The organism is Hungatella sp. SL.1.14, from assembly GCF_024460495.1.
Taxonomy (GTDB): domain Bacteria; phylum Bacillota; class Clostridia; order Lachnospirales; family Lachnospiraceae; genus Hungatella; species Hungatella hathewayi.
In genome coordinates, this window is the sequence record NZ_JANFYJ010000028.1 from 1 (window position 1) to 101,288 (window position 101,288).

The 101,288-nt window shown below is 48.0% G+C and carries 80 protein-coding genes; 66 read left to right on the plus strand and 14 right to left on the minus strand.

Annotated features, from left to right (window positions below):
* Positions 1-182: 182 nt before the first annotated feature.
* Positions 183-617 (minus strand): C-GCAxxG-C-C family protein, encoded by a 435-nt coding sequence (locus tag NE473_RS24395; protein WP_055649560.1) that lies wholly within the window; start codon positions 615-617, stop codon positions 183-185.
* Positions 618-669: 52 nt separating this feature from the next.
* Entirely contained in the window at positions 670-1,434 is a 765-nt protein-coding gene (locus tag NE473_RS24400; RefSeq protein WP_055649559.1) for a TMEM164 family acyltransferase, read from the minus strand.
* A gap of 221 nt (positions 1,435-1,655) precedes the next feature.
* Between NE473_RS24400 and NE473_RS24405 the strand changes: the two genes are divergently transcribed.
* The 12 genes from NE473_RS24405 (at position 1,656) to NE473_RS24460 (ending at position 16,721) form a co-directional block, all read left to right on the plus strand.
* Positions 1,656-2,066 (plus strand): VOC family protein, encoded by a 411-nt coding sequence (locus NE473_RS24405; protein ID WP_242866087.1) that lies wholly within the window; start codon positions 1,656-1,658, stop codon positions 2,064-2,066.
* 13 nt (positions 2,067-2,079) lie between these two features.
* Positions 2,080-3,648, plus strand: a complete 1,569-nt coding sequence (locus NE473_RS24410) for a response regulator transcription factor (protein WP_055649557.1) — start codon at positions 2,080-2,082, stop codon at positions 3,646-3,648.
* 6 nt (positions 3,649-3,654) lie between these two features.
* A complete protein-coding gene (locus tag NE473_RS24415) occupies positions 3,655-5,505 on the plus strand; it encodes a cache domain-containing sensor histidine kinase (RefSeq protein WP_055649556.1) in 1,851 nt (616 codons plus the stop codon).
* 296 nt (positions 5,506-5,801) lie between these two features.
* On the plus strand, positions 5,802-7,130 hold the full coding sequence (locus tag NE473_RS24420) for an ABC transporter substrate-binding protein (RefSeq protein WP_256265402.1): 1,329 nt from the start codon (positions 5,802-5,804) through the stop codon (positions 7,128-7,130).
* Positions 7,131-7,367: 237 nt separating this feature from the next.
* Positions 7,368-8,273, plus strand: coding sequence for a carbohydrate ABC transporter permease (locus NE473_RS24425; RefSeq protein ID WP_039893111.1), 906 nt, complete (start codon positions 7,368-7,370; stop codon positions 8,271-8,273).
* A 14-nt stretch (positions 8,274-8,287) separates the two neighbouring features.
* Entirely contained in the window at positions 8,288-9,115 is an 828-nt protein-coding gene (locus NE473_RS24430; protein ID WP_039893116.1) for a carbohydrate ABC transporter permease, read from the plus strand.
* Positions 9,116-9,152: 37 nt separating this feature from the next.
* Positions 9,153-11,432: a hypothetical protein gene (locus NE473_RS24435; RefSeq protein ID WP_055649554.1), complete on the plus strand. Its 2,280-nt coding sequence runs from the start codon at positions 9,153-9,155 to the stop codon at positions 11,430-11,432.
* Between the two features lie 246 nt (positions 11,433-11,678).
* Positions 11,679-12,887, plus strand: coding sequence for a GGDEF domain-containing protein (locus tag NE473_RS24440; RefSeq protein ID WP_055649553.1), 1,209 nt, complete (start codon positions 11,679-11,681; stop codon positions 12,885-12,887).
* Entirely contained in the window at positions 12,888-14,153 is a 1,266-nt protein-coding gene (locus NE473_RS24445; protein WP_055649552.1) for a GGDEF domain-containing protein, read from the plus strand.
* A 219-nt stretch (positions 14,154-14,372) separates the two neighbouring features.
* Positions 14,373-15,233 (plus strand): basic amino acid ABC transporter substrate-binding protein, encoded by an 861-nt coding sequence (locus NE473_RS24450; protein ID WP_055649551.1) that lies wholly within the window; start codon positions 14,373-14,375, stop codon positions 15,231-15,233.
* 17 nt (positions 15,234-15,250) lie between these two features.
* Entirely contained in the window at positions 15,251-15,943 is a 693-nt protein-coding gene (locus NE473_RS24455; protein WP_006776637.1) for an amino acid ABC transporter permease, read from the plus strand.
* Positions 15,944-15,986: 43 nt separating this feature from the next.
* On the plus strand, positions 15,987-16,721 hold the full coding sequence (locus NE473_RS24460) for an amino acid ABC transporter ATP-binding protein (RefSeq protein ID WP_055649569.1): 735 nt from the start codon (positions 15,987-15,989) through the stop codon (positions 16,719-16,721).
* A gap of 78 nt (positions 16,722-16,799) precedes the next feature.
* On the opposite strand, the gene NE473_RS24465 is transcribed toward NE473_RS24460, so the two are convergent.
* On the minus strand, positions 16,800-17,468 hold the full coding sequence (locus tag NE473_RS24465; RefSeq protein WP_022030723.1) for a Crp/Fnr family transcriptional regulator: 669 nt from the start codon (positions 17,466-17,468) through the stop codon (positions 16,800-16,802).
* A 235-nt stretch (positions 17,469-17,703) separates the two neighbouring features.
* Here NE473_RS24465 and NE473_RS24470 point away from each other — a divergent pair, with 235 nt between their 5' ends.
* The 13 genes from NE473_RS24470 (at position 17,704) to ftsH (ending at position 33,459) form a co-directional block, all read left to right on the plus strand.
* Positions 17,704-19,179: an SLC13 family permease gene (locus NE473_RS24470; protein ID WP_022030722.1), complete on the plus strand. Its 1,476-nt coding sequence runs from the start codon at positions 17,704-17,706 to the stop codon at positions 19,177-19,179.
* Between the two features lie 19 nt (positions 19,180-19,198).
* On the plus strand, positions 19,199-20,128 hold the full coding sequence (locus tag NE473_RS24475; protein ID WP_256155271.1) for an NAD(P)/FAD-dependent oxidoreductase: 930 nt from the start codon (positions 19,199-19,201) through the stop codon (positions 20,126-20,128).
* 196 nt (positions 20,129-20,324) lie between these two features.
* Positions 20,325-20,636: a thioredoxin family protein gene (locus tag NE473_RS24480; protein WP_006775199.1), complete on the plus strand. Its 312-nt coding sequence runs from the start codon at positions 20,325-20,327 to the stop codon at positions 20,634-20,636.
* A 51-nt stretch (positions 20,637-20,687) separates the two neighbouring features.
* The gene (locus NE473_RS24485) at positions 20,688-22,550 is read left to right on the plus strand and encodes an aryl-sulfate sulfotransferase (RefSeq protein ID WP_055649550.1); all 1,863 of its coding nucleotides are present in this window, start codon (positions 20,688-20,690) and stop codon (positions 22,548-22,550) included.
* 102 nt (positions 22,551-22,652) lie between these two features.
* A complete protein-coding gene (locus NE473_RS24490; RefSeq protein WP_055649549.1) occupies positions 22,653-24,530 on the plus strand; it encodes an aryl-sulfate sulfotransferase in 1,878 nt (625 codons plus the stop codon).
* A gap of 59 nt (positions 24,531-24,589) precedes the next feature.
* Positions 24,590-25,624 (plus strand): anaerobic sulfite reductase subunit AsrA, encoded by a 1,035-nt coding sequence (asrA, locus tag NE473_RS24495; RefSeq protein ID WP_006775194.1) that lies wholly within the window; start codon positions 24,590-24,592, stop codon positions 25,622-25,624.
* An 18-nt stretch (positions 25,625-25,642) separates the two neighbouring features.
* Positions 25,643-26,434, plus strand: a complete 792-nt coding sequence (gene asrB, locus NE473_RS24500) for an anaerobic sulfite reductase subunit AsrB (RefSeq protein WP_022030719.1) — start codon at positions 25,643-25,645, stop codon at positions 26,432-26,434.
* A gap of 19 nt (positions 26,435-26,453) precedes the next feature.
* Positions 26,454-27,515, plus strand: a complete 1,062-nt coding sequence (asrC, locus tag NE473_RS24505; RefSeq protein ID WP_006773792.1) for a sulfite reductase subunit C — start codon at positions 26,454-26,456, stop codon at positions 27,513-27,515.
* A 339-nt stretch (positions 27,516-27,854) separates the two neighbouring features.
* Entirely contained in the window at positions 27,855-28,505 is a 651-nt protein-coding gene (locus tag NE473_RS24510) for a precorrin-2 dehydrogenase/sirohydrochlorin ferrochelatase family protein (RefSeq protein WP_006773794.1), read from the plus strand.
* Complete coding sequence (hemC, locus tag NE473_RS24515) at positions 28,498-29,433, plus strand: hydroxymethylbilane synthase (protein WP_055649548.1); 936 nt, start codon at positions 28,498-28,500, stop codon at positions 29,431-29,433. Before NE473_RS24510 ends, hemC begins: the two co-directional genes overlap by 8 nt.
* A gap of 2 nt (positions 29,434-29,435) precedes the next feature.
* Positions 29,436-30,950 (plus strand): uroporphyrinogen-III C-methyltransferase, encoded by a 1,515-nt coding sequence (gene cobA / locus NE473_RS24520; RefSeq protein ID WP_006773797.1) that lies wholly within the window; start codon positions 29,436-29,438, stop codon positions 30,948-30,950.
* A 112-nt stretch (positions 30,951-31,062) separates the two neighbouring features.
* On the plus strand, positions 31,063-31,578 hold the full coding sequence (gene bilS, locus NE473_RS24525; RefSeq protein WP_022030714.1) for a flavodoxin family protein BilS: 516 nt from the start codon (positions 31,063-31,065) through the stop codon (positions 31,576-31,578).
* Between the two features lie 12 nt (positions 31,579-31,590).
* A complete protein-coding gene (gene ftsH / locus NE473_RS24530) occupies positions 31,591-33,459 on the plus strand; it encodes an ATP-dependent zinc metalloprotease FtsH (RefSeq protein ID WP_055649547.1) in 1,869 nt (622 codons plus the stop codon).
* On the opposite strand, the gene NE473_RS24535 is transcribed toward ftsH, so the two are convergent.
* On the minus strand, positions 33,434-34,432 hold the full coding sequence (locus NE473_RS24535; RefSeq protein WP_055649546.1) for an AraC family transcriptional regulator: 999 nt from the start codon (positions 34,430-34,432) through the stop codon (positions 33,434-33,436). The two genes, ftsH and NE473_RS24535, sit on opposite strands and share 26 nt — an antisense overlap.
* Before the next feature lie 138 nt (positions 34,433-34,570).
* Between NE473_RS24535 and gnpA the strand changes: the two genes are divergently transcribed.
* Positions 34,571-36,721 (plus strand): 1,3-beta-galactosyl-N-acetylhexosamine phosphorylase, encoded by a 2,151-nt coding sequence (gene gnpA, locus NE473_RS24540; RefSeq protein WP_055649545.1) that lies wholly within the window; start codon positions 34,571-34,573, stop codon positions 36,719-36,721.
* A gap of 84 nt (positions 36,722-36,805) precedes the next feature.
* Positions 36,806-38,140 (plus strand): MATE family efflux transporter, encoded by a 1,335-nt coding sequence (locus NE473_RS24545; RefSeq protein WP_055649544.1) that lies wholly within the window; start codon positions 36,806-36,808, stop codon positions 38,138-38,140.
* 61 nt (positions 38,141-38,201) lie between these two features.
* On the opposite strand, the gene NE473_RS24550 is transcribed toward NE473_RS24545, so the two are convergent.
* Positions 38,202-38,612 (minus strand): ester cyclase, encoded by a 411-nt coding sequence (locus NE473_RS24550; RefSeq protein ID WP_039891711.1) that lies wholly within the window; start codon positions 38,610-38,612, stop codon positions 38,202-38,204.
* A 1,051-nt stretch (positions 38,613-39,663) separates the two neighbouring features.
* Positions 39,664-40,764 (minus strand): GntR family transcriptional regulator, encoded by a 1,101-nt coding sequence (locus NE473_RS24555; RefSeq protein WP_055649543.1) that lies wholly within the window; start codon positions 40,762-40,764, stop codon positions 39,664-39,666.
* A gap of 231 nt (positions 40,765-40,995) precedes the next feature.
* On the opposite strand from NE473_RS24555, the gene NE473_RS24560 reads away from it, so the two are divergent.
* From NE473_RS24560 to NE473_RS24580, 5 genes are read left to right on the plus strand one after another with little or no spacing between them, the layout of a single operon-like run.
* On the plus strand, positions 40,996-41,895 hold the full coding sequence (locus NE473_RS24560; RefSeq protein WP_055649542.1) for a carbohydrate ABC transporter permease: 900 nt from the start codon (positions 40,996-40,998) through the stop codon (positions 41,893-41,895).
* Positions 41,896-41,908: 13 nt separating this feature from the next.
* A complete protein-coding gene (locus NE473_RS24565) occupies positions 41,909-42,742 on the plus strand; it encodes a carbohydrate ABC transporter permease (RefSeq protein WP_055649541.1) in 834 nt (277 codons plus the stop codon).
* Between the two features lie 40 nt (positions 42,743-42,782).
* Positions 42,783-44,234, plus strand: coding sequence for an ABC transporter substrate-binding protein (locus NE473_RS24570; RefSeq protein ID WP_055649540.1), 1,452 nt, complete (start codon positions 42,783-42,785; stop codon positions 44,232-44,234).
* A 49-nt stretch (positions 44,235-44,283) separates the two neighbouring features.
* Positions 44,284-48,273, plus strand: a complete 3,990-nt coding sequence (locus NE473_RS24575) for a glycoside hydrolase family 2 TIM barrel-domain containing protein (RefSeq protein WP_055649539.1) — start codon at positions 44,284-44,286, stop codon at positions 48,271-48,273.
* On the plus strand, positions 48,266-50,035 hold the full coding sequence (locus tag NE473_RS24580) for a glycoside hydrolase family 2 protein (protein WP_055649538.1): 1,770 nt from the start codon (positions 48,266-48,268) through the stop codon (positions 50,033-50,035). The genes NE473_RS24575 and NE473_RS24580 overlap by 8 nt, the downstream gene beginning before the upstream one ends.
* A gap of 113 nt (positions 50,036-50,148) precedes the next feature.
* Here NE473_RS24580 and NE473_RS24585 read toward each other — a convergent pair whose 3' ends face one another.
* Positions 50,149-54,690 (minus strand): polysaccharide lyase family 8 super-sandwich domain-containing protein, encoded by a 4,542-nt coding sequence (locus tag NE473_RS24585; protein WP_055649537.1) that lies wholly within the window; start codon positions 54,688-54,690, stop codon positions 50,149-50,151.
* Positions 54,691-54,976: 286 nt separating this feature from the next.
* Positions 54,977-56,755: a sigma-54-dependent transcriptional regulator gene (locus tag NE473_RS24590; protein WP_055649536.1), complete on the minus strand. Its 1,779-nt coding sequence runs from the start codon at positions 56,753-56,755 to the stop codon at positions 54,977-54,979.
* A 242-nt stretch (positions 56,756-56,997) separates the two neighbouring features.
* Between NE473_RS24590 and NE473_RS24595 the strand changes: the two genes are divergently transcribed.
* The 8 genes from NE473_RS24595 to NE473_RS24630 all read left to right on the plus strand — a co-directional run bounded on the left by NE473_RS24595 (position 56,998) and on the right by NE473_RS24630 (position 66,204).
* Entirely contained in the window at positions 56,998-58,332 is a 1,335-nt protein-coding gene (locus tag NE473_RS24595) for a four-carbon acid sugar kinase family protein (protein WP_055649535.1), read from the plus strand.
* Positions 58,268-59,434 (plus strand): iron-containing alcohol dehydrogenase, encoded by a 1,167-nt coding sequence (locus tag NE473_RS24600; RefSeq protein WP_055649534.1) that lies wholly within the window; start codon positions 58,268-58,270, stop codon positions 59,432-59,434. Before NE473_RS24595 ends, NE473_RS24600 begins: the two co-directional genes overlap by 65 nt.
* Before the next feature lie 44 nt (positions 59,435-59,478).
* A complete protein-coding gene (gene dapA / locus NE473_RS24605) occupies positions 59,479-60,372 on the plus strand; it encodes a 4-hydroxy-tetrahydrodipicolinate synthase (protein WP_055649568.1) in 894 nt (297 codons plus the stop codon).
* A gap of 15 nt (positions 60,373-60,387) precedes the next feature.
* Positions 60,388-61,434 (plus strand): 4-hydroxythreonine-4-phosphate dehydrogenase PdxA, encoded by a 1,047-nt coding sequence (gene pdxA / locus NE473_RS24610; RefSeq protein WP_055649533.1) that lies wholly within the window; start codon positions 60,388-60,390, stop codon positions 61,432-61,434.
* A 17-nt stretch (positions 61,435-61,451) separates the two neighbouring features.
* Complete coding sequence (locus NE473_RS24615; protein ID WP_055649532.1) at positions 61,452-63,083, plus strand: type 2 periplasmic-binding domain-containing protein; 1,632 nt, start codon at positions 61,452-61,454, stop codon at positions 63,081-63,083.
* Between the two features lie 19 nt (positions 63,084-63,102).
* A complete protein-coding gene (locus NE473_RS24620; RefSeq protein WP_055649531.1) occupies positions 63,103-64,077 on the plus strand; it encodes an ABC transporter permease in 975 nt (324 codons plus the stop codon).
* Positions 64,078-64,094: 17 nt separating this feature from the next.
* The gene (locus NE473_RS24625) at positions 64,095-64,973 is read left to right on the plus strand and encodes a carbohydrate ABC transporter permease (protein ID WP_055649530.1); all 879 of its coding nucleotides are present in this window, start codon (positions 64,095-64,097) and stop codon (positions 64,971-64,973) included.
* A 64-nt stretch (positions 64,974-65,037) separates the two neighbouring features.
* Positions 65,038-66,204 (plus strand): sialidase family protein, encoded by a 1,167-nt coding sequence (locus NE473_RS24630; RefSeq protein WP_055649529.1) that lies wholly within the window; start codon positions 65,038-65,040, stop codon positions 66,202-66,204.
* Between the two features lie 55 nt (positions 66,205-66,259).
* On the opposite strand, the gene NE473_RS24635 is transcribed toward NE473_RS24630, so the two are convergent.
* Positions 66,260-67,219 carry a helix-turn-helix domain-containing protein gene (locus NE473_RS24635; protein ID WP_055649528.1) on the minus strand — a complete coding sequence of 320 codons (960 nt, stop codon included), beginning with the start codon at positions 67,217-67,219 and terminating at the stop codon, positions 66,260-66,262.
* Between the two features lie 162 nt (positions 67,220-67,381).
* On the opposite strand from NE473_RS24635, the gene NE473_RS24640 reads away from it, so the two are divergent.
* The 7 genes from NE473_RS24640 (at position 67,382) to NE473_RS24670 (ending at position 77,151) form a co-directional block, all read left to right on the plus strand.
* Positions 67,382-68,608 (plus strand): MFS transporter, encoded by a 1,227-nt coding sequence (locus tag NE473_RS24640; protein WP_055649527.1) that lies wholly within the window; start codon positions 67,382-67,384, stop codon positions 68,606-68,608.
* Positions 68,605-70,251 carry a hypothetical protein gene (locus NE473_RS24645; RefSeq protein ID WP_055649526.1) on the plus strand — a complete coding sequence of 549 codons (1,647 nt, stop codon included), beginning with the start codon at positions 68,605-68,607 and terminating at the stop codon, positions 70,249-70,251. The genes NE473_RS24640 and NE473_RS24645 overlap by 4 nt, the downstream gene beginning before the upstream one ends.
* Positions 70,252-70,361: 110 nt before the next feature.
* Positions 70,362-71,507, plus strand: coding sequence for a beta-galactosidase BglB (bglB, locus tag NE473_RS24650; RefSeq protein WP_006773820.1), 1,146 nt, complete (start codon positions 70,362-70,364; stop codon positions 71,505-71,507).
* Positions 71,507-72,418, plus strand: a complete 912-nt coding sequence (locus tag NE473_RS24655) for a carbohydrate ABC transporter permease (RefSeq protein WP_055652307.1) — start codon at positions 71,507-71,509, stop codon at positions 72,416-72,418. The genes bglB and NE473_RS24655 overlap by 1 nt, the downstream gene beginning before the upstream one ends.
* A gap of 14 nt (positions 72,419-72,432) precedes the next feature.
* A complete protein-coding gene (locus NE473_RS24660; protein ID WP_006773822.1) occupies positions 72,433-73,251 on the plus strand; it encodes a carbohydrate ABC transporter permease in 819 nt (272 codons plus the stop codon).
* Between the two features lie 89 nt (positions 73,252-73,340).
* The gene (locus NE473_RS24665; RefSeq protein ID WP_006773823.1) at positions 73,341-74,603 is read left to right on the plus strand and encodes an ABC transporter substrate-binding protein; all 1,263 of its coding nucleotides are present in this window, start codon (positions 73,341-73,343) and stop codon (positions 74,601-74,603) included.
* Positions 74,604-74,697: 94 nt separating this feature from the next.
* Complete coding sequence (locus NE473_RS24670; RefSeq protein WP_055652306.1) at positions 74,698-77,151, plus strand: hypothetical protein; 2,454 nt, start codon at positions 74,698-74,700, stop codon at positions 77,149-77,151.
* 94 nt (positions 77,152-77,245) lie between these two features.
* On the opposite strand, the gene NE473_RS24675 is transcribed toward NE473_RS24670, so the two are convergent.
* Positions 77,246-78,190, minus strand: coding sequence for a radical SAM protein (locus NE473_RS24675; protein ID WP_055652305.1), 945 nt, complete (start codon positions 78,188-78,190; stop codon positions 77,246-77,248).
* 137 nt (positions 78,191-78,327) lie between these two features.
* Here NE473_RS24675 and NE473_RS24680 point away from each other — a divergent pair, with 137 nt between their 5' ends.
* The 3 genes from NE473_RS24680 to NE473_RS24690 are packed head-to-tail and all read left to right on the plus strand — an operon-like array spanning position 78,328 to position 79,786.
* A complete protein-coding gene (locus NE473_RS24680; protein WP_006774288.1) occupies positions 78,328-79,032 on the plus strand; it encodes an AzlC family ABC transporter permease in 705 nt (234 codons plus the stop codon).
* Positions 79,029-79,364: a branched-chain amino acid transporter permease gene (locus NE473_RS24685; RefSeq protein ID WP_055652304.1), complete on the plus strand. Its 336-nt coding sequence runs from the start codon at positions 79,029-79,031 to the stop codon at positions 79,362-79,364. The genes NE473_RS24680 and NE473_RS24685 overlap by 4 nt, the downstream gene beginning before the upstream one ends.
* Complete coding sequence (locus NE473_RS24690; RefSeq protein ID WP_055652303.1) at positions 79,361-79,786, plus strand: hypothetical protein; 426 nt, start codon at positions 79,361-79,363, stop codon at positions 79,784-79,786. Before NE473_RS24685 ends, NE473_RS24690 begins: the two co-directional genes overlap by 4 nt.
* Here the strand turns inward: NE473_RS24690 and NE473_RS24695 are convergent.
* The gene (locus NE473_RS24695) at positions 79,780-80,658 is read right to left on the minus strand and encodes a helix-turn-helix domain-containing protein (protein WP_006774284.1); all 879 of its coding nucleotides are present in this window, start codon (positions 80,656-80,658) and stop codon (positions 79,780-79,782) included. The genes NE473_RS24690 and NE473_RS24695 overlap by 7 nt on opposite strands.
* 182 nt (positions 80,659-80,840) lie before the next feature.
* On the opposite strand from NE473_RS24695, the gene uxuA reads away from it, so the two are divergent.
* On the plus strand, positions 80,841-81,896 hold the full coding sequence (gene uxuA, locus NE473_RS24700; protein ID WP_006774282.1) for a mannonate dehydratase: 1,056 nt from the start codon (positions 80,841-80,843) through the stop codon (positions 81,894-81,896).
* Positions 81,897-81,929: 33 nt separating this feature from the next.
* Positions 81,930-82,778: an SDR family oxidoreductase gene (locus NE473_RS24705; protein WP_055652302.1), complete on the plus strand. Its 849-nt coding sequence runs from the start codon at positions 81,930-81,932 to the stop codon at positions 82,776-82,778.
* Positions 82,779-82,861: 83 nt separating this feature from the next.
* Here the strand turns inward: NE473_RS24705 and NE473_RS24710 are convergent, their stop codons facing one another.
* The gene (locus tag NE473_RS24710; protein ID WP_006774279.1) at positions 82,862-83,044 is read right to left on the minus strand and encodes a hypothetical protein; all 183 of its coding nucleotides are present in this window, start codon (positions 83,042-83,044) and stop codon (positions 82,862-82,864) included.
* Positions 83,045-83,213: 169 nt separating this feature from the next.
* On the opposite strand from NE473_RS24710, the gene NE473_RS24715 reads away from it, so the two are divergent.
* A complete protein-coding gene (locus NE473_RS24715; RefSeq protein WP_022030682.1) occupies positions 83,214-83,834 on the plus strand; it encodes a LytR/AlgR family response regulator transcription factor in 621 nt (206 codons plus the stop codon).
* Between the two features lie 113 nt (positions 83,835-83,947).
* Here the strand turns inward: NE473_RS24715 and NE473_RS24720 are convergent, their stop codons facing one another.
* Positions 83,948-84,829: an aldose 1-epimerase family protein gene (locus tag NE473_RS24720; protein ID WP_055652301.1), complete on the minus strand. Its 882-nt coding sequence runs from the start codon at positions 84,827-84,829 to the stop codon at positions 83,948-83,950.
* A gap of 33 nt (positions 84,830-84,862) precedes the next feature.
* Entirely contained in the window at positions 84,863-85,927 is a 1,065-nt protein-coding gene (locus tag NE473_RS24725; protein ID WP_055652300.1) for a LacI family DNA-binding transcriptional regulator, read from the minus strand.
* Between the two features lie 242 nt (positions 85,928-86,169).
* Here NE473_RS24725 and NE473_RS24730 point away from each other — a divergent pair, with 242 nt between their 5' ends.
* The 13 genes from NE473_RS24730 to NE473_RS24790 all read left to right on the plus strand — a co-directional run bounded on the left by NE473_RS24730 (position 86,170) and on the right by NE473_RS24790 (position 101,162).
* Positions 86,170-86,973, plus strand: a complete 804-nt coding sequence (locus NE473_RS24730) for an ABC transporter permease (RefSeq protein WP_055652299.1) — start codon at positions 86,170-86,172, stop codon at positions 86,971-86,973.
* Entirely contained in the window at positions 86,949-87,740 is a 792-nt protein-coding gene (locus NE473_RS24735) for an ABC transporter ATP-binding protein (protein WP_006774272.1), read from the plus strand. Before NE473_RS24730 ends, NE473_RS24735 begins: the two co-directional genes overlap by 25 nt.
* Before the next feature lie 72 nt (positions 87,741-87,812).
* The gene (locus NE473_RS24740) at positions 87,813-88,901 is read left to right on the plus strand and encodes an ABC transporter substrate-binding protein (RefSeq protein ID WP_022030679.1); all 1,089 of its coding nucleotides are present in this window, start codon (positions 87,813-87,815) and stop codon (positions 88,899-88,901) included.
* Between the two features lie 101 nt (positions 88,902-89,002).
* The gene (locus tag NE473_RS24745) at positions 89,003-89,824 is read left to right on the plus strand and encodes a sugar phosphate isomerase family (protein WP_055652298.1); all 822 of its coding nucleotides are present in this window, start codon (positions 89,003-89,005) and stop codon (positions 89,822-89,824) included.
* A gap of 99 nt (positions 89,825-89,923) precedes the next feature.
* The gene (locus tag NE473_RS24750; RefSeq protein ID WP_039891865.1) at positions 89,924-91,075 is read left to right on the plus strand and encodes a class II fructose-bisphosphate aldolase; all 1,152 of its coding nucleotides are present in this window, start codon (positions 89,924-89,926) and stop codon (positions 91,073-91,075) included.
* A gap of 233 nt (positions 91,076-91,308) precedes the next feature.
* Positions 91,309-93,030 carry a glycoside hydrolase family 3 protein gene (locus NE473_RS24755; RefSeq protein ID WP_055652297.1) on the plus strand — a complete coding sequence of 574 codons (1,722 nt, stop codon included), beginning with the start codon at positions 91,309-91,311 and terminating at the stop codon, positions 93,028-93,030.
* A gap of 30 nt (positions 93,031-93,060) precedes the next feature.
* Positions 93,061-95,013 (plus strand): DUF4838 domain-containing protein, encoded by a 1,953-nt coding sequence (locus NE473_RS24760; protein WP_055652296.1) that lies wholly within the window; start codon positions 93,061-93,063, stop codon positions 95,011-95,013.
* Between the two features lie 184 nt (positions 95,014-95,197).
* A complete protein-coding gene (locus NE473_RS24765) occupies positions 95,198-96,151 on the plus strand; it encodes a carbohydrate ABC transporter permease (RefSeq protein WP_022030674.1) in 954 nt (317 codons plus the stop codon).
* A 24-nt stretch (positions 96,152-96,175) separates the two neighbouring features.
* The gene (locus tag NE473_RS24770; protein WP_022030673.1) at positions 96,176-97,018 is read left to right on the plus strand and encodes a carbohydrate ABC transporter permease; all 843 of its coding nucleotides are present in this window, start codon (positions 96,176-96,178) and stop codon (positions 97,016-97,018) included.
* Between the two features lie 24 nt (positions 97,019-97,042).
* On the plus strand, positions 97,043-97,912 hold the full coding sequence (locus tag NE473_RS24775; protein WP_022030672.1) for a sugar phosphate isomerase/epimerase family protein: 870 nt from the start codon (positions 97,043-97,045) through the stop codon (positions 97,910-97,912).
* Positions 97,913-97,934: 22 nt separating this feature from the next.
* Complete coding sequence (locus tag NE473_RS24780) at positions 97,935-99,035, plus strand: Gfo/Idh/MocA family protein (RefSeq protein WP_055652295.1); 1,101 nt, start codon at positions 97,935-97,937, stop codon at positions 99,033-99,035.
* Between the two features lie 18 nt (positions 99,036-99,053).
* Positions 99,054-99,890, plus strand: a complete 837-nt coding sequence (locus tag NE473_RS24785) for a sugar phosphate isomerase/epimerase family protein (protein WP_055652294.1) — start codon at positions 99,054-99,056, stop codon at positions 99,888-99,890.
* A gap of 9 nt (positions 99,891-99,899) precedes the next feature.
* Positions 99,900-101,162: a glucose-6-phosphate isomerase gene (locus tag NE473_RS24790; protein ID WP_022030669.1), complete on the plus strand. Its 1,263-nt coding sequence runs from the start codon at positions 99,900-99,902 to the stop codon at positions 101,160-101,162.
* Positions 101,163-101,288: the final 126 nt, after the last annotated feature.

Sequence of the window (101,288 nt, forward strand, 5' to 3'; positions counted from 1 at the left end):
ACAGAGGCTATTATGATTTAGCCACAGCCTATCAGTCCGTGCACGTCAACCGTTGAAACCGCCGTGTACCGAACGGTATGCACGGTGGTGTGAGAGGACGGGAGTTAATCACTCCCTCCTACTCGATCTCTTTTCTGTTATATCATAATACAGCGGAGCCGGATATGAAGGGGACTGCCGGTTTATTCCTCACCTTCCCCGTAAAGCTCCTTCTCAATAATCCGCACCGCGTCGGCGATACAGTCATTGCAGGCGCGCAGAACGTTTCCCGTATCGACGCCCTTCAGATCACGGCAGATTACACTGCCGTTCTGCTCTTTGAACTCATTTAAGCACTGTCTGGCCGCCTTATAGGAGACCGCTTTGGAATCCGGATGATCCAGATGCACCGTGCTGTTTTTCATACCTGACAAAACGGCGGCGGCACCGATGGCTCCGCAGGTTCCATCCATACTTCCCATGCCGAGTCCCATACCCTCTGTCATCCGGAACATGGTTGCCTCGTCGATTCCGAGTTCTTCACAAAATGTGCAGGCAACGGACTGGGAACAGTTGTATCCGCGGTTGTGCCTGTTAAGTGCTTCCTGTACTTTTTCTTCTATTTTATCTGACATCATGATCCCTCCTGTAATAAGCAACTATGATAACACTTACAGGCGAAAATGTCAATTATTCTGTATGCCTGAAAAGCCGTGCAAAAATCATATGAAATAAAAGGCCGCCGATACAGATCGAGAGCAGATAAATGATATTTCCGGGCAGCACGCCAATCTTTTGTGAAATGGTGTAAAATACAGCCTGATTGTTGGGATAGTAGGGGGAGATGTAGAACATATCCGCCTGTCCCAGCGGCCTGGCCGTTATATTAATCAGCGTGGCGATCCCGCAGCAGAGCAGAAACAGCGGCAGTGTCCTGATGTAACCGGTAAAACTGGAATCAGATTCATGGGAAAATCCGATATAAAGCCCGATAAAGATCAGCAGGATATGCCACAGTAGTCCATGCATCGTCAAAAACCAGTAGGGATGAAGGAGGCCGGAGGGCTCCGCCAGAGCCATAATACCTCCCAGAAGATTAAAATCCTGCATAAAGGTCAGAATGATCAGCTGCAGCTTCCTGTTTTTTACGAGAGGCAGGAGCAGGCAGAAATACATGGGAAGACTGCACAGCTGAAACGGGAAATACCACCAGTCGTATTTTTCCTGATTTACCACGTAATACAGGAACAGCTGTTTATAAATCTCGCTTGCGGTCAGAATAACGCCGCAGAAAAACAGCAGCCGTATAAAAAACTTCCTCTCCATTTTCCTGGAAAGAACATAAGCTGACAGCACGGCAATGAGAAAGCCTGCAGCTGTAATACAGATATGAAAAGCAGAATATGGCTGTGGCGGAACCATCATCCATGCTGTTTTTATAATGAATTCTTTCATGTTGATTACCTCAGATTAATATTTATACAGTCGGGTTTGTGTCTTTCTAAAGTTTAATTCCAGTGGGGGGATAAGTCAATGGGGAACTTACAGCTGTAATCAGCTCCTGTCAGATTATCAGGATTCAGTCAGCATTTTTCATGGTTTGACAGTCGAAAGAAACTCGTGGTAAACTATAGATGACTTTTAGAAAAGCATTTATAAAAGGAGGAGAGATAATCATGATTACAGGCCTGGATCACATAACCGTAAACATGGCGGACAGAGAGGCAAGCTTTCAATTCTATGAGGAGGTGCTCGGACTGGAAAAATTGTATGATGTGGATATGGGGGACCACAGACTTACGTATTTTAACTTAAATGGCTGTACGCGTCTGGAACTGATTGAGTACTATAACGACAGTCCGGCGCATCCGGAACCGTCGGATGACAAGGGCATCTATCGTCATATGGCTCTGACAACGGATGAGATCGGCAGACTGTTTGACCGATGTACTGCGTATGGGGTGAAAGTACTGATGGAGCCGGTCTGGGTGGAGACGTTGAACTGGACCGGTATGCTGGTAAGAGATCCCAATGGAGTGGAAATCGAAATTGTACAGAGAGAATCTTCCGCTGCCACTGACATTTAAAGGAATGTAAGCCATGTATAAATTATTGATTGTAGACGACGAAGCGGACCACAGAAAAGGTCTTATGAACCTTCTGGCTGCCATGAGGCCGGAGGACATGCTGTTGGAGGCGGATGACGGCGTGACTGCTCTGGAAGTAATTGAACTGGTGGACTGCGATGTCATCATAACCGACATCCGAATGACCAATATGAACGGTTTAGAACTGTTAAAGGCAGCGAAGGCACAGAATCCGGACGTCGAGGTGATTATTTTAAGCGGTTATGGACAGTTTGACTATGCCAGAGAGGCATTAAAATATCAGGCGGCCGATTACATCATGAAGCCGGTGGACAGCGATGAGATCCGGACGGTTTTAAATAAGGTCACAGAAAGAATTTCAGAGCGTCAGAAAAGCAGGAACAGACAGGAAAGCATTGAGAACCGTTTGACAGAGACGATGCCGGTCTATATGGATCACCTGATGAACCTGTTTGTACAAAAGCCGGATTTTGCCGGGAAAGAGAGGCTGAAAGACATGTTTCAGCTGGAACGGCCGGGCTATATTTTCTGCTGCCATGTGGCGGGCGGAGGAAGAGAACTGAGTGAGGAGCAGAGAAACGATCTGAAATATCAGATGAAAAAATCCCTGGACCCCTGTTCCTCCTACCCCTTCTTTCTCGAGCATCAGCCGGATATGATGGCGGTCTGCCTGCTGTCAGGAGAACCCATGAGTGCGGCTCGGTGGGCTGTCATTGAGGGCCATATGAGATCGGTTCTGCCCTCTGGTAAAATGATCTGTTCTCCCGGCGGCATGGTGGACAATCTCTATGAGGAGGCGTCCGTATCCTATGAGGAGGCAGTCCGTTACAGCCAGTACGAATTCTATGAACCGGGGACACTGCTCTCAGAGGAAACCATCGGAAAACGGATCGGTAAAAATTCCGATGCAGTCACTTACCATGTTCTTCCCGTTGTGGAAGGACTGAAGAGGGGGGAACTTCGGAGTGCCTATGAACTTCTGGCTGCCGAGATCGATGAAGGGGTCAAAACCCTCTTTTCGCCTCCGGTGCTGTTAAAGCAGAGAGTGATATTTGCGCTGTTTCAGATCATGAGAAATTTCGAGGTTCTCATCTCAGGAAACTTTAAAAAAGAGGCTAATTTACAGATCAGCAGTCTGCAGAAGGCAGAGACTCTGACGCTGCTGAAACGAAGCCTCTACGCCTTCTTTCTGGACTTGGGAAAGGAACTGAACTGCCAGAAAGAGGGAAACGGGCGGGATATTATGACCGACTGTGGGGAGTATCTGGAAAATCATTATATGGATGAGATTAATCTGGAAAGCGTTGCAGAGAAATACCATTTTAACCCGTCCTATTTCAGTACGCTGTTTAAAAATACGTATAAGAGCACGTTTTCCGAATATTTGATCAGGATACGGATGGAAAAGGCCAGAGAACTGCTGCTTACGACAGAATCCAGGGTTCGGGATATCGCGGTTCTTACCGGTTACCGGGATGCCAATTATTTTGTCCGTGCATTTAAGCGATACTATGAGATGACACCTGAGGAATACAGGAAAATGAGCGGCAGAACGGAGTGATGTCCTATGAAAAAGTGGAAGCAGAAGTATAAGAGAAAGATATATTGGAAGCTGAGAACTCAGCTGCTTCTCCTGTTTTTCATTCTCACGATCGTGCCGCTTGTTATTTTTGGTATTCTGATTTACCGCAATTCCGTCAAATCCATTACGGAGCAGGCACAGGGATATTTCCTGCAGAGCGTGGAAAAGAGCAGTGTGATTGTGGACAAGGAATTTGACTATATCGACGAATTTGCTCAGAAATTAAATATCGACTCCCGTCTTTACGAGATCTTTAAAAATCTGGACAGCACGGATGAAGTCTCCCTCATGAACGCCAATTCCCGGATTACTGCCATTTTAAATGCGTATAAGCCCTGGGGCAGCAACATCTATTCCGTTCATCTGGTCACATCCTATTTCCGGTTCGGAGAGGAGGATAAGAACTTTTATCCCAGGGGCGCTTTTATGAATTCCAGACTCGAGAAGGAAGCAAGGGAGGCGAAAGGTTCGGTCTGCTGGATTCCGACCTACAGCTATACCGAAATGTTCGGAATCAGTAATCTGATGGATACCCAGGTGGAATACGGTTCACTCTTTACCGCTGTCTGCCAGATGAATTTCTGTGATGTGTCCAGCGGACGGGTGGAGCGGCTCAGTGAGACTGTGGAGAAGCCCATCCTGGTGATCAATTATACGGAAGAATTTCTGATGTCCTTAATCCGGCGTTACGGGGCAAAGGACATCGTAAATGACGCGGATTATCTGGTGATCGACCGAGAGGGAAACGTGATATGCAGTTCTGATCCCGCATATGACGCCAGCCACCGCTATCAGGCGGACTGGCTGGGAACGCTTAAGAAGGGGACGAATTCCGGGTACACAACGGAAATGGACGGGCGGGAAAAGTATATGGTAACGTACGCCCAGAGCGAGATAACGGACTGGCTGGTGGTTGCCCGGGTTCCGGTCCACCTGCTGATTAAAGATGTGGAACGAAATTTACGGAGCTATATCATCGCTATCATGGTGATTCTCCTGTTTTTGTCTGCGGTCTCCTCCTATATGATTTCCCGCTATATTAACCGGAAGATTTACGGTACGATCCATATGATCGATCAGGTGGGGACGGGGCAGTTCGGAAGCATGATCACCTATGACGACAGAGATGAGTTCTCCTTCTTTTACGAAAAGCTCAATGAGATGAGCCGCAACATCAAGGCTCTGATTCACGAGAACTACGAAGTGAAGCTGCAGCAGAAGGATTTTGAGATCATGATCCTGACGATTCAGCTGAATCCACATTTTCTGTATAACACCCTGAATATCATCAACTGGACGTGCCTGGCGGGAGATACCCCCAAGGCCAGCCGGATGATCGTGGATCTGTCCCGGATGCTCCAGTATACCAGTCAGAGCAGAAAGCAGCTGGTGTATTTAAGAGATGATATTGACTGGCTGAAACGCTATATTGAAATCATGCAGATCCGGTATGAGAACCAGTTTGAGGTGAATTTCGATATTCCGGAGGAATTGCTGGGCAAGGAGGTCCCAAAACTGTTTCTTCAGCCTCTGGTTGAAAATGCCATTGTTCACGGGTTTAAGAATTCTGAAGAAAAAGGTATCCTGGAAATCAGCGCGGAAACTGATGAAGAGAATATCTATTTTACCGTGGAAGACAATGGAGTGGGTATGACACAGCAGAGGGTAAAAGAAGTACTCCGGTTTACCGGTACTTCCATCGGAGTGGCCAATACGGACCGGCGCATTAAGATCCTGTATGGGGATGCCTACGGTGTGTCTCTCCATTCGCAGCTGGGGGAAGGAACTGCGGTGGTCGTCACGATTCCGAAACAGGGAGGCAGTCTCCCGCATTAAATAAACAGGATTTGGATCATACATCTGCTGTAAGATTATAAAAAGGACCGCAGAAATACTCGGAAGCTTTCTCCCGGAACAAAAGCCGGAAGAGAGACGGCCTGAGTTTTCTGAGGCCTTTTTTTGTAATTGGAAAGTTCAGCATTGACCATAAACAATGAAAGTGCTGTTTTCCAATAAAAACCATATGGAAGTCACCGGCTCCAGCCTTTAAAATATAGGTATCGAAAAGCTTTTCCAATCAAACGGCCGATAACAGACAGGAATCAGAAATTAAAAATGGGAGGTTATTATTTATGAAGCATAATCATTTGATGCAGCTGGCAGCACTATTGACGGCAGGTACCATGTTACTCACAGGATGCGGCGGAAACGGCGGGAATACCACAACTGCAGGGGCAGGCACTGCGGAGGGAAAGACAGAGACAGCCCAGAGCGAAACCGGAGGAGAACCTGTGGAGATCACCTTTACCTACTGGGGAAGCGGCGCGGAGAAAACGGCGATTGAAGCGTCGGTAAAGACGTTTGAGGAAGCCAATCCGGATATTAAGGTGAAGGCCATGCACATTCCGAGTGACGATTTCCTTACCAAACTAAACGCGATGATTGCGGCGGGGGAGACGCCGGATATCAGTTACTCTGCATCATGGAAATGCCAGTTTGGCGAGGATGGACTGATCTATAACTTTTACGATCTGATCAAGGACGACCCGGAGGTTTCTGTGGATGATTATCTGGAAACCTGTTGGTGGAACTGGTCGCCGACAGAGTCTGCCGGCCCCATTATGGCAAATGTCACCCTGTCTCTGATGTACAATGAGGATCTGTTCAAAGACGCCGGTATTGATACACCGCCAACGAAGGTGGAGGACGCGTGGTCGTGGCAGGAATTTGTGGAGAAAGCCCAGGAGCTGACGCTGGATTCCGCCGGACGTAATGCCAAAGATCCGGCATTCGACGCCAATAACATCACTCAGTACGGCGTAATGTTCGCACCGAACTGGAATGTGTATATGCCGTTTATCTACTCCAACGGCGGCGCTTATTTGAATGAAGACATGACAGAATTCGGCTTAAATGATCCGAAGGCAGCGGAGGTAATCCAGAACTTTGCAGACCTGATCAATGTATATCACGTGGCTCCGACTGCAATCCAGTCCAACAGTATGCCCGCAGCCGCAACCGCGCTGGCCTCCAGGCAGGCGGCCATGTACATTGACGGCAGCTGGAACCATCTGGATCTGGCGGAGGCAGGCATCAACTGGGGTGTAGGTGTGCTCCCGATTGACAAGAATTACACCACGTTTTTTGACGGCGGTTCTCTGATCATCTTCAAGGCGACGGAGCATCTGGAGGAAACGCTGAAGCTCTATCAATGGATCACCAATCCGGAAAGTTCTGCGGAGATTACGGAAATGTTCAGAAGCATCTGGCTTCCTGTCCACAAGGAATATTATACCAACGACGAAAAACTTGATTTCTGGGCTTCTGAGGAGTTCCCGGCGCGTCCGGAAGGATTTAAGGATGCCGTTGTCCAGTCCACCTACGATCATCAGGTAATTGCGACAGAAATCGACGTAAAGAATTTCAATGAGATTGATACGATGGTGAAGGCGGCCCTGTAGCAGGTATGGGCGGGAGATAAGACAGCCGAGGAGGCGATGACTGAGATCAAGACGAGCGTAGATCCGCTGGTTGACGGTACGTACTCCGGAAACCGTTCCTGATGAAATCTCAGTATAGTAAAGGATTGCCGCGCAGAATACAGAGGCTGCGGCAATCCGGGCATGCGGGCCGCCGTTTGGAATCGGGCGGCCCGCCATACCGGCGGAGCAGTCCGGCCGGAGACAGGAGGTATCATAATGAAAGGAAAAATCAAGATGACCCACAGGGAAAAACGTGAAAACGTGGCTGGCTTTCTCTTCTGCCTTCCCTGTATCCTGGGCTTTCTTTTTTTTGCCGCAATTCCGATGATAATCAGCTTTATCATGAGTTTTTCCAACTACAGCATTGTAAAGGAGAGCCATTTTGTCGGGCTGGATAATTACGTGCGGCTGTTTGCCGGACAGGATCCCTACTTTTACAAATCACTGACCGTGACAGTCATCTACGTAGTCCTTTCCGTTCCGACATCGATCGTATTTGCCTTTTTGATTGCATCTCTTTTAAATAAAAGCGTGAAGGGAAAGGGACTTTTCAGAACACTTTTTTATCTGCCGTCCATCATTCCCATTGTAGCCATGGGCGCGATCTGGATGTGGATATTTAATCCGGATGTGGGCCTTGCCAACAGCCTGCTAAAGGCGGTGGGGATGCCGCCGAATAAGTGGCTGTCCTCAGAATCTACAGTTCTGCCTACACTGGTGTTTGTCAATTTATGGACAACGGGCTCCACCATGGTGATTTTTCTAGCCGGTATGCAGGACGTGCCGAGGCAGCTGATAGAAGCCGTGGAAATCGACGGCGGCGGCGTTCTGGCGAAGATGTTCCACGTTATTGTTCCCATCATGACCCCTACTATTTTTTACAACGTGGTGATGGGCTTTATCAATGGATTTCAGATTTTTACACAGTCTTACGTTATGACGCAGGGCGGTCCCAATAATGCCAGCCTCTTTTATGTGTACTACTTATACCGGGAGTCCTTCCAGTTTATGCGAATGGGCAATTCCTGCGCCATCGCCTGGATTCTTTTCGTGATCATTATGATACTGACCGCAATTCTGTTCAAGTTTCAGAACAGATGGGTCTACTACGGAGGTGAATGATGTTGAGTGCAAAAATGAAGAAAACAGTCGGAAAGGTGATTACATATGCCGTGCTGGTGGCTGGCAGCCTCTTCTGCATCGTCCCTCTGGTCTGGATGGTGAGAAGCTCTCTCATGACTCCCGTAGAAATTTTTATGGTGCCGGTGAAATGGGTTCCGGATAAGATGATGTGGTCGAACTACAGAAAAGTATTTGAGGTTCTGCCGTTTTTTACCTATTATAGAAACTCTCTTTTCATTGCAGCTCTGGTTGTGGCCGGATCCATGCTTACAAGCTCGGTCTGCGCCTACGGACTGGCCAGAATTAAGTGGAAAGGCAGAAATGTGGTATTTGCATGCATCATGGGGAGCATGATGCTGCCGTTCGCTGTGACTCTGATTCCCACCTTTCTGATGTGGAGAGCCATCGGATTTACCAACAGCTTTGTACCGCTCATTGCCCCGGCCTGGTTTGGCGGCGGTGCATTCTACATCTTTCTGCTGCGTCAGTTCTATATGACGATTCCAAAAGATTTCGATGAGGCGGCGTATTTGGATGGTGCAAACCATTTTCAGATATTTACAAGAATTATACTGCCGATCACAAAGCCATCCCTGGCTGTGGTAGGACTCTTTACCTTTATGAACACATGGAACGATTTTTTAGGGCCTCTGGTCTATTTAAACGATGAGGCAAAGTATACGGTAGCCCTGGGGCTTCAGCTCTTTACCGGCTCCTACCGCTCGGAGTGGCACTTAATGATGGCGGCAGCCTGCCTCGTGCTGATTCCTGTTATTCTGGTATTTATCGTCGGACAGCGGTATCTGATCGAGGGTATCACCATGTCGGGCGTCAAGGGCTGAGAAAATAAGCGCGATCACTATTTTGGAGGAGATAAAGATGATGACAACGATCAAAGATATGGTTCATGCACCCGTCAATCCTTTTTTTTCTGTCGCTGTGAAGGATGGGAAGTATGAATGCGGCAACCGGGAAAGCTATTATGCGAAGAAGCTGCCGGACGAGACTTTTTCCTATGACATATCCAATAACAAGGTTCTGGCAAATACAGACGAGTTTGGAACGCTGAAGACTGTGACCTTTTACCGGGGCTGTTATACCTGTGATGATATCCCGGGAGTATGGGTCTCCAAAGACTTCGGCCAGGCAGGCCCGTTCTGCTTTGGAATGACCATAGAGGGAGAAGCGGTCTCTCTCTGCAGTGGTTCCCTGCCGTGCCAGTCGGATCTGGCAGAAAATCTGTTCCCGAGAGCAGTATTTACCCACCCCAGTCTCACCGCCACGGTGCTGGCATATGCGCCTGTTTCCGCAGACGGAAAAACTCGTCCGCGGGCTCTGATATACGGTCTGTATCTGGAAAACACGACGGAGGGCGACGTGAGCGGGACCGTGATACCGCCCGAATTTTCCCCGGACAGCGATTATTTTACGATTCCCGATGCCAGCGGGAAGATGGTGGAATGTGAAACGATGGTGGAATGCGGGAAGAAAGCAAAATGCGTTCCATTTCATTTGAAAAAGGGCTGCGGCCAGTGGTTCCCTATGGTTATCTATGCGCCTGGCGAGACTGATGCGGTAAAAGTGATCGAAGCGGCGGGGACGCTTCACTGGCTCAATGAGACCCTGGCCTACTTCCGTGGAATGCTGGGAAATCTTACAATGGATGCGGATCCTCTGACAGCAGCTATCTTTGAGCGTGCCGTATATCAGGGGATCTCGGCTGTCGGTATGGACAGGGACGGTGAAATCTGCGGTTCCAACTGGGGCACATTTCCGGCTACGAGGCAGATCTGGATGAAAGACATGTACTATTCCTGCCTTCCTCTCAGCATGCTGAATCCTGACTTTTTCCGTCAGGCCTGTCTGTGGTTTTTAGAGCATGGAATCCGTCCGGAGGGATCAAAGTACCAGGGGGGAGTGGCCCACTCGCTGAGTAATTCCCTGACCGCTGTTCTCATGGGAGTTCTGTATTATGAGGCGACGGCAGACAGAGAGTTTTTCCTGACCCACCGGGAGGTGGCGGACGCTTTCGAAGAGATACTGGAGGAGGTGCTTGCTTTAAAAGAGGGAGATGTGTGGCTGTTTCCGACGGTGTGGATTTCAGATGCGCTCGCTTTGGGAAAATACCATACCGGCTCCAATATCTGTGCGTGGAAAGCTTTTGACGGCATGGCCCGTTTCATGGGAGAGGTGTTCGGAGATCAGGAGAAACAGAAAAAGTATGGGATGATTTCCCGTAATATTAAAGAAGCCATTGAGACCTATATGGTGACAGAGGGCAGATTCGGTCCTCAGTATCTGGAGGGAATCGGCGGCCTGACCCGGGATACTCAGAAAAATTATCCGATATCAGAGTATGAAAAAAAGTATGTGGACCAGGCTCTCACGTTTTATCCTGATATTATAAATGGGGACACAATAAACCTGATGATGCACGACGGAGAAGAGTCTGACACGACGCTGATTCCGTTTTACGGCTATAAGACGTATGACGATCCGGTGGTGAGAAATTATGCCAGATTTTCCTCCAGTGAAGAGAATCCGACCTACGGCACAGAGTGCCGCGGCATCAAATGGGGCCATGAGTCTGGTGCGACCTTCCCGGGATACACGACTGCATTCTCAGGCGTTGTGGACGAGGAGACCATGAATGGGGAGCGGGGATTTATGACGGAGCTAAAACGTCTCTGTGATCTGGATGGTTCCTGGTGGTGGTGGCCGTACCGATGCGATACGAAGACCGGCGACGTTGTCAGGCTGAACTGCTGCGGAAAATGCGGCTGGGCAGCCGGAGTATTTGCCAGTCTGTTTATGACACAGATTCTCGGAGTCCGCTACGACGCACCGTCAAAGACGCTGAATTTCAAACCATTTTCTCCGGGAAGCGGTTTCGAATGGAAGCATGCAAGGACAGGGAGCGGCGAGTTCGATTTTACGTATCAGAAATCAGAGGACAGGGTGACTGCGTCAGTGACCAGCCGTGTGGATTATGAGGTGAACCTGGTGTTAACCCTGGTAACGGAAGGATTACCGGAGTTTACGGATCGTGGGATAAACGCGGAGTTTGAGGAAGTGGAATTTCTGGGGAAACGGGCGGTAAGGGTTCATACGGTATTGAAGCCGGACCAGAGAATCGAGATAGCGGCAGAGGAACGGTGAAAAGGGTGAAAAATACCTGTTTCAGGTAATTAAGCAGAGAGGGCAGGACAGCCGGAAGATCATTTCGGGTGTTTTGCCCTCTTTTCTGCATTCACAGACAAACCTTCTCAGAATTTAACTGTGAACAACACCATGTTTCAGCCGGAAAGAATTTTTTTTACTGTGAGACAGAATGAATATTATTTGGTACAATAAAAGAAAATTATTAAATAGCTGTATAATAAGCAAAAGGGGGATAAGTGTCAGATGAAGTACGGAGAGGCGCTGCTTTGGATCGTAATCATTTTTCTTCTTTATATGAATGAACTCAGGATCGATCAGCTGCCGGGGATCGGGGAAGGTGAGACGGGAACAAAAGTGGAATATATGATAAGAGCCTTTGTAAAAGCGGGAATTTTGTTTTCAGGCTGGTACATTCATTTGCCATTATTTATCGTATATCTCTTGATATTCTGCGGCTACGGAATGACATTCTGGTCAATTGGAAAGAGAAGCAGGCTGAATCTTTTTTTCTGGATGAATTTTTTCAGCGTTTGCTTCATTGCTGTTAACCTGATCAGCATGGCGGCCGTATCATTGGTGACCGGGTCCATGTTAAGAGACGTCTATCTCAGCAATACATACTGTGTAATTACTTTGTGTATTACATTGATTATGATTCATTTAATGAATAAGCTGTGGAAAAAAAAGATTTTTGCAGACTGGATCACACTTTTAACCAGTGATGAAAAGCGGTTTAACCAACTGATTTTTTTTGAATGGTATGCACTTGGATATCTGATATTTGACAGCACTTCCTGTGTCTTTGTACTGCCTTACTCGCTGTTGTCCGTCTTTTTAATTGGAAGCTGCATTCTCCTGATGATCCAGTTTATTCTTTTTCTGGCCCATACCCATAGAATTATTGAAAAGGCCCATTATGAAGCAGAATATTATCGGCTGGAGGAGGAACGGGCCGAGCATGTGAAGCGTCAGATGATTTTACAGAAGCTGGCCTATATAGATGGCCTGACCGGAGCATTTACCAGAAGATATGCAATGGAAATGCTGGAATCCATGCAAAAGGACGGGCTGGAGGTAACGGTCGCCTATATCGATGTGAACGGACTGAAAAAGGTAAATGATACTCTTGGCCATCAGGAGGGGGACAGATACTTGAAATTGATCGCTGACAGCCTGAATGAAAGCTTAAATAAAAGTGATATTCTTTCCCGGATCGGCGGTGATGAATTTATGATTGTTTCTAACAGCGCGGAAAAAGAAGGGTTGGAATCCATGCTTAAGAAGGTAAATGAACTGCTTGGAACCGCCGGCAGGGAAGGCTACAGACCGTCTTTCAGTTATGGGGTAGTGTCTGCTCCTCACAAAGAGCCTTTTGATTTAGAAGAACTGCTTCGGGAAAGCGACCGGCGGATGTATGTTAACAAAATGCAGTTTAAAAGGGGGAATGTATAAATGAGTCTTGTACTGTCCTGGAAGGGTTATTATACCATGTTTGTGGCTGTATGCTATTACATATACAATCACCATATGTTTGCCTACATCGATTATCTGACCGGAAAGAAGCTTCCAAAATGGAAGCGCAGTGTTGTGACTTTTATTATCAACTACGAAGTATTTATGCTGATCTCCCAGCTGCGGTTTTATCTGATTATCAACTGGACGATTTTTGCAGTATTTCTGGTTCTGGAAATTGCGCTGCTGTACCGGGTGCCGTGGACTATGAGCCTTTTCTGCGGAATCCAGGGGGCTATGATTGGTCTGGCATTCAATTTTATTACAAGGTCGGGAACTGCCCTGCTTGTAAATCAGTCTCTGGCGGCCTTTGATTCCAGAATCAGCAGCAGTATAGCCAGTTTGAAGCCGTACCCCATTGCAGCCGGTTTTGTTCTGGCCGGATTGGGCTTTTGGGGGCTTCAGCATAAGTTTCATGACTGGGCGGAAAAAGAGGAGAATCCGGACAAACCGGTGAACCTTATCTTCTCTTTATGCCTTGTACTTTCTCTGTTTATCTATCTGGACTTAAACTTACTGATTTATTTTACTCCGAGCAATGAACCGATCATAAAGCTTTGGGGAATGAAGTCGGGTATCTGCGTGTTAATTGGATACTATATTGGAATTAGCCATATACATACCCTGACGGAGCTTCAGCATTTTGAAAGGCAGAGTTATTCGGTCAGAAAAGAGCTGATTTCACATAAAATTCTGGAACAGAAATTGGAGCAGTTAGCGTTCCATGATGTCCTGACAGGCTGTCAAAGTCGTGAAGTGGCCAGAAAGGCCATGCTGTACCATTATGAAAACGGAATTCCTTTTTATATATGCTTTGCTGATTTGAATAATTTAAAGCCGGTGAATGATAATCTGGGACACGATGCAGGAGACCGGTATCTTGCGGCGGTTGCGCATGCCCTGGAGGAAGCGGCGGGAGCGGATGATATTGTCAGCCGGTACGGCGGTGATGAATTTTTACTGATGACGGCGGAAGATGGAATCGAACGGGTCAGAGCCGGCATTAAAAATGCCCAGTGGGCATTAAAAGAGCTTTCCAATTCTTCGGAATATCCGTTTGAACTCTGGGTGAGTTACGGTATTGCATACAGCGGAGAATGCAGGGATATGGAAGAACTTATGAGACTTGCAGACGACAGAATGTATGAAAATAAACGCCGGGACAAGCAGGAAAGAAGCGGCGGAAAAGCGGCCGGTGGCGGGTGAATGGCTGGATCATTAAGTACATGTCATGTTAGGGGCTGTCCGAAACATCGTCTTTGAACAGCTTATTCTATTATTGTGATTTTTAACTTCAGAGAGGATAAATCAGTGCTAAACCAGATAAAATAACACTTGAATAATTTCAAAAATGCTATATAATGTATAACTGATACTTATTTCTATAATTATGCAGAAAAAGTGCATATATGAGGAGGATTCATTATGAAAAAGAACGTATTAGTACTGGCAGCAGCCGTATGCATGGCCGCAGCACTGACCGCATGCGGAAGCTCAAATTCCACTGCAGAGACAACAGCTGCAGCAGCAGAGACAACAACAGCAGCAGATACAGCAGCAGGATCCACAGATACAGCAGCAGACACCGCAGCTGATACAAGCGCAGCAGAGGAAACAGAAGGTGCCGGCGGCAAGATCGTTATGGTAACGAACGCCGAGTTCCCGCCATATGAGTACCATGAGAATAATACCATCGTCGGTATCGACGCTGATATTGCAAGAGCGATTGCCGATCAGATGGGTATGGAACTGGAGATTCAGGATATGGCTTTCGATTCCCTGATTCCGGCTATCCAGTCCGGTAAAGCTGATTTCGCGGCAGCAGGTATGACCGTAAATGAAGAACGTTTAAGAAATGTAGATTTTACAGAAACATATGCAGAGGCGGCACAGGTGATTATCGTGAAGGAAGGCAGTGCGATCGCCGCGCCGGCTGATTTGACAGGCAAGAAGATCGGCGTACAGACCGGAACAACCGGTGATATTTATGCGGATGATGTGGAGAATGCTGAGGTTCAGAGATTTAACAAGGGTATGGAAGCCGTTATGGCATTAACCCAGGATAAGCTGGACGCAGTGATCATCGACCGTGAGCCTGCAAAAGTATTCGTTAAGGAGAATGAAGGCTTAAAGATCCTGGATGAAGCGTTTACCGAGGAAGAGTATGCAATTGCCATAAAGAAGGGCAACACGGAGCTGCTTGACAAGATGAATGCCGCTATCAAAGAATTGAAGGAATCCGGCGAGTTACAGAAGATCGTGGATAAGTATATTACCGCAGAATAATATAAAGGAAGAGTGCCATGTGGGAAAAATTAGTCGCTGACTTTTATTTTAACTTTATCGAAGACAACCGTTGGAAATACATTACGGACGGTCTCCAGAATACCCTGAAAATTACATTTTTTGCGGTTCTCATCGGAATCGTTCTGGGCTTTCTGGTTGCTATTATCCGGTCTACTTATGAGAATACCCATAAGCTGAAGATTTTAAATGCAGTCTGTACCGTGTATCTGACCGTAATCCGCGGAACACCGGTGGTTGTTCAGCTGATGATCGTGTATTTTGTTATCTTTGTTGCGATTAATCCGGGTATGGTAACTACGGCAATCCTGGCCTTCGGTATCAACTCGGGAGCCTACGTGGCTGAAATTTTCCGAAGCGGTATCAGCTCCATCGAGAGAGGCCAGTTTGAAGCCGGGCGGAGCCTGGGCTTCAACTACGCACAGACCATGTGGTATATCATCATGCCGCAGGCCTTCAAGAATGTGGTTCCGACGCTGGCCAATGAGTTTATAGTGCTCTTAAAAGAAACTTCCGTAGCCGGTTACATCGGCCTGCAGGATTTAACCAAGGGCGGCGATATCATCAAGAGCCGGACGTATTCCGCGTTCATGCCGCTCATCGCTGTGGCTCTTATTTATCTTGTTATGGTCATGATATTTTCCTACCTTGTAAAATTACTGGAGAGGAGGCTGAGCAGAAGTGAGCACTAGAGAAAATATGGAAAGCACCACTCGCGTACGTTCGGCGGGAGGTATGGAAGAGCCTCTGATTCAGGTACAGAACTTAGGCAAGAAATTCGGGAGTATAGAGGTCTTAAAGGATATTACAGTCGACATCTATAAGGGTGATGTTGTCTGTGTGATCGGACCCTCCGGTTCCGGTAAGAGCACGTTTCTCCGCTGTTTAAACAGACTGGAGGAGCCGACCTCTGGCCATATTCTGTTCGAGGGAACTGATATTACGGATAAGAAGACAGATATCGACCGCCACCGCCAGAAGATGGGGATGGTGTTCCAGCAGTTTAATCTGTTCCCCCACATGACAATCTTAAAGAATTTAACGCTGGCCCCTGTAAAACTCCAGGGACGAAGCGAAGAAGAGGCTCAGGCCCAGGCCATGACCCTGCTTGAAAAGGTAGGCTTAGCCGACAGGGCATCTGCGTATCCGAATCAGCTTTCGGGCGGACAGAAGCAGAGAATTGCCATTGTCCGCGCGCTCTGTATGAACCCGGACGTGATGCTGTTTGATGAACCGACGTCAGCTCTGGATCCTGAGATGGTCGGTGAAGTACTGAATGTTATGAGAGATCTGGCCGAAGAGAAGATGACCATGGTGGTGGTTACCCATGAGATGGGCTTCGCCAGAGAAGTTGCGACCCGCGTTATGTTCATGGATGGCGGATACTTCCTGGAGGAGAACGAGCCGAAGGAATTCTTCGAACATCCGAAAAATGACAGGCTTAAGGGATTTTTGAGTAAGGTTTTATAAAAGAAAGAACAAAAAAATGGTGCCATCCGTGAGAGCAGACTACGGAGGACACCATTTTTTATATTCGGAATCCCGCTTTCAATACTGAAAGCGGGATTCCGAATTAATCAATTCCTGCAGCGCGTCCTCCTGCTCAATCGCAATTCCAGACGGCGTCTTCGTCACATACCCCTTCTGCTTCAGTTTTGCCATAATCCGTGACACGGTTACGGAGTGGCAGCCCAGGTATTTGGCCATTTCCGCGTATGTAAAAAAACGGGGAACGACCCGCTTCCCCCCCCTGAGCTGTGATACTTCAAACAGCAGATGACACAGCCGGACCACAACCGATTCCTCCTGCATTAAGTGAAAATGTATCAAAGCATCGTTATAGTTGTCCGCCAGCGTCTCTATAAAAAATGCGTTAAACTCCGGGTTCTTTACGATCAGCTCCTGAAAGGCGGAATAGGGGATCTGGCAAAGGGTGCATGTGGTTTTTGTGACAACCGAAAACTCCGGTGTACTGGCGTTGAGTTTTTCCGCACTGACTACAAACTGGTTAAAGCCGATGAGGCGGTTGGGACGGAAGTATAAATATACTTTTTCTTCCCCCTGCTTCGTGATGCTGTTGAGTGCACAGATTCCTTCTTCCAGCAAATAGACATAGTTTGATATATACTTGTCATACTTTTTATTAAGAACAATGTCCTTGGGCATTGTGATGCGCGTTCCGCTGTCTGTGATGATTTTTAAGAGTGATTCGTTCATGTTTTCTCCGTTCCCTGCGATAGTAATAAAAGATCGGATTTAGTATATCATAATTTTGTCAAAATAACCAGATTTATAACCTGTGTTATTTTTCTATGAGCAGATATATGATAAAATTGAATCAACAATGTATGGGAGTAAATGAGCCGGAAAAGTATAAAAGGTATGTTTTCGGGCCTTATTGTGCCCTCATTGTTATATTTTTAACAATATGGTAGAAAAGGGGTTTCAAGACATGGCGAATCAAAATGAGCGTAAGAGAGAAAAAATGTTTTTAATTCATTCTCTGATCGGTGTAGGAATTATGGTATTTTTCCGTTTCCTCCCGCTGAATCTCCCGGAGGTTACTTCTATTGGTATGGAAGTATTGGGAATCTTTATCGGAACACTTTATCTTTGGACTTTTGTAGATCCGCTTTGGGGGAGTTTAATGTCCATCGCTATGGTCGGTTTATCGAATTATATGCCGATGGCAGGTCTGCTCAAGGAAGCATTCGGAGCACCGGTTGTGGCTCAGGTATTTTTCCTGCTGATTATGGCTGGCGGTCTTGTTTATTATAAGATTACGCTTTACATAGGCCGTTTCTTTTTAACAAGAAAATTCACGAATGGAAAGCCATGGCTTCTGATGTTCGTAATCTGTATCGGCTGTTATTTTCTGGGCGGTTTTATCAGCCCGTTTACTGCGATCTTCTTATTCTGGCCGGTTCTCTATGATGTGTTTGAGGAGGTTGGTTATAAGAAGGGAGATGCACTTCCCCGCGTCATGCTGACCCTGGTGGTTGTCGCGTCCCTGATCGGCTTCCCGATGGCGCCGTTCGCCCAGAATGGTCTGGCGCTGCTTACAAACTTTACCAATATTACGGCAAATCTTCCCGGAGGCCCGATTGTAGTCAATAATGCGGCTTACATGGGCGTTGCCATTATACTCGGTCTCATTATGATCGTGGCCAATATCCTGTTTGCGAAGTTTGTCATTCGCCCGGATGTAACGAAATTAAAGAATTACGATGTGGAGATGCTCAATAAGAATCCGCTTCCGCCTATGGAACCGAGACAGAAGATCATTGGCGCCAGCTTTGTGATTCTGATTCTGGGCATGCTTCTTCCGAGCCTTTTCCCGTCACTGCCGGGAATGGCGTTCCTCTCCTCCAACAGCCTGGGTCTGGCCCTTTTCATGGTAGCCGCTCTGGCAGCGATCCGTCTCAACGGAAAGAGCGTTTTGGAGATTCCGCAGGTTATGGCCACCAACTTTAACTGGGGCGCATACTTTATCATCGTTGCCGCGATCCTTTTGGGAAGCGTGCTGACGAGTGAGAATACCGGTGTTTCCGCTTTCTTAAGCGTTGTTCTTTCCCCGATTTTCCAGGGAATGTCACCGATGGTCTTCACCGTTCTTTTGATGGCGATGGCGGTTCTCTTAACCAATCTCTGCAACAGCCTGGTAATCGGTATGATTCTGCAGCCGGTTATCGTTACATATTGTATCCAGACCGGAGCCAACCCGGCACCGATCGTAACGCTGTTAATCATCTTTGTTCTGTTATCGGCGGCTATTACACCGGCAGCATCCCCGTTCGCGGCGATTCTGCACAGCAACAAGGAATGGGTTCCGACCAAGTACGTTTACCAGTATACGATTCCATTCGTTATCCTGGAGCTGATTATCGTCCTTGTAGTCGGCGTCCCGTTAGCAAATCTGTTAATGTAAGTTTAGAAAGGAGTTATGTATCATGGCACAGTATGATGTAATTATTGTTGGTGCGGGTCCTGCCGGTATGACGGCGGCAATCTACGCGGCGAGAGCGGACATGAATGTTCTGCTTCTCGACAAGCTGGCCCCGGGCGGACAGATTATCAATACAAATGAAATTCAGAATTATCCGGGAGTCGGAACGATCAACGGAGCGGAGCTGGCCTATCAGATGTTTGAACATACCCAGCAGTTTGAGAATATCGCGTTCGATTACGGCACGGTAAAAGAGATCTTGGATGAGGGAAAAGTAAAGAAGGTCCTCTGCGAGGAAGACGACAAGGAATTTACGGCAAAGGCCATTATCCTTGCGACCGGAACGAGACCAAGATGTCTCGATATCCCGGGCGAAGATAAGTTCCGCGGCAACGGAATCAGCTGGTGTGCCATCTGTGACGGAGCCCAGTACCGCGATAAAGACGTGGTGGTAATCGGCGGAGGAAACTCTGCGGTCGAGGAATCCATATTCCTGGCCGGTATCGTTAAATCACTGACCATCGTAACCATGTTTGATTTAACGGCAGATCCCATGGCCTGCGACAAGCTTCGCGCCATGGATCACGTAACCGTTTATCCATATCAGGATATCCTGGATTTTACCGGAGATACAAAGCTTACCGGCGTTCACTTCAAATCCACGAAGACCGGAGAAGAGAATACGGTTTCCTGTGACGGCGTGTTTGAATATATCGGACTCACACCGACCACGGAATTCTTAAAGGATTTAGGCGTGTTAAACCAGTTTGGATACGTGGAAGTTGACGAGAAGATGCACACGAAGGTGGAAGGCGTCTACGGAGCAGGCGACTGTGTGACGAAGAATTTACGTCAGGTAATCACAGCCTGCGCGGATGGTGCAATCGCAGCCCAGGAGGCTTCCCATTACGTACAGAATTTAGAGGATTAAGAAGCACGAAGTATGCGTGCAGAGACAGCGATTCCTAACCACCTGTTTTCTCATGACTAACCATAACGTAATTTTATTGTTAGATAAAAAATTAGAATTTTACTTTATTGTAAAATTGCAATAAAATGAAGACAGTATGCTTAGAATGGGAAAACAGTGTGGAATTAATACAAAAAGATAGAAAGGATGTAAGATTATGTTAAAAGAAGTAAACAGCGAAGAATTCAAAGAACTGGCCGGAAAGGGCCTGGTACTGGCAGACTTTTTTTCTACCACCTGTGGACCATGTAAGATGTTGGGATTTGTATTGAAAGATGTGGAGAAGGAATTTGGCGATGACCTGACCATTTTAAAGGTTGATTTCGACCAGAACAAAGACTTAACTGCAGAATACGGCGTAACGGGATACCCAACTCTGGTTCTTTTAAAAGAAGGCGAGGAAGTAGGACGTCTTCAGGGTTTACAGCAGAAGCCGGTTATTATCAAGCTGGTGGAAGAGCACAGATAAGATCTTAATCAGAACCTAGACGAAAAAGAACAGATACGGGGAGGTATCATTATGTCAGTAAAATATTCATTTGAAGATCATATTATTAACAGACAGTACGAAGCAGAGCAGGCGATGCTGACAAAGTTTGAGGCAGGTAATTATACCATTGCCAATCCGCTGGTAACGTATAACGCTTATCTGGTGAATCCGTTATCCGCAGTTGTATGCTTCAATACGGAAAAAGAGACAGCAGTTACCGTAACAGTCCTTGGCAAGACACCTCAGGGAAATATCAGTCACACATTCCCGAAGGCAAAGAAGCATGTGCTTCCAATCGTGGGACTGTATTCCGATTATCAGAACAGAGTTGAGATCCGGGCTTACCGCGGTGAATCCAATATTATCACCATCGATGTGCCGGACGTATTTGACGGCAAGGAAGTCATCTATTCCATGGATACCACTCCTGAGTATTTACAGGACAACATCATCCTGGTATCTCCGGCAGGCGAGGATCTGGCAGTCGGATTTGACTATGCGGGTGATGCGAGATGGCATATGACGGTTCCGTGTGTATTCGACGTGAAGAGACTGAAAAACGGCAACTTAATCATGGGTTCTCACAGAGTTATCCAGATGCCATATTACATGTCCGGTTTATACGAGATCAGCCCATGCGGCAAGATCTACAAAGAATTCCGTCTCCCGGGCGGTTACCATCACGATGAGTTCGAGATGGAAGACGGCAATCTCTTAAGCCTGACAGACGATTTAACCAGCGAGACTGTAGAAGACATGTGCGTTCTGATCGACCGCAACACAGGCGAGATCTTAAAGACCTGGGACTACAAGAAGTTCCTTGATCCGAAGACGGTAAGCAGATCCGGAAGCTGGTCTGACCATGACTGGTTCCACAACAATGCCGTATGGTACGATAAGAACACCAACTCCTTAACCTTCTCCGGACGTCACATTGATTCCATCGTAAACATCGATTATGAGACCGGAGATCTGAACTGGATCATCGGTGATCCGGAAGGCTGGCCGGAAGAGATGCAGAAGTATTTCTTCAAACCAGTCGGCAATAACTTCGGATGGCAGTATGAGCAGCATGCCTGCGTGATCACTCCTGACGGAGATGTTATGTGCTTCGACAACCATCACTATGGTTCCAAGAATAAAGAGAACTATCTGGCTGCAAAAGACAACTACTCCAGAGGCGTACGTTATAAAATCAATACCGACGATATGACCATCGAGCAGGTATGGCAGTACGGCAAGGACAGAGGAGCTGAGTTCTTCTCTCCATACATCTGTAACGTAGAGTACTACAACGAAGGACACTATATGGTTCATTCCGGCGGTATCGCATACGATTCAGAGGGAAATCCTTCCGAGGCGCTGGGCGCGTTTGCAAAGGATCAGGGCGGCCGTTTGGAGAGTATCACCGTTGAGATCTGCGACAACAAGAAGATGCTTGATTTACACGTACCGGGCAACTACTACCGCGGCGAGAAGCTGAAATTATACAGCGACGGCATCAACTTAGAGCTGGGCAAAGGCCAGATTTTAGGCGAGATGGGTGTTACGAAGGAATTTGATACCGAGATCCCGTTAGATCCGTCAGGCGAGATGCTTCCGGAGAGCTGCAACGCGAGAATCGAGGACGAGATTGACCGTTTCACATTCTTCTCCCGTTTCGAAAAGGGCCAGCTGGTTATGCTTCTGTTAGAGCAGGGCGAAGAGGTTCACCGTTACTTCATCTCCACGACGGCGGTTCCGTTCCTGGCGATGTGCTGCGGTACATTCCTTGATTCCGATGACAGAAACACGAGAACCAACATTAATAAGGCCGGCTTAAAGGGTACCTACGATGTTCGTGTGATCATCGATGACAAGAAGTACGAGACAGGCGTTACGATCAGCTGCTAAGAGGATCGGACTCTGTAACAGATACAGGAGAACATATTATGACTGCAGAAGGGGGCCGCGATGTTGGAGACGTCCCCCCTTCGCAGGCTTTCAGGAGGGTTTATGGGAGTTTTATACAAAGAAGTAAAACATATCATTGACCAGCAGTATGAGGCGGAATCGAGATTTCTGGAGGAGTATAAGAAGGAGAGCCATACCATCGCGAATCCTTTTGTCGTGCTCAACCCATATCTGATTGCGCCTCTTACCGCGCTCGTCATGTTTGAAAATGAAAAACCGGCCTTCGCTAAGGTCACGGTGAAGGGAAAAGAAGCGGCGGGAGATTATATGTACCGTCCGAAATCGGACGCAAGAAAGATGGTTCTTCCGATTTACGGCCTGTACGAGGACTATGAGAATACCGTAGTCATCGAACTGAGCACGGGGGAGACAGCGACGGTTAAGATTGTGACAGAGAAGGCTTCCGACCAGTTAAAGAAGCCGACTTCCACCCGGACAACACCGGAGTATATGGAAGACAATGTCATGATGGTAAGCCCGACCTCGCCGGCTTACACGGCGGCTTACGACTATGCGGGGGATGCGCGCTGGTACAACACGCTGAACCTGGCATTCGATTTAAAGCGTGTCCGCAACGGCCGTCTGTTCGTGGGAACTGACCGTCTGGTGGCTCCGCCGTATCACACCACCGGTATCTATGAGATGGGAATGATCGGAAAGATCTATAAAGAATTCCGCATACCGGGCGGCTATCACCACGATGAGTGGGAGATGGAAAATGGAGATATTTTAATATTGACCCAGCATCTGGCCCGTGGTACCGTAGAGGATGTGTGTGTCATGGTGGACAGAAATACCGGTGAGATCTTAAAAGAGTGGGATCATCAGGATGTGCTTCCTGTGTACCCGGCCGGCGGTTCCGGAAGTCAGGATGCCCACGACTGGTTCCATAATAATGCGGTATGGTACGATAAAAAGACGAATTCCCTGACATTTTCCGGACGCCATCAGGATGCCATCATCAACCGGGATTTTGAGACTGGCAGGCTGAACTGGATCATCGGAGATCCGACGGGATGGCCGGAGGATATGCAGAAATACTTCTTTAAGCCAATCGGGGACGAATTCGACTGGCAGTATGAGCAGCATGCCTGCATGGTACTTCCAAACGGCGATATCATGTGCTTTGACAATGGCCACTGGCGCTCCAAGGAGAAGGAACATTATCTGGAAGCAAAAGATAATTTCTCCCGCGGTGTCATTTACCATATTGATACAGACAACATGACCATCGAACAGGTATGGCAGTACGGCAAGGAGAGAGGTGCCGAATTCTTCTCCTGTTACATATGCAACTGCGAATACTATGAGAGAGGCCACTATCTCGTTCATTCCGGCGGTATCGGCAAGTTAAACGGCGAATGGATGAATATGCCGGGTGCAGGTATGACGGCAGCCATCGACGATGGATCGGCCGAACTCAGTTCCATTACCGTAGAGATTAAGGACGACGTTGTCCTGTACGAGATGCATCTCCCGGCAAACTATTACCGTGCGGAGAAGCTCCATTTGTACGACGAAGGCGATGAGATCACCTTCGGCCGCGGCGAAATTCTGGGCAGTATCGGAGTGACAGAGGAGTTCTTAACGGAAGCGCCCGCAGAGGACGGCGGTATGGTTCCGGATTCCTATAAGACAAAGATTGCCAAAGAGGCGGACCGTCTTGTATTCAAGGCAAGCTTCGAGAAGGGCACCCTGGTCATGTTGAATTTAGAAGGCGAAAACGGAAGCCCGACACGCCACTACTTTGTTCCTACCACGAAACGTCCGTTCCTGGCCATGTGCGTAGGCACATTCTTAGAACACGATGAGAGAGCGGTGGAATTCCCTGTCAGCGGTGAGGGAATCGAAGGAACCTATAAGCTTACCGTTACGATCGATGAAAAGAAATACGATACAGGAGTCACAGTGAACTTCTGAGAATTTCTTTATCATACACCAATGAGACTGAAGGAGTCAAAAAAAGGAGGATACATTCAATGGGTTACAAAGTAAGCTTTGAAGAAGCGAACAAGATCTTTGCAGCGCTCCAGGATGAGTATGAGATCTGGGCACCGAAAAGATTTGTAGGAAGAGGAAGATATTCTGATACCGATATGATCAAGTACGACAGGATCAACACGGTAGAAGAGATCGAATACATGGATAAGTCAGATTTCCCTGCAAAAGAGGTGTTAAGCCCGATTACAGAATCCCTGTTCTATTTCACAGAGGATGAGTTCATCGAGAGCAAGGCTACCAGCAAGAAGCTCTTAATCTTCATGAGACCGTGCGATATCCATGCACAGCATCATCAGGAGAAGATCTACTTAACAAACGGCGGCTTCGAGGACATGTACTATAAGCGCATGAACGAGAAGGTTAAAATCGTCATGATGGAATGTACAACAGGCTGGGATACCTGCTTCTGCGTAAGCATGGGAACCAACAAGTCTGAGGACTATTCCATGGCAGTTCGTTTCGGAGACGGCGAGTTAAGCCTGGATGTGAAGGATGAGGCGTTTGCTCCTTACTTTGAAGGAAAGAACGAGACCGGCTTCAAACCGGAGTACATCGAGAAGAACCAGATGACCGTTGAAGTTCCGGAGATCCCGAACAAAGAGGTTTTAACCAAGTTAAAATCCCATCCGATGTGGAATGAATACAACAAGCGCTGTGTTTCCTGCGGTGCCTGTACCGTAGCCTGCAGCACCTGTACCTGCTTCACTACCACCGATATTATCTATAATGAGAACGGAAACGTAGGCGAGAGAAAGAGAACAACCGCTTCCTGTCAGGTAAAGGGCTTTACCGATATGGCCGGCGGCATGAGCTTCCGCAATACAGCCGGAGACAGAATGCGTTTCAAAGTGCTTCATAAATTCCATGATTACAAGGAACGTTTCAAAGATTACCATATGTGTGTAGGCTGCGGAAGATGTATTGACCGCTGTCCAGAGTACATTTCCATCGCTGCTACTGTGAAGAAGATGGCTAACGCAATCGATGAAATCGCAGCGGAAGAGAATAAATAGGGAGAGGTGGACGAAGAGATGAATAACATAGTAAAACCTGTTGCATGCAAGATTCTTGAAGTTAAGAGAGAAAGCTTACATGAGTATACATTTAAAGTTGCAACCGATATAAGACCGGAGCACGGACAGTTCTTACAGCTCTCTATCCCGAAGGTAGGAGAGGCTCCAATCTCTGTCAGCTCTTTCGGCGACGGCTGGATGGATTTCACAATCCGCTCCGTTGGTAAAGTTACAGATGAGATTTTCGAGAAGCAGCCTGGCGATACCTTATTCCTTCGCGGCGCTTACGGAAAAGGCTGGCCGGTAGAGAAGTTCCAGGGCAAGCACATGGTAGTGATCACCGGAGGAACCGGTCTGGCTCCAGTTAAGAGCATGTTAAACATGTTCTATGAGAATCCTGATTATGTGAAGAGCGTAACCTTAATCAGCGGTTTCAAGAATGAAGAGGGCATCATTTTCAAGAATGACTTAGAAAAGTGGAATGAGAAATTCACCACATTCTATACACTGGATAAGGATCACAAGGACGGCTGGAACACAGGCTTTGTTACCGAGTTCGTTTCCAAGGTTCCATTTTCCGAGTTTGACGGCGATTATGAGGTCGTTATCGTAGGACCGCCGCCAATGATGAAGTTCACCGGTCTGGAAGCTGTAAAATGCGGCGTTCCGGAAGAGAAGATCTGGGTATCCTTCGAGCGTAAGATGTCATGTGCTGTCGGCAAATGCGGACACTGCCGTATTGACGAGGTTTACGTTTGCTTAGACGGCCCGGTATTCAACTATACACAGGCCAAATATCTGGTTGACTAAGGAAAGGAGCGAATAGGGAATGAATCACGATATTGATATCAAAAAAGTACGAATTAACTGTTTCAGACAGTCTAAAGTTGCGGGAGAGTTCATGCTCCAGCTCCGTGTTCCGGGCGCTTTAATCGAGGCAAAGCATTTAACCATGGTGCAGGAAATCTGCCAGAGATGGGGCAACGGAACCTTCCATATGGGAACAAGACAGACCTTAAACATCCCGGGAATCAAGTATGAGAACATCGAAGAAGTAAACAAATACATCAAGAACTATATCAAGGACGTTGATATTGAGATGTGTAACGTGGATATGGAGTCCAATGACGCAGGCTACCCGACCATCGGCGCCCGCAACATCATGTCCTGTATCGGAAACGCACACTGTATTAAGGGTAATGTAAATACCTACAAGCTGGCAAGAAAGATCGAGAAGCTGATTTTCCCGTCCCACTACCATATCAAGGTTGCAGTTGCCGGATGTCCAAACGACTGTGTGAAGGCAAACTTCAACGATTTCGGCGTAATGGGTATCCATAAACAGATTTATGATATTGACCGCTGTATCGGCTGCGGTTCCTGTGTAGATGCCTGTGAGCATCACGCAACCGGCGTTCTCTCCTTAAATGCCAACGGCAAGATTGACAAGGATACATGCTGCTGCGTAGGCTGTGGGGAATGTTCCTTAATCTGCCCGACCGGCGCATGGAGCAGAGGCAAGCAGTTATACCGGGTTACTCTGGGCGGCCGTACCGGCAAGCAGAATCCTCGTGCAGGCAAGCTGTTCTTAAACTGGGTAACCGAGGATGTCGTTCTTGGCATGTTCGCAAACTGGCAGAAATTCTCTGCATGGGCACTTGACTACAAGCCGGAGTACTTACACGGCGGCCATTTAATCGACCGTGTGGGATACAAGGAATTCGTGAAGCACATCTTCGAGGGTGTTGAATTCAATCCGGAAGCCAAGATGGCAGATGACATCTACTGGGCTGAGAACGAGCAGAGAGGCAATATGCACGTCATGCCGCTGTCCCAGCATAAGCATGCGGGCCCGGCTGAGACTGCAAACTATACATTTAATCAGAAATAATAATTGAAAGGGAGGGCGCGCCATCTATATCAGACCACCGCGCCCTCCCTGTTTTGTATTGATGCGATAAAAAAGCAGGAAAGATTGAGTATACTGTGCCTCCTCAGAGATATCTTCACGGACCTCGTAAAGGCATGTACCCCGAAAATTGGTATAAAATTCCCCCTCACATCCCTTAACCAAAACGTGAGTCCAATTTTCCCTCAATAGCTCCCGCTTTTTTTATATTATGGAAAAGCCTGCCGGCTCGTCCGGGTTTCCATTTCAAACATCTGTCCTAACTGAGAATTATATGGTAAAATAGACAGGTATAAAAATTACAGAAGGAAGAGAAAAGCAATGGCATATTTCCCGTTTTTTATGGATATAGAAGGGCAGCGGTGCCTGATTGTCGGAGGCGGCGTGGTTGCCTGCCGGAAGGTGGAGGTTCTTTTGGACTATGGACCGGAGATCGTCGTCGTATCCCCTGAGATGACAGAGCGTATGGAAGCGTACGAAGAGACCGGGGCCGGTAAGGTTACGCTTCTTCGCAGGGAATATCAGGAGGCAGATTTGGACTGTGTTGATTTTGTGGTGGCAGCTACGGCGGATGAGGAGCTGAACAGACGGATCTCCCTGGCCTGCAGAGAACGGCGGATTCCGGTGAATGTAGTGGATGTCAGAGAGGAATGCAGTTTTATCTTCCCGGCGCTGATCAAGGATGAGGATATTACCGTGGGAATCTCTACCGGAGGAAGCAGCCCTACCATCGCTCAGTTTTTAAAGGCGAAGTTTCGCGCCGCGATCCCGGAGGGCTTCGGAAAATTAGCCGCAGAGCTGGGAACATACCGTGAGCTGGTGAAGGAGCGGGTTCCGGTCCTGTCTGTCAGAACAGAGATCTTTAAAGAGATGGTTGAGGAAGGAATCCGGCAGGGGGGAATGTTTACCAGGGAACAGGCGGAGCAGTTGATTGACAGAAAGTTAGAGGAATTGGAGAAAGATCATGAATAAGACGATTCGTATCGGAACGAGGAAGAGCGCTCTGGCGATGGTGCAGACAGAACTGGTGGCGGAAGCTCTGAAGCAGGTACAGCCGGGGCTTGAGACCCGGATCGTGACGAAGGTGACAGAGGGTGACCGCATCTTAAATAAACCCCTGCTGGAGTTTGGCGGAAAGGGTGTCTTTGTGACGGAGTTTGAGCAGGCGCTGCAAAACGGTGAGATTGATTTTGCGGTACACAGTGCCAAGGATCTTCCCATGGATTTAGAGGATGGACTGGGGATTGTGGCCGTGCCTCCGAGAGAGGACCCGAGAGATGTGCTGATGACACCGGCAGGAACCGATTTAAGCGTGAAAAAGGAGATTGTCATCGGCACCTCCAGCTTAAGGCGAAGGCTCCAGATCGAGACCCTGGGAAAGAAGCTGTGGCCCGGCGCAGCCGTGCGGTGTGAGGATATCCGGGGAAACATCCAGACGAGAATCAGAAAGATGGATGAAGGACTCTACGATGCCATTATACTGGCTGCTGCGGGGTTAAAACGAATGAAGCTGGCAAATCCTGCGGAGAACGGCCTGGAAGAGTATTTTGAGACCAACGGGACGTATGATTTTCATTACTTTGACTGTGAAACGTTCATTCCCGCCGGAGGGCAGGGTATTCTGGCCGTGGAGGGGCGGATTGAGGACAGAATCTGTGAGATGGCGGTCCGTATCCAGGATGAGGACGCGAAGACGTGTCTCATGCTGGAACGGAAGATACTGAAACTGCTGGATGCGGGCTGTCATGAGCCGGTTGGAGTGTACTCCAGAATCAGGGGAGAAGAAATCGAAGTATTTGGAATCAGCAGGCGGGACAGAGAAACGAAACGGGTGTATCTGACAGGCGGAATCGGGGAACTGGATCTTCTGGCAGAACGCGCGGCGAAAGGACTGAGATAGAGATGAAGGAAACGGGTAAAGTATTTCTGGTCGGAGCGGGACCCGGAGATCCGGGCCTGATGACAGAAAAGGGGTTAAAGAGACTCCGGGAGTGTGATGCGGTGGTTTACGACCATCTGGCCTCCGAGCGTTTTTTGGATGAGGTGCCGGAAGAGAGCCAAAAGATCTACGTGGGAAAAAAGGCGGGCTGTCACTATATGAAGCAGGAGGAGATCAACCGGCTGTTAGTGGATCTGGCCAGAGAGGGAAAGAACGTGGTCCGGTTAAAGGGCGGCGATCCCTTCGTCTTTGGACGCGGCGGAGAAGAGGTGATGGCCGTTTCCAGGGAAGGGATTCCCTATGAGGTGGTATCCGGAGTGACATCGGCCATCGCCGCACTGGCGTCAGCGGGAATTCCGGTGACTCACCGGGCCGTCAGCCGAAGCTTTCATGTCATGACCGGCCACACCATGACGGAGGCGGGAAAACTCCCTCTGGACTTCGCGGAATTTGCAGGACTTTCAGGCACCCTGATTTTTCTCATGGGACTGACCCATCTTCCGCTCATTGTAAAAGGGCTTCTGGAGAACGGAAAGTCCGGGAGCACGCCTGCGGCAGTCATTGAAAAAGGCACGCTGCCGGACCAGCGGGTCGTGCGGGGAACTCTTGACACCATTGAGCAGCGGGTGGCGGAAGAAGGGATCGGCACGCCCGCGATCATCGTTGTAGGAGAAGTGGCTGCCCTCAATTTTTCTTCCACGTACCATGAGCCGTTAAAAGGCGCCAGAGTGGCTGTGACGGGAACCGGTTTACTGGCTGCCAAACTGAGAAAAAGTCTGGAAGAGGCAGGGGCCAGCACAGAGTGTGTTCTCAGTCTGGAACTGGAATCCTGCCGGTCCGGTGAAGCGATGAAGGCAGCCTATGAGAGGCTGGCGGATTACGGCTGGATTGTCTTTACCAGCGCCAATGCGGTGCGTGAATTCTTTCTCGGCCTTCTGGAGAGCGGAAGAGATAACCGCAGCGTAGGCCACGTGAAGTTTGCAGCCGTAGGAAAGGGAACGGCAAAAGAACTTCTCCGGTATGGATTTACGACGGATTATATACCGGAAGAATTCTGTGCGGCCGCTCTTGCCCGGGGGCTTAAGGATGTTGTAAAGGACGGGGAACGCCTCTTGATTCCGCGGTCTTTAAAAGGTTCTCCGGAGCTTAACGGGATTCTGGATGGCGCCGGTATCCGTTACGATGATGTTGTCCTTTACAATGTGGCGGAGCGGAAGCAGGGAGAGAAGGAACTGTCAGAGGCCCTTAAGAAGGCAGATTACTTAACGTTCGCCAGCGGTTCGGGAGTGGATGCTTTCTTTGAAAACGCAGGAGAGGACGTGACAGCGCTTCTGGCCGGAATCCGTGTGGTGTGTATCGGCGATATTACGGCGAAAAAGCTGGAAGAACACGGAAGAAAAGCGGATGTGACTGCTTCCCGGTTTACAGTGGAGGGGATGACGGAGGCTGTTTCTGAAGACTGGAGCCGGAGAATCTAAAAAAAGCATAAAGTAGATAAACATTTCCGATTTGATCTTGATATCTGTGAATTTTAGGTATATTTTATATACAGAAGAAAGCCAGGCGTAAAAGTGGCAAGGAGGCAGGAACATGGATTATCTGGTTGTTTATACGAGTAATACAGGCAATACGGAAAAAGTAGCGATGAAAATATTCGACTCGATTCCGGGCCGTTCAAAGGATATTCAGAGACTGGAGGAGCTGCGGGATGGGGAAGCGGACACATATTTTGTAGGATTCTGGAATGACAGAGGCACCTGCGGCAGCCGTGTCATGGAATTCCTTTCCGGGCTCCACGGGAAGAAGGTAGCCCTTTTCGGAACCTGCGGAATGGGTGGAAGCAGCGAGTATTTTAAACAGGTGGAGAACCGGGTGTCTGTTTTTGTGCCGGAGGATAACGACTATCTCGGCTGCTTCCTCTGCGGCGGCAAGATGATGCCGCAGGTGCTGGACAGGTATAAACAGATGCAGGCCATCAATGATTCGCCTCAGATCCGGACAATGATAGCCGCGTACGAGGAGGGAATGCTTCATCCGGATGAAAAAGATTTCCAGGACGCGGAAGCATTTGTGGAAGAGGTTTTAAATAAGGTAACCGGCAGATAAAGGAGAAAAACCATGGGTATAAAGAACGAGGACGACAATAAAAGTCCGCGGAAACCATTTATTTATTACTATTTAATCGTCATGATCGTCATGATTCTGTTCAATGCGCTGATGGTGCCGTGGATTCAGTCCAGAACCATCATCGAGGTGCCGTACAGTACATTTATTGAAAAGGTGGAAGCCGGACAGGTGACCGATGTCGCCAAGACGGATTCAGAGATTCAGTTTATCGCGGACACGGGAGAGAAGGATAAGAACGGGAAAGAGATATACGCGACGTATAAAACCGGGCCGTGGCCCGATGAGAAGCTGACAGAACGGCTCATGGCGCATAAGGAAATCAATTTCCAGGAGGCGATTGTGGAGCCGATGAATCCGCTGCTGTCCTTTTTCCTGACCTGGATTCTCCCGATTCTGATTTTTGTTTTCCTGGGAAATATGATGGCGAAGCAGATGCAGAAGCGTATGGGCGGCGGTAATGCCATGACGTTTGGAAAGTCCAATGCCAAGATTTACGCGGAGTCAGAGACCGGCAAGACCTTTGCCGACGTGGCGGGCCAGGAAGAGGCGAAGGACGCCTTAAAGGAGATCGTGGACTTCCTTCATAATCCGCAGAAATATGCAGATATCGGCGCCAGCCTTCCAAAGGGCGCACTGCTGGTCGGCCCTCCGGGTACCGGTAAGACGCTTCTTGCCAGAGCGGTGGCCGGCGAGGCACACGTACCGTTCTTTTCCATCTCCGGTTCAGAGTTTGTGGAGATGTTTGTGGGTATGGGAGCGTCAAAGGTAAGGGATCTGTTTAAGCAGGCGAATGAGAAGGCGCCCTGTATCGTATTTATCGATGAGATCGATACGATCGGTAAAAAGCGTGACGGCGGCGGCTTCAGCGGCAACGATGAGCGGGAGCAGACGTTAAACCAGCTTCTGGCCGAGATGGACGGCTTCGATGGAAAGAAGGGCGTCGTAATTCTGGCGGCGACCAACCGCCCTGACTCGCTCGATAAGGCGCTGCTGCGTCCGGGCCGTTTTGACCGGCGCATTCCGGTGGAACTGCCTGACCTCGGCGGCCGCGAGGCGATCCTGAAGGTACATGGAAAGAATGTGAAGCTGTCCGACGATGTGAATTTCCATGACGTGGCGCTGGCTACAGCGGGCGCCAGCGGCGCGGAACTCGCCAACATCGTCAACGAGGCTGCGCTCCGCGCGGTCCGTATGGGCAGAAAACTCGTATCCCAGGAAGATTTGGAGGAGAGTGTGGAAGTGGTTATCGCCGGATACCAGAAGAAGGATTCCGGTGTCAGCGTCAACGAGCGGAAGATCATCGCCTACCATGAGGTGGGACACGCGCTGGTTGCTGCGTGCCAGAGCCACTCCGCTCCGGTGCATAAGATCACGATCATTCCGAGAACCTCCGGCGCGCTGGGGTATACCATGCAGGTAGATGAGGAACAGCGGTATCTGCTCACAAAGGACGAGGCGCTCAATAAGATCGCCACCTTTACCGGCGGCCGTGCGGCGGAAGAGCTGATCTTCCATTCCGTGACCAGCGGGGCTTCCAACGATATCGAGCAGGCAACCAGAATCGCAAGAGCCATGGTGACGCGCTACGGCATGAGCGAGACGTTCGACATGGTGGCCTTAGAGACGGTGACAAACCAGTATTTAGGCGGCGACACGTCTCTGGCCTGTGCTCCGGATACGGCGAAGCTGATCGACGAGGAAGTGATTAAGATTGTCAGAGAGCAGCATCAGAAAGCCCTTCAGATCTTGAAAGAGAACGAGGGAAAGCTGCATAAGATTGCAGAGTATTTACTGGAGAAGGAGACGATTACCGGAGAGGAATTTATGGATATCTTCAGCAGGGAGGATGAGTCCCTCTAAATCCGGATTCCGGTTCATCCGGCGTCAAAGTTTCGGGAACCAGAAAACCCCGGTATTTCATGACGGACTGATCTTTCAGGATCGACATGCGGCGGCGCCACTCATGTGGTGTCTGCCCCATGGTATCACGGAACTGTCGGTTGAAGCTGGATACGGAGCGGTAGCCTACCTCCTCCGATATGGACAGCACAGAGGCTTCCGTCGTGCGAAGCAGGGCGGCGGCCTGCCGGATCCGGGTGACATTCAGATACTTAAGCGGACTTGTCTCCATGACAGCGGAGAAAAGTCTTCTGAAATGAGCCGGGCTTAAGCTGCAGAGTCCGGCCAGGTATTCCATAGAAAAATCTTCCATATAGTGACAGCGGATATACTCCAGTGCAGGAGCAATGACCAGCGCATTTTCAGGCGGCTGGTCATCTTTTTTTTCGTTGGGACCTGCGATTTTCAGGACTGCCCTCACAAGGTCTGTCAGCAGGGCCAGGAAGAGACCGCGCACGGAAACTTCATAATATTCCTCCCTCTGTTCCAGTTCTCTCATAATCTCCGCTGTTAAGGCGTGGATTCCCGGATACTCCTGCTCGTCCAGAATCAGACAGATCCGGTGTTCCAGTGTGTTTAAAAGATTGAAAATGCGAAGATCTGATCCGGAAGATAAGGGGGTTAAGAGTCCCGTTAAATCGACAAACAGGTACGACCATCTGCTTGCTGTTCCCGGTGCGCTGTAGGTAGTGTGGGGGACATCGCAGGAGATCACAGTCACATCACCGGCTTTAAACGGACGTTTCGTATCTTCAAAGACCATGGTGCCGCAGTCCGAGCGGCAGAGCCCGATCTCCAGGCAGTTGTGGATATGAAGCCGTGGAGACGGAATATCAGAGATCCGCCACTCTTCCCCGGATAAGAGGAGAACAGGAAAACGGGCCGGCAGATTGTAGTCACGGAATTCGATGTAAGGTTTCTTATGTCTGGGCATGGGGCGCCTCCTTTTTTATAATTCCATTATATCTATAAATGATCGAAATTGCAAAGCTTTTGCCGTGCTCCGACTGGAAATGAGCACGGCCATTTTTATATAATCAGGAAAGAAAGACTATGAAGGAGAAGAGGAACCATGGAGAAGAAAAAGGGAAGTTTTACGTTGCCGGGAGAGGCCGGTTATGAGGAGCTGACGCTTAAACTGGCGGAGCGCTGGGGAGCCGATGTGATCAGGGACAGTGACGGTACAGAGCTGTCGGAGGAGATCACAAGTGCAGGATATGGGATCTATTCCACCATCTGCCTGATACGTGACCACAATGAGTGGGCGAGGACCCACAGGGACCAGCTTCAGCAGACGTTTCTGATGACAGAACCCAGGACGGCGTTAGGAGATGAACTGAAGATTCACCTGATGGAGGACTTTTTTGCCGAACAGTTTGAAGTCAATGACAGCCCGGAGGCGTTCGCCCGCTGGCAGGTCTACGACCGAACGGAAGACAGGGAGGTGCCCCGCGGCTTCTGGCATTATGAGAAAGAAAGCGGAACCGTGGTTCTGAAGGGCGCCCGTGCGTTTCATGACTATACGGTGAGCTTTCTGGCATATCGCATCTGGGAAGAAATTTCGATGTATAACCATGTGACAAATAACTGGGAGAAAGAGCATCTGATGCCGGTGGACCCAATTCATGAGGAGACCAGGGAATACTTATACGGCTGGCTGAAGGAGTGGTGTGACTCTCATCCGGTGACAACAGTCGTCCGCTTTACCTCACTGTTTTACAATTTCGTCTGGATGTGGGGAAGCGATGAAAAAAAGAGAAATCTGTTTACGGACTGGGGCTCCTATGATTTTACCGTCAGTCCTGCGATGCTCGCAGCGTTTGAGGCGGAGTACGGCTACAGTCTGACTGCGGAGGACTTCATCAACCAGGGGAAATTCCATGTCACCCATATGCCGCCTTCCGGGCGCCAGCTGGATTACATGGCATTTGTAAATCGTTTTGTTGTGGATTTCGGGAAGCGTCTGGTGGAACTGGTGCACAGCTATGGAAAGAAGGCGTACGTATTCTATGACGACAGCTGGGTGGGTCTGGAACCGTATCATGACCATTTTAAGGAGTTCGGTTTTGACGGTCTGATCAAATGCGTCTTTTCCGGCTATGAGGCCAGACTCTGTGCGGGAGTGGAGGTGGAAACGCATGAGCTGAGGCTTCATCCTTACTTATTCCCGGTGGGACTGGGGGGAGCCCCCACGTTCTGTGAAGGGGGAGATCCGGTCCGTGATGCGAAAGAATACTGGATCCGTGTGCGCCGTGCGCTGCTCAGAGAGAAGATTGACCGGATCGGTCTTGGCGGGTATCTCCATCTGGTGGAAGAGTTTCCGGACTTTTGCAGTTACATGGAGACGGTCGCGGATGATTTCCGGCTGATCAAGTCCTTCCACGAAGAGGGAGGCGTGTATACACTGCCGATCCGGGCTGCGGTTCTCCATTCCTGGGGGAAGCTGCGTTCCTGGACGCTTTCCGGCCATTTTCACGAAACGTATATGCATGATCTGATCCATATCAACGAGGCTCTGTCCGGGCTGCCGGTTTCCGTGGAATTTATAAATTTCGAGGATGTGAAGGCGGGCTGCCTGGAGGGCGTGGATGTCCTGATTAACGCCGGAGCTGCAGGGAGCGCCTGGAGCGGCGGGCTGGCCTGGGCTGACAGTAAAGTTACCGGGGAAATCTCGCGCTGGGTCTATGAGGGCGGCGTATTCCTCGGAGTGGGCGAGCCGTCGGCGGCTCCGGGGGCTGCCGCGTATTTCCGTATGGCTGCAGTTTTGGGAGTGGATGAAGATACGGGGGCCAGAGTGTGTCATGGACGCCGGACATACGAACTGACGGAGTCATGCGGCCTGATTCCGGCCGGTGCTTCCGTGCGCGGCAGAAAAGGAATCTTTTTAACCAGCGCGGACACGGAGGTGCTCCGGGAAGAGGACGGCCTTCCTGTCATCACATCCCACCGTTTCGGAAGCGGTACTGCGTTCTATCTCAGCAGCTTCCAGGTGACGCCGGAGAATACCAGAATGCTGTTAAACCTGATGATAAGCGGGATGGGCCTGGAGTTAAACCAGAATTACCTGACAGACAGTTCCGATACGGAATGTGCATGGTATCCGGCTTCCGGCAAACTGGTGGTGATCAACAACAGCGGGAAGGAACAGGAAACAGTGATCTGCACACCATCCGGCCGCAGGACCGTTCAGACAGAGCCGTTCGGGATGACGGTTCTGGAGTGAGAAAAATGAAAAATCCATTGTAAATCGCCTGAAAGTAGTAGTATAATCTATCCTTGTATGAAAAGTGAGGAAAGAGGTAGAACAATGGTAAAGGATTTAACGGTAGGAAAACCATCGTCAGTGCTCTGGCGTTTCTCCATCCCCATGTTTGTCAGCGTGATCTTTCAGCAGATGTACAATATTGCGGACAGCGTGGTGGCTGGTAAATTTGCAGGTGAGGCGGCTCTGGCAGCCGTTGGGGCGTCGTATCCCATCACCATGATCTTTATGGCGGTGGCGGTAGGCAGCAACATCGGCTGTGCAGTCGTCATTTCCCAGCTCTTCGGGGCAAAACGGTGGAAAGAGATGAAGACGGCCATCTATACGACGCTGATTGCCTGTATCGCGCTGAGTCTCGGCCTGATGGCTCTGGGGTTTATCTTTTGCCATCCGGTGATGAACCTGATTCAGACGCCGGAGGACATTTTTTCGGATGGGGCGCTGTATCTGCGAATCTATATCGGCGGATTTCTGTTTCTGTATCTCTACAATGTATGTACGGGTATCTTTACTTCGCTGGGGGATTCCAGGACGCCGCTTTACTTTCTGATTGGATCTTCCCTGGGGAATATTCTGCTGGATATGATTTTCGTCATCGTCTTTCACTGGGGTGTCGCAGGTGTGGCGTGGGCGACCTTTATCGCCCAGGGGGCAGCCTGTGTTCTGGCACTTCTGACTGTACATAAAAGAATTGCAGAGGTAAAGACGAAAGGCAGTTTTCCGCTGTTTTCCTGGAACATGCTGAAAAAGATCAGTGTGGTTGCAGTCCCCAGCATTCTTCAGCAGAGCTTTATCTCCGTGGGAAATATGTTTATCCAGGGACTGGTCAACAGCTTCGGCTCCCCGGTGATTGCGGGCTACAGCGCGGCAGTGAAGCTCAATACCTTCACGATTACCTCGTTTACGACGCTGGCAAACGGACTTTCCAGCTTCACGGCCCAGAACATCGGAGCGGGGCAGGAGGAACGGGTGAAGAGCGGGTTTAAGGCCGGCTGGTTCATGGCGTTCTGTGTGGCCGTGCCGTTTACGGTCCTGTTCTTTTTCTTCGGTGCGCCGTCAGTGACAATCTTTATGGAACAGACCGGCGGAGAGGCCATGAATACGGGGATTACATTTTTAAAGATTGTCTCTCCGTTTTACGTGGTGGTCGCCACGAAGCTGATGGCGGATGGCGTACTGAGGGGCTCCGGTGCCATGGGCTGCTTTATGATTGCCACATTTGCCGATCTGATTCTTCGTGTCCTGATTTCCTTTGCCCTTGCCGGACCGTTGGGTGCGAAAGGGATCTGGATGTCGTGGCCCATTGGCTGGACCATTGCCACGGTGCTGTCTCTCGGCTTTTATTTAAAGGGAAAGTGGAAGATCAGCAGAGATTTGTGATCTGTGATAAGAAAAAGGGCGTGTGAGAGACACTGCAGACCCATTTTTGTATGCCATTTCGCTATACCGGTTTTATGAGATGATGCTCATACAGAGTGTCAAAGGTATTTACCGCGCCTCCGTGCTCAACGATCTTTCCGTCTATGACTTTGTCAATATCAACACCTGTGAAGGAAAGCCTTTTGTGTGTCGGTTTTATGCCGATCCATTCTCCTTCATGGGTGCCTTCCATTATGAATTCCGATATCACATAATCTCCATCCGTATACTGCTTTATAATCTTCATTGTATAGTCCGGGTAAGTCTTCTTTACCTCCGCCAGATGCTGCTTCATACCGCTGACTCCCACAGGTAGGAGGGTCTCACCGGATTTTACCACACAGTCTTCCGATACGTAGTGTGGAACTTCATCAAGCAGGTTTTCTGAAACTACAGTCTCGTAGAAATATTTTACGATATCTTTCTTCTCCATTTCGTACCTCCTCATATCATCAGGTTTTCTAAACTATTTAATGACTCGCTGTTTGGATCATTTTTATAAGTATTATAGCAGACGGCAGGTCATTCGTCCATTCAGCCGGATTTATAGAAGAAACTGTTGATGGATTCCCGGCATGAAAACGGAAAAAGGGCAGTGCTTAAAAAGAAAAAAAGACAATAAAATCAGAATATTCAAAAAATAAACCTTGCAAAACTGAAAAATAAAGGGATAAAAATAGAAACAATTGCAATAATTATATACAATTCGAAAATTAGCAAATAACAATGAAAAAATAAAGAAAAAGTATTGACAAATCAAAACTCATACGCTATAATAAAGCCAAGATAAGAGATAAGAGATAAGAAAACAAAAACTCCTAAAGAAAAAGGAGAAGAAACAAACTCTTAAGAATCAAAAATATAGAAGAAGGAGGTACAGTCCACCAGAAACAGTAATTTAGCTTAATTTATAATTTATATTATAAATTAGGCAAAAGGAAAAACCGATCTGCCGATGCTGGAAAACCAATCTTATCAGATAAAAGCAAAAGAGGAACATCAAAGAGCTGATATCAAAAGTATAAGATAAAATCTATGAAATGTTTAAAGAACTATGATTGATTCAAAAAGTAGAACAAAAGAATAATCATCTTTGTTATATGACGAGAAAGTATAATGAGGAATGAAAGAAAATTTTGAAATACGAAATGATGAACAGATAGTAAGAATGAAAAAGTAAGAGAATAAACGAAAAACATAGATGAGGTAGAAAAGCAACGGAGAGAGGGAAAAATTTCATATAGATCATGTTAGAGAAAGTACCAGGTACAAAAAAACATGAGAGAAAAGAGGTATCAAGTCCAATGGATGAGATAGTGTAGAAACGGGTATCGTATGAATGTCAAATCAAACGGTGCCCGTTTCTATCTGTCTGTGCAGCAGCAATGGGGTAATAAAATAAATTCATAAAAAATCCTTTCCAGTGTTCCGGCAAGAAAGACGGCGGGCTGGAAAGGATTTTTTTGTCCGGAGTGCCGAACGTTTCATTTGGCGGGAGGGGGAACTTTCGTGTCCTGGGGAACAAATGATGCGGGGATGATGATATGGCCGTATTCCTTCTTTCCCTGGATCAGTTGGATTAGTCTAGTTACACACGCCTGGGCGATCAGAGGGATGTCCTGTCTGACATGGGAGATGCGTCGGTCGTCGGGATAATCAAAAGCTGTAATCCGGTAGCGGTCCCACCAGCCGCGGCGGTCCAGAATCCGGGAAATGTATTTCGTGAATTCACGGTTGACACAGAAAAGGCCGTCGATTTCCGGATGACTGTCGAGATATTTTGCCAGAAGTGCCTCTTTTTCGGCGGGGTCCGTGACGGACAGGGGAATCAGACACTGATGTTCCGGAGGCAGAAGTAAACCGCCCTCCTCCAGCGCCGCCTTAAAGCCGGACAGCCGGTCGCTCGTCACCGTATTATGGCTGTCCGGGGACAGAAAAGCCGGCTGGACGATACCCTGGGAGAGGAGATGACGGACGGCAGTTTTTGTAATCTCCTCGTTATCGGTATAGACGCAGCTGCATCGGATTCCTTTTAGATAACGGTCGATGAGCACAAAGGGAAAATCGGTGAGATTCAGCTTTAAGATGTCCTCGTTATACATTTCGTGTTCTGTCGGAAAGATGATGAGACCGCTGACCCCGCGTTCCTTCAGTTTATGAATGGCAGCAGATTCCAACTCCTGATTTTCTCTGGTGATCGTGACCGCAAGAATATAATCGGTGTCATTTAGCTCTTTTTCGATACAGTTGAGAAGCTGCTGATCGATGCTTGTCTTCATAGAGGGCATGATCAGGCCGATGGTTTTTGCTTTCAGGATGGTCCGGTGATTGATGGTACTGTTAAACTCTGCAATCATCTGTAACTGCTCCATGGGGCTTACAAAGGAACCCTTGCCCTTTTGCCTGGTAATATAACCCTTGTCTGCGAGTTCTGCCAGCGCATTCTTGGAGGTGATGTGGCTCACCAGATACTGCTCGGCCAGTTCGCGCTCTGAAGGGATCCGGTCTCCAGGCTGCAGACTGCCGTCATGGATTCTGGATAGAATATCTTCAATGATCTGTTTATAGAGTGGAATGCTGTTCATAATCAGTTACTCCTTACTTAGTATACTATTTACGGATAAGGGGTGAAAGGTATTGCATACCATAATTATAGTTAGATTGGAAAAATAAAGCAAGTATATTGTAAAAAATATCCAAAACAGGCCACGAATACCTGGGAAAATTAGAAGATAATCTATTTTATACTAAGGTTAGTATATTAATTACACTGTCCAAATAGTATAATGAGTCCAGATGAAGGGAAGGTGTTGCAGATGCAAGAGGGAAAGGGCAGGAGACTGAATAAGCCAAAACGGACAGCGGCTTTTGTATTTATCTCTCCGGCAGTTTTATTTTTAGTTGTATTTTCAGTTATACCAATGCTGTATTCGTTTGGAATCAGTTTCTTCCACTATAACACATCCATGAACACAGATACCATACGGTTTATCGGACTGAAAAACTACGTGAGCGTTCTGACGAACAGGCAGTTTCTGGATTCGGCCTGCTGGACATTTATCTTTACGATCTCCGCCGTGGCATTGAATCTGCTGTTCGGTATGACACTGGCTGTGGTTCTCACGACGAATTTTCTCCCCAGGCTGTCGAAAGTGATGAAGACTGTGTTTACGATACCGATGATGATTGCACCGATCGTCATTGCCACTATCTGGAAGCTGATGTTCTCGCCTATTTACGGTGTGCTCAACGGGCTGCTGGTTTCCATGGGGCTTGACCGGGTGGAGTGGCTGTCCGCTGTGATTCCGGCCAGAATCGCGCTTATTATTGTAGAGGTATGGGCTACGACACCGCTTTGCATGCTGATCTTTATGGCTGCATTGAAGACGGTTCCAGAGGAACTTTTAGAGGCGGCGACCATCGATGGTGCGAATTGGAGACAGAAATTTTTCCAGGTGACCATGCCGTTAATTAGGAATTTTACCGTTCTGGTGCTGACCATGCGTTTTATGGATGCTATCCGTATGTTTGATATTGTCTACAACTTAACAAATGGCGGGCCAGGGACATCGACAGAGACGCTGGCGTCTACCATTTACAAGATGGCATTCCGGTATTACAACGTGGGCGAGGGCTCGGCAGGCGCATTTATCTTTTTCGTGCTGATTGTGCTGTTCTCCCTGCTGATTATGAAGCTTACCGGAAAAGAAGAATAGGGGAGGCATAATTATGAAGAAGAAAATAGTAAAGTCCGCGGGACTCCTTATCATTCTGCTTTTGCTGGGTGTGCTCTTTTTCTTTCCGGTCTACTGGACGATTATTACATCGTTTAAGACGAAGGCGCAGGTATTCGTGGAACGGCCTGTTTTATGGATTGATACGCTCTATCTCGATAATTATATTGAGATATTCCGAAAATCCTATGTCGCCACATTCTTCTCCAACAGTATGCTGGTGGCGGTAAGTACCACGGTTATTTCGCTGGCTCTGGCTACCATGGCAGGGTTCGGACTGTCACGGTATCATTTTAAAGGAAATAAAATGATTAAAAACAGTGTGATCGCAGTCCGCATGATTCCGGCTCTGGTGTATACCATACCGTATTATATTATTTACAGTAAAATCCATCTGCTGGATACCATGACAGGACTCATCATGGCATACATATCATTTGCACTGCCGCTGGCGATCTGGCTGTCCATCAGCTTCTTTTATGAAATACCGGACGAGCTGTATGAAGCAGCTGAGATCGACGGGTGCACGGAATACGGGATGTACATGAAGATTGCATTGCCGTTAGTAAAGGCTGGACTCGTGGTAATTGCGATTCTGGTGTTTATCGGTGCATGGAATGAATTCGGCCTTGCACTGGTGCTTCAGTCTTCTGATGCGAAGAAGACGCTGCCCATCGGCATTGCGAGTATGGTACAGACCCATAAGGATACTCCCTCCGGCTCGCTGGCCGCAGCGGGTGTGATCGCGATGATTCCGGCTGTGATTTTATCCATGACGACACAGAAATACATTGTAAAGGGTACGATGGCAGGTGCCGTAAAAGGTTAAGGGAGTAGCAAAAAAGACATATCAAACGAGGAGGAAAGTGATGATGAGAAGGAATGGATTATGGAAACGAGTAGCAACGGCAGCGGCCTGTACGGCAGTTGCAGCGATGGGCCTGACGGGCTGTAAGGTGGCCGTATCTGAGGAAATGCAGACAACTGCGGAGACGACGGCGGTTACGGAAGCGGCTGGGGGGACGGAAGTCCCTGAAAAGAAAACCATCGAAAAGTACGGAAAAACGCTCGATAATATCGATCTGGACGGAACACTTCACGGACAGTATGCAGGGCAGACACTTACGGTTCCGGTCATGTCGGGCGATTTTGAAAAGGCGGTCAGTGATGTGGTTCCGTTGTTTGAGGAATTGTCAGGAGCTAAAGTTGTGGTGGAATCGATCCCGGGTGAGCAGTTTACCGATAAGCTGCAGCTGGATTTAAACAACACAAAGCGTTACGATGTGGTGCTGGCACCTATTGCTTTCCTGCACAGCTTCGCAAAGGCGGACAAGATCGAGCCGCTTGACGCCATGATCAGCCAGTATGCGGGCGAATCCTACGATACTTCAGATTTCCTTCCGGGACTGTATGATACGTATGGAAATTATAACGGCATGCTCTGTGCGATTCCTTATAAGCCTGACGTAGAGCTGTTATTTTACCGAAAGGATTTGTTCGAGGATGAGTCCTTAAAAACGGCCTATCAGGAGAAGTATCAGACAGAGCTTAGAGTGCCGGTAACGAATGAGGAGATGATGCAGGTTGCAGAGTTTTTTACAAAGAGTATCAATCCGGAATCTCCTGTGGACTATGGCTATTCCACTAATATGCTGAAGGGCTGTACCAGACTGCTGTGGATCAACCGCGGCGGCGACGATGTGGACGAGAATTTAAAGCCGAACATGAACAATGAAGCGGGCATTGATGCACTGAACCGTGTACTTAAGCTTCAGGAATATGCTCCGAAGGAGTGGATGCAGATGGGCTGGGATGAGGCCAATCAGTTCTTTGCAAACGGCAATGCCGCAATGATGGAGCAGTGGCCCGGCCTGTGGCTGACATGCCAGTCGGATACTTCTGCAGTTAAGGATAAGATTGGCGTGGCGGTTGCTCCCGGTAAGACCCCTGTTCTCGGAGGATGGGGAGTAGGTATATCAGCAGGAAGCCAAAATAAGGAACTGGCCTGGAAGCTGATTGAATTTATGACCTCAAAGGATGGGGAATTGTTAAAAATTGAAAATACCATGGATCCATGCCGTACTTCCACCTATGAGGTGCCGGGAGTCGCACAGTCCAGCCAGCTGTACGGCGCGCTGATGGAATCCTTCCAGTATGCAAAGACGCTGGCCGACGTGGATGTACCGTATATTTCGTCTAAACTAAACGATGTGATGGAATTCCATATTCAGGAAGCCATGGCGGGAAAGGTAACTCCGGAGGAGGCGCTTGCCAATATGGAACAGGAATTCAACGACGAGATGGCGAAAGTGGAGAATTAAGGCGCCGGAAAGCGGCAGTGAACAAAAAGAAAGGAACGGGGATAGAAGCATGGAAGAAGCTTTCAATAAGGCCGAGTGGAATTTTATGAATATGAACAGCCCGGCAGACTTATTCTGTCATTATCTGGAGGACGGCACGATCTATCTGGAGGAATACGACAGATGCAGAAACGGTCACCTGCTTCTTTCCTCGTTTTTTGTGGACGCGGCTTCCTGTGAGTTTGAGACGGAGATTCTTGATATCCAGGATGGAGCAGGAATTGGCCTTTACTTTGGAGACGGCTGTTTTGACCGGTATATTCTGGCTGTTGTGGGAAATGGAATGATGGAGCTGCGGATCCCGAATGGCGTACCGCTGGGGGATACGTTCCGTTATGACGGACCGAAACGCTGGTTTACAGCCGCGTCCGCACCATTTACCAGAAAAACACCGTTTCGGCTGGGAATCGCATCGTCGGAAGCGGGGTTTTCGGTGACCTGCGACGGTAAGACGGTGATTGGGCATACGGTGATTGCTGTTCCCTGGAGGAAACCGTATGCACGGCTGGCGGTGATGGCGGTTAATGACAGGGGCACATCTCCAAAAGCGGGGACAGCCATGGGTAAATACCGGGTGCAGGGGGTGGAACACGGAGTACGGATGGCGGGGATATGCGTAGACGGCGCAGGACGACCGCTGTCCCAGGTGTGGCTTCATGCAGCCGGTATCCAGGGGCATGACGGACTTACCGATGAAACTGGCTGTTTCGATCTTGGCTGTCTGCCTGTTGGAGAATATGAGATGATTGGCGGGGCAGAGGGAAAGGGATTCTGCCATTTTTTGGTGGAACATGGCATCACTGCATGCTTTGCGTCTGAAGACAGGGAGGGACACGAAACAGAATATGAGACAGAATATGTACTGAAAGGACAGGAAGACGGCGCGTACCGATGGTGTCTGGAGCCGTACTGGCAGCAGGACAGCCGTGAAGCGGTTCCACAGGGGGAGATAACCAATGACTGTTTTTTGACCTCCTTAAATGGAGTGTGGAAATTCTCACTGGATCCGTTGGAGATAGGAGAAAAGGAGAAATGGTATCTGCCGGACAGGCACATATATGAACAGAGAATCCGGATTCCCGGTTCCTGGCAGTCTTTAAGAGCCTTTGGAGAAGAATTTCTGGCCGATGATTATTCTCTGCATCAGGCGTCTGCGTTTCGGTGCAACTGGAGAGAACAGGGACGTACAGCCTGGATGCAGACGACGATTTCCGTGGAAAACGATACGAGGGTTCAGCTGGTGCTGGGGGCGGTATCGGGTATTGCAAAGGTCTGGCTGGAGGAAAAGGAAATTGGCTGTACCGTGGACTTTTATTCGCCCTGCCGTTTCCGGCTGGGACGGCTCAAGGCAGACAGAAGCTATACGCTGACCGTTAAGGTTCTGTATCCGTTTGAAGGAGATCAGTGCTGTTTTGGAAAACAGGGATTCTGGTTTACGGACAGCCCCGGGATCTGGCAGAATGTCTGGCTGGAAGAAGAACGGAAGGTTCGGATCAGCGATATACTGGTGGATAATTACTGCAGAGAGGACAATGGAATCCGTTTCTGCGGAAGAGTGGAGGCGGAGGTAAATCCGGAGATCATGTCCGAGGTGCGTACGATTTCTTCAGAGAGATCAGATACAGAACCGCGGTCATGGAATTTTACGTGGGATACCGAAAGTGATATTCTATACCGCCTGGATTTCGTTTACCTGGCGCCGAAGGGACGCGCGGAGGCAGTACTGGAATTCGGAGAGACTTCACTTCTTATGGAGTTTGACGCGACATACGGCGATGGGTATGACCGCCTGACTGTCTATGCGAGATCCGCTGGAATGTCAGAACGGGCCCGGCTTGTCAATTCGGCAGGATATTTAGAGATTCTTCGTGTTACGGCGGGGCCGGTGGAACTGAATGATACACTGGAACTGAAGCTTCATATTCCACGGGAAGACGTAATGGCAGAAATCGTGGAACCTTTGACAGTTAACAGCCGCGGTATACTGGAGGCATCATTTGAGATCGCTGGAAAGGGGCTTGCGGAGTGGGGACCCGAAGCACCGAACCGATATTTGCTCTCAGCCTCCGTTTATGGAAAAGACGGTTTTCAGGGGACGTATGAGCGATGGACCGCATTCCGCCGTGTGGGACAAAAGACTGTGAAAGACGGAACTGCTTATGTGACAGTGAATGGAAAACCGGTCTATCTACGCGGAGTTTTAGATCAGGGATATAATCCGTGGGGGATCTATACATATCCGTCTTTGACGGGCGGGGAACCGGGGAGTGTTTCCTTTGACGTCAGGGCGGCCGGAGAATGCGGATACAATATGATCCGGATGCATATCAAGGATAATGAGCCGGAATGGTACACGGCCTGTGACCGCGAAGGCATTCTGGTATGGGACGAGATTCCTTCCTGCTTCTATGGAACGTGGAAGGATCCGCTGTGGCGGGGACTGCATTTGCGGCGGATGAAGGCTATGGCGAAGAAACAGAACTATCATTCCAGTGTAGTGATGTGCTCTGTTTTTAATGAGTCATGGGGGATTCTGGGGGACCACGAGCGAAGTCCGTGGGACAACGGTGAGGCCCAGGCATGGATTCGTACTTCCGCACGGATTTATAAAAAGCTGGCGCCGGGAATTCTGGTGGTGGATAACTCCGGGTATGGAAAGACCGGGGAGACGGATATTCTCGATTATCACAGCTATCCCATAGAGTTTGCGGATGCGATGGACTTTTTTGGAAGACTGGAGGAACAGAATTATCCGGGATCGGTGTTTAACTGTTATAACGAAAAAAATCGCCGGTTGATGAAGAAGGACGTGGTGGCTGATCTCCTGCAGAGAAATTGCAGAAATCCGCTGAAAGAGACGGAATTTACGGGAAATGACTGCCAGAGAGGACAACCGGTTATGATCAGTGAGTTTGTGCATACCAATGAGATTGAGCGTCTGGTCCGCATCTGCCGGTTTGCAGGATATGTGCGGATGAATCTGATATCTCAGGAGAACGAGGACACCAGTCCTTTTACCTCTCGGCGTACCAGAAGAGATTTCGGATTTATGCATGGGGATATGACGCCGGCCGGATATGATCAGGCAAATCAGGCGGATTTTATCTTTCTGGCGAGGCCGTGGCTGACGGAAGTGAGGGCAGGAGCACTTGTAAAGGTGCCGGTTTACGCCGGAATCCGGGGAAGAGAGCCAGAAGGCAAAAAGCTTCGCGTATGCTGGAGCCTGGCCGGGGTGGATTATCTGGGACATTGGAAACGGGAACTGGCCGGAGGCGAGGTGACGATGAAAGTCCCATGGCTGGAAACGGGGGATCCGGGGCAAATCGAAGTGAAAATACCGGAAGGGATAAAAGGAGCCTGGCTGTTTGCCTGGATTACAGACGGCGCAGCTACTCTGTGTGAGCATGATGTTCAGTTTGAGGTGGAGGAGGAGGAGACGGAGGAGGAGGAGACGGATCCGGCAGTCTTTTACTGGAATCCGGCGAAACCGGACAGAGAGATGTTTTCCGGTTTTACCGGAAGGCTGGTCACGGATAAACGCCGCGTCTGGTGGGCGTCTGGTTCAGGGCGCGTCACCTGGCATATTCAGGTTCCGGAGAATTTCTGCGGAAGCAGGATATTAAGGCTTGAGATGTCTTCCTGCGAGTGTCTGGAGGGAACCAGACTGACCGATGAGAAGAGGTATCCGTCAGAAGTTCGAATCTACGTACAGGGGAAACTGTGCGGGGAGTTCCTTCTTCCGGATCAGCCATGGGATAAAAGGGCGTTGTTTTCCAATGCCCGGGCGATGGAAGAGGGGAGTGTCTCTTACCGCCGGACCGGGACGTACGGCTACGGATTCCGGTATGATATACCGGTGGAGCTGGAAGAAAATACGGAACTGGTGATCGAAACGGACGATGGAGGCTGTATCATCTATGGAAACCGGATGGGCCGGTATGGGTGTGATCCCATGTTTTTGGACGGGGAAAATGAGATAGAGGAGAATCACAATGATTGACAGAGAAAAAGCAGCCAGCCCAAGGCCGGATTTTTACCGGAGGGGCTTTAGGAGTCTGAATGGAACATGGAAATTCGCATTTGATGATAATAATGACGGAATGAGGGAAGGCTGGCAGAATGGCCATTCCTATGAACGGGAAATCACAGTACCCTTCTGTTACCAGAGCCTAAAAAGCGGAATTGGAGAGACGGAAAGCCATACGTGCCTGTGGTATGAACGGGAATTTACGTGGGAAGAGCAGGCGGAGGATGCCAGACTCTGGCTGAATTTCGGAGCTGTGGATTATGAGGCGGCAGTCTGGATCAATGGACGGTGGGCGGGAAGCCACAGCGGCGGCCATACACCATTTTCTGTGGAAATGACGCCGTTTGTAAGCCGTGTGGAGAAAACTGCCAGAGTTACGGTTATGTGCCGCGACAGTTACGATACAGCCCAGCCCAGGGGAAAACAGCACTGGAATATCGAGACGGACCGGTGCTGGTATACGGCCACCAGCGGAATCTGGCAGAGTGTCTGGATGGAGATCACGGGTCCGCGCCGCATGGAGAATGTCTGGCTGACTCCGCTTCCGGATCAGGGGGAAGTGAAGGTGAAAATCAGCTTTGCGGAACCGGAGATCTGCGGGGCGGTCCGATGGAAGCTGAAATTTGAAGGCAGGAATATCGGAACAGGAACTGTGACAGTAAAGGGAAAACGTCCCGAATTTGTCATAGCCATTCAGCCGGAGGATCCCATAGACAATACGGTACACCTCTGGAGCCCGGATAATCCAAAGCTTTACGATCTGGAACTAGAGTATCTGGAGGAGACGGCGGTCTGCGACCGGGTGGAGACGTATTTTGGCATGCGTTCCATTGAAGTGAAAGGGAATCATGTTCTGCTTAACCACTTTCCACTGTACCAGCGCCTGGTTCTTGACCAGGGATACTGGCCGGACAGCCTCATGACGCCGCCGGATGGCGAGGCACTTTTAAAGGATCTGGAGCTGGTCCGGGCAATGGGCTTTAACGGAGTGCGCAAGCATCAGAAAATCGAAGATCCGGTTTTTCTGTATCTGGCGGATCATCTGGGAATTCTTGTGTGGGAGGAGATGCCCTCCAATTACGAATTCTGCCGGGAAGGCATGGCGGCGCTGCTGCATGAGTACGGAGAGGTGATAGCGAGGGATTACAACCATCCCTGCATCATTACGTGGGTTCCGTTCAATGAGAGCTGGGGAATCCGAAATGTCCTGTTTGATCAGGCGCAGCAGCATTTTGCGGAGACGTTTTACCACTACACAAAGGCGCTGGATCCATATCGTCTTGTCAGCACCAATGATGGCTGGGAAGCTGTAAAAGCCGATTTTGTGGGAATTCATGATTATGAGAGTGACGGAGAAATCCTGGCCGGGAAGTTTGGTGACGTGGCTGAACTGGCGCGCTGGACGGCGGTCGGGAAAATGGTGTTGAGTGAGGGTCACAGCTATGGAGGGGAACCGGTATTTTTATCAGAATTCGGCGGGATCGCTATGGAAGATGGAAAGAAGGAATCCTGGGGATATCATGAGAAGGCAGCAGGGCCGGAAGCATTTGAAGCGCGGTTGAGAAGACTGACCAGTGCAGTGAACGGGATAAACGGCCTGGCAGGCTTCTGTTATACACAGCTCACCGATGTGGAACAGGAGACGAACGGGCTTCTGTATGCAGACAGAACGCCGAAACTGGAGGTGGAACGGATCGCAGCATGTATGGCTGGGAAAGAGAAACAGAACGGGTAATTCGCAGGAAATGAAGAATATAAGAAAAGGACTGCCGCACAGATCTTGCTTTTGTGCAGTGGTCCTTTTCTTACACATATCATTATAGCTGCAGAAATAATTTTGAGGTTCTGTTATTCCGCCATGATGCCATCCGCCCCAAGGTGATATACAATGCCTTTCCATGTCACTGAGATGTTGGCTGCCATTTCCCCATTCCGGGTCAGATAGTACCAATGATCCTTATAAAATACCCAGTCATCAGCCACCATGCTTCCGTCTGGCCTTAAGTAGTACCAGAGTCCTTTATCAAGGATCCATCCGGTCTGCATGTATCCGGCTTCGTTGAAATGATACCAGCTGCCTTTGATCCATTTCCACTGAGCGGCTGGCCATGTTCCGTTGTAATGGTTAAACCACCAGCCGTTTGCATCCTGAATCCATACCCCGTCGGATACGCTTTCACTGGAATTGCCGCTGCTTCCCGATGGCTTTTTATCCGGGACAGGTTCCGGATCTGGTGCAGGTTCTGTGTCTTTTGCCAAAGCAAATCCATAGATGCCGTCGTATTTGGCTTCGAACGTGATGGTACCGTTGCGGTTATCTGTGAAGGACAGTTCCGACGCAGAGATGGCTGCTCTCGCTTTTCCTGCTGAAGTGAAGCTGTACAGTTTTAAAATCCCCTGTTCGCCGGAAGCTAAGGCAGGGGCCTTCATGGTAATGTTCACCGGATAATCATTCAGGCTTAAGATGCTGTCTTTTAAAAGGAGTGCCGGCTTGAATACATGTAAGAGGGTTTCGCCTTCGGATATTGTTTCCTGATAGAAATCCGCGGCCGCTGACTCGTCATGTAAGAGCAGCATGGTGCGAACATCCACGGTGCCGTAAACTGCCTTGACTGTGACGCCTTCTGCCGCTGTATGGACATTTTCTGTCTGGAAACCTGCCGTCAGCGCCGCAATTTTTGCCTTGTCGGCCTCGGATGCGACTGCTTTTTCTGCCTCTGTCAGTTCTCCGTATTTCTTCAAATATTCCTCCACAGCGTCTGCGTTTTCGAAAGTGACTTCATCAACCTTGGAGATGGGAGCCATCACTTCGTTTACGGAATTGATTAATACCAGCTTGGAACCGGCAGTTTCGAGGAGGGAATCAATCAAAGACTTCTGTTCCTCGTTCAGGTTCTCAGTATCAAGATTCTGAAGCCCTTTTATCATGACTTCCACATCGGCTACATCTTCTCTCGTGATATTCTGAAGTTTGTTCTGCCAGTCTGCCAGTTTCTTATCCATACTTTCCAGGACAACGGTGTAGGTTTTTCCTAAATCGCTGGCTCCTTTTATGGTGATGACGGTTCTGCCGTCTTCGGTGGTTACAGTCACGCCTTTATCCATTTCGGCCGGTTCATAGAAGCCGTTTAAGAGAATGACGGTATCCTTGCCGTTTTGGGTTGGGTTGGAAATTCCTGCGGTCACAGTGCCGTCTTCCTTCGCGATGGTCACAGAAGCTGGTGTTTTCGCGGATACTTCCAGCTCTTCACCATCGTATGCAGTCCAGAAATTATAGCCGCTGACTCCGTATGCCGTATTCTCGACAGCCTGTACACTGGAGGTGTTGGCCAGTACCTTTATTTCTGGATTCTCCGCAAATTCAGCCATTTCATCTGCATTTTTGCCGGGCAGCAAAACGTAGCTATAGGTTTCATCCTGCGGGTTGGTTCCGTGGTCTACGGCAAGGCTGATATAGCTTCTGATAATCTCTTTGTCATTTGCACTTCCGGCTGCAATGGCTCCGTTAATATCTTTCCAGTTGCCGGTTCTGGTTTCCTTCAGTACCGTAATCTCGGTTTCTTCCGGGAAATAGTATCCGATGTTCTGCTGTTCTCCGTTATTTCCTTCCAGAAGAGCCCATTTTGCAGGCATGACAGCGGGATTGCCAACCGTAAGCTCAGCTTCGGTTCCGTTTACCCATATGGTATTGGCAGCGTCTTCCATTGCCTTCCGGTTATCTACAATCGTCTCTGTAGCTTTGTTTTCGTTGGAGGTAATCCCGGCTCCCAGAGCGGCTGCGCCGTTGGGGAAGGTGAACCATGATTTTTTCGCTTTCAGTGAGGAGATTCCTCCGTTGGGGAGTTCTCCTTCAAAATCCATTCCTACAGAACCGTACTGATCGAGGACAGAAGATCCGCCTACCCAGTTTTTTGTACTGACGTGGGGGCCCCAGCTGTCATCGGAAGGAATAAATCCTTCTGTGTGGTCTGTGGTGATGCCGGCCAGACGGTGAGGATCGACAGTAGGCCAGTATACGTCCGCATAGTGGGCCTGGTCCCCGTTATATAAGTAGAGGGCGCCGTCGCTCATATGCCAGCCTTTCCTGTTTTCCTTGTTTCCGTACTCGAAGCTGCCGGTTCGTTTGGAATACATGCTGATGCCTAAATCAAAATTTTCACCGTGGTATACAGCCTTGTCCATAGCTCCAAAATTCTTGTGGTATATCTCATCATCTTTGCCTAAAGAATTATCGGTTATAAGATTTTTCATGGCGGTCATGTCGGCGACGGTCATACCGATAAAGAAGTCTTCCTCGTATTCAAGGCCGGCCAGAACTTCAGTGCGGGCAAAGGTGCGGAATGCATCTCTTTCGTCTTCCGGCGCAATGGCTGCCAGGTGGGAGATCGGTTTTAACAGGCCCTTTCCTACGGTGTGTTCATTGGTAGACGGCCTTGCGATGCCTCGCCCTGTTGTCATATCCATCATGGCGCCATCTGCATAGAGAGGTCGGAGGCCGTTCCAGATCCACTGGAAGATGCTGGTCAGTTTATCGGAATCTGCTTTCCATGGACTGTCGGAGGTGATGAAGAGGAGCTTCTCTATGCCTCCCAGCAGCGTGGCGCCGTATCCGCCAGTGTAAGCCAGATTGCCGTGATCAATATAGGAGCCGTCTTCATAATAACCGTTTCCTTCAGACGTAAAGCCCAGGTTTTTTTCCAGAGCGTCCTTCGCCATGTTAAGGGGCAGGGCAGTCTCTCCGATGGAAGCGCGGAGGGCCGATACGAGAGAGGTATCAATTAAGTTTGCCGAATCAAGCGGAAGCCTGTTGCCGCCTGTTGTATGATATCGGTAATTTGGATCTTCATTGAAGTTTTCCAGGGTTTTGGCTTCCCGTTCAATGAATTCCGGGTCAAGATCGTCGTACATCAGAATAACCGTATTGCATAAGCTCTGCGGCATTCCGATAAACCAGTGCCACCAGTTTCCGTAAATGTCCTTTGTTACATCCATGGTGTCATTGTACATGGTCGCGTATACCCATTCCATGGCACCGATGATATCCGCCTTCAAGTCCTCGTCATGGTATAAGCTGCTCCCTTTTGCACTGTAAGCGGTGGCCATCTGTTCAATCCGGGAAAATCCGGTTCCCAGGCCCTCCGTCACATTGGCGGTGGTATTCTGCTTATGGTATGTAAAATCAATGTCATCCCACAGGAAGGCTCTGTCATTCCCGCCCTTTTCCATGGTATCCCAATTCTTCTTAGCTGTCTCGGTCAGATCGGCCATCATGGCTTTGTAGTCTTCGTCATCGGTATCTTCCATGCTGTTTCCGGTGAGACGGTCTCTCCAGTTATCACGGATTACTTTATAATATGGACGCAGACTTCCGTCTTCTACATAAACCTTGCAGATGGATTCGTGAAAAGCATCCGTTGTTGCAACGATCTCAGCAATGCCCATTTTGTGGGCGGTTACAATACCATTTTCATCAACATCGGCAATTTCCGGGTTTTTGCTGTACCACTTAATTTCTTCTTCATAACCATCACTGCAAACGGCTTCCAGCTCCGTGGTTTCCCCAGTGAAGAGCTTGGCTTCTGTTTGATCCAGATTGAGGATGTAGGTTGGGACAACCGATATATCATCCAGATAAACATCTCCCGACATTTGCTCAATGTAAAATTCGACCTGGATTCCAGTTGAACCAGCAGGAGTATTTTGGGTTGTAAAACCATATTGGACCCAACCGTCTGTTGTTCCTTTTTGATTTTCGGTCGAATAATATTCGCCGGAACCAGTGGGCTTCAGCCAGGTTAGTCTGGCATTAAGACCTTTAGAGCCCTCCACGTTTTCCAGCTTCATCCGAAACGTGCAAAGATAATTTATATGAGGGTTTTCTATATTCTTGATGGCGTAGCTGATGCCGAGCCTTGAGGATTTGTTATCGGAATGAATATGCAAATACTTATTCCCTTCCGGTGCTCCTTCCGGATCATTTACTATCTCAAATGTTATTTTTTCTGATCCTGTCGGCTTTGGCCACATGCTCCATCCTTCAGGCATTATTTCATCTGTCCATACTTTTTTCCAGTCTGCATTTGTTGTTATTACTGTTTGCTCAAAACCGCCGTTGGGATGAATGTTGTCTGCTTTTTTCAGGGCATTGCTCAGTGTCGCCTTTTCTGATTTCCCAGCTTCGGACGGAGTTGCCTTTGTTTCGCCATTCCCCCGGTCGGCATTGGACTGACTTGCGGTTCTGACGGAAGTCTTTCCTGAGTCTGCGGCCGCTATCTCTCCGGACTGCAAAGCTGCCATAGCCGGAACTGCAGCCTGTACGACCATGGCAGCGGTCAGAAATAACGCGGCGGCCCTGATTTTGTACTGTTTCCCTTGTTTGTGTTTTTTCATAAACAACCTCCTTTGATATTTTTGCTTCTCCATCTATAAGAGAAGTGATATCTGTATTTCACTAGCATAAGGGAAAAAATACCAGGAGTATATATTTGGATTTTTACTTTTATCGTCAATTTTTATCTTTTTGCCTGTGCCAATAAAAAGCTTTTGTGACGTATTACATAAATATACGATGAAGAAACTGTATTAAGAAATTTGAAACCGTTTGAACAGAGCATTCCTTTTATTATTTGATTATTTGTGCTTCATGTACGGCCGGATATCGTGGAAACAGGCGTTTTCACACAATATTCTGCATCATTCTCCATAAGGTTGTCCGGCTGATTCCCAGCCGTTTGGCAGCCTGGCTCTGGTTGCCTTTTTCTTCTGCCAGAACGCGGCGCACGATATCCAGATTGATTTCCTCCAGTGTGCGGTTTAAATCGAAGGGAATACCGCCGCCGGAGGAAGCGGCGGGCTGTTCTCTGAGCAAAAGTCTGGAAACTGAGGCGGCTTTGATGTAGGAGGTGTCCGTTATGGCAAACAGTTCCGTCATGATTCGCTTGAACTGATTATAATTACCGGGCCAGCTGTAATCTTTTAAAAGGGATACCGCTTCCGGCTCCAGTCCGACGATCTCCCTGGCCAGCTGCATGTTTAGATTACTGATATATAAGTTGGCAAGATCCGGAATCTCATCCCTGTTGGCCCGGAGCGGCCGGAGCGTGAAGGAGAGGCAGTTAAAGTGGTTCATGAGAAGCTGAGAGTTTGGATTCGGTTCCTCGCCTTCCTGTGTGGTACAGGAAAAGATCATATGGTTCTGCCGGTGCAGATTCAAATCCCGAATTATGGAAAAAAGCTCTTTAAACTGTGGATCAGACAGAAACTCGAGTTCACGGATATAGATCGTGGTATCGGTATCGCTGAATGGGGAGTTGGTGTGTCCGGTTAGAAACTGCCAGCTTTTATCCGTGATACGGGAACAGTCGATGATTGCCATTGGTTTATTCTGAAATTTGCCTTGAGAATAGATAAATGCGGCCATTTCTTCTTTTCCGGTTCCGTCTTCCCCCAGAATCATAACCGGAGCACCGGTTTGGTTCATCTGATCCAGAGTGGGTGTGTAGGTTCCGGAAGGATTGGTAAGTCCGTAGAAACTGGAGTAGAACTGTTCCAGAGCCTGGCTCCTGTCAATATAACGCACTCCGTTTTTTATGAGGGACAGAGGAACTTTTCGGGTGTTCACGTAATAGACAACATACGTCTGTTTATAAATCAGTTTTCTGACTCCTTTTATGGCAACCAGCAGATCGCCCTCATCTCTGTAAAATTTTTTGCTGTTTTCCGAAAGAATCTCTGTTACATAATTTTTCATGGCAGTCATGACAGACGGTGAAAAATTATGTTCCTTCGATGTATAGATCAACTCCCCTTTTTCACTGAAGACAAATACATAATATGGATAGTCCTCCAGAAGCGTCCGGAAAAATTCGGCCTTCGAGATCAGAGCCTGGTACGTGCCGGCTGTTTTGACAGCCTGGTCAAATGCCGCTTCAATACTTTCGGAACCGGAAGTAAAAAGAATTGAGCGCATCCCCAGCCTCTGGGCATGGGAATTGGTCACGACATCGCATAAAACCATACGGTATCCGGCTTCGGTCAGGCGGGAGAGTGTGTCCTGGACTTCCTCTGGATTGTGAATGGTGTAAATATCAATCGTATACTGTAAAAGGTCACAGAGAAAACGTGCATTTTTGGTAATCCCCGGGAAACCGACGATTGCATAGCGGTCATTGTTATGTTCTGCCAGTTTCATGGCACGGAGAATATCGTATACCGACAGTTGGATTTCCACTACGGGAATCGGGGAAATGGAGGAAATCATTTCGGCAGTGCCTCCGCGGGACAGGATAACATCGTAATCCTGAAAGGTATGTCTGGAAGCGATTTCGGCTCCGGCCTCCAGGTCGCCTACATATACTGTCAGATCAATATCATCACGCTGGCTGGCCAGACGCATCATCAATGCTTTCATACCCTCGTATGGTGCGATTCCCAGTATCTTCGTTTTTTTATCCATAAAGAATTCCCACCTTTCTTTAAAACAGTGTTTCTATTTAAAACAAATATATCATATGAACTTATTAAAAACAATATAAAATATAAATGTTTCAAAATAAAACAATATTTTAAGAAAAAATAGTGGTAGAATCCTTGAAAAACAGAACTTTAATTGGTATTATTAAACAAACAAAAGGAAACGAACGAAACTATCAATAATAAAATGTTTAAAAATGAAACAATAATAGGTGGGCAAATAAAATGATAAAACTTCTTGTGATTGCAGACGATTTTACAGGAGCCCTTGATACCGGAGTGCAGTTTGCCGGGAAAGGAATGACGACGAAAGTCCTGAATCATTTTCCTGAGGACGAAGAGACACTGAAACGGTTACAGGCGGAAGTGCTGGTGATCGATGCACAGACAAGACATCTGGAGGGCGAGGAAGCGTACCGGAAAGTTTTTGATCTGGTAAAGAGTGCAGGAAAAGCAGGCGTTCCCTATATCTATAAGAAAACGGATTCCGGGCTAAGAGGGAACATTGGAAAAGAACTGGAAGCGGCACTTCTGGCCAGTGGAGAACAGTACCTGACGTTTATCCCGGCACTGCCGGCCATGGACCGGATCACAGTCGGAGGAGTCCATTATGTTGAAGGAGTTCCTATCCATGAGAGTGTGTTTGGACGTGATCCTTTTGAACCTGTGGTCTCGCCCAGTGTGGAAGCACTGTTTTCTGGTTCATCGGTGAAGACTGTATTGTACCAGGAGAGCGGGCACTATGAGAGAGGCGGGGATAAGGAAATTGGTATCTTTGATGCGTCAAGTGAGTTGCAGATAAAAAAGATTACAGAGGATTTGATGAGGCAGAAGCGTCTCGGAGTCATGGCCGGCTGTGCGGGATTCGCATCGGTGCTGGGAGATTTCCTGAAATTGGAAACACGCAAGGTGGAAATTCCTGTTATAACAGACAGGATGATCATTGTATGCGGAAGCATGAATGAAATTACTAAGAGACAGATTGAATATGCGGAAATGCATGGGATGAAACGGATTACCATGACGCCGCTGCAGCAGTTTACCCAGGGATATTTAAGCTCAGAGGAGGGGAAAACGTGGCTCTGCGGTCTGAAGCGGGATTGTGAAAATGGTATCACCTGTGTGATTGAAACCGGGATTTCTGATATGAAAAAGATGACAGAGTACCGGCTGGAGAATCACATTCCTCTGGAGGAAGCGCGGGTAACCATATCAAAGACGCTGGGAGAAATCCTAAAACAGCTTCTGGAAATGGGGCTGGAAGCCACCTTTATGATTATAGGAGGTGACACACTGGCTGGATTTATCACGGAGATGGACTGCGGCGAGATTACCATTTACCGGGAACTGGAACAGGGAACTGTACTGTCGTCGATACAAACGGAAGGAAAAGAGCAGTGGATTATCTCGAAATCAGGCGGTTTTGGGGATCAGGAGCTTTTGATGGAAGTGGAACAGCTGGTGAAACATCGTTTTTTGGAGGGAGGAAGAAAACATGCCGGATCAATATTCGCTTACAATGCCGGGAACTGTCTACAGCGGCCGGGGAGCGCTGGATAAGATCAGAGAAATTACGGAAGGAAGATTTAAAAAAGCCGCTTTATTTACGGATAAGGGGGTGGAACAGGCCGGTCTCCTAAAGGCCCCGATAAAGCTGCTGCATGAGGCGGGGGTAGAGACCGTTGTGCTGGCGGATCTGCCTGCTGAAGCGGATTGTGATGAGGCCCAGCAGGCAATCGACCGGTTCCGCCGGATCGGTGCTGATTTGATTGTTGCCGCAGGCGGCGGTAGCGTCATGGATGTGGCGAAACTGGCTTCTATTACAGCGGACGGATCTGTAACGGTAAGGCAGCTGCTGGAAAATCCGGGGCTGGGAAGAAAAAGTATCCCTGTCCTTATGATTCCCACGACTGCGGGAACCGGATCTGAGGCTACGATGAACAGTATTGTGGCGGTACCGGAACAGCAATTGAAAGTAGGTATCGTGAATCGGGAAATGATGCCGGATTACGTGATTCTGGACGGCAGCCTCCTTACAAATCTCCCGAAAAAAATTGCGGCATCTACAGGAATCGACGCAATGGCGCATGCGGTAGAATGTTTTACATCCAATAAGGCAAATCCATTCAGCAATCTGTTTGCAAAGGAGGCTGCGAGGCTGATTTTTGGAAATATAGAAGCGGCATGTGAAGAGCCCGAAGCAGAGGAAGCGAAAACGAATATGCTGACTGCCGCATTTTACGCGGGTGCGGCGATCTCTTCCTCCGGAACTACAGCGGTACATGCACTGTCTTATCCGCTGGGGGGGAAGTACCATATTCCCCATGGAGTATCCAACGCCATGCTGCTGCTCCCGGTTATGCGTTTTAACAAATCGGCCTGTTTGAAGGAATTTGCGGAGCTTTTTGATGCAGTGGAGGGGAACGGGGGCCGGAATCAGCAGATGACGGACGAGGAGAAAGCGGACCGGCTGCTGGCGCGCATGGAGGAGATTATCAGGAGGCTGGATATCCCATCCTCGCTCTCTTCATTCGGGATTGGGACTGAGGCGTTGGAAGAACTGGTGAATGCCGGGATGGATGTGAAGCGGCTGCTGAATAACAATAAGAAAGAGATTACGCATGAGGATGCCCGCAGGCTGTATTTGGAAATTATGAATTGATTATATCCGGCACGGCAGACTTAGAGGGAAAGAGGGGAAATTTGATGACGGTTCTGAAAGGTATTATTCCTCCCATCATTACTCCGATGAATGAGGATGAATCCATCAATGAATCTGAACTGAGACGGCAGGTGAACCGCCTGATAGAGGCGGGGGTACACGGGTTGTTTCCATTCGGAACGAACGGAGAAGGCTACATACTAAATGAGAAAGAAAAGGAACTGGTTCTGTCCATCGTAATCGAAGAAACCGGTGGAAGGGTTCCAGTCTATGCAGGCAGCGGATGTATTGGAACAAAGGACACGATCCGGATGTGCCGGATGGCGGAGTCGCTGGGGGCGGATGTCCTGTCTGTAATCACGCCATGGTTTGCCAAAGCGTCTGATGAGGAACTGTACGAACATTACCGTGCGGTGGCAGAGGCGGTAAAAATCCCGGTTGTGCTTTACAACATTCCGGCCAGAACGGGCAACAGCCTTTCTCCGGCCCTGGTAGAGCGGCTGTCAGAGATTGATCATATCGCAGGTGCCAAGGATTCCAGCGGCAACTTCGATAATATGCTCCAATATCTGGAGAGAACGAGAGGAAAGGACTTCACGATACTCTCCGGCAACGATTCCCTGATTTACTGGAACCTGCTTGCAGGAGGAGGTGGAGGCATCGCTGGCTGTGCCAATGTCTATCCGGAGACAATGACTGCAATCTATGAACGGTTTCAGCAGGGCGATTTAGAAGGGGCGAAGAAAGCTCAGGATTCCATACGCTCCTTCCGTGACTGCTTTAAATATGGCAATCCCAACACCATCGTGAAAACTGCGGTTGCAATGCTGGGATATCCGGTTGGAAAATGCCGCGCGCCGTTTGACAGAATTCCGCCGGAAGGAATCGAGGCCATCAGACGGGTGATTGAAGTAAACCAGGAAGCGGGAATTAAGTAGAAAGGGACGAAGAAGATGAGACCTTTGATTGGTATCACACTGGGAGATCCGGCTGGAATCGGACCGGAGATCACGGTGAAGGCGCTGGCAGATCATCCGGTTCATGAGACGTGCCGGCCGGTGGTGATTGGAGACGCCTGTGTCTTAAAGAATGCAGCGAGGATCGTTGGCAGACCGGAGATCCGGATTAATACTGTTGAAAAACCATCTGACGGTTTGTACCGTTCCGGTTGTATCGATGTCATAGATATGAAGAATGTAGATCCGGAGGCGCTGATCATCGGTAAGGTATCTGCGTTGGCGGGAGAAGCGGCCTTCCAGTATGTGAAAAAAGCCATTGAGCTGGCGATGGCCGGAGAGGTGGACGCGACTGTGACCAATGCCCTTAATAAAGAAGCACTCAATCTGGCGGGGCGTCACTATTCCGGACATACGGAAATCTATGCGGAGTTTACCGGAACCAAAAAGTATACGATGATGCTTGCACATAAAAATCTGCGTGTAGTACATGTTTCGACCCATGTGGCCTTGAGAGAGGCGTGCGACCGTGTGAAAAAAGATCGGATATTAGAGGTGATCCGGATTGCGGAACAGGCGTGCAGGGATATGGGAATCAGGAATCCGCGGATTGGCGTTGCGGGCCTCAATCCTCACTGTGGTGAGAATGGACTGTTTGGAAGAGAAGAGATAGAAGAGATTATTCCGGCTGTTGAAGAAGCGAGAGCGGAAGGCATTCATGCGGATGGCCCGATACCTGCCGATACCGTATTTTCGAAGGCCCGGGGGGGCTGGTACGATATAGTGGTCGCCATGTATCACGATCAGGGCCATATTCCGCTTAAAGTGGTCGGATTTGTATACAATCAGGAAGAACAGAAATGGGACGCGGTGGAAGGAGTGAATATCACTCTGGGACTTCCGATTATCAGGACCAGCGTGGACCATGGGACGGCCTTTGATCAGGCCGGGACCGGAACTGCAAATGAATTAAGCCTGTTGAATGCGGTCGATTATGCAGTGAGATTTGCAGACGGCAGACGAAAAAGTATATCTATATTATGATCCCAGGAGGAACGAAAATGAGAAGGAAAATGGTATCTGTAATTTTGACTGTCGCTATGATGGGAATAATGCTGGCTGGCTGCGGAAACAAAGCGGCAGAGCAGCAGGGGAGTACAGCGAACACACAGGGGGAATCCGGAACTGAAAAGGCAGGAGACGGGAAAGAAACGGCTGCCGGTGACAACAGCTATACAATGTTTATGCGTAATACGTATGTAGACTGGATTAAAGAACTCAAATGGTATGATGCGGCAGAAGCCAATACTGGCATTCATGTAGAGTATGTGGAAGGCCCTGATGATTTTAATGACGTGTATGCAGAAGTTGACCAGAGAATTATCTCTAAGACCCTTCCTGATGCAGTGATGACAAAACTGACACAGACTAACGTTTACGGACCGCAGGGAGCATTTGTGGATCTGGCTCCTTACATAGAAAAGTATGCTCCTAATTTGCAGAAATATATTGATGATAATCCGGACTACAAAGCGCTGGTTACAAATGAGGAGGGCTCTATCTACGGTCTGGTAAAGGAATCTCCGATTTTTACGGATTATCTGGCTTACCGCGCAGATCATCTGGAAAAAGCAGGGATTGATGTGAATTCGATCAAGACAGTTAATGACTTTACCGAAGCCATGCGCACGCTGAAAGCGCATTACGGAAAGGACAATCCAAACTACTACCCTCTGGAAGGCAGAGAAAATCCTATTCGCTTTGCGGCATGGTTCGGCTGCCCGAGTAATATTTCATCGGAAGAATCCAATGGAATATACGTCGGTCATCAGAAAGACGGGTCCCTGGATATTATGGATGACAAGGCCTATACCATGGTCGAGACTATGAAAGCCTGGTATGATGAAGGACTGATCAATCCTGAGTTTGCAGCCAATACCCGTACAGAGGGAGACTGGGAGGCCGCGATGATCAATGGAAACGGAACCTTTGAATATGATTATTACAACAGGGCAGAATGGTTTATGGCAAACGGCGGAACAGAAGCAGATCCGGATTACCAGATGGGTGTAATGAACATGTTTCAGGATGAAAGTGGAAAAATATTAAAAGGAACCAGCAGCTGTAAATATAACGAAGAATGCGTTACGGCAGTTAATGCCCAGTGCAGTGAAGAAAAAATAAAAACAATTCTTACCTTTATTGATTATTTTTACAGTGAGGAAGGAATTACCTTGGCAAATTACGGTGTTGAAGGCGAGAGCTTTGAAACCGAAAGTGATGGCTCCAGGAAATTTATCGTTGATTATGCTGCAGAGGAAGCAACTCCGGAAGGAGAGAAACGGTGGTCCTTCTTAAGTGACAGATTCACAGTCTGCAAGCCGGTGGATAATGAGGCATTCTTTGCATGGAACTCTCCTCTGATTGCGGAAGCGGCTGAGAGAATCAATACAGAAGAAAATATGATGGAATCCTATAATATTAAGTATACAGCAGAACAGACAGAGGAGTTGTCCAATCTGGTTGCTACGGTGTTTGATGCTGAAATTGCCGGTATTGTATCTTTTGTAACAGGAAATAAAGAGTTCAATGCAGATACATGGAAGGCCTTCCAGGACGAGATGAACAGTCTTGGGCTGTCCAGAATTGAAGAGATTCAGCTGGATGCTTATCGGGCAACATTCGATAACTAAGTTTTGAAAGGAGATCAGGATGGCTGGAAAGAGAAAAGAAGGGGCGGCTTTGCCGCCCCGGCAGAAAAAAGGAAGTTTATCACAAAGGTTTGTAAAGGATATGAGGAGAAACTGGATTTTATATCTGCTGCTGCTTCCCGGCCTTCTAAGTCTTATCCTGTTTAAAATAGGACCGGTTGGAGGCATGGTAATCGCCTTTGAAAAGTTTAGCGCCTTTCAGGGGATAACGGGAAGTAAGTGGGTTGGACTGGATAATTTTAAGCGGATTTTCACAGATCCCTATATACCCAAAGTTTTTATGAATACCATTATACTGGCTGTACTGACTATTGTTGTCGTATTCCCGATTCCAATTATTTTTTCGCTGTTTTTAAATGAAATCAGGCAGAAGTGGGTTCGGTCCACGGTGCAGTCTTTAAGTTTTCTTCCCTATTTTATTTCGGCGGCAGTCATGGTCAGTATCCTCTATACCATCCTTTCTCCGAGCTCGGGAATTGTAAATAACATAATCAGGAGTCTGGGAGGCAGCTCTGTCAATTTTATGGCCAAACCCGGCTGGTTCCGGCCGCTGTATGTAATTTTGGAAATATGGCAGACATTTGGTTACTCCGCAATCATTTATATTGCGGCAATGATGAATATCGATCCTTCTTTATATGAGGCGGCAGAAGTGGATGGTGCCAACCGGTGGGATAAAATGCTGCGAATTACACTGCCCTGTATTTCAACTTCCATTATAGTCATGCTGATTATCAGTGTAGGAAATATTTTCACAGTTAATCTGGATCGTATTCTTTTGATGTACAACAGCAGTGTTTATGATACGGCCGACGTTATTCAGACTTATGTATACAGAATCGCGTTTGAGTCAAAAGGATTTCCTGATTACAGCTATGGAACAGCAGTGAATATACTAAAGTCTGTAATTGCTTTTGTCATGGTTACTTTCGTGAACAAAATGGCGGATCGGTTTTCAGAGACAAGACTATTTTAGGAAAGGAGAACTCAAGTATGAAAAGAAAAAAAGTGCAGGTATTTGATATTGTTAATAATATAATCCTGTTGCTGGTAGCAGTGATCTGTATCTATCCTTTCCTGTATGTTTTTTTTGTGGCATGTAGCAACGGAACGTATCTCCAGAGAGGGGAGGTCACCTTTCTTCCAAAGGGATTTAATTTTGAGGCTTTTAAATATATTATGGGAAATACAAAGTTTCATGTATGGACTGGCCTGAGAAATTCATTTCTGTATACTTTGGGAGGAACAATTGTTGCAATACTGACAACCTATGTGACGGCTTACGCACTTTCCAGACCCCGGCTGAAGGGCAGATACTTCCTGATGGGAGCATTCATTATTACATGGGTCTTTGATGCAGGAATTATTCCGCAGTATATTATTTATAATAAACTGGGATTTATTGATAATCCATGGGTAATGATTATTCCGGGTGCCATCAATACGCAGTTTTTGATTATCACAAAAACCTTTATTGAAGGAATTCCGGGGGAACTGGAGGAAGCTGCTGTGGTAGACGGAGCAAATGACTGGACGATTCTGACCAGACTGTATTTTCCTCTGTCGAAGACAATTATGGCAACCATTGGAACCTTTTATGCGGTATCTATATGGAATCAGTATCTGATCCCACAGATTTATCTCAAGACGGATAATTTTAAGGTGATTCAGCAGGTGTTGAAGGAAGTAGTAATAGCGGATGCAGGAACGAGTACGGCCTTTAAAAATGTTATTTTAAATGGCATTACATTGAATCAGCAGAATTTAAAGGCAGCGGCCATCTTTATATCGATGCTGCCAATCGTCATGGTGTACCCTTTTGTACAGAAATACTTTAAAAAAGGTATTATGATTGGGGCGGTAAAGGGTTAAGAACAATAAATGGAAGCCGCGGGCAGCAGCTGTGCCTGCAGGTTTTGAGAGTGAGGACAAAGCTATGAGAGAGTATGTGGAACTGAACTGTTTAGAAGAAGATGGCAGATTATATCACAATAATCTGCTGGATACGATAGAGGCGCTGATTCCCAATCAGTTTGACAGTGTGCATGCGGCGGATCTTCTGGAGCTGCCTGACGGTGACTTGCTGGCCTGCTGGTTTGCAGGGAGTGATGAGGGAAACGCGGACATCAGCATTGCCGTGTCCAGATTAAAGGCAGGAGAGAGCAGATGGAGTGTGGGGGAGATCGTCTCGGATGATCCGTCCCGATCAGAACAGAATCCTTCCCTTTTCGCAGCACCTAACGGGGAGATCTGGTTGATGTATACGGCGCAGACTTCTCGGACGCCGGATGACAATCCGAATTTTAATCTGCAGTATACGGCTGAAATACGAAGAAAAATATCTAAGGATAACGGATATACCTGGGGACCTACGGAGACCATGTTTGCTAGACCAGGTTCCTTCTGCCGTCAGAAAATTCAGATTTTATCCAATGGAAGGTGGGTGTTCGGAAACTGGATCTGCTTTCCTGATGAATCAAGAAACGGCAGTGATATCACGGTGGTACAGATTTCGGACGATGAGGGAAAAACCTGGCGTGAGACAGAGATCCCCAACAGCGCCGGCCGTGTCCATGCCAATCTGATAGAAACTGCTCCAGGGAAGCTGACTGCTCTGTTTAGAAGCCGCTTTGCGGATTATATTTATATTGCGTACAGTGAGGATTACGGAGATACATGGACAAGCCCGGTACCAACCTGTCTTCCAAACAATAATTCTTCCATTTCCTCGATGAAATTACAGAGCGGCAGTCTGGCCATAATTTACAATCCGGTGAAATTTAACGATGATACAGAAAAGACAGTCTGGCCGAATCAGCGCTGTCCGGTTACCTTTGCTGTTTCCGATGACGGCGGAAAGACGTGGCCCTATAAACGGATTATAGAGCTGGGGGAAGGATTTGTAGGAGAATTTAACGACATCAATAACCGCCGATATGAATATCCGGTTATGATGCAGTCAAAGGACGGAAAAATCCATGCGGCCTACAGCTTTGGTAACCGCCGCTGCATTAAATATGTATGTGTAGATGAAGCATGGATCCGGGGAGAAAAAATGCTTCCGGGTGCGGAAGGAGATCCAGATATGCCATGTCAGAGGTAACGTACAGATTAAGCGCCCCGCCGCAGGCGGTGAATCCCGATTGCGGGATTCTTTCTCAGAGATTACTCTTCGTAGACATCATCGGCGCATTCACCCGCATGGCATTCTGATTATAAAAGGTCTTATATTCAGACGGCGACATGCTGCAGAATCTGTGGAACACGCGGTTAAACTGCGAAAAGCTGGAAAATCCGATCTTTTCGGCGATGTCGGTGATCTTTAAGCTGGTATTCAGCAGGAGGTACTGGGCGTTTTTGACGCGGGTCTGCTGGATGTACTGCACGACGGTGAATCCGGTCACCAGCTTGAACTGGTGGGATAAGTAGAAGGAGCTGATAAAAAATTTGTCAGCTAAGTACGCCAGTGAAAGATCTTCATGATAGTGCGTCTGTATGTAGTTGGTGATGGTATATATCTTTTCTTTGATGCTTCTCTCGGAATTGTATTCTTCATAGAGATTTTCTTTCCGCATCTGATAGAGCGTGAACAGGAATTCCGTGAATTTGTTATGGATCATCATATTTCTGACGGCGGGATCTTCTGTGGTACGGCTTAGGTCCGTAAGCTGGTTGATGATCTGGAACAGCGTTTTCTGGCGCTCTAAGTCAAAACGAAAAATCGGGACAGGATCGTTAAAGACAGAAAGAATGGTGTCATATCCTCCCGGATGAAGCAGAAGATGCTTGGGAACCATGAAATTGATAATGATCCGGTCGCTGGGAGGTCCGGGTAAGTACTCCGTCTGATGTAAAATGGCCGGAGCCAGCAGAACGATGTCATTGTTGATAATGGAGTATGGTTTTCCAGCGATAAAATGATATGCCTTCGGACTCAAAAGAATCATAATCTCATAAAACATGTGCATATGCGGGAATTCCATGTTCACGGAGTAAGAACGCGCATCGTAATCAAAATAATAGCAGATGGAATTTTCCACCGGGGTTTTCAATTCATTGATGATGATTGAAAACCCCTTTTCGTAGTTTAAGACGGAATCAGGGTATGGTTTCATCATAAAAATTCTCCTTTTCTTGTAGTTCTATTTTACTACAAATCATGCAAAAAAGCAAAATATGTAATATAAAAATGAAAAAAAGAGCAAGAAGGGAATAGATATTGTCTGATGTTTCCTCTATACTCTACTATGAAATAAAAAAGATAGAAAAAACGAGAGGGTATGGATAAACGAATGAAAATGTGGAAAAAAGCAGTTCCATTTTTATGTTTTGCGGTTCTGATGTTCGGGCTGGGCTCCAGCGATTCTCTCAGAGGGATATTCGCCCCTGTGTTTCAGAGACGGTATGCGCTGAGCGATCCCCAGCTGTCCATGATTGTTACCATCAGCTATGTGGGAAACCTGTTGTTTCTGAGTCTGGGCGGAAAGCTTCTCGATACGTTTGGACGAAAGACGGTGGCGCTGTCAGTGACCGGAATCTGGGTACTTTCCATGCTTTTAAACGTGGTGTCCGACAGCTATCCCTGTATTCTGATCTCCATGTTTTTTGCACTGGGAGCATCGACACTTTTAAATACCACAGTCAATATTTTAACGCCGGTGGTTTTTAGCGGATATGCGGGGCTGATGGTAAATATATTCTTCTTCATTCAGGGAATAGGAACCAGCGGCAGTCAGTTTGTGCTGGGACGGTATGGCCTCAGTTATTCTGGCTTTAAGGGAGTAAGTCTGCTTCTGCTGCTGATCGGAGCCGCCGCCGGAGCCCTTCTCCTTCTGACTCCGCTGGATGGAGAAAAAAAGGAGAAAGGGAATCCGTCAAAAGCTGTTCCCTTTAAGGGACAGCAGTATGAAATGACGCAGCCGAAAGAAGGGAAGACGAAGCAGAATCCCGGAAAGGCGGTATTTATACTCCTGTGTATCATGATCGGCTTTTACTTTATCGGAGAGCATGGAATCATGAACTGGCTTTTCTCATACTGTATCCAGGCATTCTCGGTCCCTGGCGGCAAGGCTTCGGTCTACTTATCCCTGTTCTGGGGCGGAATGACGGCCGGAAGGCTGATCTTTGCTCCTGTGGTCCAGAAATTGGGAACGGTGAAAAGTATCCGAATCTTTGGAATGATTGGCACTCTGCTGTTTTGCGCGGGGATCCTGACCGGGGAGAAGGGAATCCTGCTCTTAAGCATTTCCGGTCTGGCAATCTCCGTACTTTATCCCACTATGGTGCTGCTGATACAGCAGATTTACCCGACGGAGGTCGCGGCGACCAGAACAGGAGCGATTATCAGTGTGGCGACGGTCGCGGATATTGTGTTTAACCTGCTCTTCGGAGTGATCACGGGAGTGATCGGATACCGGTTAAGCTTTATGATACTGCCGGTCTGCATGGCCGGATTTTATATCAGTTATATGGTACTGCAAAATAATATTTGGAGGAATGCGAGATGAAACGTTATATAAACCATCTGATGAAAGGTGCCGAGATCAGGACAGAAAGCTTTTTAAGAAGTCAGGACAAGAATCCGGAGAGTATCCAGTATGGAGGTATGCACGGTGATGTGGTGGAGGCAAAGACGACCATCTACCATATGGCGACGGCGCTGTCGGTCTATTTTAAGGAAGAGAGCCGGTTCTATCAGAGCGAAGTACTGTACGATGCGATCAATATGGCCTGCGGTTTCGTCAGAAGAATGCAGCGGGAAAATGGGTCATTTGATTACCCTACCTGTAATTTTCAGTCTGCTGCCGACACTTCCTTCTGCTTTAAAAGACTGATTCTGGGCTACCGTCTGATCGATAAATATGGAAACGGTGATGAAAAGGCGGAGACACTGAAGAAAAAATATCTTGTAATCATGCATGATGCGTTAAAGGCAGTCCGAGACGGTGGATTCCACACGCCGAATCACAGATGGGGAATTACCGCGGCACTCCTGCAGGGAGCTAACTTATTTGCGGAGGAGACGGATTTTGCAGACAGCTTAAGAAAACGGGCAGCTCAGTATCTGGCTGAGGGAGTCGATGAGGATGAGGACGGTGAGTACGCTGAGCGTTCCACCGGAAATTACAACGCTGTTGTCAATAACGCCATGTTTGCCATTGGACAGGAGACCGGAGAAGAATTGTACTACGATTATGCGAGAAAAAATCTGAAGATGATGCTGCTCTATATCGATCCGGATGATACTATTTTCACACAGAATTCATCCCGGCAGGATAAGGGGAGAGCTGAATATGCGGACAAGTATTTTTATCAGTATTTATACGCTGCGTGCCTGGGGGACGACGGGGTTTTTGACGCAGCGGCCCATAAGATCATCAGGGATAATATGGAGCGCGGTGATATTGCACCGGACTGCTTCCCTGTTCTTATGACACATGATGAGATGATGAATCATGAATTCCAGGGGTACGGATTTGTGGAATCGTACCGGAAATACTTTAAGCATTCGGGAGTTCTCAGGGTAAAAAAGGAGAAGTATACCTATACGGTTTTAAATGGAAAAAGTTCATTCCTGTTTTTTAAGGCGGGCAGTATGGCTGTCTGTGTGAAGATCGGTGAAAGTTGCTGTGAGAAGCGGAATTTTATACCGAAGACAATGGAGGTGAACGATCATGGCTGTGTGCTGAGCGAAGCGTTTGACTCCTGGTATTATCTTCCCTTTGACGAGCCTCAGGGTACCTCTGACTGGTGGGAGATGGACCAGTCAAAGCGGAAGAAACTGCTTCCGGAAAGGCTGATCACGAGACTGGAGCTCAGAGAGCGTGACGAGGGACTCGAACTGCATGTAAAGGCGGACGGCTTAAAAGGGCTTCCTCTCCGCCTGGAGATCGGTATCCCTGCGGGGACAACCATAGAGAATGAACATTTTTATATGAAGGCAGAGGCTGGAAGCGGCATGATCCTGAGAAACGGATATTTGCAGGTGAAGGAAACGGACAGAGAACTTGTCATGGGTCCGGGGTTTGGAAGCCATGAGTTTAAAGGACATTATTCCGGAGAAGAAGTCAATACCTCCGGCTTTACGGTGTACTGCAATGAGTATACGCCGCTTGATAAAGTATTTAAAATCAGCGTAAAACATTCATAATAGTCGCTTTGAGCAAGATATGCAATACTTTTACTCTATTTCTAACAATAATTGCATAGCTTGCCAGAATGATTGGCTATATAATATAGATAGTTTAAGGAGACAGCGAGATGATGATGAAAAATAGTCTGGAAGAAAAGAAAGACATGCTTTTGGAGGAAATTGCAGAAAAACTGGAGTGCCTTATCAATGGATTTGAAAAGGTTCTTTACGATGATGATGACATCTTCCTTCAGAACATGAAAACCGATAATCTGGCGGGAGACGACGTACAGAAATACCGATTCTGGGAATGGACACAGGGAGTCGGACTGTTTGGACTCTGGAAACAGTTTGAGGAAAATCGGGACGAGAAGGCGCTTGCCATGCTGAAACGGTATTACGATGAGCGGATCGCCGATGGCCTTCCATCCTGCAACATCAACACGACGGCACCGATGCTGACACTTACATATCTTTATGACTACACAAAGAATGAGACCTACTGGGAGACCTGCAGAGACTGGCTGAAAAAGGTTTTAACAGAGCTTCCGAGGACGGAGGAGGGCGGATTCCAGCATCTGACCTCTGATACTTTAAATGAACAGGAGCTCTGGGATGACACCCTGTTCATGACCATTCTCTTTATTGCCAGAATGGGAAAACTGATGAATGACAGATCGTGCATCGAGGAGGCTCAGTACCAGTTTGAACTCCACAAAAAATATCTGGAGGATCGGAAAACAGGGCTGTGGTTTCATGGATGGACCTTCAAGGGCAGACACAATTTCGCCGAAGGACTCTGGGGAAGGGGCAACAGCTGGGTAACGATCGCAATTCCGGAACTGATTGAGATACTGGGAGCTGACTGCGAGCCGGTGATTAAGAGGCTTTTAACTGAGGCCCTGATGAATCAGGTGGAAGCCCTGAAAACCTATCAGGCGGACAACGGAATGTGGCATACGCTGATCGACGACAGTGATTCCTATCTGGAGACCAGTGCAACGACGGGATTTGCATACGGAATGCTGAAAGCTGCTCACATGGGACTGATTGACGAATCATTTGCAGAATGTGGAATGAAGCCGTTAGAAGCTGTGATGGATTACATCAGCGGCGATGGTGTGGTAGGACAGGTATCCTACGGAACCCCGATGGGAAGAGACGGGAAACAATTTTATAAGGATATTGAGATCCGCCCGATGCCTTACGGACAGGCGATGGCGATCCTGTATCTGATTGAAGCGAGAAAAGAACTGACAAGGGAGGTAAAATAATGGCAAATACGAATACGGCGGTGCCGGCGCCTGCCAAGAGAAAGAAGAGGGACACGCGTCAGCTTTGGGCATTTGGTTTCTGTCTGCCCAATATCCTGTTCTTTCTGGTGTTCTTCGTAGCGCCTGCGATCGTGGGTGTCTGGTACTCGTTAACTAATTACAACGGGTTTAAACAGATGGATTTCGTCGGGCTGAGCAATTACATGAAGCTGTTTAGGGATCCGGAATTCTATAAGACCCTGTGGCAGACAATCCTTTATTCCATTGTGTCCGTTCCTCTCGGCTACGCGGTGGCGCTGGGACTGGGACTTTTGCTCTCCTCTGAGAAGATAAAGGGAATTACCATTCTGAGAATTCTGATCTACTGGCCGATCCTTCTTTCCACAATCATGGTCGGTCTCACCTGGAGATGGATCTTCGGAGAGAGTTTTGGACTGATCAACTATCTGCTTCAGTGTATCGGACTGGATGGAATCAAGTGGGCGACAAACCCGACAGCCGCTTTTATTACCACAATTATTGCGGGAATCTGGTCTGGCTGCGGAACAAACATGCTGATCTTCATCGGTGCGCTCAAGCAGGTTCCCGGAGAACTGCTGGAGGCGGCGAATCTGGACGGAGCAAATAAATGGCAGGCGTTTAAAAATATTATTCTGCCTCATTTAAAACCGGTATCCTTCATGGTCATCATTCTTTCCGTGATCTCATCGTTCAAAGTGTTTGCCATGGTGCAGACCCTTACGAACGGAGGGCCGGGCACGGCCACGACATACATGATTCAGTATATCTACACAACCGGATTTACGAAGAACAAAGTTGGATACGCGAGCGCCGTTTCCATGGTGCTGTTTGTAATCCTGCTGATCCTTTCCTTTGTACAGACAAAGGTCAGCGACAAGAGTAATGATTAGGGAGGAGGAGAAACGTGAAAACTGTAAATAAAGTTTTAAAATATGTGTTTGCATTTGGTTTCGCCATTCTCTGGATTTTCCCGGTCATATGGCTGATTATCAGCTCCTTCAAGGACGGTTCGGAATTATTCAATTATCCATTGACCATTCTGCCGGAGCATTTTACACTGGAGAATTATACGACTGCACTGCAGCAGTTTGACTTAATCCGATACACCAGCAATACTGCTTTTATTACAGTAGCCGCCACGGTTATCACTGTTTTAATGAGCTGTATGTGCGGATATGCGCTGGCAAAATATAAGTATAAATGGCTGAATGTGCTGTTTATGTGTCTGCTTGCAACTACCATGCTTCCGACCGAGGTCATTATGAGTCCGAGCTTCACTGTGCTGAATACTCTCGGTCTTTACAACAGCCTCTGGGGGTGTATCATACCGACCGTAGGAACCATGACTGGTGTATTTTTAATGAGGCAGTTCTTCATCACTGTACCGACAGAACTTATGGAATCAGCGCGAATCGATGGTGCCAACGAAGGCTCCATTTTCGTGAGAATTATGCTTCCGATCTGTAAACCGCAGATAGCGATTCTGGCGATCTTCAGTTTTCAGTGGAGATGGAATGACTACATCTGGCCGCTGCTTGCACTCAGCGATCCTAAAAAATACACACTTCAGCTGGCACTCAGGACGCTGTCCGGTGCGGAGGCGGTCAACTGGACGGTTCTGCTTTCGACGGCAGTGCTTTCCATGATTCCGATTCTTATTGTATTTATCGTCTTTAATAAGCAGATTATGAATGCGAATATGTCGTCCGGTGTTAAGGGGTAACAGAATAACCGCGGCGGAAAGCTGCTGACAGAAGTAAGAGGACATGAGAAAATCAACAAATTATATTATAAAATCAGGAGGAAAGATTCATGAAAAAAAGATTACTGACAGGCGCAGTGTGTTTATCACTGGCAGGAATGACCATGCTTACAGCATGCTCCGGTAAGGAGTCTGCAAAGAAAGGGGAGGTGGAACTGGAGATTCTGCTCGCCGACGATACGCTGGAAGGCGGGGCGATGAAGACCATCGTCGAGAAGTTTAACGAGGAGCATAAAGACCAGGGTGTGACCGCATTTGTCAATGAGATTGCGTACGCTGATATGGAGACGCAGATCAAGAACCGTGCAAAGGCAGGAAACCTGCCCGCAATCTGCAAGATGTCCAACTTCGATACGTATATTGATTATGTGCTTCCGCTCGATGATACTTCCCTGAATCCGGATAACTTTAACCGAAACGGTGTCAGAAACGGCAAGCTTTATGGTACGGGTGTAAACGATACGGCAGTAGGTATGATTATCAATAAGACGGCGTTTGAGGCAGCGGGAGTATCTTATCCCACCGCATCGGAGGATCGTTGGACGTGGGACGAGTTTGAAGCGGCAGTGAAGGAAGTTGCTGAAAAGAATGAGAAGATTACCACTCCTTTCGTGATTGATCACTCTCAGCAGCGTTCAGGAACCATGCTATATCAGTTTGGCATGCAGTATTTCGATCCTGCCGATTCAACGAGGGTAGCCTTCAGAAGCGATGATACAAAGAAGGGAATTGAATTCTTCCTCGATATGTTCAAAGATGGAGGTATCTCAAAGGCATCGATCGGAACCGGTGCTGAGAATGCGCAGGATGTATTTAAGACGGGAACTGTAGCGGCACACATGGCAGGCAACTGGGTTATTTCTGATTATGCCCAGAATATCAAGGATTTCGAATGGACGCCTGTACTCATGCCATATGAGAAGGAAAAAGCAACGTGTCTGGGCGGCAACTGGCTGTATGCGTTTGATGGCTCCGGTGTGGAGGATCAGGCAAAGATGTTTCTGGAGTGGTTCTACCAGCCGGAAAATTATGCTCTCTACTGCCAGACAGGAAACTATCTGCCGGGAACCAAGGATGTAGAGGTTAGCTACGATATTGAAGGAATCAACGTTTTCAACACGGAGATCGCAGAGTCTATCGGTCAGACTCAGTATGATCAGTCTATTACAGATCAGGAGCACAGCGGCGAGAGTGTAGGAAATGCACTGCGTGATGCACTTGACAGGGCTATCGCCGGTGAACTTGACGCAGACGGCGTAATGGACTATGTAGTGACCCAGTACCTGGAAAATCTTACTGGAGTTCATGAGTAATCAGGATTGACAGGCAATTGGAATATTTATCATCAACCACATGGGATATGAAAGCTTCTTTCATATCCCAGTGCTGTATTAAGGGAGAAAAATCATGGAATTAACGTATCAGATCGGATATGATGAGACAATCAGCAGATGGAATGTGACAGCCATGGGGAAAGAACCGTTCCATTCCCCGAAGAAAACCTTTGAGGCCGGTGTGAACATGGAGGAATCTTATGTTCAGGTGGTGTATCCGGTCAGGGAAGCCTTTTTAAAGGAAGAAAGGATCAGGAAGGCGGTCCGGTATGACGGATCATATGAAAGTCTTTATTTTCCATTTGAGAATAACAGAATTGATTTATCCACATTTTTTCACACACCCCAGTACATTTACGTTCATGCGAAGGCGGGAGTGCGTGTGCAGGAAGAGGGATGCTATCCATTTGAGATCTATACCTGCGGCGGAGTCCGGGTGTGGGTGAACGGAGAGGAACAGGCCTGCTATACGCCATATACCAGAAACATTGCGGGCCATACCAGGGTGAATCTTTCTCTGAGGAAGGGACTCAATGAAATCAGGGTTTACGCAGATGAGCTGGCGGAACGGGACGTTTTTTTCTATTTTGAACTGCGGTATAAGGGTGTAACGCCAGTGGAAGGCAGTGTGGAAGTGACAGAGCAGCCTGAGAAGATCCGAAAAGCGGAGCAGATTTTAAAAAGCTGTTATTTTGAGCAGGATATGTACACGGAAGGAGAGGTCAGGCTTTGTTACGACCGGACGCTTTTAGACGGCGATACAACTGTGTACTTGACTTCAACTCCCTGTGGAACCGGAATGCAGCTCTCCGAAATAGAACATACGGTGATGACACTGAAAAAAGATAAGGATTACCTGGTGGTTGCAGAGACAGAGAAAAGCAGTATCAGGCTATCGCGAATCTCCGTCTGTTTGACAGTAGGGGGCTATGTAATACCGCGCAATTTATTTGTCGGTGTGATCCCGAAAAAACGGATTGTACTGGAACCGGCTGGAACGATTGGGGAGAGGAAGCAGCAGGCTCTGGAATTCCTGGTAAAGAACGGTGAGATCGGTTTTCAGTCTGTGATTACTTCGCTGGAACTCTTAAAGGGCTGGAATGACAATGCAGAAAAAGGGTTTGATATGGCATGTAAAAAGATCGAGCGCCATGATGACTGTGCCGATTTCAGCCTCGCCCCCTTTAGCCTTTTGATGACCCGCTATAAGCATCTCCTGACACCGGAAAAGTTGGAACGGATCAGAGATATGGTGCTGAACTTCCGGTACTGGATTGATGAACCGGGAAATGATGTGATGTGGTATTTCAGCGAAAATCATGCCTTTCTGTTCCATGTTTCCCAGTATCTCTGGGGATCTGTTTTCGAGAAAGAACTATTTACCGTCAGCGGCAGGACGGGAGCAGAGCAGTACGAAATCGGAAGGAAAAGGGTGTTGGAATGGTTTGACAGCTTTTTCAGCTATGGGTATGCGGAGTGGAATTCAGCAACCTACATTCCTATCGATCTGATTGGCTTTTTCAGCCTGTACTTAAGCGCTCCTGATGGGGAAATCCGGCAGAAAGCAGAAAAAGCACTGGATTTTACCATGCAGATCATCGGATATAACTCTTTTGAAGGTGTGATGAATACCACCTATGGAAGAATTTACGAAGAAACTATCAAGACGCGGCTCCAGGTTGAACCGAATTTTGTGAGCTGGGTGTCTGCCGGGCGGGGCTTCTGTACCTATTACGGCAATGCCACATGTCTGTACGCGATCAGCGATTACGAGCCGGAGGACTATGAAATGGAGTGCAGGCCCCAGCCGGGCCAGGGTGTGGTGATGGAAATGGATCAGGGAATCGCGGGAGTAAAGATTCATACTTACCGGACAGGAGAGTACTTAACGGCAGGAGTCAGAAGGTTTAAACCATTCCGCCATGGCCATCAGCAGCATCTGATGAATGTGGTATTCGGAAAAGAACGTCCGGCGATTTTCTATGTTAATCATCCCGGAGAGCGGGTTTTCAGCGGAGAAAACCGTCCCAGCTATTGGGCGGGCAACGGAACGATGCCGTGGATTGAGCGGTACTGCAATGTAACGGTTATGCTGTTCGCTATCGATCCTGATGAACTGGTGCATTATATTCATGCCTATACGCCGGTCTATGAGTATGAAGCGTATGTCTGCGGCGGAAACTGGTTTTTTGCCAAATCCGGTGACGGATATCTGGGCTGCTGGTTTTCCAACGGGTACGAGATGGCTGCATATGGTGCCAACACGAAAAAAGAGCTGATATCAGAAGGATTGAACCATGCTGTGATCGTAAAATGCGGGTCGAAGGAGGAATTTGGAAGCTTCGAGGTGTTTCAGGAGAATTTAAAAGAGATGGATATCGAATGGGACGGGGACCGCAGCATTGCATTCGCAGATGTGCAGTACGGTGAAATGCGGGTAAGGGATGCGGAGGAATTTCTGGTGAATGGTACGGCAGTTGGTGTGGAACCGGTTGAGGGAGTTCGGTTCCTTCGAAGGGAGCTGTAGATTTTGGGAGAATAGCTGTGCAAAATATTATGCCCCGGACGTTGAACCGTCCGGGGCTGTGTCTGTGTTATGTACATAATCTTATAAAAACAGCCTACTCCAGCCCTTCCAAATCAAACGGCGGCGTATATTCCTCCTTTGCGCTGCTTTTTTCCTGCATAAACCCATGGACAAGTCCCAGCTCGATGGCGGTATCAACGACCTTATAGTACTCATACGATGTAATTCGGCGGTTGATCTCCGGGAAACTGCCGCTGTTATAAAACGGGGTGTACTGGCTCATCAGGCTCACGTTGTATTGCCCATCCGGAAGGTGTTCCTTCATCCAGTGCAGCAAAAAGATGGAATCCTCCCTGGCCCCGGGCAGCACCATGTGGCGTATGATGACGCCCTTTTTCATCAGGGTGCAGGTGGGGGCCTCAGGATCTTCCGTATCCTGAAAGGAGATGAATTCGGGTGTTCCGGTCTGCCGGATCATCTGTAAAATGGCAGCCGAAGCTTTTTCAAAATAGTCCGGCGCCTTGCTGTAGCGGGCAGAGAGCCGGGAACTGTAGTATTTTAAATCGGGAAGCCAGATATCCACGTAGCCGTTAAGGGCCTTTACTGTCTCCACCCGTTCATAGCCGCCGCAGTTATAGACCACAGGGATGGACAGTCTGTGCTTTACAAAGTCCAACGCGGAGACGATGGAGGGAAGATACTGGGTGGCGGTGACGAGATTGATATTGTGAGCACCCTCATCCTGAAGGCGCAGAAAGATATCGCCAAGCTGCCGGATGGAAATCTCCTTTCCCAGCCCCTCCTGACTGATGGGATAATTCTGGCAGAAGCAGCAGCGAAGAGTACAGCCGGTGAAAAATACCGTGCCGCTTCCGTGGATTCCGCTGATCCACGGCTCCTCCCACTGATGAAGGGCCGCCCGGGCTGCCATGACAGTATCGCCGCAGCCGCAGAAGCCCTTCACACCCGGCGCCCGGCGGTTCACCATACAGCTTCTGGGACAAAGACTGCAGGAATCATATTGGGAAGTGAAATCCATTGCAAACCTCCTGTTTTTTCATAATCTGCATTTTGAGCCTGTGTACGGCTCAAATGAAAAAATTTGACAAAAATACTTTTCTACTTTAATATAGTAAACAATATAGATAAAAAAAGCAAGTGAACAGGTGATGACACATGGAAAATCAGGAGAGAATAAGAGCACTGAAATACGCGTTTCCCAGAACGGTGCCGGTGATGGCGGGATATCTGGTTCTGGGAGCCGCCTATGGAATCTTAATGAATATCAGCGGTTTTGGTATCTGGTGGGCTCTCGCCATCAGCGTGTTTGTCTACGCGGGAAGCTTACAGTATCTGGGAATTACATTTTTGACTGCAATGGTCAATCCTGTGTACGCGTTTTTTATGTCGCTGATGCTGAACGCCAGACATCTTTTTTACGGCCTTTCCATGCTGGACAAGTACCGGGATGCCGGGAGATTGAAGCCGTATCTGATCTTTGCACTGACGGATGAGACATTTTCCATTGTCTGCCATGAGGAGCCGCCGAAGAGTATTCCGAGATACTGGGTCTGTTTCTGGATCTCGATTCTCGATCAGTGCTACTGGGTGGCGGGAACCGTCGTCGGGGTGCTGTTGGGAAGTCTGATTACGTTTAACACCACAGGACTGGATTTCGCGCTGACTGCGTTGTTTGTCGTCATATTTGTGGACCAGTGGAAGTCGGGTCACGGTCATAAAGCCGCGCTGACCGGAGTGGCGGCATCGGCACTCTGTGTCGTAATATTCGGGCAGAGCGCATTTATCATACCGGCCATGATTCTGATTCTGGCCGCGATTACATGGGATTACAAAAAGAATGGAAAGGAGACCGGGGCATGAGCGGACATACCATACAGGGAATCGTGATAATCGTTGTGATGGCTGTGGCCACACTGCTCACGAGATTCCTTCCTTTTATACTCTTTCCGGCAGGGAAGAAAACTCCGAAATACATCAGTTTTCTGGGAACAACACTTCCCTATGCTACAATCGGGCTTTTGGTGGTATACTGTTTAAAAGGCGTTAATTTGGTTTTCTGGCCGCATGCGCTGCCGGAGATCCTATCAGTTGCAGCGATCGTGTTACTTCACATCTGGAAAGGAAATTCGCTTCTGAGCATCGGGGCGGGGACCGTGATCTACATGGTGCTGGTACAGGGAGTGTTCCGATGAACAAAAAATCAAAGATTGTAAAAACGTATGGGGCCGTTCATAAGAGACGGCTTCCGGTGATACTGGCGGTCGTGGCGGTTCTGGCGGTGGCAGGCGTCATCATAGGCATGAACATCTATGATGAATACCACACGTACCGCAGCAGCGAGGCGACAGAATTTGAGACGACGGCGGAGGAGCAGAACGGACTTTTACTGACCTCTGAGACGAAGACGCTGCTGGGAAAGGTCTATGCGGGTTTCACGATCCGGGATGCGGAAAATGGCGGCACCATCTATCAGTGTCCTGATCTGTACCTGGTGAAGGATTTAGCTTCCATCAGCTGGGGACCGGAGACAGACTCTGTTCTGCTGACACAAAAAGATGGAAGCAGCGTGACGTATGTGCGGACCGGGGACCGGTGGGAGAAAGCCGTTCAATAGCCTTCCGGAAGGGACCTCTGCTCCCTGAATTCCTTCGGTGAGAGACCGAACTCCTTTTTAAACGCCCGGTAAAAGCTTGTATAATCTGAAAAACCGTATTGATGGTACAACTCATTAAATGGAATCCCCGACAGGATTCCATTTTTGCTTGCCTGGAGACGTTTCTTCAGAATGTACTGATGCAGGGAGATGCCCATATTATCCTTAAACACATGGGAAATATGGTATTTGCTGGCATAGAAAAACGATGCCAGATGGTCAAGGGAGAGATCCTCGTCCAAATGGTTGTTGATATAATCGCAGACATTTAAATAGAGTACATTCTCATATACCGCGGGAACCTGGTGCAGGGAATCGTAGGTGATCCTGTTTAAATGGAGCAGGAAGGAACAGACCATCAAGTGGGCGGATGTCCCGCGAAACGGTTTGCTTCCTCTCATCTCCTCAATCATGTCCAGAAGACGTCCCTGAAGCTCCTGAAATGTAATGAAATCCGTGCGGAAATGGTACTGCTTCTTCTCCGCCACATGGCGGAAGCTGTAGGCGAAATCTTCAGATCTGGCCGTCAGCGCGTCATAATAGGGGCGGCTGATCCAGAGCACGAACCTGCGGTAATCCTGTCCGGTGGAATGAAAGATGGGGTGGTGCCTCGTCTCCGGAGGGATCATCAGATAGTCGCCGTACTGCAGCTCATACCGGTTTCCGTCCACTTCGTAGGTCACGTCCCCATTTAAGAAAAAATAGATCTCATAATAGGGATGCGTGTGATCCACAACATGATCCAGATCGATATCATTGTAAAAAAATACCTCAAATTCTCCTGAATTCATATATTGCCTGGCATTAAAGCCGGTAGACAGTTCTTTTTTCATCTCATAACCTCCAAAGCCGCTTCAGTTATATCCCATTATAATAGAGAACCGCAACTTTTGCAATGTGAACGGCAATTAAATCCATGGTATTCGAAACAGAATTTGTTATACTAAGACCATGAGGCAGAGGAACGACAGGCTGCCGGGAACGAAACCATTTTTTAATCCCAAGGAGGTTTATCATGAAATTATCATTCAGATGGTATGGAGACGATGACAAGGTAACGCTTAAGCAGATCCGACAGATTCCGGGCATGCATTCCATCGTGACGGCTGTGTACGACGTCCCGGTCGGAGAAGTATGGAGCCGGGAGAGCATCGCGAAGCTGAAAAAGGAAACTGAGGACGCCGGGCTGGCCTTCGAGGTAATCGAGAGCATTCCGGTTCACGAGGACATCAAGCTGGGAAAGCCATCGAGAGACCAGTATATCGCCAATTACTGTGAAAATATCCGCCGCGTTGCAGAAGCGGGCATCAAATGCATCTGTTACAATTTCATGCCGGTATTCGACTGGACAAGAACACAGCTGGACCATGAACTGGCTGACGGTTCCACCTCGCTTGTATATTATCAGGATCAGGTAGACAAGGTCAATCCTCTTGAGAGCGACAGCGATTTAACGCTTCCGGGCTGGGATTCCAGTTATACGAGAGACGGACTGAAACAGGTGGTATCCGAGTACAACGCCATGTCTGAGGATGACTTATGGAATCACTTAAAATACTTCCTGGAAGCCATCATTCCGGTAGCTGCGGAGTGTGATGTAAACATGGCGATTCATGAGGATGATCCATGCTGGAGCATCTTCGGCCTTCCGAGAATCATTACGTGTGAGGAGAATCTGGACCGTTTCTTAAAGCTTGTAGACGACAGACACAACGGAATTACCCTCTGTACCGGTTCTCTCGGCTGCTCCAATAAAAACGATGTGGTGAAGATGGCAGCCAAATACGCGGCTATGGGAAGAATCCATTTTGTACATGCGAGGAACGTGGCGGTTCTGGAAGATAATAAAGGCTTTGAAGAGAGAGCACACTTGTCAAGCTGTGGTTCCCTTGATATGTTTGCCATATTAAAGGCGCTTTATGACAATGGCTTCGACGGATATATGCGCCCGGATCACGGACGGATGATCTGGGGAGAGACGGGACGCGCAGGCTATGGTCTGTATGACAGAGCGCTGGGTGCAACGTATTTAAACGGACTGTGGGAAGCAATTGAGAAGATGAGCAAATAAAATTAAGAATAAAAAGAAAGAGGGAAATGACTTATGGGATTATCATTCGGAACGGATTTAACAGGAAAAGTTGCAGTGGTGACAGGAGCGGGCGGAGTATTATGCGGCATGTTTGCAAAGACTCTGGCTTTGGCAGGCGCAAAGGTTGCGGTTCTCGACTTAAATGAAGAGGCTGCCGGTAAGGTTGCGGACGACATCGTGGCAGCAGGCCATACGGCAAAGGCTTATAAGGCAAATGTTCTGGAACGCGAGAGCCTGGAAGAGGTTCACGCAAAGGTACTGGCTGAGCTGGGACCGTGTGACATACTGGTAAACGGTGCAGGCGGCAACAATCCGAAGGCACAGACAACGAAGGAGTATTTCGAGATGGGTGACATCGAGGCAGATACCATCTCCTTCTTCGACCTGGATCCGAAGGGTGTGGAATTTGTGTTTAACTTAAACTTCTTAGGAACCCTGCTTCCGACACAGATCTTTGCAAAAGATATGATCGGCAGAGAAGGCTGTAACATCTTAAACGTTTCCTCCATGAACGCATTTACCCCACTGACAAAGATCCCGGCCTACAGCGGTGCAAAGGCGGCTGTGAGCAACTTTACCCAGTGGCTGGCTGTTCATTTCTCCAGGGTGGGCATCCGTGTAAACGCCATGGCTCCGGGCTTCTTCGTGACGAAACAGAATGAGAAGCTTCTGTTTAATGATGACGGAACGCCTACAGCCAGAACAGCCAAGATCCTGGCGGCAACTCCGATGGGACGCTTCGGCGAGGCGGAAGAGTTAAACGGAACACTGCTGTTTTTGTTAAATAATGAGGCTGCGGGCTTTATTACAGGTGTGGTTATTCCGGTTGACGGCGGATTCTCCGCTTATTCAGGAGTATAAAACCATTTCGTACAGGACAGAAGAATCAAATCCCCCGAAAAGTGCGCGGAACGCCTTTCGGGGGATTTCGTGATTCCGGATCTTTATTTGTCATCCGCGCAGTTCTTCGCATGCGTGATGTAAGGATATAAGTCCTCATAAGCTTCTTTTTCCGCCTCTGTTTCCGGCAGGGCAGGGATGAGACCGGTGCAGTCCATGGTAGAACACGCCTGGATATCAACATCAAAATCATCGGGCTGGCTGACTGTGTTTTTATCTTTTTCCATAGATATCTCCTTTCGCAAACGTGACTGATATTAGTTTGAGGAGTTTTGTTATATTTATGCGCAGTATATAGAATATTCTGCTGCGGACGTCACAGACTTAAGAAAATAACGTTATATAATATGAGATCTCAAAATTATATGATATCAGGAAATTACGGAGGTAGCGTGCATGAAGATAGCGGTGTACGCAGACAATACGTCACAGCTGGATAATGCAAGAGCATATTTTGAAAAATGGAAAAGAAGAGGGGTTCTGATAAACGAAGACTATTTCTTATCCCCGGCTGACTTGTTAAGTGCCGTGGAGGAAAAAAATTATCATGCCATCATTGTCTACGCAGATGAGGACTGGACGGCAAAGGAGTGCAAATTTAAGCAGCTGAAGCAGAAGGAAAAGGACAGTTTAATTATTTATATCTGCGGAAGAAAAGATCAATGGAAAAAACTGGCCCGTGCAAAGTATACGGCCGTATTTAACGGACAGCCTATGGTTTACAACATGGATGATATCTGTTTTCTCGAATCCTATGACAGAAAGACCAGTTTAGTGCTGGGTAAGAAAAAGATAAGGGTAAAGGCCAGGCTCGATGTTGAAGAACAGCGGCTTTCCAGTTACCATTTTGTACGCATTAATCAGTATAATCTGATTAATATGCTGCAGATACGCAGTATGGAGGGGGATGAAATTCATATGGCAAACGGCGAGAAGCTGTATATCAGCAGCAGCCGCAGAAAATTATTTATGGAAAAGTACCGGAAGTTTGCCCAGGAAAATTTCAGTGTCGTATGATAGAAAATAAATGAAAACCGGGATCAGCCGGAGGAGACAGCGAAAGAGTTAAGCTGTATCTTCCAGATGATTCCGGTTTTCTGTATTTGCTGGGGCAATCGGAATTATTTGAATCAGATCATTCGTATGGTAAGGCCGTAAGTTTTGCTCTTTCCGGCTTCCAGCTTCTGAACATGGTTTTTATGTACGAATTCGTCGTCTTCTGTGGCATAGACACCGGAACCGTTCCACGGTTCAACACACAGGAACGGGGCTTCTGCCGGGTAAGGCGTCCAGAATGCAACCGTATCGAAACCTGGGAATCCGACTTCAATCCCATGACCGGAATCTTTATGGATTATAGATACTTTCCTGGATTTCAAGTCGTCAAAATATACGGCGTCGTCCTTGAACATCTCCCTCGTAAGCGGCAGCCTGCGGCTGTGGTCCAGACGGGGAATTCTGTGGGACGGGTCGAACTGCAGATTCTCCAGATCGTAGACCATGCTGGATACGGTTTCGTCCTCTTCAAATACGAGCTCATAATCGTTGAAGGAGGCACCTTCCTCCATCGGATAGTTAAATCCGGGGTGGGCACCGATGCAGTAGTATATGGTTCTGTCATCCGTGTTGGCAACGCGGTATTCCATGGAAAGCATGCCGTTTTCCATGACATAAGTTAAGGAGAGGGAAAAGGAGTAAGGATAAACGGCCTTCGTCTCTTCCGTATCGTGAATTTCAAATGTAACCGCAGTATCGGACTGCCTGGTAACCTGAAAATCCACGTCACGGCAGAAACCGTGTTTTTCGATACAGTAAGTCTTTCCCTCAATGATGGTTTTGTTGTTCCGGCAGTTGCCTACGATGGGGAACAAAAGCGGGGAGCAGCGGTTCCAGAATTTCGGATCCCTCTGCCAGATGGTTTCTTTTCCAGTGCTGTCCTTATAGGAGATTAACTGGGCGCCAATGCTGTCGATGACAGCGGATCCGTTGGAATCAAAGATCGTTACAAGCATAAGATTTACCTCTTTTCTTCTATATATTATTCATTATTTCTTATTGGTGGTGTCTTTTGACGCTGTCAGGTTCCTGGAAGGATGGTACTGACAGCAGCTTTCACGGCTGGCAAGATAATACGGCAGATTCATGCGGATAGGAAGGCGGTGGCCGCCCTCGATACGGTCAATCAGGATCTTCGCAGTCATCTGTCCCATCTCCTCCACCGGCATGTGAATGGTGGTCAGCATGGGGGACAGGTACTGGGCCGTATCGATATCATCAATGCTGATGATGGATACATCCTCCGGAATCCGGCAGCCGGTTTCCTGTATGGCCCTCATGGCTCCAATGGCCGTCACATCATTACTGCAGAAGAGTGCAGACACGTCCACGCCGCGGTCAATCAGCTGCCTGGCGCCGCGGTAGCCGCCTTCTGAGGACAGGGGGACGTTTGCCACGTATTCTTTTTTTAATGCAATCCCTCCTGTATTTAAGGCGGTGCAGTATCCGGTGTAGCGGTCCTCGTCCTGAGTCTCACCAATATATCCGATTCTGGTGTGTCCGAGGCCCATCAGGTGATTCACAGCGGTCAGAGAGGCCTGGTATCCGTCGCTGATGACCTGATCGTATTTGGCATCCAGAATATTGAGACCGGTGTAGGCAACGCAGTTAAAGTATTTTTTTAAAAAGCTCAGAGTCTGCTTGTCACACCGTCCCAGCACGACCACACCGTCTACATGGTTGTCCGTAATGAGGCGAAAGGTGTTGGGGTGATGAATGTCAATCGCTGTAAAAGAGTATTTGAGCACATAGTTATGCTTAAATGCCTCCTGCTCGATACTGCGTGCCAGCGTGGAAAAAAAGAGATCGGACTTGGAATCTTCGGTCCGGGCAAACAGGCACGCAATCGAGCGGGAGAGCGGTTCCGGAGATTCGGAGCCCCCCATCTTCAAATCGCGGGCCGTGCTGTTGGGGGTATATCCCGTGCGCCGTACAATCTCCCAGATGCGGTCCTGCACCTCTTTGCTGGCGGCATTTGTGCTGTTTTTATTGATAACCCGGGAAACCGTGGAGATGGATACGCCGGCTTCTCTGGCGATTTCTTTGAGTGTCATAAACCAGCCCCCTTTCCTTGCGTTTTGCATCCTTATTATAAATGCCAGTTTATCATAAGTATACACGAAAAACCGGCAAAATACCATAGGTGAATGGTCAAACGTTTGCGTGAAGTTTTATCTTTTCAGTTACGCAAACGTTTGACTAAATAAGAGGTGATAAATTTATACAATGTGTTATAATATACACATAAAAAAGATATGTGTATTGGGGAAAATCACAAAGAAAGGGGATTTACAAAATGTCTTTTGGTAATTCTGAAAACAAAAAGAAGAAGGACATCGTTGCCGCAATACCAAACTGGGGCTGGCTGCTTATATCGTTTTTGGTTGCCATCGCGCTCTGGTTCTGGCTGTCGGTCAATCCATCCACCGCAAGAAGCTTTCCGTTTCTGCCGGAGGTTGTCAAATCACTGAAAACCATGATTGAGAGGGGCGTTTTGTGGAACGACTTCTCCAGCAGTATGATTTCTGTTATTCTGGGATTTATCCTTGGCTTTGTTACGGCAGTGCCGATCGCGTTTCTGATGGCATGGTACCGTCCGGTACGCTACATCGTGGAACCGTGGATTCAGTTCATTCGTAATATTCCGCCTCTGGCATACGTACCGCTTGTTGTTATCGCTGCAGGCGTCGGCAGAAAGCCGCAGGTTATCGTTATCTGGATGGCTACTTTCTTAATTATGTGCGTCACGATTTATCAGGGCGTCCGCAACGTGGATGAGACACTGATCAAGGCCGCGCGGGTTCTGGGAGCAAAAGACAGAGATATCTTTGTAAAGGTTATTTTCCCGGCAACGACTCCGTTTATCATCACAGCAGTCCGTCTGGGCGTATCTGTCGCCCTCACAACACTGATTGCGGCTGAGTCGACAGGTGCCGTGGCAGGTCTTGGTATGAGAATTCGTTCTTTGAACAACAGCTTCGATGTTCCGCCGATGCTTCTTTATATTATCATCATCGGTATCATTGGAATTACAAGTGAAAAGATCATCAAATATCTGGAAAGGAAGTTCACGGGATGGCAGGAAACGAGAGAAATATAAAGGTTAAGATCGACCATGTGGAGAAAATCTATGAAGGCCGCAAGGGCCGTATGGTTGCGTTAAATGGAATTGACCTGGATATTATGGAGAACGAGTTTATCTGCGTGGTCGGTCCTTCCGGCTGCGGGAAATCTACCCTGCTGAATATTATTGCCGGCCTTCTTCCGGCAACCTCCGGCGCCGTCTATGTAGACGGCAAGAAGGTGGAGGGAACGGGAACGGAACGCGGCGTGGTTTTCCAGCAGTATGCCCTGTTCCCATGGCTGACCGTATTAAAAAATGTTATGTTCGGCCTTAAATTAAAGGGAATGAACGATGCACAGGCGAAGGAAATCGCCATGAAGTACATAAAGATGGTAGAACTGGAAGAATTCGTGGACGCATATCCGAAGGAGCTGTCAGGCGGCATGAAGCAGAGGGTGGCGATCGCCAGAGCGTATGCGGTACAGCCGGAAGTGCTTCTCATGGATGAACCCTTCGGAGCGCTGGATGCACAGACCAGAACCCAGCTTCAGTCAGAACTGACAAAGACGTGGCAGGAAGAGAAGAAGACGTGTTTCTTCATCACCCATGATGTGGAAGAGGCCGTCATTCTGGCAACCAAGGTTATTATCATGAGCGCGAGACCGGGCCGTATCAAGAAAATTGTGGATATCAATCTTCCATATCCGCGTACTCAGGAGATGAAGATGGAGCTTCCATTTCTGGATTTAAAGACTTATATCTGGGGCGAGGTTTATCAGGAATATCTGGAAGTGCGTAAATAAGGAAAATGGCAGTATTTGAAAACAGCAGTTTAAAAAATGTTTTATAAAAAACCATTAAAGGAGGAAAACATTATGAAGAAGGCATTACCATTAATTATGGCGGCTCTGGTAGCAGCATCACTGGCAGGCTGCGGAAGCAGCAAGACAGAAGCGACAACAGCGGCACCGGCGGAGACGACTACAGCGGCACAGGCAGAGACGACGAAGGAAGAGACAAAAGCAGAGGAGACAACAGAGGCGCCTACAGAAGCCAAGGCAGAACCGATTACCATGAATGTGGCATATATGCCTAACTACGGAAGCTTATGGTCCGTGATGACGGCAAAGGAAAAAGGCTATTTTGATGAGGAAGGCATTACCGTAAACCTTGTGGAATTCGCAGACGGTCCAACCATCATCGCAGCCATGGAATCCGGCAGCATCGATGTGGGATACATCGGTCAGGGCGCTCATAAGCTCTGTGTCAACGGCCAGGCGAAGATTTTTGCTCTGTCTCATATTTCCAACGGCGACGCTTTAATTGCCGGCCCTGGAATTACGAAAGTAGAAGACTTAAAGGGAAAGAAGGTTGCATACTCTTCCGGTACCTCCAGCGAGGACATTCTGGTGAACAGCCTGACAAAGGCCGGTATGACCATGGATGATATTACTGCTGTGGATATGGATGCATCCGGTATTGTTACTGCCATGATTTCCGGCGGCGTAGACGCATGCGCCACATGGTCTCCAAACAGCTTAAAGATTTTAGAGGAAGTGAAAGACTCCACAAAGCTCTGTGATAACTTAACGTTCTCCGACACTACGGTATCCCTTGCAAGCTGGATTGCAACACCAAAGTATGCGGAAGCAAATCAGGATAAGATCCTGCGTTTCACAAAGGCATTATTTAAGGCCATGGACTACGCGGCAGACGATCATTATGATGAGGTTGCCAAGTATGTTTCGACACAGACGGCCACTGATTACGACAGCGTTTATGCACAGCGCGGTGATGCGGACTGGCTGACAGGAAAAGAAGTCTCCGAGGGAGCGGCAGACGGTACCGTAGAAAATTACTATAAGATTCAGCAGGATAACTTTATCAATTCAGGCGTGGTCGAGAAGGAAGTTCCGGTAGCCGATTACGTTATGATCGATAACATGATAGAAGCAGGCAAATAAGAAGTAAACAGTAACTGTTAAAAGTAATACACAGGTGAAGAGAGTGTCCCGGAGATGGTATCTCCAATTCAGAGACACTCTCTTTTCTAAGGAGGTTAAAGATGAATCACGCATATTACCAGTACAACAAAGAACAGCTTTTGAAGAATCCGCGGCTCCCGCTGATCTGCATGCCGGATAATGCCACGGTATTTCAGGCGATGGCAAAGGAGATGTTCCAGGCGATCGAGGAGAACAACCAGGCCGGAAAGAAGACGGTATTTATCTGCCCGGTCGGCCCGGTCGGCCAGTACCCCTATTTCGTGGACATGGTCAACGAAAAGAATTTAAGTCTTAAGGATACCTGGTTTATCAATATGGATGAGTATCTGGACGACGATAAAAAATGGATTCCAGTGGATCACCCGTTAAGTTTCCATGGGTTCATGGAACGGACTGTCTATACGAAGATCAGGCCGGAATTAATTATGCCGGAAGAGCAGCGGGTATTCCCGGATCCTGACAATGTCAGCTATATTCCGGAGCTGATCGAGAAGCTGGGGGGTGTCGATATCGCATTCGGAGGCATCGGCATCAATGGCCATGTGGCGTTTAATGAGGCGGATCCTTCTCTTACACCGGAGGAATTTCTGTCGCAGAAAACGAGGGTTCTGGCTATCACACCGGAGACGAGGACGGCCAACGCTATCGGTGATTTCGGCGGAGCGCTGGAGGATATGCCGCATTACTGCGTGACGATCGGAATCTACGAGATTGCCCATGCGAGAAAAATCCGCCTGGGTGTATTCCGCAACTGGCACAGAGCGGTGGTGCGCCGTACGGCTTACGGAGAGCCTTCCACCGATTTTCCGGTGAGCTTACTCCAGAACCATCCGGATATTACGCTGACGCTGACGGACTATGTGGCGGCCCTGACAGACTGAAAAGGGAAGACGCGGTATAGGGAGCAGGAAGAAAAGCAGAAAAGAAGAAAAGCAGTGAAAGCAGAAACTGCACAGGAAAAGAGAGAGAGGATAAAGACAATGCCATTGATTCCATTAAGACCTCTGATGGAGGCGACGATAAAATACGGATTCGGCCAGGGCGCATTTAATGTAAATGCGGTAGCCCAGGCAAAAGCGGCTATTGAAGTGCACGAGATGTTTCGTTCACCGGCCATTTTACAGGGAGCAGATTTAGCAAATGGCTTTATGGGCGGCCGTACGGATTTCATGAACGCAACACTGGAAGACAAGAAGATCGGCGCAAAGAATATCGCGGACGCCGTAAAGAAATACGGAGCCGATTCTGAGATTCCAATTGTACTGCACTTAGATCACGGCCGCGATTTTGATTCCTGCGTGGCGGCGATTTCAGGAGGCTACACCTCTGTCATGATCGACGGCTCCTCACTGCCGTTTGACGAGAATGTGGAGCTGACAAGAGAAGTGGTAAAATATGCTCACGCCAGGGGCGTCAGTGTGGAAGGGGAACTGGGGGTTCTGGCCGGTGTGGAAGACCACGTATTCTCCGCTTCCTCTACCTATACGAATCCGTTAAAGGCAGTGGAGTTTTTCCGCAAGACCGGCGTGGATGCGCTTGCCATCTCCTACGGAACCATGCACGGCGCGTCCAAGGGAAAAGACGTGAAGCTGAGAAAGGAGATCGCCACGGCGATCAGAGAGTGCTTAAGCCACGAGGGTATTTTCGGTGCGCTTGTATCCCACGGTTCCTCTACGGTTCCGAAATATATTGTAGATGAGATCAATGCCCTGGGCGGAGAACTGACGAATACCTATGGCATCGCTGTTGAAGAACTGCAGGCAGCTATTCCCTGTGGGATCAACAAGATTAACGTGGATACCGATATCCGCCTGGCAGTTACCAGGAACATGAAGGAACTGTTTGTAAAATATCCGGAACTGCGTACCAGTGCGTCCATCGGTGAGATTTACGAGCTGCTGGAAGCGAAAAAGAGCCAGTTTGACCCGCGTGTCTTCCTTCCGCCGATTATGGATACGGTTATGAAGGGAACGATCCCGGATGAAGATGTGGCGGCTATCGTAAACTGCGTGGAACGCGGTGTGAAGGAAGTGGTAGGAACGCTGATCGTGCAGTTTGGCTCGTTCGGCAAGGCACCGCTGGTGGAGCAGGTGACTCTGGAAGAGATGATCGAGCGGTATAAGAAAATTTAACAGAAGCGTTATTTGGCCCGGCAGGAGGTCCCAGGAGGGATGGATGCCGGGCCTTTTTATCGTTGGCGATTTTAAAATGTGCTGATAGCACAGAATAAAATTTTCACCATAATTGAGAGAGAGACAGAAAATATGAGTATCATCAATTGACAAAAGTGTTGAAACAGTATAATATTTAATTAAATTAATTAAATAAAAGGTTTCATGATACTCAGGAGAAGGAGGAAAATCAATTGGTTGATTTAAGGGGAAATCCATTCTATCTGGATGAAGCAGGGGAACGATGGGTAGTGGAGACAGAGGCAGCTATGACACCTCATGAAAAGATATGCCAGCTCTTTGCAGATCCGCTGATGGGAAAAAGCAAAGAAGAGCTGATTCAATTTCTGGAGGCGTATCCGTTGTCAGCTATTCCATTCAGAGCTGCACTTTACGGTAATGAAGAAGCTCAGGATATTATGGCAGAACTGCAGGAACGAGCCAGGATTCCATATCTTTATGCAGGAAACTGCGAGTCCGGTCCCAATGGTGTACTGAGAGGAGGAACCCTGGTAGCTTCCGGGGCACAGGTTCGGGCCACGAGAGATCCCTATTATGCATATGAGGCAGGACGGATTACTGGAAGTGAGACAGCCGCAGTGGGGTATAACTGGACATTTGGTCCGGTGGGAGATATCTACGGTAACTGGAGAAACAGTTTGATTAATACGAGGGCTTATGGCAGTGATCCGCAGTTTGTCAGTGACTGCGTGGAAGCATATAACAGGGGGTGCATGGAGTATGGTGTAGTGCCGTGTCTGAAGCACTTCCCCGGCGATGGATGGGAGGAAAGGGACCAGCATCTGGCTATTTCAAACAACGGTCTGACGTGTGAAGAATGGGATAAGACATTTGGAAAAATCTATCAGACGGCGATCAATAATGGTGTATTGAGTATTATGGTAGCTCATTTTACGCTTCCGGCCTATCAGAAGAAGTTAAGTCCGCAGTTGGAGGAGCGGGATATGCAGCCAGCCTGTCTTTCCAGAGAGCTGGTAGAAGGGCTTCTGCGCGGCAGACTCGGATTCAATGGTCTGGTGGTGACTGATCAGACGAAAATGATGGGATATTATGGAATGAGCCGTTTTGATGCGCTTCCTTTATCGATTGCCTGCGGCTGTGATGTGATTCTGGGAATCAATGATGTGGAGGAAGATGTGGAGGCGATGAAAGCGGGGATAAGAGCAGGAATCGTGACAGAGAAGCGGCTTACAGATGCACTTTACCGGATTCTGGCCTGTAAGGCGGCTATTGGACTTCACAAAAGGAAAGAGAATGGCAGCTTTCATCCGGGGAAGGAGGCTTTGGCAAGAATTGGATGCAGAGAGCATCTGGAGACAGCGAGAAAGGCATCCCAGAGGGCTGTCACACTGGTTAAGAATACGAAGGGACAGATTCCGCTGTTGCCGGAGGTTTATAAAAAAATCGGTGTGTTTGTTCTGGCCGGGAATATAGGAAGTCTGAATTCTTCCTATGGTCAGGGTGTTCAGTCGGGAGGAAGCGATCAAATTACAGAACGGATTCTGTCTTCTTTAAAGAAATATGGCTATGAACCGGAGCTCATGGTATCTTCGGTAGATAAAGGGAAGATAGCAGAGTTTAAGAAAAGGTATGATGCGGTAATGATATTTGCAGATATTACCAGCTTTGCACAGACCAATTCTGTCAGGCTGCTGTGGCCGCATCCGATGTCGAGCTGCTATCCCTGGTATATACATGATGTTCCTACTGTATTTACCTCATTTAACTATACGAACCATCTCATCGACGTGGCGAGAGTACCGGCATTTATAAATGCATATAACGATACGCCGGAAACGGTGGATGAGACGATAAAACGCATTGCAGGCCTTGCTCCATTTGAAGGAAAATATGATGAGGATGTCTGGTGCGGTATGTGGGATACCCATTTTTAGAAAGTCCGACGAGGAAAAGGGGGGAATGTTTTGAATTTAATTATTGAAAATACCTATCAGAATCACGAGGTGTTTCAGTTTGCAGAAGAGGAGCTTAAGGATTATTGGAATAAAATGCAGAAGAAGAGTCATGCACTCAGAAAACCAGGAAGTTATCGACTAAGGCTGGAACTGACAGATGGAGGGAAATGCTGTCAAAAAATGCAGTATCCTGAAACGGCTCCGGACGGATATGTGATTCATACAGGAATTGGTGGAGGCGTTATAGCCGGGAATAATCCCGTCAGTGTGCTGATTGGCGTTTACGCCTGGCTTCAGTCTGCCGGCTGCCATTTCCTGCGTCCGGGGAAGAAGTACGAGATCATCGAACCGCTGACAGATATAGATGCGCTATCAATGACGGAAAAAAAGACGGCCTCTTTCCAACATCGGGGAGTCTGCATCGAGGGTGCTAATTCGCTGGAGAATATTCTGGACTTTATTGACTGGCTGCCGAAAATGGGATATAATTCATTTTTTCTTCAGTTTAAGCTTCCCTATACTTTTATGGCCAGATGGTATCATCATGAAAATAATCCGCTCATTCCGGAGGAAGTGTTTGACATAAAGCAGGCAGAAGTGTATACGAAAATGGCATGCAAGGAGATGAAACGCCGGGGACTGAGGCTTCATCAGGCGGGACATGGCTGGACTGGAGATGTAATCGGCTATCCTTCCGTGGAATGGAAGCCGTCTTCACGGAAGCCAACCAGGGAAGAAACTGGACTTATGGCAGAACTGAACGGAAAACGTGCATTGTTTCATGGTATCCCGATGAATACAAATCTCTGCTATTCCAGTGAAATCGTTATCAGGGAATTTACCGATGCAATCGTCCGTTATGCGGTCCAGAACCCGGATATTGATTATCTCCATGTATGGCTGGCAGATGAGTACAATAATGTTTGTGAGTGTAATTCCTGCAGGAAGGAGCTTCTTTCTGACCAGTATGTCAGAATATTAAATATGGCAGACCGAAAGCTTACCGAGGTGGGAAGCAGCATGCGGATCGTATTTCTGCTGTATCAGGAGCTTTTATGGCCTCCTGAAAAGGAACGCTTTCAGAATCCGGACCGTTTTGTGCTGATGTTTGCACCAATCAGCCGTACCTTTGAGGAGTCTTACCACATCAGCCGGGAATATGAAGCTATTCCGCCATACAGGAGAAATGAGATTCGGCTGCCTGTGGACTTAAATGAGAATATGGCTTTTCTGCGCGCATGGCAGGAAGTATTTCATGGAGACAGCTTTGTCTATGACTATCCGCTTGGCCGGGCTCATTATGGAGATTTCGGTTATATCGGACTGGCGGAAGTTATTGGCCAGGATATTGAGCATCTGGAGGACATGGGCCTAAACGGGTATATCAGCTGCCAGGAACTTCGGGCGGCGCTTCCGAATGCTTTGCCCAACTATATTATGGGAAAGAAACTGTTTGATTCATCTCTCTCGGAGGAACAATTGGAAGAAGAGTATTTCTCGGCAGCGTATGGAGGTGGGTACAGACAGGTGAGAGAATACCTAAAAAAGATATCTGTCTTGTGCAGTTGTGATTACTTTAATGGAAAAGGACCGCGGCAAAATAAGGCAGTAGCTGAACAGATGGCTGCTCTTGAAAAACTGGTACAGGAGTTTCTTCCGGTTATCCGGGAAAATGTCGAAAGCTGCGGTAAGGACAACCTGAGTTATTGGACTCTGTTAGAATTTCATTCGGAATATGTCAGACGCCTGGGGAAGGCTCTGCATGATCTGGCATCAGGAGAATGGGAAGAGGCAAAGCACTGCTGGTCAGAATTTTGTACCTTCCTGCAGCAAAATGAGTTACAATTTCAGGATTGTGTAGATGGATATCGCGTGATAGAGGTGGGAAAGAACTATACGGGATTTGGAGTGAAAGAAGGACCGGAACAGAACGTGACGGGAGATGGGGATAAAACAGTTTAAAAGTCATTCACGGCATGGCCGAAATATCTTATAGAAGTAGATTCTATGAGGTGTTTCGGCCTTTCTTTGTAAGAAATATATATAAATGAAAAAATATATTGACAAATAATAGGCATAATGATATTATTTAATTAAATTAAAAAACTAATTATAACCGTGAGAAATTTTATCTGTGAGGTGGATTATGAAAGCAAAAACGGAGAATATGGGAGTGGCTGCTGTTACAAAACGGAATAAACGCCGGGAGAAGCTGATCTTAAACGGCTGGTGCTGGCTGTTTATGTCAATGTCGCTTATTTTTTATATCCTGTTTCAGGGATATCCCATCATCTGCAGCATCCAGTACTCGTTTCTGGACTGGTCAGGTTTGACGAATCATGCGGCTTTTATTGGACTTCAGAACTATGTCGAACTGATTCATGATGAACTGTTTTGGAATGCCTTTTTCAACAGCTTTAAATATACGATCATGATCGTTCCGTTAGAGCTGGCAGTGTCACTGTTCCTGGCATATATGCTGAACAACGAGGCTTTGAAAGGAAGGACGGTTTACCGGACCATGTATTTTATACCGGTTGTCACCACAGCATCGGTCGTCGGTATCATCATGATCTTCCTGTTGGGTGTACAGGGACCGGTTAACCATTTACTGGTCACGCTTCATCTGATTAAGGCGCCGATCAATTTTCTGGGAAATGCAAAATACGCCATGCCGACGCTGGTTCTTATCTCTCTCTGGAAAGACTGCGGTACTTACATGATCTACTGGCTGGCTGGACTTCAGGGCGTTTCGAAGGACGTGTACGAGGCGGCTACCGTAGACGGAGCTACCCGATTCCAGACATTTATCCATATCGTCCTTCCGCTTATCGCACCGGTCGGTGGAATCATCGCAATCCTGTGCGCGATCAATTCCCTGAAGGTATTCGATATTGTCAAGACGATGACAGAAGGCGGTCCCTTCTATGCGACCGATGTGATTGCCACTTACGTTTACCGCTCGGCATTCTCCAGTGAGATTGGAATGCCGAGACTGGGATATGCCAGTGCAGCGGCAATTCTGTTTGGAATTGCGGTGATTGTGATCGGTGTTGTGTTAAATATCATCAAGGCGCGTTTAAACAGCAGGCGCGTATAGATATCAGAAAATCAGGAGGTAAAGATGAACAGAGATAAGGCAAAGAGACAGGTGAAGACACTGCTGAATCACGGATTGCTGCTGATAATCGGTCTGGCATGGATTTATCCGTTTTTGTGGATGATATCTGCGTCCTTTAAGGACCAGAACGAATTTTTTAAAAATAAATTAGGACTGATTCCACAGAATCCTACTTTTGACAATGTAACCAGGATCTGGGAGAAGGCACATTTCAATACATATTTTATTAACACGGTAATTGTAACATTTTTTGCGGTATTCCTCGTACTGATTATGACCATGCTTGCAGGGTATGCGATGGGAAGATATAACTTTGTGGGCAAGAAAGTGGTGATGATGGTTTTCATGAGCAGTATTGCGATACCGCTGGTCAGTACAATCATACCGACTTACGAGGTAATCAAGAGTATGAAACTGGTCGGTACCAAGCTGGGGCTTATTCTGGCGCAGGCAGGAGGTGCCCACGTAATTTTTCTTCTTTTGTTTTCCAGCTTTTTTGAGCAGATTCCCGGAGAACTGGAAGAGGCGGCGAAGGTGGATGGCTGTAATTTCTTTCGGACCTTCTTTAATATTATGATGCCGCTGACGAAGCCGATTGCAACTACCGTAGTTATCATGGAGACGATCTGGGCATGGAATGCCTTTATGCTTCCATTGGTACTGACACTGAACAATCCGTCTTCGCGAACTCTGGCAGTTGGATTGTATGCGTTTAAGGGAGAAAATACTGTTGACTGGACCGGAATTGCTGCGGGCGGTGTGATTGCGGTAATCCCCATAATTCTATTGTTCATTTGTCTGCAAAGGTACTTTGTGGAAGGTATTGCAGGAGCGGTTAAGAGTTGAGTGTTCATAACAAGGAGGAATAAGATGAGGCTTGGTTTTATGACGAACATCCTTGTGAAAAAGGGGATGGTACATTTAGATGAAATTGCGGACTGGGCAGCGGAACAGGGATTCGAAGACCTTGAAGTAGGTCCTACAGTTCCAATGGAGAGAGAACTTTTTGAACGTGTTCTGGAAAAGGGAAAAGTAACGATTACATCGCTAACCTACTGCAGAAATTTTCTTAGTACGGACAGCGAGGAGGCCAAAGCGCATCTTGCGGAATTGAAAAAGAGGATCGCATTTGCTGGAGATCTCGGAATAGAAAAAATCGTAACTTCTACGGGAATTAATAAGACTCTGGAGGAAGGAATTTATGATAAGGCAGATTCGATCCGCAGGACACCGGCCCGAAGTCTGGATCAGTTTGTTCAGACCTTTGATCCTATTGTGGAATACGCGGAGAAGAAAAATGTAAAGCTGGCATTTGAAAACTGCCCGCTCATGGGGAATATCGCCATTTCACCGGTGATGTGGAGAGAGATATTGAAAAGGCTGGACAGCAGTAAAGTGGGGCTGGCCTATGACCCCTCTCATCTGATATGGCAGTTTATTGATCCGTATGCCCCGCTGACGGAATTTGGAGACAAGATTTTTCATGTTCATGCAAAGGATACGGAGATTAAAGAAGAGCGTCTGAAGGAATGCGGGATTTTGACAGACTTTAGCTGGTGGAATTACCGGATACCGGGCCATGGACTTCTGGATTGGAGTAAGCTGACTGGGGAACTTAAGAAGGCTGGATATCAGGGAACCGTCAGCATTGAACATGAGGACCCGGATTACGAGGACTCTCTGGAGCTGGTAGAAAACGGGCTGATACTTGGAAAAGAATATTTGAAGACATTTATTTGAGAAGGTTGAAAGGAGAAATACAATGGTAAGAGTAGGGATTGTAGGTGTTGGAAATACAATTGGGATTGCAGGCAATCATATTGACGGGTATTTAAGGGTGCCGGAGGCGAAGATCACAGCAGTTTACGATATTATCAGGGAGAGGTCAGCCGCTTACATAGAAAAATATGGACTGAAAGGGGCAAAAGCATGTGAAAGTTATGAAGAACTTCTGGATATGGTGGATGCGGTCAGTATCTGCACCCCCAATGCCTCTCATATTGAATTGACAGTTCAGGCGTTGAAAGCAGGAAAGCATGTGCTGTGCGAGAAACCGTTTGGAGTCGATGCCGAAGAGTGTCAGAAGGCGCTGAATTATGCGGAAATGTCTGGTAAAATCTGCATGATCGGGCTCTGTTACCGTGGAATTCCAGGGTATATGTATTTGAAAAAGCTGATAGATGATGGTGAGCTCGGAAAAATATTTTATATTCGCCAGTCTCTTGGCGGAAACCGTATTGCCAATCCCCAGGTTAAACTGGAATGGAGGATGCAGAAGGCGCTGTCGGGACCAGGAGCTATGGCAGACTTCGGAAGTCATATGCTGGATATTGGCGATATGCTGATCCGAGACACGGCAGGACCAATCACCGAAGTACAGTGCATGAGCGGTATTATGGTAGGGGAACGCGACCGGGTACACGGGAACGGCAGGGGAAGTGTAGATAATGATGATGTAGCTGTGTTTTCAGCCAGAACGCGAGACGGTGTTCTTCTTTCCTATACGGCCAGCAGAATTGGAAGCAGACATACCGTGGAAGTATACGGCAGCGGCGGAAACGCGGTGTTTGATGGAGCAGATCATTTCTCGCTGCAGATTCAGAAGAAGGATCCTGAGGGTGGATACTTCAGCGCACCGGAGTGTGTGAAGGTGCCGGAAGAGATGTATCTGATCAATGAAAATGTTCCGAGAACAACGTTTGCAATCAATTTTTATTTTGAAGTAAAACAGTTTATTGAAGCGATTGAAAAGGGAACACCGATAGACACAGACTTCCAGAGAGGCGTCTATATTCAGAAACTAATTGATGCGTTGCAGGAATCTTCAGACTGCGGATGCAGTGTCCCCATTGATTTTGAATAGACCAGGAGGAATTTTAAGATGAAAACAGGCTGTCATGCCGTCCTGTTTACCGACAGGATAGCAAAGGAAACGGAAGAAGTTTTAAAGGAGTTTGAGAAAACCGGCTGCCAGGGTGTTGAGATCGGCGCCCGCTTCTTTGGAGTCGAGAAGAGCAGCTATTTAAAAGAACTGCTGGATAAATACAATCTGCAGTTAGCCGGACTTCATGTCTCTGCGCTGTGGACCGACTTACTGGATGATCCTCAGAAAGTAGAGGAGGCAATAGAAAAGGCAGTGGAGTTTCTGCAGGTAATGCCGAATAAAAATATTATTTTTACCGGCATGGCTCAGAATGATCCATCGCATCATCCAGAAGAACCGGTTGACCCAAGACTGGCTGATCCGGCGGCAGCAGAGAAAATGGCAGAAAAACTGAACAAGATCGCGGGTAAGGCAAGGTTAAAAGGGGTTTCAGTCAACTATCATAATCATTGTTGGGAATTTGACCATGATGGCCTGCTGTTTATGACACTGATCGATGCTGCTCCGGAGGTGCGATTCGCACTGGACACTGGCTGGGCGGCCGGCAGCGGATGGGATCCTGCGGATTTGATAGAGAAGTATCCGGACAGAATTTCTTACGTGCATTTACGAGATTATAAGAAAGAAGAGATGGAAAAATGCAGAACATTTGCTGAGAAGCAGGAGAGTTATGTAGATCTGGGCAAAGGAGATATGGATTATGAGAGGCTCCTGGCTGTGATTAAGAAGAATTTCGGCAGCAATGGCTGGGCGGTCATTGAATATGAAAAAGGAAAGGTAGACTTTGAACGGTATACGAACGCAGTTGCGTATGTTCGGGAAATTCTTGGGTAGGTGATCAATATGGTGCATTTGGAATTCTATGACGGAAGCGGGCAGACGGCTAATGACGAACTAAGCGAATATATGAGACAGAAGGAAGAAATCCTGATCAGAGCGCAGGCAGGAGAAGAGCAGTATCGTGACAGTCTCGGCTGGCTGGCTGTAGATGAATGGGCAGGAGAAGAGCGGATTGCTGAGATCGAGACTTTCGCAAAACGGGTCCGGGAGGATGGGGATATCCTCGTAATAATCGGAATCGGGGGTTCCAATCAGGCGGCCAGGGCAGTGATCGAAGCGCTGCCGGGTCATGGAAAAGTGAAAGTCCTGTATGCCGGAAACAATATATCTTCTGCATATATAAATCATATTTTAGAGCAGTTGGACGGTAAGTCCGTCTATATCAATATAATTGCCAAGAATTTTGAGACAATGGAACCGGGAATTGGTTTTCGGATTCTCAGGCAGTACCTGAAAAAACGTTATGGAGCGGGATACAGCAGCAGGGTATTTGCAACAGGGACGAGAGGCAGTGAATTGCAGGAACTGTGTGTGACTCACGGATATACATTTCTCGACTTTCCGGAAGATATTGGAGGCAGATATTCCGCCCTGTGCAATGTAGGACTGTTCCCGGCCGCGGTGGCAGGAATTGATATTCGTGCCATGGTGTCTGGCGCAAGAGATATGGAGAAGAATTTAAGAACAACGGCAGGTGAGAAAAATGACGCTTTCCGTTATGCCGCGATACGTAATGTTCTGTACCAGAAAGGGTTTCGCATGGAGATGCTGGCCTCCTTTGAGCCGAGGTATCAGTATTTCAATGGCTGGTGGACCCAACTGTTTGCAGAGAGTGAGGGAAAAGATGGAAAAGGGCTGTATCCGGTAGCTGTAAAATATTCGGAAGATCTGCATTCAATTGGCCAGTTCGTTCAGGAAGGGAGCCCTGTGCTGTTTGAGACATTTCTGGATATTGAAAAACCGGATGCAGAGGTGATTCTTGAAGCGGACGATGTGGATGATGGCTTCGATTACTTAAACGGCACAGATTTGAGGGCAGTGAACAGCGCTGCGTTTTCAGCGACATTTCAGGCTCACAGTGAGCGGCTTCCATGTGTCAGACTGAGGATTGAAGAATTGAATGAATACAGCTTTGGACAATTGTTTTACTTTTTTGAATTTGCATGCTATCTTTCCGGAAGCATGCTGGGGGTAAATCCATTTAACCAGCCGGGAGTGGAGAACTACAAGGGCTACATGTTTAAAGCACTTGGAAAACATAAATAAAGCCTGCAAATAAAAAGTCAATAGGAAAATGAAAAATTTTCAAAATTTATTGTTGATTGAATTTCAGGTACAACAAATAGACCACCGTTATCCGCTGGTCTGAAAGGATGTGGTATCCCTTATTCT

Bases quoted from the DNA above. Each gene is read 5' to 3' on its own strand.
- NE473_RS24395 (WP_055649560.1), bottom strand. From the start codon at position 617: ATGATGTCAGATAAAATAGAAGAAAAAGTACAGGAAGCACTTAACAGG.
- NE473_RS24400 (WP_055649559.1), bottom strand. From the start codon at position 1,434: ATGAAAGAATTCATTATAAAAACAGCATGGATGATGGTTCCGCCACAG.
- NE473_RS24405 (WP_242866087.1), top strand. From the start codon at position 1,656: ATGATTACAGGCCTGGATCACATAACCGTAAACATGGCGGACAGAGAG.
- NE473_RS24410 (WP_055649557.1), top strand. From the start codon at position 2,080: ATGTATAAATTATTGATTGTAGACGACGAAGCGGACCACAGAAAAGGT.
- NE473_RS24415 (WP_055649556.1), top strand. From the start codon at position 3,655: ATGAAAAAGTGGAAGCAGAAGTATAAGAGAAAGATATATTGGAAGCTG.
- NE473_RS24420 (WP_256265402.1), top strand. From the start codon at position 5,802: ATGAAGCATAATCATTTGATGCAGCTGGCAGCACTATTGACGGCAGGT.
- NE473_RS24425 (WP_039893111.1), top strand. From the start codon at position 7,368: ATGAAAGGAAAAATCAAGATGACCCACAGGGAAAAACGTGAAAACGTG.
- NE473_RS24430 (WP_039893116.1), top strand. From the start codon at position 8,288: ATGAAGAAAACAGTCGGAAAGGTGATTACATATGCCGTGCTGGTGGCT.
- NE473_RS24435 (WP_055649554.1), top strand. From the start codon at position 9,153: ATGATGACAACGATCAAAGATATGGTTCATGCACCCGTCAATCCTTTT.
- NE473_RS24440 (WP_055649553.1), top strand. From the start codon at position 11,679: ATGAAGTACGGAGAGGCGCTGCTTTGGATCGTAATCATTTTTCTTCTT.
- NE473_RS24445 (WP_055649552.1), top strand. From the start codon at position 12,888: ATGAGTCTTGTACTGTCCTGGAAGGGTTATTATACCATGTTTGTGGCT.
- NE473_RS24450 (WP_055649551.1), top strand. From the start codon at position 14,373: ATGAAAAAGAACGTATTAGTACTGGCAGCAGCCGTATGCATGGCCGCA.
- NE473_RS24455 (WP_006776637.1), top strand. From the start codon at position 15,251: ATGTGGGAAAAATTAGTCGCTGACTTTTATTTTAACTTTATCGAAGAC.
- NE473_RS24460 (WP_055649569.1), top strand. From the start codon at position 15,987: ATGGAAGAGCCTCTGATTCAGGTACAGAACTTAGGCAAGAAATTCGGG.
- NE473_RS24465 (WP_022030723.1), bottom strand. From the start codon at position 17,468: ATGAACGAATCACTCTTAAAAATCATCACAGACAGCGGAACGCGCATC.
- NE473_RS24470 (WP_022030722.1), top strand. From the start codon at position 17,704: ATGGCGAATCAAAATGAGCGTAAGAGAGAAAAAATGTTTTTAATTCAT.
- NE473_RS24480 (WP_006775199.1), top strand. From the start codon at position 20,325: ATGTTAAAAGAAGTAAACAGCGAAGAATTCAAAGAACTGGCCGGAAAG.
- NE473_RS24485 (WP_055649550.1), top strand. From the start codon at position 20,688: ATGTCAGTAAAATATTCATTTGAAGATCATATTATTAACAGACAGTAC.
- NE473_RS24490 (WP_055649549.1), top strand. From the start codon at position 22,653: ATGGGAGTTTTATACAAAGAAGTAAAACATATCATTGACCAGCAGTAT.
- asrA (WP_006775194.1), top strand. From the start codon at position 24,590: ATGGGTTACAAAGTAAGCTTTGAAGAAGCGAACAAGATCTTTGCAGCG.
- asrB (WP_022030719.1), top strand. From the start codon at position 25,643: ATGAATAACATAGTAAAACCTGTTGCATGCAAGATTCTTGAAGTTAAG.
- asrC (WP_006773792.1), top strand. From the start codon at position 26,454: ATGAATCACGATATTGATATCAAAAAAGTACGAATTAACTGTTTCAGA.
- NE473_RS24510 (WP_006773794.1), top strand. From the start codon at position 27,855: ATGGCATATTTCCCGTTTTTTATGGATATAGAAGGGCAGCGGTGCCTG.
- hemC (WP_055649548.1), top strand. From the start codon at position 28,498: ATGAATAAGACGATTCGTATCGGAACGAGGAAGAGCGCTCTGGCGATG.
- cobA (WP_006773797.1), top strand. From the start codon at position 29,436: ATGAAGGAAACGGGTAAAGTATTTCTGGTCGGAGCGGGACCCGGAGAT.
- bilS (WP_022030714.1), top strand. From the start codon at position 31,063: ATGGATTATCTGGTTGTTTATACGAGTAATACAGGCAATACGGAAAAA.
- ftsH (WP_055649547.1), top strand. From the start codon at position 31,591: ATGGGTATAAAGAACGAGGACGACAATAAAAGTCCGCGGAAACCATTT.
- NE473_RS24535 (WP_055649546.1), bottom strand. From the start codon at position 34,432: ATGCCCAGACATAAGAAACCTTACATCGAATTCCGTGACTACAATCTG.
- gnpA (WP_055649545.1), top strand. From the start codon at position 34,571: ATGGAGAAGAAAAAGGGAAGTTTTACGTTGCCGGGAGAGGCCGGTTAT.
- NE473_RS24545 (WP_055649544.1), top strand. From the start codon at position 36,806: ATGGTAAAGGATTTAACGGTAGGAAAACCATCGTCAGTGCTCTGGCGT.
- NE473_RS24550 (WP_039891711.1), bottom strand. From the start codon at position 38,612: ATGGAGAAGAAAGATATCGTAAAATATTTCTACGAGACTGTAGTTTCA.
- NE473_RS24555 (WP_055649543.1), bottom strand. From the start codon at position 40,764: ATGAACAGCATTCCACTCTATAAACAGATCATTGAAGATATTCTATCC.
- NE473_RS24560 (WP_055649542.1), top strand. From the start codon at position 40,996: ATGCAAGAGGGAAAGGGCAGGAGACTGAATAAGCCAAAACGGACAGCG.
- NE473_RS24565 (WP_055649541.1), top strand. From the start codon at position 41,909: ATGAAGAAGAAAATAGTAAAGTCCGCGGGACTCCTTATCATTCTGCTT.
- NE473_RS24570 (WP_055649540.1), top strand. From the start codon at position 42,783: ATGATGAGAAGGAATGGATTATGGAAACGAGTAGCAACGGCAGCGGCC.
- NE473_RS24575 (WP_055649539.1), top strand. From the start codon at position 44,284: ATGGAAGAAGCTTTCAATAAGGCCGAGTGGAATTTTATGAATATGAAC.
- NE473_RS24580 (WP_055649538.1), top strand. From the start codon at position 48,266: ATGATTGACAGAGAAAAAGCAGCCAGCCCAAGGCCGGATTTTTACCGG.
- NE473_RS24585 (WP_055649537.1), bottom strand. From the start codon at position 54,690: ATGAAAAAACACAAACAAGGGAAACAGTACAAAATCAGGGCCGCCGCG.
- NE473_RS24590 (WP_055649536.1), bottom strand. From the start codon at position 56,755: ATGGATAAAAAAACGAAGATACTGGGAATCGCACCATACGAGGGTATG.
- NE473_RS24595 (WP_055649535.1), top strand. From the start codon at position 56,998: ATGATAAAACTTCTTGTGATTGCAGACGATTTTACAGGAGCCCTTGAT.
- NE473_RS24600 (WP_055649534.1), top strand. From the start codon at position 58,268: ATGCCGGATCAATATTCGCTTACAATGCCGGGAACTGTCTACAGCGGC.
- dapA (WP_055649568.1), top strand. From the start codon at position 59,479: ATGACGGTTCTGAAAGGTATTATTCCTCCCATCATTACTCCGATGAAT.
- pdxA (WP_055649533.1), top strand. From the start codon at position 60,388: ATGAGACCTTTGATTGGTATCACACTGGGAGATCCGGCTGGAATCGGA.
- NE473_RS24615 (WP_055649532.1), top strand. From the start codon at position 61,452: ATGAGAAGGAAAATGGTATCTGTAATTTTGACTGTCGCTATGATGGGA.
- NE473_RS24620 (WP_055649531.1), top strand. From the start codon at position 63,103: ATGGCTGGAAAGAGAAAAGAAGGGGCGGCTTTGCCGCCCCGGCAGAAA.
- NE473_RS24625 (WP_055649530.1), top strand. From the start codon at position 64,095: ATGAAAAGAAAAAAAGTGCAGGTATTTGATATTGTTAATAATATAATC.
- NE473_RS24630 (WP_055649529.1), top strand. From the start codon at position 65,038: ATGAGAGAGTATGTGGAACTGAACTGTTTAGAAGAAGATGGCAGATTA.
- NE473_RS24635 (WP_055649528.1), bottom strand. From the start codon at position 67,219: ATGATGAAACCATACCCTGATTCCGTCTTAAACTACGAAAAGGGGTTT.
- NE473_RS24640 (WP_055649527.1), top strand. From the start codon at position 67,382: ATGGATAAACGAATGAAAATGTGGAAAAAAGCAGTTCCATTTTTATGT.
- NE473_RS24645 (WP_055649526.1), top strand. From the start codon at position 68,605: ATGAAACGTTATATAAACCATCTGATGAAAGGTGCCGAGATCAGGACA.
- bglB (WP_006773820.1), top strand. From the start codon at position 70,362: ATGATGATGAAAAATAGTCTGGAAGAAAAGAAAGACATGCTTTTGGAG.
- NE473_RS24655 (WP_055652307.1), top strand. From the start codon at position 71,507: ATGGCAAATACGAATACGGCGGTGCCGGCGCCTGCCAAGAGAAAGAAG.
- NE473_RS24665 (WP_006773823.1), top strand. From the start codon at position 73,341: ATGAAAAAAAGATTACTGACAGGCGCAGTGTGTTTATCACTGGCAGGA.
- NE473_RS24670 (WP_055652306.1), top strand. From the start codon at position 74,698: ATGGAATTAACGTATCAGATCGGATATGATGAGACAATCAGCAGATGG.
- NE473_RS24675 (WP_055652305.1), bottom strand. From the start codon at position 78,190: ATGGATTTCACTTCCCAATATGATTCCTGCAGTCTTTGTCCCAGAAGC.
- NE473_RS24680 (WP_006774288.1), top strand. From the start codon at position 78,328: ATGGAAAATCAGGAGAGAATAAGAGCACTGAAATACGCGTTTCCCAGA.
- NE473_RS24685 (WP_055652304.1), top strand. From the start codon at position 79,029: ATGAGCGGACATACCATACAGGGAATCGTGATAATCGTTGTGATGGCT.
- NE473_RS24690 (WP_055652303.1), top strand. From the start codon at position 79,361: ATGAACAAAAAATCAAAGATTGTAAAAACGTATGGGGCCGTTCATAAG.
- NE473_RS24695 (WP_006774284.1), bottom strand. From the start codon at position 80,658: ATGAAAAAAGAACTGTCTACCGGCTTTAATGCCAGGCAATATATGAAT.
- uxuA (WP_006774282.1), top strand. From the start codon at position 80,841: ATGAAATTATCATTCAGATGGTATGGAGACGATGACAAGGTAACGCTT.
- NE473_RS24705 (WP_055652302.1), top strand. From the start codon at position 81,930: ATGGGATTATCATTCGGAACGGATTTAACAGGAAAAGTTGCAGTGGTG.
- NE473_RS24710 (WP_006774279.1), bottom strand. From the start codon at position 83,044: ATGGAAAAAGATAAAAACACAGTCAGCCAGCCCGATGATTTTGATGTT.
- NE473_RS24715 (WP_022030682.1), top strand. From the start codon at position 83,214: ATGAAGATAGCGGTGTACGCAGACAATACGTCACAGCTGGATAATGCA.
- NE473_RS24720 (WP_055652301.1), bottom strand. From the start codon at position 84,829: ATGCTTGTAACGATCTTTGATTCCAACGGATCCGCTGTCATCGACAGC.
- NE473_RS24725 (WP_055652300.1), bottom strand. From the start codon at position 85,927: ATGACACTCAAAGAAATCGCCAGAGAAGCCGGCGTATCCATCTCCACG.
- NE473_RS24730 (WP_055652299.1), top strand. From the start codon at position 86,170: ATGTCTTTTGGTAATTCTGAAAACAAAAAGAAGAAGGACATCGTTGCC.
- NE473_RS24735 (WP_006774272.1), top strand. From the start codon at position 86,949: ATGGCAGGAAACGAGAGAAATATAAAGGTTAAGATCGACCATGTGGAG.
- NE473_RS24740 (WP_022030679.1), top strand. From the start codon at position 87,813: ATGAAGAAGGCATTACCATTAATTATGGCGGCTCTGGTAGCAGCATCA.
- NE473_RS24745 (WP_055652298.1), top strand. From the start codon at position 89,003: ATGAATCACGCATATTACCAGTACAACAAAGAACAGCTTTTGAAGAAT.
- NE473_RS24750 (WP_039891865.1), top strand. From the start codon at position 89,924: ATGCCATTGATTCCATTAAGACCTCTGATGGAGGCGACGATAAAATAC.
- NE473_RS24765 (WP_022030674.1), top strand. From the start codon at position 95,198: ATGAAAGCAAAAACGGAGAATATGGGAGTGGCTGCTGTTACAAAACGG.
- NE473_RS24770 (WP_022030673.1), top strand. From the start codon at position 96,176: ATGAACAGAGATAAGGCAAAGAGACAGGTGAAGACACTGCTGAATCAC.
- NE473_RS24775 (WP_022030672.1), top strand. From the start codon at position 97,043: ATGAGGCTTGGTTTTATGACGAACATCCTTGTGAAAAAGGGGATGGTA.
- NE473_RS24780 (WP_055652295.1), top strand. From the start codon at position 97,935: ATGGTAAGAGTAGGGATTGTAGGTGTTGGAAATACAATTGGGATTGCA.
- NE473_RS24785 (WP_055652294.1), top strand. From the start codon at position 99,054: ATGAAAACAGGCTGTCATGCCGTCCTGTTTACCGACAGGATAGCAAAG.
- NE473_RS24790 (WP_022030669.1), top strand. From the start codon at position 99,900: ATGGTGCATTTGGAATTCTATGACGGAAGCGGGCAGACGGCTAATGAC.